The 115,343-nt window shown below is 57.6% G+C and carries 106 protein-coding genes and 5 tRNA genes (2 of these 111 cut by a window edge); 59 read left to right on the top strand and 52 right to left on the bottom strand.

Annotated features, from left to right (window positions below):
* The 8 genes from P0111_03230 to P0111_03195 form a co-directional block, all read right to left on the bottom strand.
* Nucleotides 1-87, bottom strand: the start of a protein-coding gene (locus P0111_03230) for a hypothetical protein (GenBank protein MDF0643017.1). Its footprint begins 201 nt before the window's first position; only the first 87 of its 288 coding nucleotides appear in the window; its start codon is at nt 85-87; the stop codon falls past the left edge of the window.
* A gap of 47 nt (nt 88-134) precedes the next feature.
* Nucleotides 135-779, bottom strand: a complete 645-nt coding sequence (locus P0111_03225) for a thioredoxin domain-containing protein (protein MDF0643016.1) — start codon at nt 777-779, stop codon at nt 135-137.
* Nucleotides 776-1,885, bottom strand: coding sequence for a deoxyhypusine synthase family protein (locus P0111_03220; GenBank protein ID MDF0643015.1), 1,110 nt, complete (start codon nt 1,883-1,885; stop codon nt 776-778). The genes P0111_03225 and P0111_03220 overlap by 4 nt, the downstream gene beginning before the upstream one ends.
* Nucleotides 1,886-1,981: 96 nt before the next feature.
* The gene (locus P0111_03215) at nt 1,982-2,806 is read right to left on the bottom strand and encodes a lipoate--protein ligase family protein (GenBank protein MDF0643014.1); all 825 of its coding nucleotides are present in this window, start codon (nt 2,804-2,806) and stop codon (nt 1,982-1,984) included.
* Nucleotides 2,807-2,811: 5 nt separating this feature from the next.
* Complete coding sequence (locus tag P0111_03210; GenBank protein ID MDF0643013.1) at nt 2,812-4,758, bottom strand: acyl-CoA dehydrogenase family protein; 1,947 nt, start codon at nt 4,756-4,758, stop codon at nt 2,812-2,814.
* A 12-nt stretch (nt 4,759-4,770) separates the two neighbouring features.
* Nucleotides 4,771-6,177 (bottom strand): tryptophanase, encoded by a 1,407-nt coding sequence (locus P0111_03205; GenBank protein ID MDF0643012.1) that lies wholly within the window; start codon nt 6,175-6,177, stop codon nt 4,771-4,773.
* Complete coding sequence (locus P0111_03200; protein MDF0643011.1) at nt 6,174-7,136, bottom strand: helix-turn-helix domain-containing protein; 963 nt, start codon at nt 7,134-7,136, stop codon at nt 6,174-6,176. The genes P0111_03205 and P0111_03200 overlap by 4 nt, the downstream gene beginning before the upstream one ends.
* A 50-nt stretch (nt 7,137-7,186) precedes the next feature.
* Nucleotides 7,187-7,918, bottom strand: a complete 732-nt coding sequence (locus P0111_03195) for an iron-containing redox enzyme family protein (protein ID MDF0643010.1) — start codon at nt 7,916-7,918, stop codon at nt 7,187-7,189.
* Nucleotides 7,919-8,218: 300 nt separating this feature from the next.
* Between P0111_03195 and P0111_03190 the strand changes: the two genes are divergently transcribed.
* The 21 genes from P0111_03190 (at nt 8,219) to P0111_03090 (ending at nt 30,717) form a co-directional block, all read left to right on the top strand.
* Nucleotides 8,219-8,806 carry a VOC family protein gene (locus P0111_03190; protein ID MDF0643009.1) on the top strand — a complete coding sequence of 196 codons (588 nt, stop codon included), beginning with the start codon at nt 8,219-8,221 and terminating at the stop codon, nt 8,804-8,806.
* 31 nt (nt 8,807-8,837) lie between these two features.
* Nucleotides 8,838-9,947, top strand: a complete 1,110-nt coding sequence (locus tag P0111_03185; GenBank protein MDF0643008.1) for a homogentisate 1,2-dioxygenase — start codon at nt 8,838-8,840, stop codon at nt 9,945-9,947.
* Entirely contained in the window at nt 9,944-10,930 is a 987-nt protein-coding gene (locus tag P0111_03180; protein ID MDF0643007.1) for a fumarylacetoacetate hydrolase family protein, read from the top strand. Before P0111_03185 ends, P0111_03180 begins: the two co-directional genes overlap by 4 nt.
* Before the next feature lie 16 nt (nt 10,931-10,946).
* Nucleotides 10,947-11,699, top strand: a complete 753-nt coding sequence (locus tag P0111_03175; GenBank protein MDF0643006.1) for a hypothetical protein — start codon at nt 10,947-10,949, stop codon at nt 11,697-11,699.
* 28 nt (nt 11,700-11,727) lie between these two features.
* Complete coding sequence (locus P0111_03170) at nt 11,728-12,729, top strand: thiamine pyrophosphate-dependent dehydrogenase E1 component subunit alpha (GenBank protein MDF0643005.1); 1,002 nt, start codon at nt 11,728-11,730, stop codon at nt 12,727-12,729.
* Nucleotides 12,726-13,718, top strand: coding sequence for an alpha-ketoacid dehydrogenase subunit beta (locus P0111_03165; GenBank protein MDF0643004.1), 993 nt, complete (start codon nt 12,726-12,728; stop codon nt 13,716-13,718). The genes P0111_03170 and P0111_03165 overlap by 4 nt, the downstream gene beginning before the upstream one ends.
* Before the next feature lie 91 nt (nt 13,719-13,809).
* Nucleotides 13,810-14,952, top strand: a complete 1,143-nt coding sequence (locus tag P0111_03160) for a dihydrolipoamide acetyltransferase family protein (GenBank protein MDF0643003.1) — start codon at nt 13,810-13,812, stop codon at nt 14,950-14,952.
* Complete coding sequence (locus P0111_03155) at nt 14,949-16,136, top strand: thiolase family protein (protein MDF0643002.1); 1,188 nt, start codon at nt 14,949-14,951, stop codon at nt 16,134-16,136. The genes P0111_03160 and P0111_03155 overlap by 4 nt, the downstream gene beginning before the upstream one ends.
* 15 nt (nt 16,137-16,151) lie before the next feature.
* A complete protein-coding gene (locus P0111_03150; protein ID MDF0643001.1) occupies nt 16,152-17,051 on the top strand; it encodes a 3-hydroxyacyl-CoA dehydrogenase NAD-binding domain-containing protein in 900 nt (299 codons plus the stop codon).
* A gap of 49 nt (nt 17,052-17,100) precedes the next feature.
* Nucleotides 17,101-18,696: a methylmalonyl-CoA mutase family protein gene (locus P0111_03145; protein ID MDF0643000.1), complete on the top strand. Its 1,596-nt coding sequence runs from the start codon at nt 17,101-17,103 to the stop codon at nt 18,694-18,696.
* 330 nt (nt 18,697-19,026) lie between these two features.
* The gene (locus P0111_03140; protein ID MDF0642999.1) at nt 19,027-19,872 is read left to right on the top strand and encodes an MBL fold metallo-hydrolase; all 846 of its coding nucleotides are present in this window, start codon (nt 19,027-19,029) and stop codon (nt 19,870-19,872) included.
* On the top strand, nt 19,863-20,270 hold the full coding sequence (locus tag P0111_03135) for a cobalamin B12-binding domain-containing protein (GenBank protein ID MDF0642998.1): 408 nt from the start codon (nt 19,863-19,865) through the stop codon (nt 20,268-20,270). The genes P0111_03140 and P0111_03135 overlap by 10 nt, the downstream gene beginning before the upstream one ends.
* 6 nt (nt 20,271-20,276) lie before the next feature.
* Nucleotides 20,277-21,881 carry a carboxyl transferase domain-containing protein gene (locus P0111_03130; GenBank protein MDF0642997.1) on the top strand — a complete coding sequence of 535 codons (1,605 nt, stop codon included), beginning with the start codon at nt 20,277-20,279 and terminating at the stop codon, nt 21,879-21,881.
* Nucleotides 21,882-21,888: 7 nt separating this feature from the next.
* Nucleotides 21,889-22,722: an enoyl-CoA hydratase-related protein gene (locus tag P0111_03125; protein MDF0642996.1), complete on the top strand. Its 834-nt coding sequence runs from the start codon at nt 21,889-21,891 to the stop codon at nt 22,720-22,722.
* Nucleotides 22,700-23,644, top strand: a complete 945-nt coding sequence (locus tag P0111_03120) for a hydroxymethylglutaryl-CoA lyase (GenBank protein MDF0642995.1) — start codon at nt 22,700-22,702, stop codon at nt 23,642-23,644. The genes P0111_03125 and P0111_03120 overlap by 23 nt, the downstream gene beginning before the upstream one ends.
* A complete protein-coding gene (meaB, locus tag P0111_03115; GenBank protein ID MDF0642994.1) occupies nt 23,641-24,474 on the top strand; it encodes a methylmalonyl Co-A mutase-associated GTPase MeaB in 834 nt (277 codons plus the stop codon). Before P0111_03120 ends, meaB begins: the two co-directional genes overlap by 4 nt.
* Before the next feature lie 91 nt (nt 24,475-24,565).
* Nucleotides 24,566-25,351, top strand: a complete 786-nt coding sequence (locus tag P0111_03110; GenBank protein MDF0642993.1) for an enoyl-CoA hydratase-related protein — start codon at nt 24,566-24,568, stop codon at nt 25,349-25,351.
* A 99-nt stretch (nt 25,352-25,450) separates the two neighbouring features.
* Nucleotides 25,451-26,956, top strand: a complete 1,506-nt coding sequence (locus tag P0111_03105) for an MmgE/PrpD family protein (GenBank protein ID MDF0642992.1) — start codon at nt 25,451-25,453, stop codon at nt 26,954-26,956.
* A 6-nt stretch (nt 26,957-26,962) separates the two neighbouring features.
* On the top strand, nt 26,963-27,877 hold the full coding sequence (prpB, locus tag P0111_03100) for a methylisocitrate lyase (GenBank protein ID MDF0642991.1): 915 nt from the start codon (nt 26,963-26,965) through the stop codon (nt 27,875-27,877).
* Nucleotides 27,864-29,021, top strand: a complete 1,158-nt coding sequence (locus P0111_03095; protein ID MDF0642990.1) for a citrate/2-methylcitrate synthase — start codon at nt 27,864-27,866, stop codon at nt 29,019-29,021. Before prpB ends, P0111_03095 begins: the two co-directional genes overlap by 14 nt.
* Nucleotides 28,996-30,717: a class I adenylate-forming enzyme family protein gene (locus P0111_03090; GenBank protein ID MDF0642989.1), complete on the top strand. Its 1,722-nt coding sequence runs from the start codon at nt 28,996-28,998 to the stop codon at nt 30,715-30,717. The genes P0111_03095 and P0111_03090 overlap by 26 nt, the downstream gene beginning before the upstream one ends.
* A 265-nt stretch (nt 30,718-30,982) precedes the next feature.
* Here the strand turns inward: P0111_03090 and P0111_03085 are convergent, their stop codons facing one another.
* From P0111_03085 to P0111_03065, 5 genes are all read right to left on the bottom strand, one after another.
* Complete coding sequence (locus P0111_03085) at nt 30,983-31,414, bottom strand: CBS domain-containing protein (protein ID MDF0642988.1); 432 nt, start codon at nt 31,412-31,414, stop codon at nt 30,983-30,985.
* A 191-nt stretch (nt 31,415-31,605) separates the two neighbouring features.
* On the bottom strand, nt 31,606-31,902 hold the full coding sequence (locus P0111_03080) for a hypothetical protein (protein ID MDF0642987.1): 297 nt from the start codon (nt 31,900-31,902) through the stop codon (nt 31,606-31,608).
* A 497-nt stretch (nt 31,903-32,399) separates the two neighbouring features.
* Complete coding sequence (locus P0111_03075; GenBank protein MDF0642986.1) at nt 32,400-32,771, bottom strand: type II toxin-antitoxin system VapC family toxin; 372 nt, start codon at nt 32,769-32,771, stop codon at nt 32,400-32,402.
* Nucleotides 32,768-32,977, bottom strand: coding sequence for an AbrB/MazE/SpoVT family DNA-binding domain-containing protein (locus tag P0111_03070; GenBank protein MDF0642985.1), 210 nt, complete (start codon nt 32,975-32,977; stop codon nt 32,768-32,770). The genes P0111_03075 and P0111_03070 overlap by 4 nt, the downstream gene beginning before the upstream one ends.
* Before the next feature lie 330 nt (nt 32,978-33,307).
* Nucleotides 33,308-33,385: transfer RNA gene (locus tag P0111_03065), tRNA-Glu, on the bottom strand.
* Nucleotides 33,386-33,867: 482 nt separating this feature from the next.
* Between P0111_03065 and P0111_03060 the strand changes: the two genes are divergently transcribed.
* From P0111_03060 to P0111_03040, 5 genes are all read left to right on the top strand, one after another.
* Nucleotides 33,868-34,377, top strand: a complete 510-nt coding sequence (locus P0111_03060) for a hypothetical protein (protein ID MDF0642984.1) — start codon at nt 33,868-33,870, stop codon at nt 34,375-34,377.
* Nucleotides 34,378-34,469: 92 nt separating this feature from the next.
* Complete coding sequence (locus P0111_03055) at nt 34,470-34,892, top strand: hypothetical protein (protein ID MDF0642983.1); 423 nt, start codon at nt 34,470-34,472, stop codon at nt 34,890-34,892.
* Nucleotides 34,893-34,961: 69 nt separating this feature from the next.
* Nucleotides 34,962-36,656: a glutamine--tRNA ligase/YqeY domain fusion protein gene (locus tag P0111_03050; protein MDF0642982.1), complete on the top strand. Its 1,695-nt coding sequence runs from the start codon at nt 34,962-34,964 to the stop codon at nt 36,654-36,656.
* Between the two features lie 170 nt (nt 36,657-36,826).
* Nucleotides 36,827-37,162, top strand: a complete 336-nt coding sequence (locus tag P0111_03045) for a PilZ domain-containing protein (protein MDF0642981.1) — start codon at nt 36,827-36,829, stop codon at nt 37,160-37,162.
* A gap of 106 nt (nt 37,163-37,268) precedes the next feature.
* A complete protein-coding gene (locus tag P0111_03040) occupies nt 37,269-37,514 on the top strand; it encodes a DNA gyrase inhibitor YacG (protein ID MDF0642980.1) in 246 nt (81 codons plus the stop codon).
* A gap of 230 nt (nt 37,515-37,744) precedes the next feature.
* Here P0111_03040 and P0111_03035 read toward each other — a convergent pair whose 3' ends face one another.
* The 5 genes from P0111_03035 to gltX form a co-directional block, all read right to left on the bottom strand.
* Nucleotides 37,745-39,628 (bottom strand): PKD domain-containing protein, encoded by a 1,884-nt coding sequence (locus P0111_03035; protein MDF0642979.1) that lies wholly within the window; start codon nt 39,626-39,628, stop codon nt 37,745-37,747.
* 605 nt (nt 39,629-40,233) lie between these two features.
* On the bottom strand, nt 40,234-41,538 hold the full coding sequence (locus P0111_03030) for a hypothetical protein (protein ID MDF0642978.1): 1,305 nt from the start codon (nt 41,536-41,538) through the stop codon (nt 40,234-40,236).
* A gap of 773 nt (nt 41,539-42,311) precedes the next feature.
* Nucleotides 42,312-42,385, bottom strand: a tRNA-Gln gene (locus P0111_03025).
* A 51-nt stretch (nt 42,386-42,436) separates the two neighbouring features.
* A tRNA-Gln gene (locus tag P0111_03020) sits at nt 42,437-42,510 on the bottom strand.
* 128 nt (nt 42,511-42,638) lie between these two features.
* Nucleotides 42,639-44,054, bottom strand: coding sequence for a glutamate--tRNA ligase (gene gltX / locus P0111_03015; protein MDF0642977.1), 1,416 nt, complete (start codon nt 44,052-44,054; stop codon nt 42,639-42,641).
* A 127-nt stretch (nt 44,055-44,181) separates the two neighbouring features.
* On the opposite strand from gltX, the gene P0111_03010 reads away from it, so the two are divergent.
* Nucleotides 44,182-44,886, top strand: coding sequence for an FAD-dependent oxidoreductase (locus P0111_03010; GenBank protein ID MDF0642976.1), 705 nt, complete (start codon nt 44,182-44,184; stop codon nt 44,884-44,886).
* A 57-nt stretch (nt 44,887-44,943) separates the two neighbouring features.
* Here P0111_03010 and P0111_03005 read toward each other — a convergent pair whose 3' ends face one another.
* Nucleotides 44,944-45,360 (bottom strand): 2Fe-2S iron-sulfur cluster-binding protein, encoded by a 417-nt coding sequence (locus tag P0111_03005; protein ID MDF0642975.1) that lies wholly within the window; start codon nt 45,358-45,360, stop codon nt 44,944-44,946.
* Between the two features lie 146 nt (nt 45,361-45,506).
* On the opposite strand from P0111_03005, the gene P0111_03000 reads away from it, so the two are divergent.
* The 7 genes from P0111_03000 to iscX all read left to right on the top strand — a co-directional run bounded on the left by P0111_03000 (nt 45,507) and on the right by iscX (nt 50,954).
* Complete coding sequence (locus P0111_03000) at nt 45,507-45,977, top strand: Rrf2 family transcriptional regulator (GenBank protein ID MDF0642974.1); 471 nt, start codon at nt 45,507-45,509, stop codon at nt 45,975-45,977.
* Between the two features lie 8 nt (nt 45,978-45,985).
* The gene (locus tag P0111_02995) at nt 45,986-47,206 is read left to right on the top strand and encodes an IscS subfamily cysteine desulfurase (GenBank protein ID MDF0642973.1); all 1,221 of its coding nucleotides are present in this window, start codon (nt 45,986-45,988) and stop codon (nt 47,204-47,206) included.
* 45 nt (nt 47,207-47,251) lie between these two features.
* A complete protein-coding gene (gene iscU / locus P0111_02990; protein MDF0642972.1) occupies nt 47,252-47,635 on the top strand; it encodes a Fe-S cluster assembly scaffold IscU in 384 nt (127 codons plus the stop codon).
* A gap of 27 nt (nt 47,636-47,662) precedes the next feature.
* Nucleotides 47,663-48,016, top strand: coding sequence for an iron-sulfur cluster assembly accessory protein (locus P0111_02985; protein MDF0642971.1), 354 nt, complete (start codon nt 47,663-47,665; stop codon nt 48,014-48,016).
* 108 nt (nt 48,017-48,124) lie between these two features.
* On the top strand, nt 48,125-48,796 hold the full coding sequence (gene hscB, locus P0111_02980; protein MDF0642970.1) for a Fe-S protein assembly co-chaperone HscB: 672 nt from the start codon (nt 48,125-48,127) through the stop codon (nt 48,794-48,796).
* Between the two features lie 30 nt (nt 48,797-48,826).
* Nucleotides 48,827-50,647: a molecular chaperone DnaK gene (dnaK, locus tag P0111_02975; protein ID MDF0642969.1), complete on the top strand. Its 1,821-nt coding sequence runs from the start codon at nt 48,827-48,829 to the stop codon at nt 50,645-50,647.
* Between the two features lie 88 nt (nt 50,648-50,735).
* On the top strand, nt 50,736-50,954 hold the full coding sequence (gene iscX, locus P0111_02970) for a Fe-S cluster assembly protein IscX (protein MDF0642968.1): 219 nt from the start codon (nt 50,736-50,738) through the stop codon (nt 50,952-50,954).
* A 24-nt stretch (nt 50,955-50,978) separates the two neighbouring features.
* On the opposite strand, the gene P0111_02965 is transcribed toward iscX, so the two are convergent.
* On the bottom strand, nt 50,979-53,372 hold the full coding sequence (locus P0111_02965) for a PBP1A family penicillin-binding protein (protein ID MDF0642967.1): 2,394 nt from the start codon (nt 53,370-53,372) through the stop codon (nt 50,979-50,981).
* Nucleotides 53,373-53,559: 187 nt separating this feature from the next.
* On the opposite strand from P0111_02965, the gene typA reads away from it, so the two are divergent.
* The 5 genes from typA to P0111_02940 all read left to right on the top strand — a co-directional run bounded on the left by typA (nt 53,560) and on the right by P0111_02940 (nt 59,044).
* The gene (gene typA, locus P0111_02960; protein MDF0642966.1) at nt 53,560-55,416 is read left to right on the top strand and encodes a translational GTPase TypA; all 1,857 of its coding nucleotides are present in this window, start codon (nt 53,560-53,562) and stop codon (nt 55,414-55,416) included.
* Nucleotides 55,417-55,502: 86 nt separating this feature from the next.
* Nucleotides 55,503-56,252, top strand: a complete 750-nt coding sequence (locus tag P0111_02955; GenBank protein ID MDF0642965.1) for a hypothetical protein — start codon at nt 55,503-55,505, stop codon at nt 56,250-56,252.
* Nucleotides 56,253-56,541: 289 nt separating this feature from the next.
* Nucleotides 56,542-57,012: a redoxin domain-containing protein gene (locus tag P0111_02950; GenBank protein ID MDF0642964.1), complete on the top strand. Its 471-nt coding sequence runs from the start codon at nt 56,542-56,544 to the stop codon at nt 57,010-57,012.
* A 71-nt stretch (nt 57,013-57,083) separates the two neighbouring features.
* Nucleotides 57,084-57,425 (top strand): thioredoxin family protein, encoded by a 342-nt coding sequence (locus P0111_02945; protein MDF0642963.1) that lies wholly within the window; start codon nt 57,084-57,086, stop codon nt 57,423-57,425.
* Nucleotides 57,426-57,538: 113 nt separating this feature from the next.
* Nucleotides 57,539-59,044: an ATP-binding protein gene (locus tag P0111_02940; protein MDF0642962.1), complete on the top strand. Its 1,506-nt coding sequence runs from the start codon at nt 57,539-57,541 to the stop codon at nt 59,042-59,044.
* A 250-nt stretch (nt 59,045-59,294) separates the two neighbouring features.
* Here the strand turns inward: P0111_02940 and P0111_02935 are convergent, their stop codons facing one another.
* The 6 genes from P0111_02935 to P0111_02910 all read right to left on the bottom strand — a co-directional run bounded on the left by P0111_02935 (nt 59,295) and on the right by P0111_02910 (nt 63,659).
* The gene (locus P0111_02935; GenBank protein ID MDF0642961.1) at nt 59,295-60,047 is read right to left on the bottom strand and encodes a 6-carboxytetrahydropterin synthase; all 753 of its coding nucleotides are present in this window, start codon (nt 60,045-60,047) and stop codon (nt 59,295-59,297) included.
* Nucleotides 60,048-60,072: 25 nt separating this feature from the next.
* On the bottom strand, nt 60,073-60,663 hold the full coding sequence (locus P0111_02930) for a DUF3501 family protein (protein ID MDF0642960.1): 591 nt from the start codon (nt 60,661-60,663) through the stop codon (nt 60,073-60,075).
* Nucleotides 60,660-61,931 (bottom strand): heterodisulfide reductase-related iron-sulfur binding cluster, encoded by a 1,272-nt coding sequence (locus tag P0111_02925; protein MDF0642959.1) that lies wholly within the window; start codon nt 61,929-61,931, stop codon nt 60,660-60,662. The genes P0111_02930 and P0111_02925 overlap by 4 nt, the downstream gene beginning before the upstream one ends.
* Before the next feature lie 101 nt (nt 61,932-62,032).
* Nucleotides 62,033-62,458: a rubrerythrin family protein gene (locus P0111_02920; protein ID MDF0642958.1), complete on the bottom strand. Its 426-nt coding sequence runs from the start codon at nt 62,456-62,458 to the stop codon at nt 62,033-62,035.
* A 112-nt stretch (nt 62,459-62,570) separates the two neighbouring features.
* Entirely contained in the window at nt 62,571-63,158 is a 588-nt protein-coding gene (rfbC, locus tag P0111_02915; GenBank protein ID MDF0642957.1) for a dTDP-4-dehydrorhamnose 3,5-epimerase, read from the bottom strand.
* A gap of 81 nt (nt 63,159-63,239) precedes the next feature.
* Nucleotides 63,240-63,659, bottom strand: a complete 420-nt coding sequence (locus P0111_02910) for a hypothetical protein (protein MDF0642956.1) — start codon at nt 63,657-63,659, stop codon at nt 63,240-63,242.
* A 69-nt stretch (nt 63,660-63,728) separates the two neighbouring features.
* Between P0111_02910 and P0111_02905 the strand changes: the two genes are divergently transcribed.
* Nucleotides 63,729-64,004 (top strand): MoaD/ThiS family protein, encoded by a 276-nt coding sequence (locus P0111_02905; GenBank protein MDF0642955.1) that lies wholly within the window; start codon nt 63,729-63,731, stop codon nt 64,002-64,004.
* 170 nt (nt 64,005-64,174) lie between these two features.
* Here the strand turns inward: P0111_02905 and P0111_02900 are convergent, their stop codons facing one another.
* A complete protein-coding gene (locus tag P0111_02900) occupies nt 64,175-64,462 on the bottom strand; it encodes an HU family DNA-binding protein (protein ID MDF0642954.1) in 288 nt (95 codons plus the stop codon).
* Between the two features lie 287 nt (nt 64,463-64,749).
* On the opposite strand from P0111_02900, the gene P0111_02895 reads away from it, so the two are divergent.
* A complete protein-coding gene (locus tag P0111_02895; protein MDF0642953.1) occupies nt 64,750-65,313 on the top strand; it encodes a hypothetical protein in 564 nt (187 codons plus the stop codon).
* 17 nt (nt 65,314-65,330) lie between these two features.
* Here P0111_02895 and P0111_02890 read toward each other — a convergent pair whose 3' ends face one another.
* Complete coding sequence (locus P0111_02890) at nt 65,331-65,825, bottom strand: hypothetical protein (GenBank protein MDF0642952.1); 495 nt, start codon at nt 65,823-65,825, stop codon at nt 65,331-65,333.
* Nucleotides 65,826-65,988: 163 nt separating this feature from the next.
* Here P0111_02890 and P0111_02885 point away from each other — a divergent pair.
* A tRNA-Arg gene (locus P0111_02885) sits at nt 65,989-66,065 on the top strand.
* Nucleotides 66,066-66,182: 117 nt separating this feature from the next.
* Nucleotides 66,183-66,258, top strand: a tRNA-Lys gene (locus tag P0111_02880).
* A 14-nt stretch (nt 66,259-66,272) separates the two neighbouring features.
* On the opposite strand, the gene P0111_02875 is transcribed toward P0111_02880, so the two are convergent.
* Together P0111_02875 and P0111_02870 are read right to left on the bottom strand one after the other, a co-directional pair.
* On the bottom strand, nt 66,273-67,346 hold the full coding sequence (locus tag P0111_02875; protein ID MDF0642951.1) for a site-specific integrase: 1,074 nt from the start codon (nt 67,344-67,346) through the stop codon (nt 66,273-66,275).
* Between the two features lie 912 nt (nt 67,347-68,258).
* The gene (locus P0111_02870; GenBank protein MDF0642950.1) at nt 68,259-69,884 is read right to left on the bottom strand and encodes a hypothetical protein; all 1,626 of its coding nucleotides are present in this window, start codon (nt 69,882-69,884) and stop codon (nt 68,259-68,261) included.
* Nucleotides 69,885-70,630: 746 nt separating this feature from the next.
* On the opposite strand from P0111_02870, the gene P0111_02865 reads away from it, so the two are divergent.
* The 4 genes from P0111_02865 to P0111_02850 all read left to right on the top strand — a co-directional run bounded on the left by P0111_02865 (nt 70,631) and on the right by P0111_02850 (nt 75,577).
* On the top strand, nt 70,631-71,119 hold the full coding sequence (locus P0111_02865; GenBank protein MDF0642949.1) for a hypothetical protein: 489 nt from the start codon (nt 70,631-70,633) through the stop codon (nt 71,117-71,119).
* Nucleotides 71,107-71,394, top strand: coding sequence for a hypothetical protein (locus P0111_02860; GenBank protein MDF0642948.1), 288 nt, complete (start codon nt 71,107-71,109; stop codon nt 71,392-71,394). Before P0111_02865 ends, P0111_02860 begins: the two co-directional genes overlap by 13 nt.
* 287 nt (nt 71,395-71,681) lie before the next feature.
* Nucleotides 71,682-72,605, top strand: a complete 924-nt coding sequence (locus P0111_02855; protein MDF0642947.1) for an endonuclease NucS — start codon at nt 71,682-71,684, stop codon at nt 72,603-72,605.
* Between the two features lie 1,610 nt (nt 72,606-74,215).
* Nucleotides 74,216-75,577 carry an ATP-binding protein gene (locus P0111_02850; protein ID MDF0642946.1) on the top strand — a complete coding sequence of 454 codons (1,362 nt, stop codon included), beginning with the start codon at nt 74,216-74,218 and terminating at the stop codon, nt 75,575-75,577.
* A 1,305-nt stretch (nt 75,578-76,882) separates the two neighbouring features.
* Here the strand turns inward: P0111_02850 and P0111_02845 are convergent.
* Nucleotides 76,883-77,227, bottom strand: a complete 345-nt coding sequence (locus P0111_02845; GenBank protein ID MDF0642945.1) for a PilZ domain-containing protein — start codon at nt 77,225-77,227, stop codon at nt 76,883-76,885.
* Between the two features lie 1,370 nt (nt 77,228-78,597).
* Here P0111_02845 and P0111_02840 point away from each other — a divergent pair.
* The 3 genes from P0111_02840 to arsS all read left to right on the top strand — a co-directional run bounded on the left by P0111_02840 (nt 78,598) and on the right by arsS (nt 82,794).
* Nucleotides 78,598-80,148 (top strand): radical SAM protein, encoded by a 1,551-nt coding sequence (locus P0111_02840; GenBank protein MDF0642944.1) that lies wholly within the window; start codon nt 78,598-78,600, stop codon nt 80,146-80,148.
* Between the two features lie 268 nt (nt 80,149-80,416).
* Nucleotides 80,417-80,740 (top strand): hypothetical protein, encoded by a 324-nt coding sequence (locus P0111_02835; protein ID MDF0642943.1) that lies wholly within the window; start codon nt 80,417-80,419, stop codon nt 80,738-80,740.
* 1,019 nt (nt 80,741-81,759) lie between these two features.
* On the top strand, nt 81,760-82,794 hold the full coding sequence (gene arsS, locus P0111_02830; protein MDF0642942.1) for an arsenosugar biosynthesis radical SAM protein ArsS: 1,035 nt from the start codon (nt 81,760-81,762) through the stop codon (nt 82,792-82,794).
* Between the two features lie 46 nt (nt 82,795-82,840).
* Here the strand turns inward: arsS and P0111_02825 are convergent, their stop codons facing one another.
* Nucleotides 82,841-83,704, bottom strand: coding sequence for a hypothetical protein (locus P0111_02825; protein MDF0642941.1), 864 nt, complete (start codon nt 83,702-83,704; stop codon nt 82,841-82,843).
* 454 nt (nt 83,705-84,158) lie between these two features.
* Between P0111_02825 and P0111_02820 the strand changes: the two genes are divergently transcribed.
* The gene (locus P0111_02820) at nt 84,159-84,293 is read left to right on the top strand and encodes a hypothetical protein (protein ID MDF0642940.1); all 135 of its coding nucleotides are present in this window, start codon (nt 84,159-84,161) and stop codon (nt 84,291-84,293) included.
* A 163-nt stretch (nt 84,294-84,456) separates the two neighbouring features.
* Here P0111_02820 and P0111_02815 read toward each other — a convergent pair whose 3' ends face one another.
* The 3 genes from P0111_02815 to P0111_02805 all read right to left on the bottom strand — a co-directional run bounded on the left by P0111_02815 (nt 84,457) and on the right by P0111_02805 (nt 86,580).
* Nucleotides 84,457-85,443 carry a hypothetical protein gene (locus P0111_02815; protein ID MDF0642939.1) on the bottom strand — a complete coding sequence of 329 codons (987 nt, stop codon included), beginning with the start codon at nt 85,441-85,443 and terminating at the stop codon, nt 84,457-84,459.
* 56 nt (nt 85,444-85,499) lie between these two features.
* Nucleotides 85,500-85,967: a cytochrome c gene (locus tag P0111_02810; GenBank protein MDF0642938.1), complete on the bottom strand. Its 468-nt coding sequence runs from the start codon at nt 85,965-85,967 to the stop codon at nt 85,500-85,502.
* A gap of 91 nt (nt 85,968-86,058) precedes the next feature.
* Complete coding sequence (locus tag P0111_02805; protein ID MDF0642937.1) at nt 86,059-86,580, bottom strand: DUF1264 domain-containing protein; 522 nt, start codon at nt 86,578-86,580, stop codon at nt 86,059-86,061.
* A gap of 829 nt (nt 86,581-87,409) precedes the next feature.
* Between P0111_02805 and P0111_02800 the strand changes: the two genes are divergently transcribed.
* Nucleotides 87,410-87,655: an ImmA/IrrE family metallo-endopeptidase gene (locus P0111_02800; GenBank protein ID MDF0642936.1), complete on the top strand. Its 246-nt coding sequence runs from the start codon at nt 87,410-87,412 to the stop codon at nt 87,653-87,655.
* Between the two features lie 11 nt (nt 87,656-87,666).
* Here P0111_02800 and P0111_02795 read toward each other — a convergent pair whose 3' ends face one another.
* Nucleotides 87,667-88,152, bottom strand: a complete 486-nt coding sequence (locus P0111_02795; GenBank protein MDF0642935.1) for an EVE domain-containing protein — start codon at nt 88,150-88,152, stop codon at nt 87,667-87,669.
* A gap of 150 nt (nt 88,153-88,302) precedes the next feature.
* Here P0111_02795 and P0111_02790 point away from each other — a divergent pair, with 150 nt between their 5' ends.
* Nucleotides 88,303-88,467, top strand: a complete 165-nt coding sequence (locus P0111_02790; protein ID MDF0642934.1) for a hypothetical protein — start codon at nt 88,303-88,305, stop codon at nt 88,465-88,467.
* Nucleotides 88,468-88,517: 50 nt separating this feature from the next.
* On the opposite strand, the gene P0111_02785 is transcribed toward P0111_02790, so the two are convergent.
* Nucleotides 88,518-88,880 (bottom strand): hypothetical protein, encoded by a 363-nt coding sequence (locus P0111_02785; protein ID MDF0642933.1) that lies wholly within the window; start codon nt 88,878-88,880, stop codon nt 88,518-88,520.
* 232 nt (nt 88,881-89,112) lie between these two features.
* Between P0111_02785 and P0111_02780 the strand changes: the two genes are divergently transcribed.
* Entirely contained in the window at nt 89,113-89,895 is a 783-nt protein-coding gene (locus tag P0111_02780; GenBank protein MDF0642932.1) for a YkgJ family cysteine cluster protein, read from the top strand.
* Nucleotides 89,896-89,975: 80 nt separating this feature from the next.
* Nucleotides 89,976-90,596, top strand: a complete 621-nt coding sequence (thrH, locus tag P0111_02775; protein MDF0642931.1) for a bifunctional phosphoserine phosphatase/homoserine phosphotransferase ThrH — start codon at nt 89,976-89,978, stop codon at nt 90,594-90,596.
* Between the two features lie 325 nt (nt 90,597-90,921).
* Here thrH and P0111_02770 read toward each other — a convergent pair whose 3' ends face one another.
* The 5 genes from P0111_02770 to P0111_02750 all read right to left on the bottom strand — a co-directional run bounded on the left by P0111_02770 (nt 90,922) and on the right by P0111_02750 (nt 95,811).
* Complete coding sequence (locus P0111_02770) at nt 90,922-91,341, bottom strand: hypothetical protein (protein ID MDF0642930.1); 420 nt, start codon at nt 91,339-91,341, stop codon at nt 90,922-90,924.
* Nucleotides 91,342-91,452: 111 nt separating this feature from the next.
* Nucleotides 91,453-93,153 carry an alginate export family protein gene (locus tag P0111_02765; protein ID MDF0642929.1) on the bottom strand — a complete coding sequence of 567 codons (1,701 nt, stop codon included), beginning with the start codon at nt 93,151-93,153 and terminating at the stop codon, nt 91,453-91,455.
* 381 nt (nt 93,154-93,534) lie between these two features.
* Nucleotides 93,535-93,834, bottom strand: coding sequence for a twin-arginine translocase TatA/TatE family subunit (locus tag P0111_02760; protein MDF0642928.1), 300 nt, complete (start codon nt 93,832-93,834; stop codon nt 93,535-93,537).
* A gap of 109 nt (nt 93,835-93,943) precedes the next feature.
* Nucleotides 93,944-94,210, bottom strand: coding sequence for a twin-arginine translocase TatA/TatE family subunit (tatA, locus tag P0111_02755; protein ID MDF0642927.1), 267 nt, complete (start codon nt 94,208-94,210; stop codon nt 93,944-93,946).
* Between the two features lie 179 nt (nt 94,211-94,389).
* Nucleotides 94,390-95,811, bottom strand: coding sequence for an SAM-dependent methyltransferase (locus P0111_02750; protein MDF0642926.1), 1,422 nt, complete (start codon nt 95,809-95,811; stop codon nt 94,390-94,392).
* A gap of 211 nt (nt 95,812-96,022) precedes the next feature.
* On the opposite strand from P0111_02750, the gene P0111_02745 reads away from it, so the two are divergent.
* The 4 genes from P0111_02745 (at nt 96,023) to P0111_02730 (ending at nt 99,767) form a co-directional block, all read left to right on the top strand.
* Nucleotides 96,023-96,607 carry a hypothetical protein gene (locus tag P0111_02745; protein MDF0642925.1) on the top strand — a complete coding sequence of 195 codons (585 nt, stop codon included), beginning with the start codon at nt 96,023-96,025 and terminating at the stop codon, nt 96,605-96,607.
* 292 nt (nt 96,608-96,899) lie between these two features.
* A complete protein-coding gene (locus P0111_02740; protein ID MDF0642924.1) occupies nt 96,900-97,643 on the top strand; it encodes a glycosyltransferase family 2 protein in 744 nt (247 codons plus the stop codon).
* A gap of 27 nt (nt 97,644-97,670) precedes the next feature.
* Nucleotides 97,671-97,976, top strand: a complete 306-nt coding sequence (locus P0111_02735; protein ID MDF0642923.1) for a lipid-A-disaccharide synthase N-terminal domain-containing protein — start codon at nt 97,671-97,673, stop codon at nt 97,974-97,976.
* 45 nt (nt 97,977-98,021) lie between these two features.
* Nucleotides 98,022-99,767 carry a glycosyltransferase family 39 protein gene (locus P0111_02730; GenBank protein ID MDF0642922.1) on the top strand — a complete coding sequence of 582 codons (1,746 nt, stop codon included), beginning with the start codon at nt 98,022-98,024 and terminating at the stop codon, nt 99,765-99,767.
* Between the two features lie 3 nt (nt 99,768-99,770).
* Here P0111_02730 and P0111_02725 read toward each other — a convergent pair whose 3' ends face one another.
* From P0111_02725 to P0111_02680, 10 genes are all read right to left on the bottom strand, one after another.
* Nucleotides 99,771-100,871, bottom strand: a complete 1,101-nt coding sequence (locus P0111_02725) for a phosphatase PAP2 family protein (protein ID MDF0642921.1) — start codon at nt 100,869-100,871, stop codon at nt 99,771-99,773.
* 22 nt (nt 100,872-100,893) lie between these two features.
* Complete coding sequence (locus tag P0111_02720) at nt 100,894-102,018, bottom strand: hypothetical protein (GenBank protein MDF0642920.1); 1,125 nt, start codon at nt 102,016-102,018, stop codon at nt 100,894-100,896.
* Nucleotides 101,996-104,254 carry a M1 family aminopeptidase gene (locus P0111_02715; protein MDF0642919.1) on the bottom strand — a complete coding sequence of 753 codons (2,259 nt, stop codon included), beginning with the start codon at nt 104,252-104,254 and terminating at the stop codon, nt 101,996-101,998. Before P0111_02715 ends, P0111_02720 begins: the two co-directional genes overlap by 23 nt.
* Nucleotides 104,255-104,264: 10 nt before the next feature.
* Nucleotides 104,265-105,050 (bottom strand): response regulator, encoded by a 786-nt coding sequence (locus P0111_02710; GenBank protein MDF0642918.1) that lies wholly within the window; start codon nt 105,048-105,050, stop codon nt 104,265-104,267.
* Between the two features lie 97 nt (nt 105,051-105,147).
* The gene (ftsY, locus tag P0111_02705) at nt 105,148-106,074 is read right to left on the bottom strand and encodes a signal recognition particle-docking protein FtsY (protein MDF0642917.1); all 927 of its coding nucleotides are present in this window, start codon (nt 106,072-106,074) and stop codon (nt 105,148-105,150) included.
* Between the two features lie 489 nt (nt 106,075-106,563).
* A complete protein-coding gene (locus P0111_02700; protein ID MDF0642916.1) occupies nt 106,564-107,628 on the bottom strand; it encodes a PhoH family protein in 1,065 nt (354 codons plus the stop codon).
* Between the two features lie 117 nt (nt 107,629-107,745).
* The gene (locus tag P0111_02695) at nt 107,746-108,675 is read right to left on the bottom strand and encodes a putative Ig domain-containing protein (GenBank protein MDF0642915.1); all 930 of its coding nucleotides are present in this window, start codon (nt 108,673-108,675) and stop codon (nt 107,746-107,748) included.
* A 62-nt stretch (nt 108,676-108,737) separates the two neighbouring features.
* A complete protein-coding gene (locus P0111_02690; protein ID MDF0642914.1) occupies nt 108,738-114,122 on the bottom strand; it encodes a PilC/PilY family type IV pilus protein in 5,385 nt (1,794 codons plus the stop codon).
* A 77-nt stretch (nt 114,123-114,199) separates the two neighbouring features.
* The gene (locus P0111_02685; protein ID MDF0642913.1) at nt 114,200-114,829 is read right to left on the bottom strand and encodes a PilX N-terminal domain-containing pilus assembly protein; all 630 of its coding nucleotides are present in this window, start codon (nt 114,827-114,829) and stop codon (nt 114,200-114,202) included.
* Between the two features lie 18 nt (nt 114,830-114,847).
* On the bottom strand, nt 114,848-115,343 hold the 3' end of the coding sequence (locus P0111_02680; protein MDF0642912.1) for a PilW family protein. It continues 629 nt past the right edge of the window; 496 of the gene's 1,125 nt are visible here — the last part of the coding sequence; its start codon lies beyond the right edge, outside the window — the gene reads right to left on this strand; the stop codon is at nt 114,848-114,850.

Here is a 115,343-nt window from a genome sequence, read left to right as displayed (position 1 = left end):
CACCTCCGACAGGCAGGACATGCAAACCCAGAACGGAGGCTCGCTATCGCGGTGAGGAACGGACCAGAACGATTGTGTGATCGACATAGGTTATCCTTCTTTACGTGTGTCTCGCCGGTTGAGCCCTCATGGTCTTACGACGGCGGCGTCTTGCTGAGCATGCGATCGATCTCCTCCGCGAAGGCTTCGAACGGAAAAGCGCCGGGAATGGCGACGGCCGGATCTTTTTCCGTCGGACCGGCGGCGGTGTACATCAGGATGAACCCTGGAGTCCCGTGGAATCCCCAGCGGTTTGCCTCCTGGCGGTCCTGGAAAATCGACTCCAAATGGCGCCGTTCGTCAAAACACTGTCCGAACGTAGCCGGATCCAGCCCGATCGCTTTGGCAAATCCCTTCATAGCGCCGGATTCCAATCGCCCGCCTTCCGTGAACAAACGATCATGCATCGCCCAATACCGCCCCTGGGCGCCGGCACAGCGCGCCGCCACAGCCGCGTCGACGCCGACGCCGCGATCGGCGCGCGGATAATCCCGATACACAAATTTCACTTTTCCGGTATCGATGTACTTGGCTTGCAGCCTCGGCAACGTCTCGCGGAAGAACTTGAGGCAGTAGCCACAGGTAAAGTCGGAATACTCGACCAGCGTAATCGGGGCATCCGCCCGCCCCCTGATCCGTCCGTCATCAGTGATCGTCCCGGCCTCGATTCCCGCCGCCCACGCAACGGCAAGGCCCATCAGCAAGAACATCACGATTCTTCGAACCGGCGGCAGCATCATGTCCCGCAGGTCGCCCGTTTGAGTTTCATTCGTTCCAGCAAACCGACCATCAGCAACGGCCAGACGACCGTGGCGTCGCTCAAGACCTCGGCGAAACGCCCGCCTTCCTCAGGGGAGACGAACTTGCCCCACGAGATGCCCTCCTGATAGGTGCACCCGCTCAGGCCTCCCCAGTAATCCGGCTCCGGACAGATTCGCACTCCATAGTGAAAGCGAGGAGGCTTGACGTTGAGTCCCAGTCGCATGTTGCTGATTTCGATATACGGTCCCACTTGCTGAGACCAGTTGCGAGGCACTCCTCCGCCGATCGTAAAAATTCCCAGGCGCTTGGCCGAAGTGATGTGCGTCGTGTAGCTGTTGAGATCCTGATAGGGATTGAAGGACGGGCAGGACTTGTTGATCGTCCGGAGAATATCCAGATCGCTCCCACCTTTGGTTTGAGCACGCGCCTGATCCACCATGCGGCCCATCGCCCAGGTTCCGACATCCAGGCCCATTTCGGAATCGGTAAAGGCGGGAATATAGACCGGAACCTTCTTGAGATAGGCGCTCTTCAGAATGCCGGATCCGTCAAATTCCTCCGCCAGCGTCCGGCCGAGCTCACGGGTCAGCAATTCCGACGACAACGGCTGGTTCGGATCGATCCGCTTCATCGTCTGGCCGACCACATGCTCGACATAGTTCAGATTCGATTCCATCTCGAGCGTGTCGTAAACCCGGTTGTATCCTTTGCGGAACAGCTCCTCGTCGCTCATCGACGGATGATGGCGATAATGTGTTTTCCCGACCGACTCGCTGAGCCCGTGGGCGATCAAGGCCCCGGTCGAGACGACGCACTGCACCATCCCGTGGTCGATCATGGTGCTGATGATCTTGCCCATCTTCGCAATGGTCATGGCACCGGACAGGGTCATCACGACGGAGCAGTCCGGATCGTCGATCATCGCCGACAAGACTTCGTAGGCTTCGCCCAGCCGGCGCCCCCCGAAGGCGGTCTTGCGCATCGCGGTCAACAGGTCGTCGAATGAGGTGATGGCTTCGGGATCGAGAGGCTCCAGCGCTTCAAGTCCATCCTTCGCCCCGTCTCGAAATTCTCTAGCGCCCATAATGGTAAGCGTCGTCCCGTACCGGATGTGGAAGCAGAGGGAAGCGCATCCGTTATACACAACCGACGCCGGAGGCGTCAATTGAAGGTCGGTTGCTCACGAGCCGCGACCACCCTCGGAAGAGGATGACAGGTCCGCACGCTGCGGGAAACTTCGCTCGACTACTTTTGCAATGGTGCTCGGCATCCGGCTTCTCGGCCAATCCTCTAAATGGACCTGGGCACACCAGGCCGCCGCAATCGCCTGCTTCACTTCCTGCGGCGACGCGTCGATTCTGCCGAGAAATTCGCCATGGAGCCGGTCGCCACGATAGTCCGGCCTTCTCCGAGGTTCCTTCAGGTACCGTGCAATGAGGTCGGCCCGCATGTCGCAAAGGACGGTGCCGTGAAAGAGGAGTCCCTTCCGATTCCTCCGCTGCGCATTCCCGGAAATCTTGAGTCCGGCGACGCCCAGATCGCTGATGCCGTGGAACGCGATCGCCGGCTCCCAACGTTGGAGCGCATCGGCTATGCGCTGCAAGACAAATCGATTGGTGGAACGAATGTCTCTCAAATCGGGATGAAAGGACAGGGGAAGCACGAAGGCGTAGGAAAGACATCCGGGTCCCTGTAAGACGGTCCCGCCGCCGCTCGCCCGCCGCAGTATAGGTATGCCGTCCTGTTCACAGGCGGTGAGATTTATGTCCTCTGCAAGAATCGAGGCACGGCCCAGCACGGCAAAGTGCCGATCGCTTTCCCAAAAGCGCAGCACAGGGTGGCCGCCGTGCTCCTCCATCTCATCCAGTAAGACTTCGTCGAGGGCGAGATTCTCAACCGGAGAAGGCAGGGTTACATCGAGCAGACGAACCGGGCGCGCGACACGATCGCCTACCCCCCGGTACTTGAGCGGTTTTTCCTTGGAACGGTTGGCGTCCAACGTCATCTCGCTCAGACTGCAGCCTGCTTCCTTCCCTTGCCGGCACCAACAGCAGGCGCCTCTGACCGACCGTAGTCCTGAAGGTTGCGCGGAATGACGCCCTCAGAGAGCGTCGGATACGTGCCCAGGAGTGCCTTTATCCCGATTCTCGTGAAGCGCGTGTCTCTGTTGGCAATAAGCGCGCGAATCTGGTGCTTCACGCGACCTTTCGCTTCGCGGAAGACTTCATTTGCAAGATCCCACACCTCTGAGTGTTCTGCCGTCCCCTTATGCGCTTCTGCATAGAGCGCGGTGGCCGCAATCACGGCAAGGTCTTCTCCAATGCTTTCGATGCGATTCTGGCGTCCTTGGTCGTCTCGTAGTGTCCGCCGATGCCATGCCACGGAGTACAGCATCGCGCGCGCGAGGCGCCGGCTCGCGCGTTCCACAAACCGCAGCTTCGGGCGGACTTCGGGATGCCGGAATTCGGGCCAAGAGGGCAGCCGTCTCGACATCCATTGCTTCAAATACCAGGGTATGTAGAAACCCACGAGGCGTCCAAACTCCAGGAGCCGCCGCCAGCTTGTCACGTCCTCCTCGAGGTAATTCCGAGCGCGCTCGAGATGCGCATTGAGGCCCTCGCGCGCCACAAAGGGGCGTAGGATGTCTGTCGCGCCTTCCCCGAGCCGGTACATCTCGGCATCGCGAACGAGTTGTTCGATGCCGAATGCCGGTTCTCCGCGAATCCGCTTGGAATCAGCCGTTTCGTATCCCATCCCTCCGAAAATGATCTGAGCATCTTTCAGAAACCGGATCGTGTGCTCCGAACAGAATATTTTCGTGATCGCCGATTCAATTCGAACGTCGTAGTCGTGCTGGTCAGCCATTCGCCACGCAGAGAAGGCGAGCGCCTCCATCGCAAAGAGGTCGGCGGCCATACGACCCAGCCTCATGCGCTGTGTCTGCCGCTCGCCGAGCGGTTTCTGAAAAGTCCACCGGGTATTGGCCCTATCAAGCGTCGGCTGCCACGCCTGTTTGGCCATGCCCAGGCAAATGGCGGGGATGCTGATCGCCCGACCGACATTGAGAATCGTGAGGGCATATTTCAATCCACGGCCGACTTCACCGATGACGTTCGCCGCCGGTATGCGGACATCCGTGAAGGTCATGTGGGCATTTTCAATGCCTCTGCACCCTTCGAACTGGCACCGTTGGCGCACTTTCACTCCCGGAAGATCCATCTCGAGGATGAATGCGGTGTGAACCCGCTCGTCCGCATCTTGACCTTCAGGGACGGGAACCCACACGGTTCGCCCGTCACGCAATTCCTTCCTGGCCGGCACCCGTGCGATCAACGTCAAATACTGCGCAATCGTTCCGTTCGTGCACCACAGCTTCTCCCCGTTCACGACAAACTCCGTGCCAGTGGAATCCAGCACTGCCTCGGTCTTGATATGGGCGGCATCGGACCCGGTGACGGGTTCGGTTAGCGCGAAGGCCGAAATGGCTTCCCGAGCGACAATCGGCAGATATTTCCGCTTTTGCTCTTCACTCCCGAAAAGCAGGATTGGCATAGCAATGCCGATTGACTGCGGCACGGCGACGGTCAAGGCCAGAATGTTGCTCCAACTCGCTATGAGCATGAGGGCCCGGCCGTAGTTCGTATACGAGAATCCGAGTCCTCCATATTCCTTGGGCAGCTTCATGCCGAATGCGCCGAGCGCAAACAATCCCTTCAGCACGGAATCAGGGATCTTGGCGGTCCGTTCGATCTCATCGGGATCGACCTGCGTCGTGAGGAATGTCTGCAGCTGGGGGCGATAGCTCTCCCAGGCTTCCTGCTGCTCCTGTGATTCCTCAGGAGGAAGCAGCAGTGAGAAATCCGGCCTCCCGACGAAAAGCCCCGCCATGAAACTGTTGCCCGACAACCGATCTCGAGCTTCTTCGATTCGTTCAAGGCCTGTAAACAGCGATCCCATGGTTGCTCCGATTCAGGGTGCAGGCTGCTCCAATGGAGAACGACTCAGAATCTCCTCAAATCGCGCCGTGAAGTGGCGCAGCACCGGCGCTTCATAGGTCAAGCGGAGACCGCGAATCTTCTCGCGACGCTGGAACAGCTCAATGATCGACTCCGCGACGTAGGTGACCTGCATGTTCGTATAGACTCTGCGTGGGATAGCCAGCCTCACCATCTCGAGTTCAGGGTGAATGGTCCGCCCGGTCGCCTGATCCTTCTTGCCGAACATCACCGTGCCGATTTCCACACCTCGAATCCCGTACTCCCGATAGAGAGCGGTGGCCAGGGATTGGGCGGGGAACTGTGCCCGCGGAATGTGCGGCAGAAATTCCTTGGCATTCAGATACACGGCATGTCCCCCGATCGGTTTGAGAATGGGTACACCGGCCTGATCCAGCAATTCTCCAAGATACCGTACCTGGCCGACCCGAAAGGCGAGATAGTCTTCGTCCAATACTTCTCGGAGTCCTCTCGCCATCGCCTCGAGATCGCGACCGGCCAATCCGCCATAGGTGGGAAAGCCTTCGACCAGGATGAGCATATTGGTAATATCCTGCGCCCACCGATCGTCATTCAGGCCCAGAAATCCCCCTATGTTCACGAGGCCGTCCTTCTTGGCTGACATTGTACAGCCGTCTCCGTACCGGAAAAGCTCCTGTGCGATGTCGAGAATCGACTTGCCGGAGAACCCCGGCTCCCGTTCCTTGATGAAGAAGCAATTCTCGGCGAAACGGCAGGCATCAAAGAACAGCGGGATGCCGTAGCGGTCCACCAGCGCACGGGTCTGCCGGATGTTGTCCATCGAGACAGGTTGCCCGCCTCCGCTGTTGTTTGTGATCGTGAGCATGACGAGCGGAATGCGCTCCGGGCCGATCCGATTGATCGCCTCTTCCAGCCGAATCACGTCCATATTGCCTTTGAACGGCGATTCGCAATGCGGGTCGTAGGCTTCTTTGATCACGACGTCGAGAGCCTGGGCGCCTTGATGCTCAACGTTGGCTCGTGTGGTATCGAAATGAATATTGTTCGGGACGCACATGCCCGGCTTCACCACCGTGGAGAACAGCAGATTTTCAGCCATGCGCCCTTGATGAGTGGGAATCACATGCTTGTACCCGAAGATGGCGCGGACGGTTTGCTCGAAGTGGTAATAGTTCCTGCTTCCGGCATAGGACTCGTCCCCCAACATCAGGCCCGCCCACTGATGGTCGCTCATGGCGGATGTCCCGCTGTCGGTCAGCAGATCGACATACACACTCTCGGCTGGAACCTGGAACAGGTTGTACCCCGCATTGCGCAGCAGACGATCCCGCTCCTCGCGCGTCGTGCGCCGAATCGGTTCCACGACTTTGATCTTGAACGGCTCGGAGGGGAACTTCATACGATTGACCTCTCAAATCGGGACAATTCTCCCCGAAATGCCTGCGCGCCTCCATATTCGAAAACATACCGAGTCATATCGAAGAGCGGTGCAGGGTCGAGATCGCGCAGCAGGTCCGGCTTCCACGTAATCTCCAACTGATTGATCATCGTGATAGGGGTCGGAGGCCCGACCACGCCGAGCTGCACTTGGCCGTAGGACTGAGAGAAAATGAGGATCTCCCCGTCGAACATAGCCGCGTTGAGATCGCTCGCGGCCCCCTGGCTCCCATAATCCTCTTCGAATCGCTGAAATGCGGGCGCACGTTCGAGTTCTTCGCGAAACGCGAAGAAAATGTCGATGCCGGCCCGTTGCTGGTCGTCCATGACCTGAACGGCGTCGCGCACCACCGACTCCTGCCGCATTTGCTCGCGTGTCAGAACCAACAGTCGGCGGATGCGCACTCCCCGCTTGGCCGCCTCTTGGTTGGCCAGCAGATAGTTCGGATAGAGGGCTTCGCCTTTCTTCCAGATGTTCCAGCGTTCCATGATCGCATCGATGGACCGTTCGGCCGTCTGAACAAGTCGGACGGCCTCGGCGTTTGCTTCCGCCCCTTCATACGTGAGCGTTTGCATTTCAAGCTGACGGAGCTCCCGCCCGATCGCCTCCACCTTGCGCGGAATGTATTTGGGAGTCTTGGGAACATGAAGCATGACGTCGACGGCAGTCAGCGCCAGGGTCCAATATTCTTTGGCTGTGGACGGAGCCTTGTCCTTCTGCGCGATCAACAGGAGTTCGACCGGGTTCTTGTCGAGGAGTTTGGCGATCTTGATGCAGAGCTCAGGCTTGGGAATCTTGAGACCGCGTCGGATCAAATTGGCTTCAGGCTGGGCGATACCCAGCTTTTTCGCCACCGCATAGTCGCTGCTGAGACCGAACCGCTCCTTCATGGCTTCGAGATACTTCGAGACTTCCGACATGCATCACTCCTCTCACGGATCGGTCTAAGCCTGAGCGGTCCCGGAAACGATCATGCCGCGTGAAAGCGGGCTTCCCGCGGTTCACGGTCAGGAGATCCCCCGTGTGTCAATCCGATCCAAAACCCCTCGAGGTATCCGAGGACGGCGTTGACCCCTGACCGGAAATCGTCCCTTTCCTGATCGGACATACTGGTGTTGTTCGCGCCTTCAATGGCTTCCACCGCATGCGCCATCGCCTCCTCGTGGGAGAGTTCGAGTTCTCGATGAAAGGTGAAATACGTGAGGTCCATGTGGGGATGTCGAGTAGATTTCACATAGGCGAGCCCTGGAATGAGATGATCCCACATCGTAATGGCCATGTTCTCCAGGCCGAAGGATGCGCCCAAAGCCTTGGCGTGATTGCCGTCGCTGTACAACTGTTCCATCCCGTCGATGTAACAGCGGGTCGAAGGCAGCATGGGGCGCGACATGGCTTCCTGCACATCGATACCAATGGACCGCAAAAAGTTCCGATACAGCAGCTCGTGGCGATATTGAGTCTGTCCATTGCCCAATTCGGAGTACAGAACCTTGGTCAGCTCCTCGGCAACCTTCTCGTCCGCCGTGTTGACAAGCTGGGACATCAAGATCCGAGGAAAGAACCGAGCAAAGTTGTAGAACTCGATTGCAAAATCTTTCAGATCGGCGACGGTGAGATGGCCCGATTGAAAACGATCGAGATACGGATTGTTGATCGCCCTGTGTTTCAGCACGATTCCTCTCATTTCTTGATAGAACGTCATCGGTCACCTCCAGACGGCAAAAGGACGGGACACGACATGACGCTTGAGATGATGCCCACACCACATGATATACTTTCTTAATCACCAGATCAACTGCCACAAGATATCCTAACTCATGGATATAATGTTCTATATGTTTATACATCCCAATAGAGCAGCATCACGAATGAATTTTATTTCTACCTTTTAATATAATATTTCTATCATTCGATTTATCTTCCGTGTTATGATCTTCTCACGAGCCAAGAACGGAGAGAGGCGACCGGAGGCGGAAGTCTGCTCCACCGGAGGAGGGTCATCATGGACCATTCAACTGGAATTGATCACATCACGCTCTGCGTGGAGGACCTCAATGCGGCGGAGTTTCTCTTCACCAAGGTCCTCGGTTTTGAGGCGATCTGGTCGGCTCGGGACGTAGGTACTGAAAACTCTTCGATGGATACGGTCGTCGTGCAGCGAGGCAGCGCCAAGATCGCGCTCATGCAGGGCCGGGACAAGACGACAAAGTCGCAGATCAGTCAGTTTATCGAGAAATACGGTCAGGGCGTGCAACACATCGCTCTTGAGGTCGATGACATCGAGGCGGCCTGTCGGGAATGGGAGGCTCATGGCGTCAAGTTCAGCGGATCGTTGAAGGAAGGACGCGACGGATTCGGTCCTCTCAAACAGCGATTCACCTTTCCGCTGTTCCCTGGGAGCGGGTTGTTCATTGAATTGACCCAGCGGGTCCATGGAGAAGAGAAGTCGAAAACTTTCGTCCGAAGCACGGTTGAGTCTCTCTACAAGGACATCGAGCGTGATCAAGCATCGGGAATGGAACGGACCATCATCGATTACCGGACATCCTCGACTCCAGGAGAGAAGAAACCGTTGAAGCGTGCCTCGTAGGAACACATTAGGCTTTCAAGAGGGCCCGGCCATGTATCTCAACAGAAAAGGCAAGGTTCCCAATCAAGCCCACGTCGGCATTCCCGAAGGATTATGCGAGGAGGAGCATGGACGAGACGGGTTCGCCGGACCGGTGTCGCATTTGTACCGCGTCCATCCCCCAACGGGGTGGCTGAAGATCGATGGACCGCTCAAACCCCGAGCCTTTGCCTGCGTCCGGCTCTTGACCCCGACCACCCGATCCGAAGCGAGTGGGCCGACCCTCATGATGCAGAGCCGCGATGTGAGCCTATACGTGTCCTACCGGGCCGAGACGATGACCCATTTCGTTCGCAACGCCGACGGAGATGAAGTCCATTTCATTCATCAGGGCACAGGGAGGTTTGAGACGGACTACGGGACCCTTGCTTACGAAACGGGCGATTACGTCGTAATCCCAAAAGGAACGACCTATCGCATGCACGTCGATGCCGGCCCATCTGTCTCTCTCATCGTTGAAACGCCCGAATCCGTCACGGTACCGGATCGCGGGCCGCTCGGCCAGCATGCCCTGTTCGACAAGGGTGTCCTTGTCGCTCCTGAATTGGGAACGGTGGAACCATCGGAAGCTCAGGGCCGAGAGTGGGAAGTCCACATCAAGCGGCTCGGGCAGTCCACGAGGGTGGTCTACCCCTTCTATCCGATGGACGTGGTCGGATGGAAAGGAGATCTGTGGGCGGCCAAGTTGAACGTGCGCGATTTTCGCCCGGTCACAAGTCCCCGCTACCACTTGCCGCCGAGCGTTCATGGAACATTCAAAGCCGGTGGATGCCTGATTTCCACCTTCGCGCCCAGGCCGCTGGAAAGCGATCCTGAGGCGCTCCGTGTTCCGTTCTACCATCGCAATACGGACTACGATGAAGCGCTTTTCTATCATCAGGGGGATTTTTTCAGCCGCGCGGGAATTCAGCCGGGCATGCTGACCTTGCACCCCCAGGGCATCCACCACGGACCGCAGCCGCAGGCCGTGCAAGCCAGCAAAGAAAAGACGCAGACAAGCGAAGTGGCGGTGATGATCGAATCCAAGACCCCGTTCACGGTACGGCCGGAGATGGAATCCGTGGAAGTAAAGGACTATGCGCTGAGTTGGAGCCGCCGATGAAGCTCGTCAGTTTTCGGATTGCAACACCTGTCGGTCCGTTCACACGGGTGGGCGCCATGCACGGCCCCAACCTGGTCGACTTGAACATGGCCTATGCGCGCTGGTTGGCCGATCAAGGCGAAGCGCAACCGCACCGCTTGGCTAACGCGCAGGTACCCTCGGATATGCTGCAGTTTCTCGAAGGAGGGACGTCGACGATGGCCGCCGCGCGGCGGGCAATGGGCTATGCCGTCACGCTCCCGCCTTCGGCCACGGGTCCGTGCGGTGAGACGATCGTCTATCTCTCATCCGACGTTCAGCTCACGGCCCCCTTGGTCGATCCACCTTCCCTGCGCGACTTTATCGCCTTCGAAGACCACATTGCGGCGACTTCGAAGAAGCGCGGGCAGCCGATTCCCCCCGAATGGTACAAAGCGCCCGTCTACTATAAGGGCAATCACCGAACCATGATCGGGCCGGATCAGAACCTGGCGTGGCCCCTGGACACGACAAAGCTGGATTACGAGTTGGAATTGGCCTGTGTCATCGGGCGCAAGGGCAGAGACATTCCGGAACGAGATGCGCAGGAATACATCGCCGGGTACACGATCATGAATGACTTCAGTGCCCGCGACATCCAGTTCCAAGAGATGGCCTGTCGGTTGGGTCCCGCAAAAGGCAAAGATTTTGCGACGGCGCTTGGCCCCTGCCTGGTGACTTCCGACGAGATTGCCGATCTCGGCGGACTCATCATGATCGCGCGGGTGAACGGACAAGAATGGTCGCGAGGTCGATTCGGAACGATTCACTGGTCCTTCCCGCAAATGATCGAACACGTGTCGCGCGGGGAAGTGATTTATCCGGGAGACATCTTCGGCTCCGGAACCGTAGGTGGAGGATGCGGACTCGAAATGGACCGTTACTTGAAGCCGGGAGACGTGGTGGAGTTGGAAATTCAGCCCATCGGCGTCCTCAGAACCCGCATCGTAAGATCCACGTCATGACGGAAGAGAAGCGCGCATGGGTGTCTTGACGGTTGAACGGGCGCTCGCGGAATTGGCTGAACGACACCGCCGGCTCTACGGCGGACCGTCCGTTGACGCGAAGTTGGAAGCGATCGTTCGCGAGGGGTTGCACACCCGACTGACCGTTTCCGATATCCTTCGCATCTTGCGGACCACGCAATCGGTCTTCTTTGATACCCACGTCGAGGTCGTATCGGGTCATCACACGGCCACCTATCTACGGTTCGAGTCCGTTGCCCGTTCCCCGCAGCTGATCGGCTGGTTGGCCGGTGATATGGCCCAGTGGATCCGAACAGCGTTCGCCAGCGATCCGATCGCCGGCATCGTTGCCACCACGTCGGCCGCGGAAAGGCTCGCCGAGGGGGTCGCACATGTCCTTCACGACACGATGCGGTTGCGCGTGGCACTGACGCCCTACAACAACGAGACGGGGCGCATCGGGACGGACATCGTCGGCGGCGCGATCAAACCCGGCGAGCGATTCTTGGCGCTCAACGATGTCACCACGCGCGGCAACTGTGTCAGCAAACTCGGCAAGGTAATCACCGACAACGGAGGCCTGTTGGCCGGAATGATGGTTTTTGCGCGTCGGGATAGCGGTCAATTCCCATTGATGAATGCCCTGACCGCGCAGTATCCCTTCTATTACACGACGGATCTCGATATGCCGCAGTGGGAACAGGCGAATTGTCCTCTGTGCGGGATGAACAGACCCTTGCTGTCCTGGAAAGATATGCCGGAACTCTGACAACACTCGACGCCAACTGGAGGAGCCTATGGACATCGAGATGGTAAGCCAGCACATCAAGCGAGCCGATCTCCTCCAGATGTACTACTACCTCCTTCTCACCCGATCTCTGGAAGATCGCATCACGGCACTCTATCGGCAGGGACGTATCGTCGGTGGGTGCTATACCAGCCACGGCATGGAGGCCATTGCGGTCGGCTATGCGTCCGCCATCGAGCGCGATGATGTCATCGCTCCATTCCATCGAGACATGGGAGCCTTCCTCATTCGCGGGATCACGCCGGGCGAAGTCCTGGCCCAATATCTCGGCAAGCGAACCGGGCCGACGAAGGGGAAAGACGGCAATGTTCACATGGGTGATCTCAAGCGGGGCGTGCTCGGCTTTGTCAGCCACTTGGCCGACAATCTGCCTGTCGCGACAGGCGCGGCGCTGGCCTTCAAGATACGAGGTGAATCCCGCGTCGTCGTCGCCGGAACCGGCGATGGCGGAACCAGCCGCGGCGACTTCCACGAAGCCATGAACTTCGCGGCGGTGCGCAAACTCCCCGTCGTCTTCTTCTGCAACAACAACCAATATGCCTATTCGACGCCGCAACGCCTGCAGATGGCGATTACCGACGTGGTAGACCGGGCCATGGCCTATGGGATGCCGGGGGAGATCGTGGACGGGAACGACGTGGCAGCCGTGTATCTGGCGTCGAAGCGCGCCGCCGCGAGAGCCCGCGCGGGCGAAGGGCCGACATTCCTCGAGTTCAAGACCATGCGCATGCATGGGCATTCCGAGCACGACGCGGCCAAATACGTTCCCCATGAACTCCTGGAGGAGTGGAAGGCGAAAGACCCGATCCTGAAGGCCGAGCGCCTGCTCACGCAACTCGGCTACGGCGACGAAGGATACTTTCAGGAGGTCGCCGACCGGGCGAAGAAAGAAGTCGAAGCAGGCCTGGAGTTTGCCGACCACAGTCCTCTGCCGGAAGGACGGGAAGTACTGGAAGGAGTGTTCGCTTCAGAAGAAGAGGTGCAATCATGACGACCGCCACGACGTCGGTCGAAATCTCATATTTGGAAGCCATTTCGCAGGCTCTGGATGAGGAGATGGCCCGCGACGAACGAGTGTTCCTCATGGGCGAAGACATCGGCGCCTACGGTGGGGCGTTCAAGATCACTGAAGGCTTTCTCCAGAAATACGGCGAGTGGCGGGTCTTGGACACCCCGCTGGCCGAGTCTGGATTTGTGGGAGCGGCCATCGGAGCCGCGATGATGGGCCTGCGGCCGGTCGTCGAAATGCAGTTCGCCGACTTCATTTCTTGCGCATTCGACCAGATCACCGAGGTCGCGGCGAAAAATCACTACCGTTGGGGGGCCGCGGTGCCGATGGTCATTCGCGCGCCCTTCGGGGGCGGTGTGCACGGCGGTCCCTTTCACTCCGAGTGTCCTGAAGGCTGGTTCTTCCACTCGCCGGGGCTCAAACTCGTCGCCCCTTCAACTCCCTATGACGCGAAGGGTCTTCTGAAGGCCGCCATTCGGGACCCCAATCCGGTCATTTACTTCGAACATAAGTTTCTCTATCGGCGCATCAAGGCGACGCTTCCGCAGCACGATTACATTGTACCGATCGGGAAGGCCGACGTGAAGCGAGCCGGGAACGATATCTCGGTCATCACGTACGGGGCGATGGTCCACCTGGCGCTGGAGGCCGCCCAGCTCCTGGCTCAAGAAGGGATCGATCTGGATGTGGTCGATCTGCGCACGCTGATTCCGCTCGACAAAGAGACGGTCTACGGATCGGTGCGCAAGACCGGTAAAGCCATCCTGTTGCACGAGGATAACAAGACGGGCGGAATCGGAGCCGAAGTCGCGGCGCTCCTGGCCGAGGAATGTTTTGACTGCTTGGACGGTCCGATCGTCCGCATTGCTCCACCCGATACGCCCGTGCCGTTCAGCACACCCTTGGAGGAATTCTTTCTCCCAAAGACCGGCGACATCGTTGAAGCGGCGCGGAAGTTGGCGGCGTATTAACCGAGTTGTGAGTTATGAGTGTTGAGTTAATCGGAAACTCAACACTCAATACTTGGAACTGAGAACTTCATCCATGGCGACCGACATTACGATGCCTCAGCTCGGAGAAAGCATCGCTGAAGGAACTGTCGTGAAGTGGTTCATCCCAGCCGGTGGAATCATTCAAAAGGATCAAGCCCTCTTGGAAGTGGAAACAGAAAAAGTGGATCTGGAGATCCCCTCGCCGGTTACGGGAGTCTTGAGCGAAATCATCGTCCGAGAGGGCGACACTGTCCCCGTGGGAACGTTACTGGCACGGATCGAGAGCACTCCTCCCTCCGAAGTCATCAACCGTGTCGGCGGAGTCGTCGTCCGTCCGTCGCAACCGATAGCGGAAGGTGAAGCCCGTCACTCTCCTGTCGTGCGGCAACTGGCCAGGGAGCATGGAATCGATCTGTCGCAGATCAAGGGAACCGGCACGGGAGGACGGATCACCAAGAAAGATGTGCAGGAGTTCATCGCCTGCGCCGGAAGCCAAGCCGTATCGCCGCCTCCCGGCGGCGAGCTGTCGATGGGTGAAGACGTCCGGCCTCTGACACAGATGCGGAGAACGATCGCCGACCGGATGGTGAAAAGCAAGCAGACCTCGGCCCATGTCACCACGTTCTTCGAAGCCGACTTCTCGGGCATCGCCAAGTTCCGTGAAGCCCTTCGACAGCGGTCGGAGCAGGGCCTGACCTACCTGCCCTTCGTGATCCGAGCCGTGACCCGTGCGATCCGAGAGCTGCCGATCGTGAACTCGTCATGGGGAGAACACGGCATCGTCATCAAGAAGGATATTCATATCGGCATCGCCACGGCGCTGGATGAGGGACTCTTGGTTCCGGTGGTGCGTCACGCGGATCGGAAGGCACTCACCCTGTTGGCCAAAGAAGTGGCGGACTTGGCCGACCGCGCCAGAACCAAGAAATTGAGCCCCGAGGAAGTCCAGGGGGGAACGTTTACGATCACCAACCACGGCGGATTCGGCAGCTTGTTCAGCACACCGATCATTCACCAACCCCAGATTGCGATCTTGGGCGTCGGCGCAATCCTAAAGCGCGCCGTGGTCATCGACGATGCCATCGCAATCCGTAGAATGGGCTACTTGAGCCTCTCGTTTGACCACCGAGTCATCGACGGGGCGACGGCGGATCAGTTCATGGCGAAGGTCAGAGGATATCTCGAACAGAGTCAATGGGAGCCCATCCTGTGAGCCGAACACAGCGGGCGGTCATCGTCAGCGCGGTACGAACGCCGCTAGGCAGCTTCAACGGGGCGTTCAGCCCCGTGCCCGCTACCAGGCTGGGGAGTATCGTCATCGCGGAGGCGTTGACGCGCATCGGCCTGCCTCCCGAGCATGTAGACGACGTGTACATGGGCTGCGTCCTCAGCGCCGGGCTCGGGCAGGCGCCGGCCAGACAAGCCTCGATCGGAGCCGGAATCCCCCACTCGGTCGGCGCCACGACGGTGAACAAGGTCTGCGGGTCCAGCCTCCAGACCGTGATCATGGCCTCCAGAGCGATCGCGCTCGGCGAGGCGCGCGTCGTCGTGGCCGGCGGCATGGAGAGCATGACCAGGGCGCCCTATTTGTTGGAAAAGGCCAGACAGGGGTATCGACTGGGACATGCGGAGCTGGTGGACAGCCTGGTCAAGGACGGACTCTGGGACGTCTACAACAATTTTCACATGGGTAACGCCGGCGAGTTGTGCGCCGCCAAGTATCGGCTCACGCGCCAGGAACTCGACGACTTTGCCTTAGAAAGTTACCGTCGGGCCAGGGAAGCGATCGTGACCGGTTCTTTCAAGCGGGAAATTGTCCCGGTTGAGGTGCCGCGGCGGAAAGGCGCGCCCGCGATCATTTCGGAGGATGAAGAGCCGACGCGAGTTGATCTGGACAACCTGCGCAACCTCAAGCCGGTGTTCCAGGAACAGGGGGTCCTGACCGGGGGCAATTCTCCTTCTTGCAACGACGGAGCGGCCGCGGTTGTCGTCATGGCGGAAGAAGAAGCCGCGCGGCTCGGCCTCGTGCCGCTGGCGCGTATCGTTGGATACGCCGGAGCGGCGCTGGCGCCGGAGTGGTTTACGATTGCGCCGGTCGAGGCGATTGGGCGAGCGCTCAAGACAGCCGGTCTCTCCATCGGCGACATCGATCTGTTTGAGATCAATGAAGCGTTCTCGGCCGTCTCACTCGCCGTCAACAGAGAATTGGGCCTCGATCCCAAGCAGGTCAACGTCAACGGTGGAGCGGTCGCCCTAGGCCATCCCATCGGCGCGACCGGCGCGAGGATTCTGACCACCCTCCTGCACGCAATGGAAGCTCGCGGCGCCAGACGGGGGATAGCCGGTCTCTGTATCGGCGGTGGAGAGGCGTTGGCCGTGGTGGTGGAAAGGAGATAATCGAGGCAAGAGGGTATGAGACTCGACGACGTCAAGACAATCGGCATCGTCGGTGCCGGCCAGATGGGTCGGGGCATTGCCCAGGTCTGTGCGACCGCCGGTTACCCTGTTCTGCTGGAGGACGTGGACGAGTCGTCGCTCACGGCGGCGCTCGCTAAGATCCGCGCCGGTCTGGAACATGCCGTGGAGCGAGGCAGTCTTACCGATCTCCAAGCGGGAGAAGCGCAGGCGCTCATCCGTCCGCTCGGTGATCTCCACCGGCTACACGAGGTCCAGCTCGTCATCGAGGCGATTCCCGAAGACCTCTCGCTCAAAGAACGCCTCTTCGCAGAATTGCATCGAGTCTGCCGACCGAACGCGGTCCTGGCCAGCAACACCTCGTCGATTTCAATCACCAAACTGGGCGCGGCCGCCGGTCGGCCCGACCGGGTGGTGGGCCTGCACTTCATGAATCCGGCCCCTGTCATGCGCCTAGTGGAAGTCGTCCGCGGTCTCGACACTTCGGAGAGCACGCTGACTCTGGCTCTCGACCTGGCGAAGCGGCTGGGGAAGACCCCTGTGGTGGCCAAAGACGTGCCGGGATTCATCGTGAATCGAATCCTCATTCCGATGATCAATGAGGCGATCTTCGCGCTGGAGAAAGGGGTTGCGTCGGCCGCAGACATTGACCTCGCCATGACGACCGGAGCCAACCATCCGGTCGGGCCCTTGTCGCTGGCGGATCGGATAGGCCTTGATACGGTGCTGTCCATTTGTGAAGTGTTGTACCGGAACTTGGACGATGCCAAGTTCCGTCCCTGCCCCCTGCTCCGGCGTTACGTCGAGGCGGGATGGTTGGGGCGTAAGAGCGGTCGGGGGTTCTATCTCTACGAGACGAGCGGAGAGAGACGCGAGGCGCTGAGCAACAGGACGTGATCCCTCGCCCTTCGTCCCGTGAGATTGAACTAGCCGGAGGGAGGACTCGATGCACGAGCGCAAACCTCGATTCGCCTCGCTCTCGGGATTGGACGTCAACCGTGTCTACTCCCACGATGATCTGAACGATTGGTCACCAAAGGACGATCTCGGCTCGCCCGGCGAATTCCCCTACACTCGCGGAGTTTATCCCACCATGTATCGAGGCCGTCTTTGGACGATGCGGCAGTTCGCCGGCTTTGGATCCGCTGCCGATACCAACCGCCGATTCAAATACCTGCTCCAGCAGGGGCAGAACGGACTCAGCGTCGCCTTCGATATGCCGACCCTGATGGGTATGGATGCCGACGATCCGCGCGCCCACGGCGAAGTGGGACACTGCGGAGTGGCCATCTCGTCATTGGCCGATATGGAACGCCTCTTCGACGGCATTCGGCTGGACCAGGTCACCACCTCGATGACGATCAACGGACCGGCCGCCGTCATCTTTGCCATGTACCTGGCTGTCGCGGAGAAACAGGGTATTCCGTTCGATCGCCTGGGCGGAACGTTGCAAAACGACATCCTGAAGGAATACATCGCCCAGAAGGAATGGCTGTTCCCCCCGGAACCTTCGCTAGCCCTCATCATCAACACCATCGAGTATTGCGCGACACGGGTCCCCAAATGGCATCCGGTCAGTATCAGCGGCTATCACATTCGCGAGGCCGGATCGACGGCCGCTCAGGAGCTGGCGTTTACCCTGTACGATGGGCTGACCTACGTCGAAGCGGCGGTCAAAGCCGGCCTTGTCGTCGACAGCTTCGCTCCGCAACTCTCGTTCTTCTTCAATGCCCACAACGATCTCTTCGAGGAGGTCGCCAAGTTCCGCGCAGCCCGGAGGCTGTGGGCGCGCGAGATGCAGCGACGCTATCATCCCGAGGATCCGCGGTCGTTGCAGCTCCGTTTCCACGCACAGACGGCGGGCTGCTCGCTCACTGCGCAGCAGCCCATGAACAACGTGGTGCGCACCACGTTGCAGGCCCTGGCGGCAGTGCTCGGCGGCGCGCAATCTCTCCATACCAATTCCATGGATGAGACTCTGGCCCTGCCGACCGAAGCGGCGGTGAAGCTCGCGCTCCGTACCCAGCAGATCATCGCCCAGGAAAGCGAAGTGCCGAACACGGTCGATCCGCTCGGGGGATCGTACTATGTCGAATCATTGACCAATCGTCTTGAGGACGCGGCGCTCGACTACTTCCGACGGTTGGACGACATGGGCGGCATGGTGAAAGCCATCGAACAGGGGTTCCCTCAACGGGAAATTCTCGATGCCTCGCAGCAGTATCAGCGTGACATAGAGCGGGCGGAACGAATCGTCGTCGGTGTCAGCGATTATGTAGAAGAGGAGGAACAACGGATCCCGATCCTGAGGGTCGGACCGGAAGTCGAACAGGAGCAGGTCGGACGCCTGTCGGACCTCCGCAAATCGCGCGATCCGTTCAAGATGGCCGGCGCAGTCGAGGAACTGCAAGAAATCGCCTCGTGCGGTGAAAACGTCATGCCGTCTCTCATCGAAGCGGTAAAGGCGAAGGCGACGCTGGGGGAAATTTGCGCGGCGTTGAAGGAAGTGTTGGGTGTATACAGAGAACCGGTGGTGTTGTGAAGGGAGGATGGATGGATGGAATGCTTGCACGCTCCAGGTGCCTCGGCTCGACCGTCCTATGCTTCGCGTCTGGCTCGGCTGCGCAACTCGGTCCGTCGGCGCGTTGCGTCAACGGACCATCGAACAGTGCTCGCCGTCGTGGGGCACGACCGCATCCGCTCAGCATGGACGGTGCCCCGAGCTTCGGCACAAGTCGCGTGCGCAGCGTTCCATCCTTCCCTTGGTGACGGAAGAGGGGAGACTCGCTCCCAGCTCATCGTCATCCGCAGCATGAATGATGGAAGCGAAAATGGCGATTGACGAATGACCATTGACGATTGACGGAGTGTTATGAAGCTCGGCGCGTTTGAAATATACCCGGTGAGCGACGGCCGGTTCCGGCTGGACGGCGGCGCGATGTTCGGGGTCGTGCCGAAGGTCCTCTGGCAACAGTGCTGCGAGGCCGATGACCAGAATCGCATTTCGTTGAGTCTGACCTGTTTGCTGATCCGGGCCCATGGGAAAAATATCCTCGTGGACACGGGGTTGGGCTCCAAGGAGGACGCCAAGTTTCAGCGCCTGTTCGCCGTCGAGCGGACACCGACGTTGCTGGACTCCTTGGGACGGTTGGGTGTGGGACCGGACGACGTCCATATCGTGATCAACACCCATCTGCATTTCGACCACGCGGGCGGGAACACGATGAGCGAGAACGGGACCATTGTCCCCGCATTCGCCAAAGCCCAATATTTCGTCCAGCAGGGCGAGTTTGAAGATGCCGCACGAGCCAATGAACGGACCAAGGCCAGTTACCGGCGCGACAACTTCACCCCGATCGCCCACATGAATCGGTGGGAATTTCTACATGGCGACACGGAGCTGCTTCCCGGCATCACCGCCGTCGTCACCGCCGGTCATACCCGCTGCCACCAGGCCGTCAAGATTGAATCGAAGGGACAGACCGCCTTGTTCCTCGGCGATCTGATTCCGACCGTGTCGCACCTCCCCCTGCCGTACATCATGGGCTACGATCTGTTCCCGATCCAGACGCTGGAGACAAAACGTTGGGTCTTGGATCGGGCGTTTGACGAGCACTGGCTGTTGTTGTTCGAACATGATCCGAGGATCCAGGCCGGTCATGTCAAAAAGGATCCAGAGGGCAAGTACTTCCTCCAGGAGGTGAAGGCATGGCAGTGACGACACAACCCCTTCGCGTCTTGATCGGGAAAGTCGGTCTCGACGGCCATGACCGGGGAGTGAAGTTGATCGCGCGGGCCTTGCGTGATGCCGGAATGGAAGTCATCTATACCGGCCTTCATCAGACGCCGGAGCAGATCGTCGGCGCAGCGATTCAGGAAGATGTCGATGCGATCGGCCTGAGCATCCTCTCGGGGGCGCACAATACGCTCTTCCGGCGTGTGTTGGAGCTGCTCAAAGACCAGGGCGCCGACGACATCGCCTTGTTCGGCGGCGGCATCATTCCCGACGACGACCTTCCCGCTCTCAAAGCGGCCGGCGTCAAGGCCCTGTTCAGACCGGGAGCCTCCATGCATGAAATCGTGGACTTCGTGGAGAGGCTCAACGCGAAGGGTTGACCAGTCATGCGTATCATCAAGACCTCGCTCGTCACGACATCCGAAGAATTCTCGTCGAATGTGGCCCACTATGAAGGCCTGAGAGCCGATCTCGATAAACATCTCACCCTCGCCAGGGCCGGTGGTCCGGCCGATGCCGTCGCCCTCCACAAACAACGTGGCAAGCTGACGGTTCGCGAGCGGGTCGCGGCGTTGCTGGATCCGGATTCCCCGTGGCTCGAACTGAGCCCCCTCGCCGCCTGCGGGATGTACGACGAGCAGGTTCCAGCCGCCGGCCTGATCAGCGGCATCGGCTTCGTGGCGGGACGACCCTGCGTCATCGCCGCCAATGACGCCACGGTCAAGGGCGGCACCTATTTCCCGATGACGATCAAGAAACATCTGCGGGCTCAGGAGGTCGCCCTGGAGAACCGGCTGCCCGCGATCTATCTGGCCGACTCCGGAGGAGTCTTCCTGCCCATGCAGGCCGAGGTCTTTGCGGACAAGGATCATTTCGGACGGATCTTCTACAATCAGGCGCGGATGTCCGCACTGGGCATTCCACAGATCGCCGTGGTCATGGGCATGTGTACCGCGGGCGGCGCCTACATGCCGGCGATGTGCGACGAGAATGTCATTGTCAAGGGAACCGGCACCATTTATTTGGGAGGCCCGCCTCTGGTAAAGGCTGCCACCGGCGAGGAGGTCACCCCTGAAGAACTCGGCGGGGCCGATCTACATACGAGACTGTCCGGCGTGAGCGACCATCTGGCCGAAAACGACCAGGATGCGCTGGAGATCTGCCGGTCGATCGTCGCCACGTTGCCTCGACGGCCGGCCAGACGGCGTGACGGTGAGAGCGAAGAACCGCTCTACCAGGCCAGTGACCTCTATGGACTCATCCCAAGCAATCCTCGGAGGACGGCTGAGGCCCACGAGGTGATCGCCCGGCTGGTGGACGGAAGCAGATTTCACGAGTTCAAGGCGCGCTACGGCCAAACACTGACGTGCGGATTCGCCCGCTGGACGGGACATCAGGTCGGCATCGTCGCCAATAACGGCGTGCTGCTGTCGGAAGCCGCCTTGAAGGGCGCGCACTTCGTCCAGCTTTGCTCCCAGCGACGCATCCCGCTCATCTTTCTACAGAACATTGCAGGGTTCATGGTCGGCAAAGACTACGAAGCCCGCGGGATCATCAAGGACGGCGCCAAGATGGTACAGGCGGTGGCGACCGCCGACGTGCCGAAGTTCACCGTCATCATCGGCGCCTCCCACGGTGCCGGCAATTACGCGATGTGCGGCCGCGCCTATGGGCCGCGATTCCTCTTCCTCTGGCCCAACGCGCGGACCTCGGTGATGGGGGCGCAGCAGGCCGCCAATGTGCTGGCAACCGTCAAGCGGCAGCAACGGGAGCGAGAGAAGCTCATGCTTTCCGAGGACGAGCAGCGGAAGATGAGCGAGTCGATCTTGTCCCAGTATGAACGGGAAGGCAGTCCCTATTTCAGTACCGCCCGCCTCTGGGATGACGGGGTCATCGATCCCTTAGACACGCGCCGCATCCTCGGCCTCTGTTTGGATATCGGCATGACTGCGCCGATCCGTCCGTCGCACCCGCCGGTGTTTCGCATGTGAGGAGCGCATGAAGAACCCCGTCGCCATCCTGATTGAATCAAACGGCGGTGTGGCCCGCGTGGCGCTGAACCGTCCTCACAAGCGGAACGCGTTCGACGCCGGTATGGTCGAAGAACTGTGCCGGGCCTTCGCCGAGGTAGGTCGAGACCCCTCGGTCCGTGCGATCGTGCTGGCGGGAGCCGGAGCCGCGTTTTGCGCCGGGGCAGATCTCGATTGGATGAGATCGGATGGGACTCTGTCCGCTTCGGAGGCGCAACAAGATGCGGAGCGGCTGATGACGATGTTCCGTGCCATCGACGAATGTCCCTGTCCCGTGATCGCGCGTATCCAGGGCCCGGCCTTCGGAGGCGGAGTCGGCATGGTCGCAGCTTGCGATATCGCCGTGGCGGTCGAGGATGCGACCTTCGCCTTGAGCGAGGTCCGTTTGGGGATGGTGCCGGCGGTGATTGCTCCTTTTCTCCTCCGGAAGACCGGCGAATCGTTCCTGCGACGATTCTGTCTGACCGGTGAATCATTCTCTGCATCGGCCGCCAAACAGAGCAACCTCGTTCACGATGTCGTCGAGAGGACTCATCTCGATGCTCGCGTCGATGAGTTGATTCAGATGGTCCTGCGTCTCGCGCCGCAAGCGGCCAGGGACACAAAAGTGTTGCTCCGCAGACTGCTCGCCCTTTCCGACGATGAGCGATGGAGCGCTTGTGTGGATGCCAACGCACATGCCCGTCTCTCGGCCGAGGCGCAAGAAGGACTCCGGGCTTTTCTTGAACGACGCCCTCCCGTCTGGACGGCGATGCCAAGCGAGCAAGGAAAATCGCACGATGTTGTTAAACAGCAGGCGTAGTACAGCCTCGCGGCCGATCCGCATTATCGAAGTCGGTCCGCGAGACGGACTCCAACATGAACCGGCCATCGTCTCGTCCATGGACAAGGTGTCGTTTGTGAACGCTCTGTCTCGAACAGGCGTGGCGGAAATTGAGATCGGCTCTTTCGTGTCCCCCCAGGCGATCCCGCAGCTGGCCGATTCAGATGAGGTGGCTCGCAAGATGGAACGCCACCCCGGTGTCACCTATTCCGCCTTGGTGCCCAACGAGAAGGGATTGGAGCGGGCGAGGGCCGCAGCGATGGAAAAGATCGCGGTCTTCACCGCAGCCTCGGAGACGTTTGCTCGACGCAACATCAGGTGCGGGGTCCTGGAATCGATCGACCGGTTCGCGCCGGTGGTGGCCCATGCCAAACGGGACGGCATGACCGTGCGCGGCTACATCTCCACCGTGACCCACTGCCCCTTTGAAGGGGCCATTGATCCTGACCGCGTGGCCGAGGTCATGCAACGCCTGCTGCACATCGGAGTCGATGAAATTTCTCTTGGAGACACGATCGGAAAGGCTGCTCCGAACGATGTGCGTAGGCTGTTGGATAAAACAATGCCGCACATTGAGCGAAGCCGGCTCTCGCTGCACTTCCATGACACCTACGGCATGGCCGTGGCCAATGTCCTGGCCGCCTGGATGGACTATGGGATCGAAGCCTTTGATACGGCCGCCGGCGGGCTGGGCGGCTGCCCCTATGCGCCGGGAGCATCCGGCAACGTGGCGACGGAAGACGTGGTCTATGCCTTGAAGGCCTCCGGAGCCGCCCTTGTGGTAGACGAGCAGAGGGTGATCGCGGCAGCCGGACAGGTCGCAAGGGCGCTGAACCGTCCGCTCGCTTCTCGATTGTCGCGCATCCAAGCCGACCGAACCTCGTATGAGTCGGTGACATGACTGCCTCAGACCTGCGTCTATCCGGACGGAAGATCGCTGACGTCGTGACCTTGGCTGGAGAGGTCAAAGCCGGAAACGCCCGGTGCGTCGCTCGGCTGATTACGCTGTTGGAGAGTCGAGACCAAGCCGGCGCTGCAGTCCTTCGCCTGCTTGATTCAGACTCGCGCCATGGCAACGTAATCGGCATTACCGGCTATCCTGGAGCAGGTAAGAGCACGGTGGTGACTCAACTCGTGGCAGCCTACAGGCGTTTGGGCAAGACAGTCGGAGTGCTGGCCGTCGATACCAGCAGCACCGTCACCGGCGGCGCCTTGCTCGGCGATCGCATCAGGATGGGGAACCATGCGCTCGATCGCGGGGTGTACATCAGGAGCATGGCCACTCGCGGACACCACGGAGGACTCGCCCCGGCGACCCACGAGGCTGCCCTCGTGCTGGAAGCAGCCGGCTATGAGGTCATTCTGATCGAAACTATCGGGGTGGGTCAGGGCGAAGTGGAGATCATGGACGTCGCCCATACCGTGGTCGCAGTCGTGGCGCCCGGCCTGGGTGACGAGGTCCAGGCTATGAAAGCCGGATTGTTGGAAGTGGCTCACATCGTCGTGGTCAACAAAGGGGACCTTCCCGGCGCGGACGCGACCTTGCGTGACCTTCGGGACTGCCGTCCAACCGTGCTCCGAACCGTCGCCACGACAGGCGAAGGGATTCCGGAACTCGTCGCGGCGATTACCGAGCATGAGCGATTTCACGATCTCCAAAGTCCGTCGGCGCGCGAGGGTCGTGGGGCGGAGCAGACATCCGTTCGCGGTGAGCCCAGTCGAACCGTATGAACGAAACCCCTCGAAAGCGCGCGCCCTTCGACAAGCTCAGGGCGAACGGCTGAGGGCAAGAATTCCCGGGACGCAACAAGGGGAGGCTGCTATGCCTCAACAATTATTATTGACCATCTCTCATCACATCGCGCGAGTCACCCTCCATAATCCTCCGGCCAACGTGCTCAGTCTGTCCGTGCTCAAAGAGATGGAGCAGGTCCTGAACGAAGTGGAGGAGGACGAGTTCGTCCGGGTCGTGATCGTAACCGGTACAGGGCCATTTTTCTGTGCCGGGGCCGATATCAACGAGCTGGCTCATCTCAACACCGTGCATGGCGGCGCCGAATTTGCCGTGCGCGGCCAGGCGGTACTCAACCGAGTCGAGCGATCGGGAAAGCCGATTCTTGCGGCCATCAACGGCACCTGCGTCGGCGGAGGGCTGGAACTCGCCTTGGCTTGTCACATTCGGATGGCCGTCAGCGGAGCCATGATGGGGTTGCCGGAAGTCAAGCTGGGCCTCATTCCCGGTTTCGGCGGGACTCAGCGACTGCCGAGAGTCGTCGGAGCGGCACGAGCGGCGGAGATGATCTTGACGGGCGAGAGTATGCCTGCGGAGGAGGCGCAGCGAATCGGGCTTGTCAACCGAGTCGTGCCGCGGCACGAGTTGATGCCCCAGGCTGAAGCGATCGCGACTCTCATTTCAGAGCGGGGCAAACCCGCGATCGAAGCGGCGCTGCACGCGACCAGCGGAGGGCTCGACATCCCCCTGTCCGAAGGGCTGGCCAGGGAGGCCGAATTGTTCGGCCGGTTGTGCGCCACTGACGACAAGAAGGAAGCCGTGCAGGCATTTCTCGAAAAGCGGCAACCCAAGTTTGCGGGCTTGCGAGAGACGTAATTCGTCAACCATGAATCGAAAACGAAAACGGGGACAGCACAGATTGCCGAAGGCTATTTCTTCATTCCCATGATTGACGAGTGACGATTGAGGCATGACATGACTTTATCGACGGGAGAGCCGATGCTCGCGAACCGTCTCGCCCGATATAGCCGCAATCTCCGATACGAAGACCTGCCCGAGGCCGTCGTGCACGAGGTGAAGCGGCGGATTTTGGACAGCCTCGGCTGCGCGCTGGGAGCCTGGAATGCACCGCCCTGCCGGATTGCGCGTCGCATTGCAGAATCCGTCAGAGTCGCCGGCGGCGCGACGCTCTGGGGCACGCATCATAAGACGCTGCCCGATCTCGCGGCCTTCGCCAACGGCGCGCTGGTCCGGTATCTCGATTTCAACGATACGTACCTCGCCCAGGAACCGGCGCACCCTTCGGACAACCTTGCGGCCATCCTTGCGGCCGGCGAGGCGTCCCGTGCGTCGGGGAAGTCCGTGATTCAGGCCGTCGCGATCGCCTATGAAGTGCAATGCCGCCTCTGCGATGCCGCGGCGCTGCGACCGCGTGGTTGGGACCACGTCACCTACGGTCCTTTCACATCGGCCCTCGGGGCGGCGAAGGTGATGAACCTCTCCGTCGCGCAGACTCAGCAGGCCGTCAACCTTGCGGGCGTGGCGAATATCGCGTTGCGCCAGACGCGAGTCGGCGATATCTCGATGTGGAAGGCCTGCGCCTTTTCCAACGCGGCACGCAACGGGGTATTTGCCGCGACGCTGGCGCAACGCGGCATGACGGGGCCCTCCCCGATCTTCGAAGGGGAGAAGGGCTTCATGAAACTGGTCTCGGGGCCGTTGGATCTCTTCCGATTCGCGGGGGAGCGGGAACAGGCACCCAGGGGCTGGCTCCGGCTGGAGGCCGGTGCCTGTCCCTCTACGACGGGGACAGACCCCGGGGGAAGGGGGTCAGGCCCCTGGAACCAGTCCCCTTCGTTCAAGATCCTGGACACTTACATCAAACACTATCCGGTGGAATATCACGCACAGACGGCGGTGGAGGCCGCGCTGGCCATCCGGGAGGATCTGCTCAAAGCAGAGGGCGACGACGCGCCGGCCTCCATCACCGACATCGAAATCGCCAGCTATGACGTCGCGATCGAAATCATCGGGCGCGATCCGGAAAAGTGGCGCCCTCGCACGAGAGAAACCGCCGACCACAGCTTTCCGTACTGTGTGGCGGCGGCGCTCCTGGACGGCAGGATCACGCTGCGCTCCTTCGACAATGCGCGCCTCACCGACCCGGCGCTGCGCGAGTTGATACAAAAGGTGCGCGTCGTTCCGCAGCCTGACTTCGTCGGCCGCTATCCGCAGGCCATGCCGACGCGCATCACGGTTCGGACGAAAGCGGGAACGGTCTATCTCCACGAGGCGGACTATCCCCTCGGCCATCCCAAGAACCCGATGTCCGACCGCCATGTCGAGGAGAAGTTTCGCTTACTGGCCGGCGGGAAATTGGATCAGGTCCGCATGAGGAAGGTGATGCGATCGGTCTGGGCGCTGGAGCAGCTCAAAGACATCAGTGCCTTGATGCCGTTGCTCAGAATCACCGAGAGGTGAAAGGCGATGAGCGATACGCGACGACCCAGAAGACCCCACCGTTTCCGCGCGCTGCTTGACAGGCAGACGCTCGTCCTCCCCGGGGCCTTCAATGCCCTGACGGCCATGCAGATCGAGCGTGCCGGCTTCCAGGCTCTGTACGTGTCGGGCGCCGGCCTGTCGGCCGCACGAGGATTGCCGGATATCGGGCTGCTCTCCTTGGCGGAAGTGGTGTCGGACGCGGCCACCATCACCAAGGCCGTGGCGATTCCCGCGATCGTGGACGCGGACACGGGCTTCGGTCCTCCCCTCGCCGTGATGCGGGCCGTGAAGGAATTCGAGAAGGCCGGGTTGGCGGGGATGCAGATCGAAGATCAGGAATTGCCCAAGAAATGTGGGCACCTGCCTGGAAAGCGGCTGGTCACGACGAGCGACATGGTGAGCAAGATCTGCGCGGCGAGCGACGCCAGGCAGGATCCGGAGTTTTTCCTCATCGCCCGCACGGACGCGCGCGCCGTCGAAGGAATGGACGCGGCCGTGCGACGGGCGCGAGCCTACATCGACGCCGGTGCGGACGCGATCTTCCCCGAAGCTCTCGAATCGGCGGACGAGTTCCGCGCCTTCGCCCGACAGTTCGCCAAAGAAGGCGGGAAGGCTCCGCTGGTCGCCAACATGACGGAATTCGGCAAGACTCCCTATTTGAGCGTCGGCGAATTTGAAGACCTCGGCTATCGTGTGATCCTGTTTCCCGTCACCGCCTTGCGGATGGCCACAAAGGCGATCGATCAGATGCTGTCGGAACTGAGACACCGCGGTTCACAGCGCGACCTGTTGGAGCGGATGCATACCAGAGAGCAACTCTATGACCTCCTGCGGTACGCGGAGTATGAACAACGCGATCGGCAGTTTCACTTGATGGGAGACGACCATGGCCACGAGTGAGCCTCACACAACTCCCGCGCACGCCGCGGGACTCGACGGAGTCCTCGCCGGTGAAACGGCCCTCTGTCATGTCGATGAAGACGAGGGAGGTCTGAGGTATCGCGGGTACGCGATCGACGATTTGGCGGACAGGGCGACTTTCGAAGAAGTGGCCTATCTGCTGCTCTTTGGCAAGCTCCCGACCGTGAAGGAGTTGAAGGATTTCGAGGAGCGGCTCGCGGCACAGGCCGTGCTCCCCGGTCCTGTCGAAGCGTTCCTGAGCACGGTTCCTGCCGCTGCCCACCCCATGGACATTCTGAGGACCAGCGTGTCTCTGTTGGGGATGATCGACGCTGATGCCGAGGATCATTCCCATGAGGCGAATCTCCAGAAAGCGATCCGGCTACTCGCGTGCATCCCTCTGATCATCTCGACCGCGCATCGGCTCGTGAACGGGACGCCGCGCAAGGAGCGGCGGCCGGATGCGAGCTTTGCGGGGAATCTGCTCTTCCTCTTGACCGGCCGAGAAGGCGGCGACAAAGGGCTTCTGATGGCTCGCGCGCTCGACGTATCCCTTACCCTCTACGCGGAGCACGAATTCAACGCCTCGACCTTCTCGGCGCGGGTGACCGCCTCGACCATGACGGACCTCTACTCGGCCGTCACGTCGGCGATCGGCACGCTCAAGGGACCGCTGCACGGAGGGGCGAATGAGGCCGTCGCGGAGATGTTCCTCGAGATTGGGAGCCCCGACAACGCGGAGCGATGGGTTCGGGAGCGGCTGGCCGGCAAGCACCGGATCATGGGCTTCGGCCATCGCGTCCTCAAGAAGGGCGATTCGCGCTCGGCGATCATTCAGCGGCACGCCGAGCGGTTGAGCCGGACCTGCGACGACCGCCGATGGTATGAGATCGCCCTGGCCGTCGAGCGCATCATGCGGCAGGAGAAAGGGCTCTACCCGAACCTCGATTTCTATGCGGCGGTGGCCTACCTCCTGATGGGCATTCCTCGCCGGCTCTACACGCCGGTCTTCGTCTGCTCTCGCATTACCGGGTGGTGCGCCCACGTGATCGAACAGCAAGATCACAACCGGCTGATCCGTCCGCGGGCCTTGTATACGGGGCCCGCGAAAGAGGCCTATGTCGACATCGATCACCGTCGCTGATGACATGGCCGCGGCGCGGCAGATGGAAGACGGCCCCCCTGCCCTGCCGTGGAACTCGTTCGCGGACTTCTTCCGATCGCGGGTCTATGATCGGGACCTGCTCAACCGACCGTTCCTGACCTACTGCGACGACGACCGGCAGCTCCACTCCACGTACAGCTATGCTGAATTCGGCACCATCGTCCAGCGCGCCGCGTCGTTTCTCCACGACCGGATCAGGCTTCGGCGCGGGGACCGGTTGGCGACGATTCTCTTCAACCATGACGTCACCGTGGTGTTGTACTTCGCCGCCTGGGCAGCAGGCATCACGGTCGTGCCGATCAACATCGACGAGCCGCCCGATAAGCAGCGGTTCATCCTGGAGCATTCGGAGGCCTCGGCCGTGTGCTGTTGGCATACGATTGTCAAACAAGTACGAGAACTGCAGAAAGACCTGCCGACCCTGCGGCACGTGGTTCCATTGAACGATGACGGCTTTCGAGACGTTGCCGGGCACGGAGCGGAAGGATTCAAGGAAGCGACCTCGATCACCTTTCGCCCCGCGTCGCACTCCTCCGGTCTGAGCGATGAAGCCCTCATCGTCTATACGTCCGGAACTACGGGAGCACCCAAGGGGGTGATCCTCACCGTCCAGAATCTCCTGACCGACGCCGATGCGATCGCCGACTGGCATCGCTTCGACGGGAATGATCGCTTCATGTGCGTGCTCCCCATCCACCATGTGAACGGCACGGTCGTCACGCTTCTCACGCCTTTCTACTGCAAAGGAAGCGTCGTCCTGAATCGCAAATTCAAGAGTACGACCTTCTGGCGGAGACTGCATGAGGAGGGCGTCACCTGTGTCAGCGTCGTGCCCACGCTTCTCGAGTTCTTGCTGGACGCCGACGAAGACCTGACTCCCTACCGACTGGAGCGGTTTCGAGGCTTCATCTGCGGCGCCGGACCGTTATTGAAGGATACCGCTGTTCGCTTCGAAGAACGATTCCGTTTTCCGATCCGCCACGGCTACGGGCTATCGGAAACGACCTGCTACTCGTGCTTCCTGCCGAACGATCTGTCGCCTGAAGAGCATCGTCACTGGCTGAGCGCCTACGAGTTCCCCTCAATCGGAGTGCCGTTGCGACACAACATGATGGCGATCATCGACGAACAGGGGCGCTCACTGCCGGAGGGAGCGAGAGGAGAAATCTGCATCCGCGGCCGGACCGTCTGCGGTGGCTACTATAAACGGGACGACGCCAACGAGGCCGCGTTTCGATGGGGCTGGTTCCGTTCCGGGGACGAGGGCTTCTTTCAACGAGACAAGAGGGGACGACCGTTTTTCTTCATTTCAGGCCGACTGAAAGAATTGATCATTCGAGGCGGCATCAACATCTCACCGCTGGAGATCGATGATGTATTGAAGCGCCATCCGCTTGTGCAGTTCGCCATGGCCGTTCCATTCGAACATCGCTACTATGGAGAGGAGATCGCCGCCTACGTGGTTCCGCGAGAAGGGCGTTCTGAGCCGAACGAGAAGGATTTACAGGAGTACTGCCGCCGGTCGCTTCCATTCTCCAAATGTCCAAAAGTCTTCATTTTCGGCCGCGACCTTCCCTACACCTCGACCGGGAAACCCAAGCGCCTGGAGTTGAAAACCCGCCTCGCTTCCGCGTTGGCCGTCTACCGAGAGCATCAATTTACCGAGAGTAGCTGAATCGGAACCTCCGACCGCACATGAAGGGGGTTGAGTCGAGTCTGCAACAGGACCTTAACGGTTGCTGAACTCGAAGATATCGTGCGCCTCCGTGACCAGTCCCATATAGGTAATCCCGGCTGAGTGAATATCGCCGCTCGCGAGATGGTGGCGTTCGCCAACCACGGCCCGGCCACTCCATGGCGAGGCATGGGCCTTCTGGACAGTTCTGCTCAGGCGATCGGAAGAGAATTCGGATTGTCCAAAGGCACTACGTTGTGACTGCCTACGCCTCCTCGATGCCTGGTCCTAGTCCTATGAGTGCCCTGAGCAGGTCGTGACGTGTGACAGAATAGGCGACCACGCCGTTCTTGATGACCGGCAGGTTGAGCAAGTGCTTCTCCTTCATCAGCCGAACGGCATCGGCAATGGTGGTCGATTCGTCAGCGACAAATTGATCCTTGTTCATGAGCTGATCGGCCGTGACCTTGTTCAAGTCCTTCCCGGACTCGATGGCGCCAAGGAGATCGAACTCGCTGACAAATCCAACGAACCTCCCCTTGTCATCAACGATGGGCGCGCCAGAACTATGAGAAGTCAACAGTTCGACCGCTATGGCTAATCCGCTTTGCTTGGCATAGAAACGCAGGACATTCGTTCCATCAATTTGACCGACTGTTTGAAATCCTCCGGCTGGTACGCCCTCTTGGATCGGCATTGTAGACCTCCTGGTCAAGTGTTGTTCACCACTTGTGGTTAATCGATGCCTTGGGCCATCCGTGCGCATCAGTAGGTCATGGTCATACGCGAATGGTTCTTCTCCGAGCCTGCCCGACGGATCCCTATCCTCGGTGAGGGTCATGTCGGCAGGACGTTGCATCAGGCTCATCATCTGTGTGGAACATGACGCTAGACATGTTCTTCACAGGGGAACGTAAATACTTTGAGGGGAACCGGCTGCTGAGTCGCCTCACCTCGTGCAATGTGCAACGCCGTCAGCGCGCTCACTGCCTTGTCCGCTTGATTGGGGGGAAGAACCGCAAAAATGATGGAATTGATGGAAGGGTGGAGGAAGGTCCCATGCACTCGACCAGTGACCCCCTTACCCAGTACGTGTCTCAGAATGGTGTACCCACCGATGCCATTGTGACGCAGGAGTTCTTCCAACTCAGTTAACATTGAATCCCGGGCAACAATGATCAGCATTTTCACGCGCAGACCTCCTGCCAAGCTAATTCATTGCGTAGCTCCCAATCCTCCCATCGTCGTCCTGAGCGGCACAGACTCGAGCAGCTGACTCCACACCATTCTACTCTACCGAGAGATTCCCTCTTCGAGGATGGGCAACTCCCATGCCTCCCGTGAGAGGGCTTCTGCGATTCTCTTGCTTGATAGAACTACCAGTGCGAGAGGCACTTAGGCTGAGGCGCGCGGTGAGAAACGGTCCATTGCGGCGCGGTGAGAGCACTTCTCACTGTGCCCATTGAGCGGAAACGCACGACAGGCTCTGTGCTTTCCATCCGGTTACGGGAGTATGGAGAGACCTCAGACTTCGGTACGAACAGAGTGTGGCTGAAGAAGTGCCGGGTCAACGGAAGGTTGGCGTGGCATTAAGGCCAGAAAGCATTTCATCGTTGATGGTTAGGAACCTCAAAGCAGTTGGTAGTCTACTTACCCCTGGAACTGAGAACTGCCTTTGAAATCTACTTGACGTAGACGACTCCGGGAAGATCCTTGAGATCTGCGTCGCCTGTGATTACCTCAGCGCCCTGATCTTTGGCCGCCGCATAAACGATCGCATCGGCCATCGCGAGGCTGTGACGCAAGCACAGATCAGCTGCAAGAAAGGCGATCGACTCCGTCAAGTGGATGAGCTGAGTCGCGCTGATCCGCCCCGCAAACAATAACGCCGTCTCCTCCCCTCGCTCTCGTTTGATCTTCTTGTACACTTCGTACAGCACGATGGTCGGTGTGATGAGCTGATATCGAGGCGCGAGATAGGCGGCATAACGGTCGGCGAGCGGTCCGCCGGTAAAGAATTCGATCCACCCGCTGGAATCCAGCACGACCTTCACAATCGGTCTTTCTTTTCCCGGAGATCCGTCTTGGACATGCCCTTGAGTGCGCCTTTGAGCGATTTGAGCGGCACTTCCGGCACCAGGGTGATGACACCGCCCTTCTCCACCACCTGTAACCGCTGGCTGGGGGCAAGATGGAGCTTCTCCCGGACTTCCTTGGGGATCACGATTTGAAACTTCGGCGAAATCGTCGTCGTGGCCATGGAGAACCTCCTTACCAATTCATGATCGATCATATTCTCGTCATACGATCTCCGTCAAGGCAACGCTTGGTTTGGCAGTCAGAGAGTTCCTGGAGGTGCTTCTCTGCCCGCTCACTGAAGAGAGGCTGCGCCTGGTTAGCGGGCGGCTCTCACGAAGTGCGGGATCAAAAGTAGCAACCACGGGAGGGGTCTATCCGTGCGCAACCATGGAAGAACAGCGCACGGCACGAGCAAGCTCCGAATCAAATAGGAGAGCATGTGGTGTTTATCCGCCCGCTCAATGAAGAAAGGCTGCGCCTGAATAGCGGGCGGCTCTCACGAAGTGCGGTTTGGTGGTCCCAACGGGATTCGAACCCGTGTCTGAGCCTTGAGAGGGCTCCGTCCTAGGCCAGGCTAGACGATGGGACCAAGATGGTCGGCAAGACGAAGAGGGCTGACTGTATCACAGGCTTCAAAGCTGGTTCAACGCAGGCTGGCTCACACCCATCCACCTTTCGAGGTCACCGGACGGTTCTCCCCGTTTACATCGATTGCAATAAGTCGATACGTAGTGGGCGGCACGCACCGGTGAGGCATCGAAGGGGAACGCTGATCGGAGTGTGATTCAACGCGATGACACGGAGCGTTCCTCCGTCCTCGTTCACTCCGGCGCCACGTATCAAGGATCGGCCGACGAGCCGAGTCCCCTGGAAGGGAATCTCTTAGGACGGCACCTTAACCAGGTGGTGCGAAAGCTATGCTTCAGGCAGATGAGGATCCGCCCGCCGCCGCCATCTTGACAGCTAGGCGCACATGGCCTAACGTGTGGTATTCACATCTGTTTTCGACTATAGGACTGATTCGATCGCCGAAAAACTTCCGGCATGTAGGACTGGCTCGACACTGATCCGATGCAACTGGATACTCCACGTGGAACGATTGAGGATGCGAAAGCCGAACGAGGCCTTGAGTTACACGTCGGCTCGAACGTGTTTCGCACGACCAACGGTGTCGTAACGGTTCAAGGCAAGGAGCATTTGGTCCTTGAAATCCGACCCGATCCTCCCGCCCTCTTTCTGACCATGGACATCTACGATGAACAGGGACGGCGCATCGGGCATCTTCGTCGAAATGCCGTGTCTGCGTCTTCGGCGGCCAGGTTCGCGGTGTCCTCCAACAGGGCGCCGGATTTGACGATCAACGACGCGCTGAACGTGATGGTCGTGGATCGGCAGACAGGACGGACGCTCATCGAAGCCTACCTGTTCCAACAGCGGAAGATCCGCATCGTCTCCGGCCAGTTCTATTCGCACAAGGGAGAATGCGTTTTCATCAGCCCACACTATTGTCGGGTCGGCACGGGATTCGCGCGCTTCGGCGACGTCATCGAGAGTCGAGGCGGCACGGCCGCCATCGGTTGACCGCTTCGTGTACGCTCTCATCCTCACATTCGTCTCGGCCGGCGCCTGTGAAGAACCGCATCCCTTTTGACAAGCAGGAAAAGTCTCGTACAATGGTGCCGATGACCGATATCGTCAAACCCAGCGTCCAGGCCTTTCTGGTGTGCGATCAGGTGATCGAGGACAGCGTCACGAAGAAAAAGAGCCTGATCGGGCTGTTCACGCACCTCCAGGCTGCGGCCTTTCCCTTCCAACATCAACAGATGGGCCTGTACTTCTGCCTGACCGACGCCGAGGGAACCTACCGGTTCGACATCGATTTGGTCTATCTGAACGCGGAACAACCGGTGTGCCGCGCCACGCTGCCGAACATCATCATTGGGGATCGCCTACAGATCTCCGATTTCGGCATCAATATCCCGTCGTTGATCTTTCCGGCTCCGGGACGATATGAGTTCCGTCTGCGCATGGAAGGACATCTCATCGCGCAGAAAGACTTCAATGTGATGCAGCTCCAGCCTCATCCGGCTTCCTAGCCCTTCACCGCCGCTGATTCTTGTGATAGAACAGCCGGCAGACCTGTTTCCTATCAGTACAGGACCAAAGTGACCGATTCGACCGCCGCCTCCAATTTCATCCGCGACATCGTGCTGGCCGACCGGGCGGCCGGGAAGCACGGCGGTCGCGTCATCACACGCTTTCCGCCGGAGCCGAACGGCCATCTCCACATCGGCCACGCCAAGTCGATCTGTCTGAACTTTGGATTAGCTCAAGAAGATCCAAAGGGGGTCTGCCATCTCCGGTTCGACGACACCAATCCCACGACCGAGGATCTCTCGTACGTCCGGTCGATCGAGGACGACGTGCGATGGCTGGGGTTTGATTGGCAGGGCAAGATGTTCTTTGCGTCCGATTACTTCGAACAGCTCTATGGCGTCGCCGAGCGGTTGATCACGAAGGGCCTGGCCTATGTCGACAGCCTGAGCGCCGATGAGATGCGGAGCTATCGAGGGACTCTGACGGAACCGGGGAAGAACAGCCCCTATCGCGACCGGCCCGTGGAGGAAAATCTGACGCTCTTCCGGAGGATGAGGGCGGGAGAATTTCCCGACGGGACGCACGTGCTCCGGGCGAAGATCGACATGGCATCTCCCAATATGAATCTCCGCGATCCGGTGCTCTACCGCATCAGGCATGCAGCCCATTATCGGACCGGCTCGACCTGGTGCCTGTATCCGTCCTACGACTACGCCCATCCGCTGTCCGATGCCATCGAGGGCATCACCCACTCGATCTGTACTCTGGAGTTCGAAGATCACCGACCGCTCTATGACTGGGTCGTGGCGGAAGCCGAGACTCGGCATCGCCCGCAGCAGATCGAGTTCGCGCGGCTGAACATCGAGCAGGCGGTCATGAGCAAACGCAAGTTGCTCGAACTGGTCGAGCGCAAGCTGGTCGCCGGCTGGGACGATCCCCGGCTGCCGACCATCAAAGGGCTTCGCCGGCGCGGCTACACACCGGAAGCCATCCGCGCATTCTGTGATCACATCGGCGTGGCCAAACGCGATGCCTTGGTGGAGATGCAGCTGCTCGAGTATTTCATCCGCGAGGACCTCAACAAGCGTTCTCATCGTGTCATGGCGGTGCTGAAGCCGCTGAAAATTGTGATTGAGAACTATCCGGCCGACAAGACGGAAGAGCTGGATGCCGTCAACAATCCTGAGGACCCCTCCGCAGGCACCAGAAAGGTTCCGTTCTCCAGGACGCTCTATATCGAACAAGACGACTTCCTCGAAGAGCCTCCAAAAGAATTCTTCCGTCTCGCTCCGGGACGAGAAGTCCGGCTCCGATACGCGTACATCGTCAAGTGCCTTGGCGTCGTCAAAGACCCGGTCAGCGGCCAGGTCACCGAGCTGCACTGCACCTACGACCCCGAAACCAGGAGCGGCGCGGCAGAGGCCAAACGAAAGGTGAAAGCGACGATCCACTGGGTCTCGGCTGCACACGCCGCCAAAGCGGAAGTCCGCCTCTACAACCCGTTACTCACGACGGATCTGGCCAAGGTGCCTCCCGATCACGATTGGACCGCCTATCTCAATCCGCAGTCCTTGGAAGTCCTGACCGGCTGCTTGGTCGAACCGAGCCTCAATCAGGTTGTGCCCGGTGCCAAGTTTCAGTTCGAACGGCTGGGCTATTTCTGCGCGGATTCGGACTCCATGCCTGGGAAACCAGTCTTCAATCGGACGGTGTCGCTCAAGGATGCCTGGGCCAAAGCGGTGAAGCGGCCCGGGCCAACGTGATCTCGTTCCGGCCTCCGCTGTTTCTGAGCTATCCCTCCTCGGAGGACTCCGCTATTTCGTTTCCGGTCTGGTCTCCCTGCCGCCGAAACCCTTTGATTGCTTTACCGCACCAGCGGGTTTGTTACACTCAGGGCAGTCGCGGTCTCGTTTCAAACGAAGGAGACTACCGAATGATTGAATGTCGTATGCATCCTCGTGTCCCCGTCGATATGCAGGTCTACTTCTCCACGACCGGCAACAGGCTGATTCGGGAGGGTACGATGTACGACCTCTCTGCAGGCGGCTGCGCGGTCGCCAGCACGACCTCCGTCCGGTCGGGCTCGGCGGTAAGGATTTTGATTCGCGCCACGGATTTGGGATCGCCCATCACGATCGAGTCGGCCGCGGTGCGCTGGAGCGAGCACGGAGAATTCGGGGTTGAATTCATGGGCCTGTCGGAAATCGATCAACACCGCCTACATCGGTTGCTTCAAACCACCAACTTGAGTCAGCCCCGGCCCAGCTGATCCCTCGGGGCAGGCTCCATCGTTCGTGACGATGCCTTTCCTTGTGAGCAGGCCGTTGACAGGTTAGTCGAAAGAGGACGGACACCGCGCATGAAGGCGGGGAAGGGTGCCAACCCACTATGATAAAATTCCGGGCATGAACTGCCCCCTGTGCCGCCGACCGACGACGTGGAAAGCCAACCCCTGGCGTCCGTTCTGCTCGGAACGCTGCCAGCTCACCGACCTGGGCACCTGGGCCGCGGAAGAATACCGTGTGCCGGGACCGAACTTGACGATGGAACTGCCCTCAGAACCTTCCGGAGAATCGACTCAGGAAGCCGGCCAACAGGTGGGCAAGAATACGCAGATCTGAGTCGGATCGCCCCGGCGATCGGCCTACCTTACCGGAACTCTCACAGACTACCCCGAATCCCGCTTCAGCGGCTACCATCGATAGTCGCTCCTCCGTTTCATGGCGGGTAATGGGGCGGGTCATCGACCTGGCCTCGCTGCAATGGGCATGTCAGTGAACGAAGCGACGGCTGAAGCAAGCGGCAGAAGGACCAGGGTCAGGGTGGCACTGGGAGGCGATTGAGCTGTCGTCTAAAACCGGCCCATCGAAAAATCATCCACCGTGGCATGTGACAAATCACCGCCTGTTTTCATCCATAGCAGAAGTCCGGTCCTGCCGCCGGTAAATTCGCCGTCCGTCGCGGACAGCAGCAGCGTCTCAGTGCTGGTGCCGGCGGGAATCCGGTAAAGACGGAGCGATGTGCCTTGGGCTTCACAGCGGAGCTTGTCGCCCGCGGCCCACTCCACCGAAAAATCACTCGCCAGGTTGGTATCGCCCGCACCGCCCGGGTGATGGCTGACAATCGCCGCATTGCGGGCCCCGTTGGCGCGTGCGTAACACCAGTACCAGTCGACCGTGGGGGCAGGTTGCGCGCGCAAGATACAGCCGAGTTCTCGATCCTCCGAGCCGGTCCATGTTCCCAGCGTGACTTGGCACCACTGATCGCTCGGAGGCGCCACGGCGTTATACGATTCCGCCGATTTGGGGTCGGCTAGATTGGTATCGATGGCCCGCACCTGTTGCGACACGATCATCGCTGGGACTTTGTCGGTGTAGCCGGATCCCCAGGCGCTTCCCAAATCCGCACTGTCGGAGCGATTGAAGTTGTCTGCGGCGAGCGTCTGGCGGACGGTGCCCCCGTTGGTCACCGTGGTGATGATGACGCTGTCGGGGGGGCTGTTCTGCCGGCCATCGTTGACGACGAGTTGCGCCGTATAGGTGCCGTCGCGATCGACTGTAAAGCTTGGAGAGGCGCTCCCCGGATTCGCCAGGTCCGCGCCGCTGCCGGCCGGCTTGCTGAGCAGAGTCCAACTGTAGGTGAGCGAATCCCCGTTGGGGTCACTGCTCGCACTGCCGTTCAGGGTAATGAGCGATCCGATGGCCTTGCCCGCCTGGTCAGGTCCAGCCTTGGCCACCGGCGGCTCATTCACCGTAGTGATGTTCACATTGTCGGGGGCGCTGTTCTGCGTGCCATCGTTCACGACGAGTTGCGCCGTATAGGTGCCGTCGCGATCGACTGTAAAGCTTGGAGAGGCGCTGGTCGGATTCGGCAAGTCCGCGCCGCTGCCGGCCGGCTTGCTGACCAGAGTCCAACTGTAGGTGAGCGAATCCCCGTTGGGGTCACTGCTCGCACTGCCGTTCAGGGTAATGAGCGATCCGACGGCCTTGCTCGTCTGGTCGGAACCGGCGTTGGCCACCGGGGGAACATTCGCGGTGGAGATCTTCACAGTATCGGGAGCGCTGTTCTGCCGGCCATCGTTCACGGTGAGTTGCGCCGTATAGGTACCGTCGCGGTCGACCGTAAAGCTTGGAGAGGCGCTCGCCGGATTCGCCAGGTCCGCGCCGCTGCCGGCCGGCTTGCTGAGCAGAGTCCAACTGTAGGTGAGCGGATCCCCGTTGGGGTCACTGCTCGCGCTGCCGTTCAGGGTGACGAACGATCCCAGAGCCTTGACTCCCTGATCTGGGCCGGCATTGGCCACCGGCGGCTCATTCATGGTGGAGATGTTCACGGTATCAGGCACGCTGTTTTCCACGCCATTGTTGACGACGAGTTGGGCCTTGTAGACGCCGTCGCGGTCGACCGTAAAGCTTGGGGAGACGCTCGCCGGATTCGCCAGGTCCGCGCCGCTGCCGGCCGGCTTGCTGACGAGGGTCCAATTGTAGGCAAGTGGATGACCAAGCGGGTCGGTACTGGCGCTGCCGTTCAGGGTAATGGGGGTGCCAGCGGGGATATTCACCAGGTTCGGGCCCGCGTTGGCGACTGGTGTGGTACTGGCCGGGACGTCAGCGGGAGGAACAGCAACATTGCCGCCCTCGCCGCAAGCGCTAAGACCAATCAGACCGACGGTTGATGCGAAAACAAATAGGGCAACCCGCACGATGTCTGCAGCGCGCCCCCGATTGCGGTTCAACATGCTTTCTCAATACTGGTCATCATCATGAAGGTCGGGTGAGGCAACAGCAAAGCCTATGCCATGACGGTGCATGGCAAGTAAGTGACCTATTTTTAGTGATCTATTTTTGATGAGGGGAGACCGCAGTAAGTATTCGACCTGTAGGAGCTGACTGGTGAATCATACTAACTCGCGAGCGGCTTGTAAGCTACTGATACATAAACATAATTTGACTGATGGCCCGGCTGGTCACATTGTCGAATTCGTCATGCGTGGAGGGATGACCATACAGCCCTCGGTTGCTCAGGTCGTGTTCTATTATGGACTGGGCCTTGGCACACACGGCGGCCGACCCTGTTCAGCACAACGCACCCCGGCACCCATTCCGACTTCCTTGCCACGGTCCGTCAGACCCTCCACTTTCCCATTCGCAACGTCCAAGTGGAGAGCGACACCGAATTTCCGCTCGCCTTGTTCTTTGAGCCAGGGAATGCGTGCGCTATCTGACAGGTCAGGCTTTTTCGGATCCGACCGGATAACTGGGCGTCGCCGGCGTGGGGCGGTGCACGTGTTAGGCGCCTTGGCCTTGAGGGTTCAGAGGGATGTTTTTTGTCGAATATTTTCATTCAAAAATATTGCGTGATACCGATCTGGACGAGACTGTTCGGTTCAGGTCTCCACAGTTGGGCCAGGTCCAGACGGAACAAGGTGTTCGACAGAAAGGTCGGAATGATCCGAACCCCGACACCTGTGTTCACTGCCGTTTGCCAATCCTCTGGACGTCCTGTTGAGGCAAACGGCTGAAACGTCCCAACATCGGAAAAGAGCACACCTTGCACGGCCCAACGCGGCGCCAGTCTGACGGCGTGCCGGAGTTCCAGATTGGCGTAGGACTGGGCCCTCGTCCGATATAGGTTGTCGGATAGACCTCTGACGCCGGTAATGCTGCCGATCAATAAACTGTGGTTTGGATTGTCGGTGACGTTGACCGCCTCGGCCACGCCGTTGATCATGAAGACGGTGGAGGATCCCAAGGGGATACCTTGGAGATACCGTAACTCAGCTTCATGACGCTGCTGATTCGGCCCGAAGAAGTATCCAGGCCGAAGTTCGAGGACGATTCGGTACCCGCGAGGTACAAGATCGTGCCAGTGATACTGGTCCCAGGTTAGTTCCGGGATGATCCCGACGTAATACCCGTTGGGCGGTTGGTTCGGTCCGGTCTCGCGCTCCACGAGCTCGCGGTAAAATTTGACGACCACCTCATACCGCAGGGGCGACCCATACCGATAGGGCCCCTTCAGCTCGAGTTCAGTCCCGATGCGATTCCGGTTCCAGCTTGCCGTTGAATCAGCAAACCGAATCCCATTCACATTGTAGGATCCCTTGATCTCTTTGGCCCAGCGATGGGGTTCAAAGGCGTGTTGCGAAAGCCACAGTTCGACATTCGGCCCTCGTTGACTGTAATTGAACTGTCCCCCGAGTTGCGTGCCGGTTCCCCAGAGGTTGTACTCAACCAGGCCGACTGTCGCATTCAGGTCTTTGAGCGAGGACCCGCTGGTGAAGCTCAAGATGGGCGCGAGGGTAATCTTTTCCTGAACCGTCACGGTCAGGATCTCGTCCTCTCGTCGCACCTGCACATGATCGAACAAACTGAGATTCCGCACTCGACGCTCAAACTCGTCCACCTCGACCTGGCTGAATTCTGCGGGCACAGGGCGAGGCAGTAACCGCTCAACGGTCTCCGGTTTCGTATGAAGCAATCCCTCAAGATGGATCGTTGTGATCCAGATCGTTTCCCCCTCCGCGATACGATTTGCGGCAAATGCACAACAGGCGAATGAGTGTGTGAATGTCCACCCCGCACACAACGTGACGAAAACCCGTAGGAAGACGGATACGCCATAGTGCGTGACAAAGACGTGTTGCATCACAGGCCTCCATGAGACGATGACATGCTCATCCACTACTCTGGACGAGCGCAAGACGTGGAGACGCTGGATGCTCTAGATGCGAAGTGGGACGGTGAAAGAGACGGGACTACTGCGGGCGCGGTGAGGCGGCGAAGCTGCTCTCAGAAAACCGTCGATCATTGGAGCGACCGTGATGGTCGTAAGCGCGAGGGCCGTTGTCGCGGATATCACGATGGTGTCCGCGGTACTTTCGACGGCACGCTGCGACGGGATGAGGAGATGTTCTGCGGCGTTATCAGGTTCCTCGGTCGTTGCTGGGACGGACGCGGTAGGCTCCGGTTCTTCAAATACGAGGTCGATTACCCGATCGGCGGTGGTTGACAGCGACAAGAGCAGGGCAAGCCAGAGGACTGGGACAGATGACCTGAGAGGTTGCATCGGAGCAAGTCTACCACAAGGAATGGCGGACTCGCCAAAACCTGTGGGCCGGAGGGTATGAAGCAGCGGGAGTGACAATCGCAATCGCGCGAACGGGGCCCCGGGACGGAGGGGAAAGCGCCGTATGATCTAGGAGATGTGACAAGTCACATGATGCGGCAACGAGCCTCGGCCACCGGAACATTCAAACCACACTCCGGTCATTCCATCTCGCTTCGGAGCATCTGCGCGAAGCCGTGAACCGAGGAAGTTTGAGTGGGACCGATACCAAAACCGCAACCACGCCCACAGGGAAGGAGAGGACCGAGGAGGAGGATGTGCTGCGACCTGGAGCCAGTACAGGGCGAAGATAATGGCTGGGGGACTAGGAATCGAACCTAGGTAGCCGGCTCCAAAGGCCGGCGTCCTACCGCTAGACGATCCCCCAGCGCGGCATGGGACTCCACGATAGCAGATGAGACGTGAGAAAAAAGATTATTGGCTGGGGGACTAGGAATCGAACCTAGGTAGTCAGATCCAGAGACTGACGTCCTACCGCTAGACGATCCCCCAACCGGCATTCACAGTAATATAAGGGTCCTGAGTCCGTCAAGTTGAAGGGTGCTGAAAAGCGTGCGCCTCGCATCCCCGCTCGCCGCGGCCTTGTTGGTGACCGTTTTGAGCATCCTTCGACGCGCAGCCTAGGAGTTTCTCGCCCGTTCGATCCCCTGCTGAAGCCTGAATAGAGTTCGGTCCCGACCGAGTACCTCCATCACTTCGAAGAGGCCTGGACTCGCAGTACGGCCGGTGAGCGCGACGCGGACCGGCTGCGCCAGTTGTCCCATCTTCCACCCTTCCTCTTCGACCAGCTTCTTGAAGGTGTCCTCCCAATCCGGCTTAGAATAGGTCCGGAACGCCTCGAACCGCGCCAACAGCTTTGCCAGAACCGGAGCGGCGGCCGGCGTCAGGAATTTTTTTGCGGCCTCCTCATCGAATGGGACCGCTTCGCCGAAATAGGGCGTAACCCACATCACCATATCGGCCAGCGTCTTTACCCGCTCCTTGACCAGCACGACAACTTGGGCCAACCATTCCTTCGACACCGAGCGAACCTGCTCCGTCAATCCGGCCGACTCCAGTAGAGGAACCAGCGCGTCAGCCACCCGCTCCGGCCGGCTGGTCCGGATATATTCGGCATTCAACCACTGAAGCTTCTCCGGACTGAACACCGCGGCGGACTTCTGTACGTGGTCCCAGGAAAACTTCTCGATCAGTTCCTGTCTGGTAAAAACCTCCTGATCGCCATGAGACCATCCGAGTCGAACCAGATAATTCACCATGGCTTCGGGCAGATACCCCATATCTTTGTAGGCCATGATCGACGTCGCCCCATGTCGCTTCGAGAGGCGGGCCTTGTCCGCCCCCAGAATCATCGGCAAGTGGCCGAACAGGGGAACCGGGAAACCAAGAGCCTCGAAGATCGGGACTTGGCGCGGGGTATTGGTCAGATGGTCGTCCCCGCGTACGACGTGGGTGATCCCCATCAACGCATCATCGATGACGACGGAGAAATTATAGGTCGGATAGCCGTTCGACCGAAGGATGATGAGATCATCCAATACCGAGTTGTCGAACACCACCTTCCCCTTGATCAGGTCGTCGACCACCGTCTGGCCGTCCTGCGGCGCCTTGAAGCGGAGGGCGGCCTCTCCGGTAGGATGGGCGATACCGAGGTTGCGGCAGCGACCGTCGTAGCGCGGCGAGAGTCCCAATGTCTCGGCTTCCCGTCGACGCGTCTCCAGCTCCTCGGGCCTGCAGACGCACCAGTAGGCGCGCCCCTGCTCAAACAGGGTCATGGCATGGTGGCGATAGAGGTCCACGCGCTCGGTCTGACGGAAGGGCCCCTCATCCCAATCCAGTCCGACCCATTTCATCCCTTCGATGATGGCTGCGATCGATTCCTCCGTCGATCGGCCTTGATCCGTATCTTCGATTCGCAGAACGAATACTCCGTTCTGCTGGCGGGCAAAGAGCCAATTGAAGAGGGCCGTCCTGACCCCACCGATATGGAGAAACCCGGTGGGACTCGGCGCGAATCGGACACGGACCTCGGACATGGTTTACCTTTGCGACATCGTGATGATAGGGGGCGTATCTATAACATGGGCTGAAAAGTCTTGTACAGCAATGTGACTCGTGGGCACCCTTTCTTCCGGCGCGCCCTTCTGATATGAATCGAATCGTATGGCGGAACTCACTCAGTGGGCTACGCTGCTGTCCGTCACCGATCTCACACCGCAAGTTCGGCAGCTGGTACTGCTCCCGAAAGAGCGTCCGCTCTCGTTCAGCCCGGGTCAATGGGTCTCGCTCAAACTACCGGTGGGCCCCAACCCTCCGCTCAACCGAGCGTACTCGATGGCGGCGCCGGGTACGGCTTCGGGCGAACTCACGCTGATATTGGATCGGGTCGTCGAAGGGCTGGGATCCGGCTATCTCTACGGACTGAGTCCAGGCAACGACGTCCAATTGTCCGGTCCCTATGGCAACTTTACGCTTCCTCCTCGACTCGACCACGAACTCCTGCTCATCGGTCGCTTTACGGGCTTGGTCCCCATCCGCTGTATGCTGAAGCAGATGTACTCGCAGCAGCGAACGGAATCCGTTCTGCTGATCGCGGTCGCTCCGGACGAGGATGAACTGCTGTTTCATCACGAGTTCTTGACCTTGGCCGTCCACCATCCGGGCTTCCGGTATCTGCCGCTGGTCGCGGCTGGTGGAGCGCAACAGGGCGTCGATCTGGTTCTTTCGATGCTGCGCCCGTTGATGAGCGGGGGCCCCACAATGCTGCCTATGCTGTGCGGAACCAAAAACTTCGTGCGGCCGCTGCGGGCCTATTTCGTCGAGGCAGGATATGAACGGAAGGAGGTCAAGACTGAAACATATGACTGAAGATGCGGGACCAGTGCACTACAGCAACCCGCGACCGGTCGGAGCCGCTCCTGGGATTCAATGACCTTCCTTGACCAAGTTCTTATTCACGGCAGGGATCTCCACCACGATATCCTTGGTTCCATTGGGCACACACTGGCAGCCGAGGCGTGATTGGAGGGTCGTCATCGGAGCCTCGTCAAGCTGGTCGAATTCATCGTCCGTACCTTCATTGCAGCTCTCCAAACCTTGTTTGACGATCACATGGCAAGTAGAACAAGCACAGACTCCCCCGCAAACATGCTCTAATTCGATTCCGTGTCCCATCGCGATATCAAGGAGACTCCCCGGCAATCCGGTCACCCCAAAGGGGATCTTGCTGGGGTCCACCTGAACCTTGGTCACCGCGCCGTTCGGTGCTACAAAGGTGACACTATAGGGACGTGTCGGTAACTCGACGTCGCTTTTCTCAATATAAGGGTTCGTGCCTCCCATTGAACTCATTCCTTTCTTCCGTGCGACTGAGGGATTAGAGCCAGCTCTACCGCAGTTGACAGTACTGAAGAGCCCGTGTTATCGTTAGTCCGACCTACACGATCGGAGATCATTATAGTCTCCGATCCATCCGATCGGCAATACCCATGTTGAAGATTTCAAAAAAAGCTGATTACGCCCTGATGGCCCTTCAGCACATCGCATCGGTCCAGTCAGGCGATGTCACTCCGGGCCGTGTGGTCAACACCAAAGAGATTGCGGAGGAGTACAACATTCCACTCGAACTCCTGGCCAAGGTGCTTCAGACCCTGGCCAAGCATGACATGATCGAAAGTCACAATGGCCCCAAGGGAGGCTATGTGTTGGGGCGAAGCGCCGGCGAGATTACGATCGCGCAAATTCTTGAGAGCATTGAAGGCCCTCTGGGTATTACCGACTGCTCCCACGAGAAGGACGGCGATGTGTGCTCACAGCGGGAGCACTGCAATATCCGCACGCCGTTATTGAAGGTGCAAGACAGCATTTATCAGTTGCTCAACAACATGACGCTCCAGGACATGCTGGGCGGCACACCGCTAATAACCATTCAGTCATCCACGGCGCAAGGAGTCCAATAAGGAGTCGAATGATGAAGCTTCCGATTTTCCTCGATAACCACAGCACCACCCCCATGGATCCGCGCGTGCTGGAATCCATGCTCCCATACTTCACCGAAAAGTTCGGCAATGCCGCCAGCCGCAACCATGCTTTCGGATGGGAGGCCGAAGAAGCAGTCGACAAGGCCCGGAAGCAGATCGCCAAGCTGATCAGGGCCGACGCGAAAGAGATCGTCTTCACCAGCGGCGCCACCGAATCCGATAATTTGGCGATCAAAGGCGTGCTCGAGATGTACAAGGAGAAGGGCACGCACATCATCACCGCCTTGACCGAGCACCGTGCCGTGCTCGATACGGCGAAGGCGCTGGAGGCAAAGGGCCTGGCCACCGTGACGCTGTTGCCGGTCGACAAGCAGGGCATGGTCAATCCCGAGGACGTGCGCAACGCCATCACCGACAAAACCATTCTGATCTCCGTGATGCTGGCCAACAATGAAATCGGAACGATCAACCCGATCAAGCAGATCGGGAAGATCGCCAAAGAAAAAGGCGTCCTTTTCCACTGTGACGCCACGCAAGGCGTCGGCAAGATCCCAGTGGACGTACAGGACATGGGCATCGATCTCATGTCCTTTTCGGCCCACAAGATTTACGGCCCCAAAGGCGTGGGGGCCCTCTACGTGCGCAAGAAAAACCCCCGGGTCAGGATTGCCGCCCAAATGGACGGCGGCGGGCACGAGCGGGGTATGCGCTCAGGAACGCTGGCTGTCCCGTTGATCGTCGGATTCGGCAAGGCTTGCGAGATTTGCGAACAGGAGATGGCGGCCGAAACCGAGCGGTTGACCAAGATGCGGGATCGGCTCCAGAGCGCCATCATGGGAGCCCTCGAAGAAACCTATCTCAACGGTCACCCGACCAATCGACTGCCGGGGAACTTGAACATTTCTTTCGCCTACGTCGAAGGTGAATCGTTGTTGATGGGCATGAAAGATATCGCGCTCTCGTCCGGCTCCGCCTGCACGTCGGCGACCCTGGAGCCGTCCTATGTGTTGCGGGCGCTGGGCGTCGGAACGGAACTGGCCCACTCTTCGATCCGATTCGGCCTAGGTCGGTTCAACACCGAAGAGGAGATTGACTATACGGTCAAGAAGGTTATTGAGGTAGTGACCAAGCTTCGAGAGATGTCACCACTCTATGAAATGGCCAAAGACGGCGTCGACCTGAAAACGGTTCAATGGGCGGCTCATTGACCACAATTCTCAAACCGGAACGTCGAATCTTCACGGAGGCGGACCATGGCGTACAGCGATAAAGTAGTAGATCACTTCAATAATCCACGGAACATGGGGAGTTTCAAGAAGGAGGAGGACGGCGTCGGTACCGGAATGGTGGGAGCGCCGGAGTGCGGCGACGTCATGAAACTCCAGATCAAGGTGCAGAACGATACGATCGTCGACGCCAAGTTCAAGACGTTCGGCTGCGGCTCTGCCATTGCCAGCTCTAGCCTGGCGACGGAATGGCTGAAGGGAAAGACGCTCGAAGAAGCGCAAAAGATCAAGAACACCGACATCGTGCAGGAACTCAATCTTCCGCCCGTCAAGATCCATTGTTCCGTCCTGGCGGAGGACGCGATCAAAGCGGCCTTGGCCGACTATCAAAAAAAGTCGGAGACTAAGTAAGCCGACACGAGAAAGGGGACGCTCGATATGAACGAGGACGCGACAACCCAGACTCCGGTCATCACCCTCTCCGATGCCGCGTTGAAAGAGGTCAAGCGGCTTATCAACGTTCAGGGCATCACGGATGGCGGGTTACGCCTGGGGGTGAAAGGCGGCGGCTGCTCGGGCCTGAGTTACACGATCAATTTCGACGAAAAGATCGGGCAGTACGACCAGGTCTATGATTTCGAAGGGGTCAAAGTCATCGTTGATGCAAAGAGCGCCATCTATCTGCAAGGCACCCAACTGGATTACCAGAAGGATCTGATGGGCGGCTCGTTCAAGTTCGTCAATCCGAACGCCAATAAGACCTGCGGCTGCGGAGAGTCCTTCTCGGCCTAAGGCTGCCGTTACAAGATTGATCCTCGATGGAGCGGGCATGGCGAGATGCCATGCCCGTTTTTGCTCATGGTCCCACATACGCATCCTTCCGACAGACGTGAACTGCAGATGGCTCGCAGCATGTGCTGGCACTGTCAATCCGAAGTGTCCGGCGAATATTTCTGCGAGCGTTGCGTCAAGGTGCAACCGGTTTCGAAAGACGCCGACTACTTCAGCTGCCTGGGCTTTCCCCGGCGGCTGAACCTCGACGTACAGAAGCTGGAGGCCTCATTCTACGAGCTCAGCCGCGCGTTTCATCCCGACTTCTACCAAAATAAGACTGAGACGGAACAGGCCATCAGCCTCGGCAACGCCGCCACCCTGAACACCGCCTATCGGACGCTTCGCGACCCGATTCAGCGTGCGGAATATCTGCTCTCGCTGGAAGCCGGCTCCGTGAAGGACATCCGAACCTCGCCTCCCGCCGATCTCTTCGAAGAAATCCTGGCATTGCAGGACACTCTCGACGAATACCGGGCTGTGGACCGCGCCTCCGATGCCGCGCAGCGACTTCGCCCGGCGCTCCAATCCGAACAACGCAAGCTGGAGGAACGGGCGAAAGCCATCGAGACGCAACTCCACCAACTGTTCACTCAATGGGACGAATTGCAGGATTGCGGCGAAGCGACGAACGAGTCCAGAAGCGAACGAGAGCGGCTGCTGAAAGAGATGCGCGACCTGCTGTCCCATCGCACCTACATCGGCAACATCGTTCGCGACCTCGTCGCCACGATCGAGTAACGGCGAACATCACCTCGACTGCTTGAGTCCATGGCGCGAATCGTCGGCATAGACCTCGGAACGACCAACTCGCTGATTGCCTACATGAAGGACGGGCGGCCCTGCGTCATTGCCGGCCGCAACGACCGCACGATGGTTCCTTCCGTCGTCGCGCTCACCGATAACGGCCTCATCGTCGGCGATGCCGCGAAGGAATATTTGACGCGCAGCGCGGAACGAACGGTCTATTCCGTGAAGCGCTTCATGGGCAAGGGACTGGCGGATGTGCAGGAGGAGTTGGCCTATTTCCCCTATCAGGTGAGCGAGCAAGGCGGCGTCATTCGCATCAAAATGGGCGGGAAGACCTATTCGCCTCCACAAATTTCGGCGATGGTGCTCAAGGAGCTGAAGGCGCGGGCCGAGGCGCATCTCGGCGAGAGCATCACCAAGGCCGTCATCACGGTTCCGGCCTATTTCAACGACAGTCAGCGACAGGCCACAAAGGATGCCGGCATGATCGCCGGCCTGGAGGTGCTTCGGATCATCAATGAGCCGACGGCCGCCTCACTGGCCTACGGGCTGCAAGAGAAAACCCAAGGCACCATCGCCGTCTACGACCTCGGGGGCGGCACCTTCGACATTTCGATCCTCAAGCTGAAGAACGGGATCTTCGAGGTGTTGGCCACCAATGGCGACACGCATTTGGGAGGCGACGATCTCGACCGCCTGATCGTCGATGCTTTTGTCGCGGACATCCAGAGGACCTACGGCATCGACCTGGGAGCCTATCCGGACCATCTCCAGGCCGCTCGTCTCGAGGCAGAACGGGCCAAGATCAAGCTGTCGGATGTGATGATCACCTCCGTTTCCCTCGAACTGCCGGACGGCAAGGGCCTATACACGAGGGAGCTGACCCGCGATCAGTTGGAATCCCTCACGATGCGCATTGTCGATCGCACCCTGGCCCCCTGTCGTATGGCCCTGAAGGACGCCGGTCTGTCACCGAAGGGGATCGACGAGGTCGTCCTGGTCGGCGGAGCCACCCGCATGCCGCTGGTCCGCCGGCAGGTCGAGGCCTTGTTCGGCAAACAACCCCACTGTGATCTGAATCCGGACGAGGTCGTCGCGCTCGGCGCTGCCGTGCAGGCGGACATTCTGGGCGGCGGGACCACGGACATGCTGCTGTTGGACGTGACCCCCCTCTCGCTGGGCATCGAAACGATGGGCGGGGTCATGAGCAGTTTGATCAGACGCAACACCACGATCCCGGCCAGCGCCAAGGAAATGTTCACGACCTATGTCGACGGGCAAACGGGGGTGGACATACACATCCTGCAAGGGGAGCGCGAGCTCGTCAAAGACAATCGCAGCCTCGCGAGGTTTCGCCTCAAAGTTCCGCCGCTACCGGCCGGAGTGCCGCGCATCGAAGTCACATTTCTGATCGACGCCAACGGCATTCTGAATGTGGCGGCCAAAGACATGCGGACGGAGCAGAGCCAGTCGATCGAGGTCAAGCCTTCGTACGGTCTGTCCGACCAAGAAGTCGAACAAATGATCGAAGACTCGTTCAAGTTTGCGATGGAGGACGTCAACGCCCGCAAACTGATCGAAGCCCGGTTGGACGCCGGCGCGCTGATCACCGCCACGGAAAAGTCGTTGGAAGACTCGGCCGGCCTGATTTCCCAGGAAGAAGCGGCTGCGGTACGGGTCGCAGTCTCGAACCTGTCTCTTGCCAAAGATGGTGCCGATCCCCGAGCCGTCAGAGGAAAAATGACGGAACTCGAACAGGCGGCGAAAAATCTGACCGTTGCACTGCTGAACGATTCGTTGAAACGCGGCTTACAGGGCAAGAAAATCACCGAGGTGACGTGAAGCGTCGCTCGTGAAACGTATCTCGCAAAACCATCTGGACGCTTCACGCTTCACGCTTCACGAACGACGAGAGACGAAGGAGTCATGCATGGATTTGAAGTGGCAGGATGCGGAGGAGATCGCGATTCGGCTGGTGGAAGAACATCCTGAGACGGATCCTCTCACCGTCCGCTTCACCGACATGCATGCCTGGATCGTCGCCCTGCCGGACTTCAAGGACGATCCGAAGCGGCGTGATGGGATAGAATCAATTCTGGAAGCGATTCAAATGGCCTGGCATGAAGAGTTCAAAGATTCACAGGGCTGAGGAACGCGCCGACCTGCCCGCGCCTCACTGACTTCCTTCCGCTATCTGATCCAGCTTGTAAAAATCCGTCGGATCCAATCGCCGCTGGGCCGCCTGTGTCGGCTCACTGCCTTTCGTAAAGATCTCAACGCTGCCCGGCTGATCTTCCACGTCGTTGTTCAACAGCCCGGTCGAGGGATCGACCTTGACGAACGTGATGCCTTCCGGGATGACGAACGGCACCACCGGAACCTGTTTCAACGCCGTCCTCATGAAATTGATCCAGATCGGCAGAGCCGCATGGGCACCGGATTCCGTTTCTCCAAGTGAACGGCGGTCGTCGAAACCCACGAAAACACCCGCGACCAGATTGGGCGTCCCGCCGATGAACCAGGCATTGATGAAATCGTTAGTCGTGCCCGTCTTTCCGGCAACGGGACGTCCCAGCGCTTTGGCCGCCTGACCGGTTCCCTTCTGCACGACGTCTTCCATCATGTTGGTGATCAAATAGGCCGTTTCCTTGGAAATGACATCCTGGCCCTCCGGTTCCGCGAGCTCGAGCACCTTCTCCTGGTTGTCCTTCACAAAAAAGATCGCATAAGGCTCGGCGCGATTGCCCTGGTTGAGAAACACACCGTACGCCGACGTCAGTTCCATCAGCCCGACCGAGGAGGATCCCAGCGCCAGCGACAGGTCGGAAGCCAACGGACTGGAGATCCCGACCGCTTTGGAGAACTCGATGACGTTCCTAACGCCGACTTTCTCCAGCAACCGGACGGTGGCCAGGTTGTGCGACTGGGCCAGCGCATCGCGAAGGCTCACCAAGCCGTGGAATCGCTTGCCGTAATTCTCCGGCTTCCAGGTCTTCTCCTCTTCTATTTGCTCATACACGACCGGAGCATCCAACACGACGGAGGCGGGACTCATCCCCTGATCGACGGCCGCCGCGTAAATCAGCGGCTTGAAGGCGGAGCCGGGCTGCCGGTGGGCCTGCACCGCGCGATTGTACTCGCTACGATTGAAGTCGAAGCCCCCGACCATGGCTCGGATGGCACCCTTGCCGGGCTCCATCGCAATCAATGCCCCTTCTACAAGCGGGGTCTGTTCCAATTGGACGAAGACGATGTCCTTCTCGACCTTCTTGACGGCGACCTCGACCACGTCGCCGGGCTTGAGAATCTGTTTCGGATTCGGATTGACGACGAAATCTTTAGTTGCGTCGGGCCCTGTCAGCTTCCGCTTGGCCCAGGCCATGTCGTCGAACGTCAATTTGGCCTGGGTGTCTCCGACCTGGATGTCATAGAAATCCTTTCCGATCTTGACGACCACGGCTTCCCGGTAGTCCCCCACCTTCACCGGCTGGGACGAGGCACCCACCGCCGCGGCCGGAGGCACCGAAGCGAGGTCCACAGTCCGAACCGGCCCGCGCCAGCCCTGACGCTTGTCGATCTCGCGCAACCCCGCGGCAAAAGCGGATTCCGCTGCTTGCTGCATCTCCAGATTCAGCGTGGTCATGACCTTGAGTCCACCCTTGTAGACCATGGCCTCCCCATACTTCGCGATCAGCAGTTGGCGGACATATTCCACGAAATACGGCGCGACTTGCTCGCTGCCGGGCCGTCGAAAGTTCAACTGCTCCGAGGCGGCTTTCTCGCGTTCCACGCCGGTCAGGAATCCGGCATCTTCCATGCGGGCGAGCACATGCTCTTGGCGCTTTTTGGCTCGCTCGAAGTTCTTGAACGGAGAAAAATGATTGGGCGATTTGGGAAGCCCGGCGAGGAACGCCGCTTCCGCCACGGACAGCGCGGACAGGTCCTTGCCGAAGTAGGACTGCGCCGCGGAGGCCACTCCGTACGCGCCTTGACCGAAATAGATCTGATTCAGATACAGCTCGAGGATCTGTTCCTTGGACGACACGAGCTCCATCTTGTAGGCCACCACCAGTTCCCGCACTTTCCGATCGAACGTCCGCTCGGAAGAGAGGAAGAGCGAGCGGGCCAGTTGCTGCGTGATCGTGCTGGCGCCTTCGACTTTTCCACCGCGGCGCACGTTGGTCCAGGCCGCCCGCAGGATGCCGATATAGTCCAGACCTGGGTGCTCAAAAAACCGGACGTCCTCGACCGCGATGACAGCTCGTCGCAGCTGCTCCGGGACGGCCGAGAGCGGCGTCAAAATCCGGCGCTCGATGAAGAACTGGCCGATCAGCTGGCGGTCTGACGAATACACCTGCGTCACGAGGCTTGGCTGGTAGTTCTGCAGCTGATTCAAGTCCGGCAGGTCCTGAGAGTAGTGCCACAGCAAGCCCGCCAGCGCGAGCACCCCGGCCAGTCCGAGCCCAAGCACGCACAACACCGCGATCTGCCACCAGCGCCAGTGTCGCTTGGGCGGTGGTCGGCGAGGGGTATCCGAGAGTTGAACTGGCCGATCGATCGTTGACATTGGATTGATGCCCTGTCGGGCCCGGTCATGGGTAGGAATTCGTGGAGTTCACCATACCCCGGGAGGTCCGAAAACTCAAGCAAACAGCCGTCGCGGTTCCGCTTGTTCCCTCGCCGGCGCTTCGGGTATACTGCTTTCCGACGCCCGACAGGGGCGTCTTTTTTTTCGCCGGACGAACGCTACGATCATGTCGAACTTACGCGCCCCTCACGATCGACGAAACGATATCCGCAACATCGCCATCATCGCGCACGTCGACCACGGCAAGACCACGCTCGTCGACGCCCTGCTGCGCCAGACCCGAGTCCATCGCAAGATCGAGGATATGGGGGAGCGGATTCTTGATTCGATGGACCAGGAGCGTGAACGCGGCATCACGATCCGAGCCAAGAACGCCAGCGTTACCTATCAGGGCGTCAAGATCAACATCGTCGATACGCCGGGCCATGCGGATTTCGGCGGCGAGGTGGAACGGACGCTGCGGATGGTGGATGGGGTTCTCATTCTCGTCGACGCGAAGGAAGGGCCGATGCCGCAGACGACCTTCGTGCTGCGCAAGGCGCTGGCGCTCGGTCACAAAGCCATCGTCGTCATCAACAAGATCGACCGGCCGGACGCGGTCATCGACGACGTGGTGAACCGTACCTTCGACCTGTTCGTGCATCTGAACGCTACGGATGAGCAGCTCGACTTCCCCCTCGTGTACACGTCCGCCATCAGGGGCATCGCGACGCTCGATGTCAACAAGCCCGGCACCGACATCACCCCCTTGCTCGATACGGTCTTGCAGAAGATTCCGGCTCCCACCATTCACAGCAAGGCACCCCTTCAGATCCTGGTCCTGGCGTTGGCCTACGATTCCTACAAAGGAAAGATGGCCGTGGGCAAGATCCAATCGGGCTCGATCGCGCGACGGCAACAGGTCATCGTCGTCGGGAAGGACGGCGCGCAGTATCCCGGCAGAGTTTCGGACCTCGCGGTGTACTCGGGCCTGGAACGGACGGACGTCGAGCAGGCCGAGGCCGGGGAGATCGTCGCCGTCGCAGGCCTGGACGAGGTCAATATCGGGGACACCGTGGCGGATGCGGAACAACCGTTGGCCTTGCCGCGAGTCACGATCGACGAGCCGACCGTCCAGATGACCTTTTCCGTGAACAACAGTCCGTTTGCCGGACGTGAGGGTAAGTTCCTCACCTCACGCCATCTGCGGGAACGACTCTTCAAGGAGCTCGAAACCAACGTCTCCCTGCGCGTACAGGAGACGGACAGCGCCGACCGATTTCTCGTCGCCGGCCGCGGGGAACTGCATCTTGGGGTGCTGATCGAACAAATGCGGAGAGAAGGGTACGAACTGCAGGTAAGCCAGCCTGAAGTCATTCTTCATCGCGACGGAGACAAGGTCACTGAGCCGTATGAAGAGCTCACGATCCAGGTGCCGGAAACCTATCAGGGCGCCGTCATCGAGGAGGTGGGCAAGCGTCGCGGCGAAATGCGCCACATGAGGCTGGTTCATTCCGACGCCGGGCCGAGCGAAATGCATCTGGAATACCACATTCCGACCCGCGGCATCATGGGACTGAAGAACATTCTACTGGCCAAGACGCGAGGCACGGTGATCATGCATCACGTATTCAAGTCCTACGAAGCGGCCGACAAGGAGGACTTGCTCATCACACCCCATGGATCGCTTTGCGCCTTCGAAGACGGGGCCAGCACCGCCTACGCTCTATTCATGACTCAGGAACGCGGCGTGATGTTCATCGGCCCGGGCGTCGAGGTGTACCGCGGGATGGTGGTCGGCGAGAACAGCCGCGACGAGGATCTCGACGTCAACGTCTGCAAGGAGAAACACCTTTCGAATATGCGCGCCTCCGGATCGGATGAGGCCTTGATCCTGACGCCGCCTCGAGAGATGTCGCTGGAGTTTGCCTTGGAGTACATCGGACAGGATGAATTGGTCGAAGTTACTCCTCACAACCTTCGCATCCGGAAGCGACTGCTCAATCCTGAAGACCGCCGCAAGGCCCGCAAAGCCGGGAAATGAGTGTGTGATGCGTGAAACATCGCTCGTGAAGCGCTTAAAGAGGTGAGCGGCAACTGGCGAGAGACGATTCACGAGGGACGACAGACTTGAGAATCAAGAAGAAAGGCCCCAAACCTTCTTCCAAACGGCCGCCGCTCTACTTCATCGGCTATCGAGGCAGCGCGCCCGGCGCCGAGGAACTCAAGACCTGGTACGATCTCGAGTATCATGGTCCCCTGTTCATCAGACCCGAAGAGGACTCGCCGGAGTCCTGGCGTCTCAGCCATGGACCCTGGACTGCGCATGTCGTCATTCCCCTTCCGGCCTCCCATCAGGCCGGGCTCAAAGACCAGCTGGCATGGGAGCATGAATCGATGGGAGCGGTCGCGCCGTCGGTGACGACCCCGCGCGAGATGCCCGATTCGGTGCTCTTCGCCGCGCGGGTGACCCGCGGGCTGACGCTCCTGACTCAGGGCACCGCCCACGACTTGGCGACCCGCCAATACTTGAATCCTTCGGACTGGAAAGACCGCACCCTCACGGAGTTCGTCGTCGACGACCATGTCACGGTCGCCCAGGACGACGAGGCCAGGCCAGACCACACATGGTGGTACACGCTGGGGCTCGCCAAATTCGGGATAGACGAGCTGGAGACCTTCCAGCCGAAGGGACTCTCCGAGCAACAGTCCAAGGATCTGCTGGCAGAATCCGCTCATGAAATGATCCGGATCGGCGTCTCCCCGAAAATCGGCACGGCGTTTCACCTGCCGATGGTCGGACGCACCATCAGGGTCACCAATCATCGCACTGCCGCACCAACAGGGCGCATGCAGGGGTTCCGGGAGATCAAGGCATAGATCTTCTGCGATATCAGCCAGTTAGAGAGTTTACCGGATCGGCTAGGCCTTCAGGGCCGTTGACAAGCTTTCAACGAGCACGGTACAAAAGTCGAAGGTCGGATAGAGGACCCTCCCGAAGGCCTCTAAGCAAACGCCAACAACACACTACATCGAATGTTCAAACTGGCCGTCCAGCGCGGCCGCAACCAACGAGGAAGCGAGGCGTACGTTTGTTGTACGTCGAGCGCCCGAGTGATGCGAGAACAACGCTGGCGGCAGTTTCAACATTCGTAAAGGAGGACATCTGATGAGCGACGTAGCCCCTGAAATCAAGGTTGGAGACACCGCCCCCGATTTCAACTTGAAGGACCAGGATCAGAAGGACGTGAAGTTGAGCGACTACCGCGGCAAGAAGAACGTGGTGCTCTGCTTCTATCCGCTGGACTGGAGCCCCGTGTGCCAGGGAGAGAACAAGTGCCTCTCGGACGACTTCCCCAAGTTCCAAAACGCGCACGCCGAATTGTTCGGCATCAGCTGCGACAGTTTCTTTTCCCACAAGGCCTGGGCTGACGCGATGGACCTCAAGCATCAGTTGCTGTCGGACGTCCATCGCACCACGGCGAAGGCATACGGCCTGTATTTCGAGCCGCTGAACTGTTCGAAACGTGCGACGGTGATCGTGGACAAGAACGGCAAGGTCGCCTATGTGAAAGTGCAGGAAATCAAGGTTGCGCGCGAGGACAAGGATATTCTCGCCGCGTTGGCGAAGCTGAACTAGCCGTCAGTGCTGAGTGCTGAGTTGAGGGAATTTCTTCTCTCACACTCAGCATTCAGCACTCAGCACTGCCTATGAGTACCGTACTGGACGTCAACGACGAGAACTACAAGGAATTCGTGAACGGCGCCGGTTCGGTGGTCGCCTACGGCCTCGCGACCTGTGAACCCTGCAAGACCTACGATCCGATCCTGGAAGAGATCGCCGCGCGGTTTCCAACGGTCAAAGTCGGCAAGGCCAAGATGCATGTGCCGGGGCGATGTCGCGAGATCAAGAAAACCCACGTGTTCGAGACCTATCCCACCACACATTTCTTTGCCCACGGTAAACTGCTTCTGACCCGAGAAGGAGTGGTGGCGCCGGCCGAACTCGCCTCGCTGATCTCAGACCACCTGCTGCCGTCATCGACCGCCTGAGCTCCCTGAAGCTGCTACCCAAGCCCTCATCTAAAAACCCGCCACTTTCTTGACTCAATACCACCGTATAGTAATGTCGAAGCACGGCATCATTTCGCCGGCCATTTCCCGCTATGTCACCGAGCAAGCATCCACAGTACGACGCTCGATCGCTGCTGAACTCCCAGCCGGTCAGTGTGACGGTCATCGACCCGGCGACGTATCATGTCCAGTTTCAAAATGAGACAGGTTTCAAGAAGTTCGGCGACATCGCCGGTCAAGCCTGTTACAAGAAGCTCGCCGATTGCACTTCTCCCTGTATCTTTTGTCGCATGCCGGAGGCGCTGGCCACGGACTCGGTCGTGTCGCAGGAGGTGGCCCTCCCCGGCGACAAGCACCTCCTGATCCATTGGTCCAAGGCCGCAACGGCCGACGGTCGGACCCACGTGATCGAAACGATCGTCGATATCACCGAGCGCAAACGAACCGAGCATGCGCTGCGTCAGTCGCAGAAGCTGGAAGCCGTGGGCCGGCTGGCCGGCGGAATCGCCCATGATTTCAATAACCTCATGATGGTGGTCATCGGACATGCCCACCGCGTCCTGCAGCAGCTCGGGGGACACCCGGCCAGGCAAGAACTCGAACGGATCAGCCAGGCCGGTATGCGGGCGGCGGCCTTGACCAAGAAGCTCCTGACTTTTAGCCGGCAACAGGTGTTCGAGCCAAAGGAGCTTCACGTCAACCAAGCGATCCGAGAGATGGAAGATATTCTTCGACAGCTGATCGGCGAACAGATTCAGACCGTCGTCGTCCTTCATCCCCATACGGGGCATGCCCTCGCCGACCCGGTGCAGCTCGGACAGGTGGTCATGAATTTGGTCTTAAATGCCCGCGATGCGATGCCGGATGGAGGCTTGCTCAACATCGAAACCGACAATGCGGAGTTGGACGAGGAGTTCGCCCGTCTGCATCCAGGTGCCAAACCCGGATCCTATGTCAAGCTTGTGGTACAGGACGCGGGATGCGGCATGAGCGCCGAGACGATGTCCCGTATTTTTGAGCCGTTCTTTACGACGAAGGGGCCGGATAAGGGAACCGGGTTGGGATTGGCCACCGCCTACGGCATCGTGAAGCAAAGCCAGGGATACATCGAAGTCACAAGCGAGCTCGGACGAGGGTCCCGCTTCTGCGTGTACCTCCCGCGTGTCGAACGATCGACCACCGAAACTGCACCGCTGAAAAAAGACGCGCACCAGTCCGTCGCTCAAGAAATGATCCTGGTCGTGGAAGACGAAGAGAGCATCCGAAAACTCATCGCGGTCATCTTGCAGGACCAGGGGTATCATGTGCTGTCGGCGGTCGACGGCATCGAAGCGCTTCAGCGACTGCAGACATTGAAGGGTCGATGCGACCTGGTCATTACCGACGTGATCATGCCGCGGATGAAGAGCGCCGCCTTCATCGAGGGCGTGAAGGCTATGAGGCCGGAGACCAAAGTGCTGTACATGTCCGGCTACGCCGGGGACACGCTGCAGGCCAACGGAGTCGCCGATGGTGTCCCGTTTCTTCAGAAACCGTTCCTTCCTAGTACCCTCATCGAAAAGGTTCACGAACTGCTCCTGCCCGGCGCCGCGCGCTAGAGACCAGGCGACTCGGCATGGTCGCGCCGATCATTGGCTTCGCAGCACAGTCGCTGAAGCATCACGCCAGGCTGGAGGCCGCGCTCCGTACCTCGGATGGTCACGGGACACGGATCCAGTTGATCCGTTCTTGATCGCTTGCGAGCGGTTCGGGTGACGCCAGCTGTGCGTGCCTACAGCTAGAGCGCGGGAGTGCGATGACGCGAGCAACGCACCGTCTGCGCCATCTCCGATCGCCCGATGCGTTGGATCACGCCGAGTAACTGAAGGAGAGATCGCGCGAATGAACGAGCTGCAGATGGACGAGCTTCCCTGAGGGGATGCGCGAGACGAGCGAGGTCCAGATGAATTCGATGAGAGACGGCCCGGTTACGGCGTTCCGTGCAAAGACCTCGCGAAGGTCCCGTCGGTCCAACATCGCGAGAACATGCTCCTCCACCAACCGATTCAAAACCGCAATGTCGGTAACCATCCCGGTGACGGGGTCGATGTGTCCTTGAACGGTCACGAAACAATCCCATTGCCGGCCTTGATTGTCTTCCTGCATCGTTGTGAAGGAATAGCGCCGGGTGACGTTGACCGTATCCAACCCGCCGGCAGCCGTGATCTCGGCAAAAAGATCCTCATCCTCATACAGCCGGACGGCGTGCAGCGTGCCGATATCGGGTTGAGACTCGAGTTTGGTCCACAGAACTCGCGCCAGGTTCTCCGACGTGGGGATCCGGTCGACGAAATACGGCATATCGAGATTGAGATTCTTATGATCGAACTCCTCGATCATCCCCAGCAGCACGCGCTTCAGATCGAAGAGGTTGATGACCATGCCGGTCTGGGGATCCACGTCGCCCGACACGGTGACTTCGAGCAGGTAATTGTGCCCATGCGCGGGAGGGTTGAAGCAGCGCCCGAATACCGCGCGATTCTTAGCTTCGTCCCATTCGGGCCGGAAATAGCGGTGCGCGGCCGCGAATTCGATCCGTTTGGTCAAGAGAACGGGAGCCATAGTTGTGAATTGTGCGTTATCAAAATTACGGGCTTTCGCGCAAGTCGGCAAGCCATTCTTCCCGCATGGTTCCCGGCACGGGTACGTCCATTCGATACCCGTTGTGATCGACCACGATGGTGACGGCTTGGCGCAGATCCGCCAAGGCACGTTTCAATCGAGCCGACGGACGGAACCGCACGAAATGCACTGCGCTGATCTTGGTTTCATGGCTATGGCCCCCTTCGAACAGCCCAACGGCCCGCTCGGCCCCGCTCGCAATAGCCAGCTTCTCGCCCTGGTCCAGTCCCATGAATCGATCGAGCCACTCCTTCATCTTCGCTTCCTCGGTGATCTCGATCAAGAGGGTGGCGCTGAGCTCATCGCGTGAGGGCAACAGCTCGTTATAGACGTCCAACTCGTCCTGGATCTTGCGCGGATCCATGATACGTTCCACGCGGATCATTTCCTGGACTTGGAACTGCAGCGTCTCGCGGTTCTCGAAGACCAGCGTGATGACCGGTCCGAGCGCAATCCGCCGGCGGCGCTTGAGTTCGATGATCCCGGACCGTAACCGCTCCCGCTGCCGTTCATACTCCTCAATGGAGAGAATATCCTCTTGAATCAACCGCTTCACTTGGGTAACCCGTAGGCGTCACGAACAATCTGGATCGGATGGAGCGAAGCTCTCCCCCCGACGTGGGCCGACGCGCCGGCCTGATCCAACTGCAGGCCCGCCAGAGGACAGTCGGAGGCGATCACGTCGGCCGGAGCCTTCTCGATGACCCGAACGGCTTTGGCGGCGATGGTCAGCGAAAGCGGGAAGAATTCGGTTTTTGCCGACCAGGTCCCGTCATGTCCCGAACACTTCTCGATGACGTCGACCTGCGCGCCGGCACATTCCATCAATTCCTTGGATTTGAACCCGATGTTCTGGTCCCGCAGATGGCAGGGAACCTGGTAAGCGACGCGTCCTGGCTTGTGTCTAAAATCGGTCGACAGCTGACCGTCCTTTTTCATTTTCATCAGATATTCGCATATGTCGAACGTTCGTTCGGCGAGCCGCTTCGTCTTCTCGTCGGAGATCACTTCCTGATACTCCCGCTTGAGCATGAGGCTGCAGCTGACGGTCGGAACGACGACGTCGTAGCCCTGTGCAACCCAGGGATAGAGCGAGTCCACATTCGCCCGTGCGGCGACGCCGATCGCCCGGTTGTCGCCAAGGTCGAAGCTCGGCATGCCACAGCAACGCTGCTCCGGCAACACCACCTCCACCCCGTTCTTTTCGAGCACCTGCACCGTCGCCTTTCCGACATCCGTCGCCTGGTAGTTCACCAAGCAACTCGAAAACAGGGCCACCTTGCGGATCGGGGCCGGTCGAGGCGGCACCCCACGCCGGCCGAACCAAACGGGAAATGTCTCGCGCGCAAAATGGAGCACGTGCCGCTCTCGATGGACACCTAGGATGAGTTCGAGCAGGCGGCGAGCCAGCCTGCTTTCCAGGAGACGGTTCGTCAGGGGGGCCGTCAGACTCCCCAGTTGTCCGATGAGGTCGGTCATGATCAAGAGGCGGTCCCGCCAGCGCACGCCTCGTTCCGCCGCCAACCGCTTCTTCCACAGCACCATCAGCAGGGGAAAGTCGAGATCGTACTGATGAGGCGGCGTGTACGGACAGTGGTTGAAGCAGAGTTTACAGTAGTAACACTCGTCCACCACCCGATGGTGATCCTCCGGCGTCAGTTTGGCGACGGCGCCCTCGTAGCTGTCGATGCGGTCGAGGAGCGTGTTGAAGGAAGGGCACAGATTGAAACAGCGCCGGCAGCCTTCGCATATCTCATAGATCCTGAGCGTTTCCCTGTCCAGTTTGACGGGATCGACGGGAGTGATGAGACTGAGGGCTTTCATGGACACACAGGCAGGTCGCCGATCAGCCCACCGGCGTCACTGCGACACCCCCTTCGTGGTGTGCCGCGGTGAACCCAGCGGTCGAATGCCGAAGCACACGTTCAGCTTTTGAGGCTGTCGAGTCCCTTTTGAAAGCGATTCGCGTGCGACCGCTCGGCCTTGGCCAAGGTTTCGAACCATTCGGCCAGCTCGGCAAAGCCTTCATCACGCGCCGTCTTCGCCATGCCGGGATACATCTGCGTATACTCGTAGGTCTCCCCTTCGATGGCGGACTTCAGATTGGCTTCGGTGTTCCCGATCGCCACGCCGGTGGCCGGGTCGCCCACTTCCTTCAGAAAATCCAGGTGCCCGAACGCGTGGCCCGTCTCCGCCTCCGACGTGTCGCGAAACAGTCCACCGACGTCGGGATAGCCTTCGATATCTGCCCGTCGGGCAAAATACAGGTATCGGCGGTTAGCTTGCGATTCGCCCGCGAATGCATGTTTGAGATTGTCGTGACTCTTGGTTCCATTCAAACTCTTCCCCATTGCCCAGCCTCCTTGGTTCGATCGAGAGACGCCTGTGACGCTCTGCCGCCACCGCCAAATGCCGATGTCATATGTCGACCTTGCATAAGATAGCGCAGCCATCCAGGCAGGATCAACGCCTTTCCCCGCCTCTGGACTCGGTCTCCTTGTACAACGGCAACTCGTCCTTCACTTGAGCCAACGGAAGGTATTGCCGGTCCTTTGCGGACAGAATCGGATTGGTGACCGGCCAGGGGATCGCCAGCGCCGGATCGTTCCAGAGCACCCCGTGCTCATCCTTGGGCGAATAGTAGTCCGTGCACTTGTACAGGAAGATTGCGGTTTCGCTCGTGACGCAGAAGCCGTGCGCACACCCGGTCGGGATGTAGATCTGCCGCAGGTTCTGATCGGACAATTCGAGGCCGTACCATCGTCCGAAGGTCGGGGACCCGACGCGGATGTCGACCACCACATCGTAGACGCTTCCCTCCACGGCCATGACCAGCTTGCCCTGTGCGTGAGGCTCCTGAAAATGCAGCCCGCGCAACGTCCCCCGCACCGACCGGGAAATATTGTCCTGGACGAACGATTCCATAATGCCAGCGTCCTGATAACGCTGGACGTGGTAGGTTTCCACGAAGAGTCCCCGGTGGTCTCGAACGACCGCCGGTTCAAGCACCAACAGGCCGGGAATGTCGATGGTGGTTACGCGCAAGGGCAAGGGATGGTGCCTTCACGGAATCTTGGACAGGAAATCTTGGATTGGTTCGCGCACATGGGAGTCCCTACCGTTATATGACCGTCAGCGAGGATCGGGAACCGGCGGTTCCGCCGGGGGATCGACGATGTCCGGGCGCTCAGGGTACAATCGCCCCAGCCGCTCAATCAACGGCTTCGCGGCGGGCGTGCTCTCCCTGCTCGGTTCACTTACCGGATTGTCCCAGACCAATCTGGTGATCCCAGCCTCCGAGAAGAGCGACCGGATGGTGGCGATACAGGCATCGAGCGTCAATTCCGTGCCGTCCCGTAAATCGAGCACCCGTTGTTTCGGGTCCTGAGGCGGAGGGCCGGCATTGACCAGCGCCCAACAGCGATCGAAGATGGCTCGGCGAACCGGCTCGGGCACGTTGATTGTCTGGACATCGGACGTGCAGAGCGCGGAGACGAAGAGAACGAATTGCAGGTCCGGCATACCGGGCTGCTGGACATCCAACGACGGCATGGCTAGGGCATTATCGTCGGCAAGCGGGGCGGAGTCAACGCCGGTACGGGGAAGGAGTACTCGAAACACATGGTGACGATTTCGCTGATGGGACAACTGCAGACGGTGGACGGAGAACGGGATCTTGCCGTCGAACTCGCCGCGCCCATGTCGGTCCGGCAAGTGATCCAACGCCAGGGCTTACAGCTGCGCCACCTCCTGCAGCTGATCCGAGAGAAGAAAGTTCTCGTCACGATCAACAAGCGAATCGCCAGCGACGACTCGCTGGTCCACGACGGAGACGCCATTCGGCTGGTCGGACACGACGGATTCGGCGGCAGCGGTCTCGGCCCCACCCATTCCTGAAGCAGGTTGAGGCAGGGGAGCCCTCGATCACACGGGCCGGCAGTTGAGAACGCCGCCAGAATGCCTTTTCAACAGCCTGCCAAAAGAATGGGGCCGGCGCCCCTTTGGGAGCCGGCCCCTCTTCTCCTGCCCGAGATCAAGCCAGATGAGATCCGAGCGATATTCGCGGCTTATTTCTTGCCGAGGATGGAGTCCTTCGCCACCTTGGCCACACGGAACTTGACCACGCGCTTGGCCGGAATCTTGATTTCCTCGCCGGTCTGAGGATTGCGGCCGATGCGCGCCTTCCGGTTGGCCAACTTAAGCTTGCCGATACCGGGGACGGTGAAGACATTCTTTGCTTCGCGATAGGCCAAGGCGGCAAAATCGTCCAGCAGTTGAACAGCCGCCTTTTTGGTCAGCCCTGACTTTTGAGCCAGGTGATCGGCAATCTGCGACTTGGTCATTGATTTAGCCATACGAGCAACCTCCTTAAGGACGAAAAGTGGTGGACTGTGAATCGCCTCTCTTGACTTCGCTTGGACTCGAAAAAAATGTGGCAGACGAATCGTCGTGACACGTTCAAGCGGCGAAAACCTGCGGGAGTCTATCCAAGCATCCGTTGGCTGTCAACCGGAAAAACACGCTCCAGACGTAGGGAAACACCACCAGCTTCCTCTTGCAGTTTCGAGACCAAGCATCGTACAGTACTCCGTACGATAAGCAGATGATGCTGCGATCTCTGATACATTATTGAGGAATTCCGATGGGTAAAGAGCTTCCCATTCTACCGGCCTCGGCACAGCCGGCGACAGCGGTCTCGGCAGAAAAATTCCTTTACTCACGTGTGTTTTGTCAGAAGGAAAACTCGCCTCCCCTGCGGCTCTTGATCGAATTCTTGAAATCGAGAGGGCAGCTGCCGATCACGCCGCCGGAGGTGGACGAAGCGGCCCTGGACGAATGGGCCTGGGTCCAAGTGTCCCTAGGATACGATAAGGCCAGAAAACCGATTCAAGTCTTCTGTTTCAGAGACCGCGGCACCTACAAGGAGGCCTTCGAGCAGGACCGCGATCAATTCCTGGAAGTGCTGAACGCCCACGACGCCATCGAAGCCTCGCTCGTGGCGGAATCCCTCAAGCGGTCGCGTTTCGTGCTGACCACGCGGATCGATCAGGCGGACATCACGGACGAGGGATACGATTTCAACGGCTGGATCCTTGAATTTTACCAAGAAAACTGCAACGGAATCGTCGAAGTCGACGATCAAGGATTCTTTTCTCCCAAGGGCGAACTGATCGTGGATCTAGCGCCCATGTCCGAAGAGGAATAAGGCTCACGCTTTCGACGTCACTCCAGCGCCGGACCGACGGCTGGTTTCAACGGGCCGAGGCTGCTTTGCTCGGAGCAATCCCCTGTCGAGCCGGCTGTTCCCATTGTTGTATCGGCCCGTTCGCCATTACCGTGCTCGATGTCCACGCTCTCCATGAAGGGCTCGCCCGACTCGAACAGCATGAACGGGAGGACATTCAGCGGATCGCCGCCGAGCAAACCGCCGTCCTCGAGATCGCGTCCCCTTCGTTGAGACAAACGCCGTTCATCGATCAGCTCCCCGATGCCGAAGTCGATCGATTGGTCGCCCGGCTGCAGAGCGCTCCATGTCCCGCGTTGAGTGCCAAAGGCCTCTGCCGTCTCTACGACAACCGGCCGTTGACCTGCCGATCCATGGGAATTCCCGTCGAAGAACACGCTCAGACATTCGGCGCCTGCTCGGTCCAGACATTCGTTCCGATTCGCCGCCTCCCAGCTTCCTTCCGGAAAGAGGAAGAGACAATGGCAGGCCATGAGGCGGCGGCCCTGCACCAGATCAGACTGTCACGGCCGACGCCGGGAGAAGAGGTGCTCCTGCCCTATGGGTTCCTGCAAAATTGTGGGTTCTAATCTGTACTCCTGCACCTAGACACTTTTCAAATTCCTATGCTATGGTGGACCCTTGTGGCTTGCGGGAGCGCCTGTAGCTCAGCTGGATAGAGCATCAGCCTCCGGAGCTGAGGGCCACAGGTTCAAATCCTGTCAGGCGCACCATCCCTTGCTCGACCCGCTTCGGAGCTCTGACGCCCGTTCGTGGGAACAGCAGATCCGTCGGTGGCCGGCAAGCGTCCGGGCACAGTTCGGCGACAATTGAATATCGAATATCCGGTGGGGCCGTTAGCTCAGTTGGTAGAGCAGCTGACTCTTAATCAGCGGGCCGTAGGTTCGACCCCTACACGGCCCACCAAAATAATCAATCACTTACACTACGCCTGACGAACTTACCTCAACGGACACTCTACTTGGTGTCCGTACTGGTGTCCTCTCCAAGAGACCGACATGGTTAGCATTACCGCTAGGAATCCATCGAGCATAGTACCTTAGCGTGATCGTGGGTTTCGCGTGGCCTAGCTGCTGTGCAACGTACAGCAATGGCACTCCCTGCGAGAGAAGAAGGCTTGCGTACGTATGCCGAAGATCGTAAGGGCTAAACGCGGGTAGCTCAGCTTTCTTCAGAACGCTCCGCATAGATCTAGCAATATGACGATCATCCAGCAAGGTTCCTGTTTCTGAAGGAAAGAGCCACTCATTTTCCCGCTCATGGGCAATGGCCTCAGCCTCAACCCAGGTGAGATGCTTCCGCAGCCGGTCAAGGGTCTTCGGCCCAAGATCTACCCAGCGAGGCTCCCCCGTCTTCGTGCCTTTGACAAGACCACCTACAGTGGCTGAACGTTCAATACGGAGTCGGGCGCTTTGAAAATCAATATCCCCTATTTTCAAAGCCTGCGCTTCTCCAGGACGTAGTCCCGTATGGAGCATCAAAAACAATAGTGCCGAATACGACGGTGATAACTGGCCCGCCCCCTCTAATTCATCCAGCTTGGTCTCGAACTGCTGCTTGTGTTCCCAACTCAATACTCGGACTTCCGGCACGGCTGATTTACCTCCTCGTCGTCGCTGCCGCTGACCGATGAGCGGATTTGTTGAGGTGATCCCTTGATCAGCAGCCTCGCTTAGAATGGTTGAGAGCGTAGCCCGAATTAACCTGAGAGTATTTGAACTGTACGACCTTCGGATAGTTCTCTCTTGTCCCTTTCTACTGTGCTTATAACCTTGCTGCTGCTTCTCTATGAGCAGCGACTTTACATCAGCCCACGCTAGCGATTTTATGTCCCGGTCCCCAAACACAGGCAGGATGTAAAGATCGAGGATTTGTTCATAGCTTGCGTATGTTCTCTGCGCCAGGTCCCGCTTGGCTCCCTTCTTCCATTTCTCGACAAACTCCCGCAGCGTTACCACCACGGGCTGTTCTGGTGCAATTTCCCACCCATGCAACAGCTTGGTCCTAACTATAGCTTCCTGGGCTCGCGCTTGACGCTTGTCTCGACCCGCCGACCATCGCCTTCGTTTACCTCGCTTGTCCAGGTATAGTCTTCCGTCAGTCTCTCGAACGTTAAACTGCACATAGTAAACAAAGTACCTCGATCCATTTCTCTGTGCTGCCCGCTTTACTAGCCCCATCTGTCACCCCGCTAAATGATTGCTTTGCTAGCATTGATTACACTATAATCATCGCTTGCTTGTCAAGTTCGTACATGCCATGATATCGTCCACCCTATGCCTCATTCCAAAATCGAAACGAACTCTACGGTTCTTTATCTACGCGGAACCCCGCGAGATCTTGCTCGGAAACTCAGAGCCGCTGCCGCGCTTGAAGGAAAGGGCCTCCCCGGTTATGTCCTGGATATTCTTAGAGGGCATGTCGCGGATCTCGAACGGAAGGGGCTACTCCCCAAGTCCAAGTAGTAGGTTTCGCCCCGTCCTTAACAGTTACGTCGCTGCCCCTATACCCCCGCGCACTATATTCTTGAGAAGAAACCCGTCTATATCTTCACGCCGTACTAGTACCTTCTCACGCGGTCCGGCCTGGTAATGCGCCAAGCCTCGTGCGAACCATCTTTGCATCGTTTTTGGCGACACCCCCGCCCACCGTGCCGCCTCGCGGAGAGGCATGTAGCCACTCTTGGAACTATTTGAACTCTCATGCTCACTGGAAGCTAGGTCGTGGAAACCGTCTCGCTCGGACACTACCTTCCAACCTCATTGTTTAACGCTGGCATGTTCGAGACCTCCTTTTTGAGGGGCCTTCCTCTCGCCGATAGACACGCGATGGCCTCTGGGCTTAGGGTTGACGCATAAGTGATCGAAGTGACCGCCAAATAGGTAAACTCATTAATTTAACTACCTCTAACTCATTAAAGAAGCATCATACCCGGTCACCTCGCTCACCTCTTCTTCCTTCGGCCAGGTCTTCCCTCGCTCAATCGAGACGAGACTGTGCCCATTTAACGTTCTCAGAGTGATCTGTACATCCAACCTACCCTCAATCAATTCCTTAACTTCTTTAATCCTCCTCGTACAGGAGGCCGCGTCTCTTGGCCACTCAAGTTTTAGTCCCTGTGCCGTTGTCCGAACCAATGCATAAAAGTCAGAGGTTCGGATGTCCCTGATGTCATCTCTCGTCAGAAGGGTTCCTAGGATGGCAAACAATGGCTCGTCGTCGATCACAAATCCCGCTTGGGCCACTCGCAACCGGGAAGCCATCTCTTCCCAGGCACTTGATTTATCTCTCACGGCTGAGACAACCCAACCAAAATGGATGAAATCAGCCAACCGCCCTGGTAGCCGTGGAGGAATCAATGTTGGTAGAGCATCTTGCGTCTTACCAGCCACCGTCAAAATACTGCCCCAGATTTGGCTGCGCTTATCTAAGACCGGCGCGAGCAAATCCCACTCCTCTTTCCTTTCATGATCCTCAATCGGACGAAACCGAAGGGGGATCAGACGAGATGCCACGTCTTCACGTTTGAACTTTGGGTCACGGCTCGTGATTGTTAGGCGACCCCGGTAGTCGATGTGAACCACGTCCGTATCGTGATACAGCATCCGTTTCGTGGCCCGTGCTCCTGTGGCATAGGTCGCGAGAAAGTCATTTAACCATTTGAGGTCGGTATCGACGTTATCCAGTAGAACGTAGGGCTGATTCATCAACGTAAGCTGTAAATCTTCCTCTCCCCGGTCTCCTGCACGTCGAACGGGAGTAGGCTCGAATGCACTGCCAGCCCAAACTGCCCCAATCATCTTTCCGGTCATGGTCTTCCCAGTGTCGTAGGAGCGGCCTTTCCCACCTCCCAAGTGCACGGGGATCGGTCGAACCTTGTTTCTTGATGGAAAGAGCGGAGCCAGAAACAACACACAAAGGAGTAACTGTTGATCTTCGATGGTCAGCGTATCTTCAGCAAAGTGTGGTTGTTTAAGCAACCAATCCAATGCACTTAGCTCATCGGATTCCACTATTTCTGGCTTCCAGGGCTCCACATGATTGACCGGAAGCCAGAAGATAATTCCTTCTGAGCCATTTGGTTTCCATTCCCATTCTCCCCCGCGTTTCCGATGCCACATACCGCCGCCGAAGTCGTTCACTGCAATGACGCTAGCATCGGCGTTGTTATAGGCAAGGGAGTGTACGGTGACAATCTCGGCATTCTGCGAAATATCAGCTCGCAAGCGATCCACGCAGCGCAAGATTGTGGCCAATTTAGAACTCAGATCTGACAGGAAGGTCACGAGGTGACTGAACTCGCTCTCTGGCCGCGAGTTAATCTCATACAGACGACGATTTTGCTTACGGAAGAAAAGCGGGACACCCTCGGCGGTCCGATAGAAATCTCCTATCTGCTGTAGAACCGCTCTCAAATACTCGGTAATATCGTCCTCATTATCTACCCAACTGAAGTCATGCCCCCTTTTCAGTATCCGACGAACCTGCTTCCGAAATGTGCGAATCGCTGAGTCCTCATCTTTAGGTCGCATGGGCTTCTGGTTACCAGTCACGATGCTCGCAATCCTATGACACGAGTGGGCCTAGACGTGCACAATCGGCGGGTAATTTGGCTCACGTTTCCTCCCTTCAGTTGTTGTGCAGTAAATTTCCGGGATGCGTCAGAGAGGAACTCAGTGTCGAAGGGATCGTGCGACTTAGGTCATATGTCACCTCCTCCCTCAAGAATGTACGATCCGATCATCACCAACCCGATCGACCTAGCTGTTAGTAATCTCTGGCAGTCTCGCTGGTTGACATAAGATTTCGAATTAGAAAAACGTGGTCCGTCCTGTCAATTCAGCCCCTAAGGTAGATTTCTGATTTGTATCCATAGGCTAGAGCGACTGTCGGACGATAGTTGTCGTAGAGCTAAGGGAACTCAGCGTTAGAGGGGACAGGAGCTTCCTAAGCGGGAATAGCGTCATCGGAATCAGCATGGCCGCTGATTCCAAGAAGAATAGAGCATCAAGCGGCCTTCCCGCATGACCACATTCTGGACAAATCTTGGAACCAATGCCGTGTGCAACTTGAGACATTAGGAACTCCCTTATTCTGGTACCGATACAAAAAGTGCCGACATAGATACAACGGGCGATGTGTATACCTTACCCCTTGGGACGGGCCATCCCTCTGTTTTCCCTATATATTCAGGCTTCTAAGCACTTACCAGGCTTGATAAGTACGCATGCTATGTGTAACTGTTGTTTGTATAAGTCGTTACATATCTGACTGACTAATGATTCAACATAAGAGGTTGGGCCGCCATGAGAGATTTCTCAAATGGGTTTTTACCTTGGGCGATCCCGGCCCGCTCGCCCCGTTGTCTCGCGACGGCCTTGAAAAAGTGCGCGAAGAGTTATCGAAAATGTTGCAGGAACAGATCGGCGACTACGAGTTGGGTGACCAAAAAGCAGAGATGGCTTATAAGTATCTCAGCGGGGCGATTACAAAGCTTCGGAGCGGGATGCCCATCGATGTCTATGGTTTTCGTGTCAAATTCGCTGAGACAGGGAATCTTGTCTGCAGATTTAGCAGACGGAATGAAATCCACGAAGCCGCGTTATTGCTAGCACTCATGGAAGGGCAGTATCCGATTCGCAAGTGCAGACGGAAATCTTGTGGGAGTTTATTCCTGTTCGAACACGGAAAAAAGAAGTACTGCTCAGACAAGTGTTCGGGGTTGGTAAGAATTCACCGCTTAAGAAGAACCCCATGGCTCGACTGAAGCTTCTTCATGTAAGGAGGCACGAATCGATGAAAATTGGTCATTGGGCGATAGCGGCTATGTTGACAGCTGTTATGATCGGTTGCTGTCTCTCGACATACTTCTATGTTCATCGATTTAAGGTCACATCCAGCGGCAAGATGGTGTACGTCGTAGATACTTGGGACGGCGACATCAAGGTTTTCGCAGTTGGAGACGAAGGCGACGCCCGGTCCATCGGCAAACTAAAAGTTTTTCGCGTTGCGGCCTTACTTGACAGAAGTGATGAAGAGTAAGCACCCATCTGGAATTTCCAGGCTTTAGTGATATTGCTAGTGCTAGATCGTGAGCGTCAATTACTGATGGAAGACAGTTTCTTTGCGGCTATTATCCTACTCGTAGCTCAAAGTAAATGGGTACATTATTAAATACGTGCATGTCGAAAATCCCTACATACCAATGCTAAATGATCCTAATCCGCTTGATGCTTAGCGTATTTCTTCAGCATGTGGACATCGGGCATCAGGGAGTATGCCCTGGGCTAGAACATGTTTAGAAAAGTATTCAACGGAGATGTCTTGCAGTGAAAAGTTTTTATCGTGTCATGCTGGGACAAGGTAGCGCCTATGCTCAGGAATGCTTCATTGGAAACTTTATTGGTACTGATTTCGGCATTACACAAGACCTCCGCGAGAAGCTCCCTGACGAATGGCGTGCATTTAATAGGGAGTTCATTCCTATTTATCTAGCCGCTCATCCAGGCAAGACCAAGATTAGTGCAGGCCTTGCTTGTGGTGCATTGTGGACCGTCTCTAAAGGCATCAAACGAGATGACATTGTGCTATGCCCTGATGGAACAGGCAAGTATCGGGTCGGAGAAGTGACAGGCGATTACTATTATGAGCCTGATAAGGTCCTATTTCACCGGCGTCCCGTCTCATGGTTTAACGTAGTCATAGATCGCGCTTCCATGAGCGAGGCACTGCAGCGTTCCACTGGTTCAATCGGTACGGTAAGTAATGTTTCACAGCATCATGAGGAAATAGAAAGGTTGCTTGGCGGCGCATCCTCACCGAAACTTATTTCGACTGATCCCTCAGTAGAAGACCCTTCTTCCTTCGCTTTGGAGGAACACCTTGAGGACTTTCTGGTTAAGAACTGGGCGTATACCGAACTTGGAAAGGACTACGATATCTACGAAGAAGAAGGGGTGAAAGCACAACAGTATCAAACGGACACCGGCCCACTCGACATTCTTGCCATAAGCAAAGACAAGAAACGACTATTGGTACTAGAGCTAAAGAAAGGCCGCGCCAGTGACGCCGTGGTAGGTCAGACCCTTCGCTACATGAGTTTCGTGCAAGAGGAGTTAGCCGAGGACGGTCAGTTAGTGCTGGGAGTAATCATAGCCCACATTGATGATCAACGAATCCGTCGTGCTTTGTCCATGATCCGTAATGTTGCCTTTTATCGCTACCAGGTGAGCTTCAAATTGGTCAAAGTGTAACGATTAAAGACTCTGATGCCGCTGCGCATTTAGGCGTTTTGATCTACCCTTTTAAATTGAAGAAACACTAGTATGGCTTCATCAGTCCGGGAAGTCCACTGTTATAGGCCAGTTCTTTACCGGAGGAACAGGACGCCAGTCTCGGCCCAGTTCAGCCGAGCACCTTTCGTGTGCAGCTCGGTGAAAATACTCACGTATCAGTTTCTGAATAGCAAGCCACCCGTCGCTGTGCTGTTGGAGACGTAATTCCCTCTCTATTAGTGCTTCCAACGTCAGCCCATTAGCAGTAAAATCCTACCCTCTGCATACAAAGTGCATATAGGCCATCACTGATTGCTCGTTCTTTCTGCTGTTCTCTCGTTTCCTCACCGAACACATAGCCCCACGTTGCTAAACACAGCACGAGCGTTAATATCAGCGTCATATCAAAATGGTAGTTTCTCTAATTACGAAACGCAAGCGCTTCGAACGTCAAGACTGCCAGGCATAAACATGAAGACGGTGGGAGTGCCCCCAAATAAGAGGCCTTCTAATGGGCGGGCGGTCTGACTAGGTAGGGATTGCGTCTCGTCCGCGCGTATGATTATCATTCAGGCATGTCCTTCGTCGTCAATACCCTGTTCTGGATAGCGACGATTTCGTTTACGCTGTACGTTGGGATGGTCATCTATTACGCAGTGGTCGAACGAAAGGACCTTATAAAGTGGATACGAAGGCGTTAGTGCTTCTCGTGGGGCTGGTCCTCAGCGGATGCACGTCGCCAGCGGGTAAGTATTGGTGGGACCCCGCTTTGTTAGGCGGTCATGAAGTCTACAAGAGCTGTATCCACCGTGCCGGGAAGACATTCGATAATGTGGATTCAACCACTGAAGCAAACTGTTACAAGTATGCGACTGGCTTACGCCCGATGGGTGGAAACAGCGTCCTAATCGTGACACAACCAGCGCCAACTACGCCCATCCTTCCCGGTATCAACAACGTGGACCCAACCCTTGGATACATCGCCCCCAGCATCAGCGGAGCTCCCGTCATTCCAGGCGTCAATGCGCCGTACGGCTCCAGGCCAAGTCGTCAGTATTAAGCCCCCAGCGCGCTTTCCGTAGACTGTAGCTCAAGGACATAATGTCTCCACGGAGTACAGTCTCCTCCGCACCCCGTGTTATCTACTGTAGCCTTCTGTTCTTGCGCCTCTTCCGGCGTTGACCATAGAGAAAAATGAACCTCCCTACATGGAGTGACGAGTGCGAAACCACCATCCCCTCTACGATACGTTGAGTCTTGGCCGAAATGTTTCTTCGCAATGGCCTTCCACGACGGCTTTCGTTTACCCATGTTGATCTCCTTTGGTTGGAAGTTGACAATTAGGATAGATGTAGATTTGCAAACTAGCTGGACACTAATTAAGAGTTGCAGAAGAAGCGGCGGAAGAGCGACGTGACCGAAGGTGTGCATCTTTCTTGAAAGGATGCACTTGAAATGAACTTAATTCATCCGTAAAAGGTTAAGCTCATGGGCCGATAATAGTGGGCGATTGCAGAAATTGAATGTTTCCAGGAGCGTGAATATGAGGCCAAGATAGCCCGGCGGCTTACTGTTCAGCGAAAGCAACCATGGCAAAGACACTCAGCACAACGGAAATCACTGCAATTCTGGAATCGGGTAGTTTTGATGGCCTCAAAGGCGTAGTCGAGGATGCTCATTTTGAGTGTAAGGCTGAACCTTACAGGCTAGAGGAAGAACACCAAAAACTAGAACTCGCAAAAGATGTTTCAGCCCTCGCAAATGGTCACGGAGGTCTCATTCTGATTGGCGTCCAGACACAACCAGACCCCACTCGATCAACGGACGTAGTTCAAGATATCCGACTGTTATCTGATACCCGAATCAATATTTCGCAGTATCTGGCCGTTATAGGAGCATGGATATATCCTCCCATTCGGGATCTGCAAATCAGGTGGTTTGAATCATCAGCAAAGCTCAAATTTGGGCTTGTGGGGATTATTGTAGGCGATCAAGATCAAACCTGGCGTCCCTACCTTTTAACCAGGAGCATTGAGCAAAGCGGCAAGGTTTCCACGACTCTCTTTGGTTATGCAGAAAGAGGAACGGGAAGGTCTGTGCCGATGTCTGTTCAGCAAATCCACACTCTTCTTCGTGACGGATACCGAGTCGGAACTGGAGCATTGCTGCCCATCCAACAAGCGGAAGACGAAACAGCGGCAGGACGAGTGGCCCAAAGTCTCAGTGAGCGGACGGAGGCAGCAATTAAGGCTGTTGAACTATCGGATTGGCCTGTTTTCATCCTTGCCGCTGCACCTCAACAGATAAGCATAGAACTTCCCTCACTTTTCTCTGCCCGAAATTCCGACACTGTAAAACTCTTAGAAGACCCGCCCCAATTGCGCCCTAGCGGTTTTGGCCCTGACGCTGGCATTAACTCTCGAATAGTAGAAGGGAAATGCCGCCGCACCATCATCCCGAAATATAAGCTGTTGGAAGCATGGAGTGATGGTACGGTGATAATGATAGCCACGGGTGGGGCGGATTTCCTGTCTTGGGGCAATAAGGCGAAGGACAAACTGAGGATCAATCAACTAGTGCTGATTGAGTGCACATATCTTTTCGCGAGGTTGGTGAAAGAGATTCTTCAGAAAGCAGTCCCAACACCAACCTCCACATTGTTTCGCCTCGGCATTGCTCGCATGGCCTTCGACAAGAAGCCTATACTTTTTCCCGGGCCTCTCATGACCTTCCCTCATGGGGAGCAGACCGCACCTGGATCAGAGTTCGTCACCGAGATTCGTGCATCACTCGCAGAGAATCCAAGTTACACTTCATTTAAGTTGGTCTCCCCCGTTTATCATTGGTTTAGTTTCGAGAACGACAAAATTCCATATACGAGCGTTGACCAAAGTGGACAGCGATTCATTGATCCCGATCTAATTATTGAAAAAAACACGAGACCAATCTAAAGATTACTACCTGAACGAACTGTGTTTTGTACTTTTTCACCCGCACCCACTTACACTCCGAGCGGACCAAGCTTCGCCTTCTAGTGTGAAGGTGACAAGGGGAAAATCGAAGTGGGTCGGAATCGGAATATTGAAGTAAAAGGTGCGACCTAAATCGCACACTTTTTGAACCCGTCAAAAATTCTGCGCGCCAACCGAATCACTTCCCACGCGGTTTTGGAAATCGGAAAAATTATGGGGTGGGAGGTGTCGGACGCCAGTGTCCGTACTGGTGTCCTGGCATCGCTGGACACGAGAGGTCAGGAGTGGGCAGCTATCGAGCAGACCGCTGTCACAGCAAACATTTTGAACGCTTCCACATGGTTGGGCCGATCAAGAAAGCTTCTCTTAATCAGCGGGCCGTAGGTTCGACCCCTACACGGCCCACCAAACCAAGCTCGCTCGTGCCGGCGGCTCTTCTGGCGTAGCCCTCTTCATCGCCGTCGCCCGATAAACCCCTCCAGTGATTCATCCCAAGATGTCTTCGCTCGCTCGTGCCGTGCGCTCCTCTTCCATTGTTGCGCACGGATAACTCTCTGCAGTAACTCTCATTTTGATACCGCACTTCGTGTGAGCCGCGGGCTCTTCAAGCGCAGCCTCTCTTCTATGGAGTCCGCCTCTTCACAGTCACTTACTGAACCATGCATAGCATCCTGGAATGCTGACTCCCCGAATCGTAAGTGACCTCTGCGGGGTCAGCGCTTGAATTGCGATCGTGTCAGGAAGTCATCCTGCAGTATGGGGCGGACAAATTTGAAGCATGCGACGAGACTGGCAGGTGAACAATTAGCCCAATCCAAGGGTTTCGCTAAGATGTGATCTCATGTTTAACTGCGATCTGTAGCGAGACAGATCGTTGACGGGGCACAACCTGTGAAGCCAGGCGCGCAACAGGTCTTGGAAGGCGAATACGAAGAAGGCAGAACCGAAAACGAAAAGAGCCAGCGTCAGCAACTCCAGGCAAACTCACAGGTGTCGGGAAGATTGCGCGTCGGCCAATTGATCAGACACCGCCATCCATTCGTGTCGTCGGTAATGATACCGCCGAAACTCGAAACAAAACTCACGGCTGAAAAAGCCGCGACTATTTGCTTCCACACGTGGCGTACTTCCTTGAGGACAAAACGCAAGGTTAGGCTCATGACCCTTCTAACGCCCATAAGAAATCTGCACGGTACAGCCGAGGGTTGAAGCCAGACAACGCCAACTGACGCCTAGACCGATCTCTCCGAGCAGTAGGCGGGACGACATGCCTACCCGCTTTTTCTATCGATTCCGGAATGCACCATGCTCTGTCTGCGCCAGCCTCGAGATGGTCATGCCGATGCGGTCGGCGACTTTGGGCTCAGGTTCATCGAACTCCACTCCGAAGTTGGACCCTTTGACCCATTTCACGATCGCGCGCTGAACACGCAAGAGATTGGGGTCGCCTGGCACAAAGATTTGCAATGCGAGCGGCATCCCAAGAGAGACGGATGCATTGCCGTTAATGTGGCTCCCGCTCAGTGACAGATCTTCAATGAGTCCTTCACCGGCCATCCAAACCCCGAGGTACCGCACCGGCACCAATCGCCTGAACCGATGATCTTTCCGGGCAATAAATTGAGTCATGTTGTTTCCCTCTCAATGGTTACCTACTTTCCGAGACCTTGTGTGGAGTGTCTCGATCGGTTTGTCCTCCTTCTCGCTGTCTATAGGCATGTGATCGCTCCGCTCCTTTCTTACTAAAGGTCAAAAGGAGCAAGATATATTCCCGATGCTTCCTGGACGAGCGCTGGATCTGGAGAATGCGAGAGCGACGCCAAATACAGGGGTTAGAGGCTATCTTTCCGATTGCCTGATTGGGACGGATAGCCGGACACCAATGGATCAAACTGTCGCACTGTGCCAGGTGAGCGAAACTGCTCGCCAGGACGCTCGGAGAAACTCCTGAATTTCAAGGTGAAGGTGGAGGATGCTGTCAACGAGGTTGGACCATGGATGTCGGCAGATCATCACAAAGTAATAGTCACGAGGATTCGTTCTGGATGAAGGATGGTACTGACGTGTCAACGTAAGGTGAGTCGCAGTAGGTCCTGCCACTGCGTCATGCCGAGAGCTTGTCTTCTGTAATGTCGGTCACGTTTGAAAAGTTTTCCCGGCGAAAAGTCAAGGACCTTTGACAACCGCATCGATCCTAGTGTCCTGAGTCTGAAGTTCACATGATAATTCTTGGAGCCAACTGTTTGACTGATGACAACTTTATGCCTCGGACTTATTCCGCGCAGTTCAGACTCAGGATCTTAGCGTGGCGTCCCAGAAGTTCGTTCGTGGTGAGCCTGTCGAACCGTGAACGAAACTCTTTGAAAGTGGGCGCCCTTCGACCGGCTCAGGGTGAACGGATTATTACAGGAACCTACGGGACACCACACTAGGCGGCACATGGTACCCAGCGATACATAGGTTCGCCCCTGACACGATCGACAAACTACACTTCGTGAGAGTCGCCGGCTATTCAGGCGAAGCCTCTCTGCCTTGGGCCGGCGGGCCAACACCTCCAGCAGCCTCTTCTTCTAACGAGTCCCTTGCGTCCCGTTGGTTCTTCATCGCTGGTACGTGCCCTGACGCGCATGGATCAACACCTCCGCTCTCCGCATGCTTCATCGTAAGAGCCCCTCGCTGGTCGGCGAAGCCTCTTCCTTGCACTGACGGACACACGTCTGCCATCGAGCACCTAACAAGCGTCACTCGCGGAACCGTCCGGCCCGCTCCTCAATATTCTTTTCCTTTGTACATCTTCAGCAGTACCGTGCTATAGTGACCTCACAAATCCACCCGACGTTGCCCATTTCCACGTCCTGCACTCCCCGACCGTTGTAGTATTCGCTCGGCAAAGAGTCGACCATGGAGTCTGTCTGCGCATCTTCTTGATCCACGTTCGCGATCCTCAGTTCTACGCCCTTCCAGCGAAGACCCGCGCACGAAATGGGAATCTTCGTGTGATGGGGTTTCCACCCATCGGCATCATGTCGCTGTCAGCGGTCTTGAAGCAGGCAGGACACGAGTGCGTCATGTTCGACCAGGCCAATCCGGAAACGCCCAATCAGGCCATCATCGAGCAGATTGGTCGGGAACAGCCGGATTTGGTCGGCCTGAGCTTTCTAAGTACCACTAGCTACCCCTATGCCAAGATTCTCGCCAGACAAATTCGTGCCGTGAATGCTCGGGTAAAATTGGCGTTTGGTGGGGTTTTTGCCAGCCTCAATGCGCCGCTCGTCAAGCTGCAATGTCCAGAAGTCGATTTCGTGTGTCGTGGCGATGGTGAGCAACTGATCTTGGACCTGCTGGCGCGATTGAGTGATCCTGAAGAGGTAGCCGGCCTGACGTGGATGAAAGACGGCAAGGTCCGCCAGAATCCCGGCCGTCCCACAGAACGGCGCCTCGATCAGTGGCCCTTTCCCGACCGGGAAAGCCTCATGCTGGATTTCATCGAATCGATGCCCCTTGACGTGCCGGCGGTACTGTCCATGGATCGCTTCACAACAATGCAAACATCCCGGGGGTGTCCGTGGCCCTGTGTCTTCTGCGACATACCCATTTTTAACGAAGGGAAATGGCGCGCCCGAAGCGCCCAGCATGTCGTGGCCGAACTGAAGCACCTTCAAGAACTCGGGTATGGCTCGGTCTACTTTGTCGACGACCACTTCTTGCTCCAACCTAAACGGATTGAAGCCATTTGCTCCGGTATTACGCATGAGGGGCTGACCATTCAGTGGGGCATTGAAGGACGGGTGGATTCGGTCGCCCAACATTTGTTCCCAGCCATGGCGAAGGCGCATTGTCGAACCGTCATGTTTGGGATTGAAAGCGGGAGTCAAAAAATCTTGGACCGGCTGCACAAAGAGCAGACCCTCGAAGAAGTGCGAACCGCGGTTGCCAATGCGAAGCGAGCCGGGATTGAAATTGTCCATGGCTTTTTCACGGTCGGCAATCCCGACGAAACAACCGACGACATGAAGGCGACATTCGACTTTGCGTCCGAATTGCCTCTTGATACGTTCGGCTTTAATCGACTGTGTGTCTATCGGGGGACGCCGCTATGGCAAGAGTATGTGAAGCGGGGTTTGGTCACCGAAGCGACGGACTGGTATAAATACTTCAAATGCTCCGAGATCGACCCGACCTGCCTGCCCGGACAAACAATAAACCGTATAAGACAAGAAGGCCTCAAGCGACTCTTTCTCTACAAACTCACCCGCTATCCGGTTCAGACATTCAAGTTGCTGCGTCGGTTTCTTCGCTATATGCCGGTCCGTGATGTACTCTATCTCATCATCAAACCCTTCCTCGGCCAGAACAAAGGCGCGACGAAGGCGGAGGTACTCTCGCGTGCCGTTGAGCACGCGGAACTCAAAGATGCGGCGGCACAGCTCACCCATCTTACCGATGAGATGCTGCACCGCGTGCTCGATGTATCGCGAGCAGAACGGCTGCGCATCCAGGAAGAAGCTGAGAACCCTCGCGAGCTTCCGGTGATTCCGGCGCGTTCATAGAAAACTCTTCTGCTCGCATCTTGGACACGCTAACATAACACCGCGCACCTGAAGTAATCGTCCGCTCTATGCCTGTGCTTTTTCAGCCGGCATATGGGAGAAGAGGTCGAGCAGGCCGCTTCACGTTGGGTAGGTTCTTAGCGTTCGACGGTTGGGCTCAACTCGGAGATCAATAGATTCGTTCAAGGATCGCCGTACGATCGTTGCACAAGCGCCGAGACTGCTACCCGAAAGACTATTTTGTCACCAGAAAGGATGACTGCCAGCCATGACGAACCTGAACGCGGGCAAGAAGTGGATGCGAATTCCCGATGGCACGAAAGTTCGCCTTGCCGAGGGAGGACAGGAGGGTGTGGTAGACGGATTGACTGAATTCATCGTGGGAGCGGCCAGAAATCCGGATGGCCGGACTCAATACCGTATCAACACAGGCGATTCAGCTCGGCTGCTCGTCGCGGAGGCGGAATTGCTCGTTCTGACGGATACAGATGGCGTAGTCCTCATACTGAAGCAAAACATCGATTATCGCCGCATCGTGACTGGCTGGCTACGGGATGAACTTTCGGCCGATCGCTTCGTGCGTGGAACCTAAACGGCGGTCCCGCCGTGATGAGCGTAGGCATCGGCAGAATCAGTCCATCGGGGGCTGAGGCCCCCATCGGAGTCCCTGCAAATCTGGATCTTCGCCTTCCGGGCCTGGAATGCGCGAAGCTTTTTCAGCCTTGCGAAGCGCGCGCTTTGCCTCCTTTTCTTGGCGTTGCCGCTGCAATGCCTTTTCCCGGTCGCGCTTTGCGAGTGTAGTCTTGCCTGCTCGTCCGATGGCGTCCTCCTTAGAGAGAGAATCCTACTACTGGCGCGGTCTTTGCGTGTTCACCCCTGACCCGATTGCATCACGGCGTCTGACTCTTTTCCCGCCGGACTCACGATTCCCACGCCCGTTTGTCGCCAGCTCTCTGGACCTTGATTTCGTGCTCTCTCCAAGACCTTGACTGGCCAGCGATGACACCGTTTTTCTAATCGTGTCGATCGCAGTGGGTTCGATCACATCGGGGTCGGACAACCCCAGCAATTCCCACCGAATCTTCGGTCTAAACGTCGACCGGTTTTTCTTTTTCCTTGTGGTGTTGCGCTTCCAAACGCTTGAGACCTTCATCAGCAAATCCTTTCTTGGATTTCAATCTGAACCCGCAACGGTACCCAACCACCATGACACAGACTCCAACTCCCATCCTCACAGTGATCTCTTTCCTCTGCAGCGGACGGTGCCAATTCACACAGGGGACCGAATGACCAACGGAACTCTGGGATCGCGCAAACCAACGAACGCCGGTACGGGAGCGCGGAAACGAGGTGTGGAAGGTCCGGTAGGTTACTTTACCATTATGAAGGTCCGGCGTCAAAGCACGAGTCCGGCAGATCTACACGGCATTGATGGTTCAGACATGGTCGTATGTCTGCACGACATCGGGCACAAGCCCTCCCACGCGCTAAAATCCTCTCCGAGGGATCGATCTCATACACTATCCGACTACTCAAGCTGACTACTCAAGCTTCCCGCCCATTTGTCCTACGCTTTCATCTATACTATGGCAAACGGTCGATGGAGATGGCATGGGTCTCACGTTATTGAAGCGCAACAATCCCCTCTCGTCCTCCGCCGAGCAGCTAAAGCGCTTGGCGGAGACAGCCTCCTGCCCTCCATTCGATGCAAGGCTCGGGCAGGTCAAGCTGTTCCCCCTTCAGGCGACGGGAATCACCGTGTTCCAAATCAATGTAGGAAAACTCTGCAATCAGACCTGCAGACATTGCCATGTAGATGCCGGTCCAGACCGCCCGGAACACATGACGAGAGAGACGGCGGAGCAATGCATCCGGGTACTGGCCGGCACGGATATTCCGACCGTCGACATTACGGGCGGGGCTCCGGAGCTGAGTCAGAATTTCCGCTGGCTCGTGGAACAAGCCCGGCATCTTGGTCGCCATGTCATCGATCGATGTAACTTGACCGTCCTCCTCGTTCCTTCCCAATCGGACCTCGCGGAATTCCTCGCGCGCCATCAGGTCGAAGTCATCGCATCACTGCCGTATTTCCGCGCGAGACAGACCGATGCACAACGGGGAGAAGGCGTGTTTGAACGATCTCTCGAGGGATTGCGGCGGCTCAATCGGCTGGGATATGGGAAAACCGGCAGCGGCCTGCAGCTGAACTTGGTGTACAATCCGGTCGGCGCCTTTCTTCCTCCCAAACAAGAGGCCATCGAGGCGCAGTTTCGGAAAGAACTCCGCGCCCGGCACGGAGTGGAATTCAACCGTCTCTATACGCTCACGAACATGCCGATCAGCCGCTTCCTGGAATATCTCCTGGAGAGCGGCAACTACGAAGGATACATGGAACGGCTCGCCAACGCGTTCAATCCGGCGGCCGTCTCCGGGGTGATGTGCCGTTACACGATTTCGGTCGGGTGGGACGGCGTGCTGTACGACTGCGACTTCAACCAAATGCTGGATCTTCCGCTCAGGGAGGGCCCTGCTCACATCCTTCACTTTGACCTCGCGCGGCTGCGACACCGTGAAATCGCGACCCGCAATCACTGCTACGGCTGCACCGCCGGTGCCGGATCCTCTTGTGGCGGCGCCGTCACCTGACCGCGCCGTCCTCCGGGGTGCGACGTCAAGCTCGGCCGGCGCGGCGTCATTCAGATAAGCTGTCGTAATAGGTAATCGCTCGTCGCGTTACTTCGGTGGATGCGGCTTCATCACCGGATGCGAGAGACCGGCCAATGGTCCGCACGACCCAGTTTCCCTGCGCGTCGAACTCATAACTCGACAGACGTGTCCCGTTCAACGAGGAGTCGCTCAGATTCGTCGTCTCCTCGCGCGTCTGATTGCCTCGCTGGTCATATTGATACGAGACCTTACCGTCCAGAGCGCCGTTGGGACGGTACTCCAACTGTTCGGCAAGTCTCCCCACCTCATCATAGCGATAGCCTGTCGAACTGAGGAGCCCATCGTTTTTATAATTCCGTCTGTCGACGACCCTTCCATGAGAATCAAATTCATAGGTCCGTTTGAACAAAGAACGAAATCGGTAGGAGAGATCCTCCCTTAACCTGCCCGCAGCGTCGTAGGAGTACAGCGTCAACGACGAGAACGTCCCACACATGTTGTACGAAGCCTCCGCGAGAACTCTGCCGCTCTTGTCGTAGGCATAGGCCCGAGACTGATACGGTAACCCGTCTCCCTCATCGATCATTTCACGCGTGCGCCGGCCATCGGCATCGTACTCATAGACCGCCTTCTGCGCCCGCTCGCCCAGATCCGGACGATCGGGATGAGGGGCACTACGCGTGACCGTTTCAAGCAGAGCCCCATCGCGACTGTAGGTTCTGGTCGTGCTTGTTCCTTCCGTCGTACTGACGACACGGTGAACCAGACCGACGAAACCGTCACGGTCCCTATCTGTGGTCCCCTGGGCTGCAGCGCCACTCAACGTGAGGCATGCGACGATGGCACCCGTCACATGGAACGGCCAGGCAAATGCGACGCGCGATTTCATGGAGGCCTCTTCAGCAGAACCGACATTGGCGTCGGCTCAGCCGGAACTGCCGTATCTCCATAACGGATCCACCATTCCTGAGGGGCTGCAATCGGTTCAGGCAACGTTGTATCAGGAACGACTGAGTAACGGTACACCGTTCGGCTCGCTAGACCGTGAGAAACTTGTGCGACAGGCCATCGGAAATCCTCGGACCCAATGAAGCCCCCTCGCAAGCGGATCGGGCTGTTCGCATATGTGGCGCTGGCGGTCATTGCAGGTGGGTATTAGGCCCGCTTTCTGGGCGATGCCGGAGGCGGGCCAATCAAGCAGCAACTCCCGTTGGGCAGACACCCATACACCCGGCTGACGCAACGGACAGACCGGTCCGGGGCGCATGCTTACGACAGCGGCTCCGTCCTGATGCGGGGATCTATGTTAGGACGGTGACCGGACGGATGAGGCAAGTTCAGGCATGCCGATGATCGTGGACACCGTGGTCGCTCTGGTGGTCGTGATCGTGCTCGCCCTGTTCGCCGTGGCTATGTTCATGGGCATGTTGATGCTGATGCGCATGGGTATGCCACCCGGCCGCACCATGCGTGTGTAGATGAGTATGTTCGTGCGTATGTTCGTGAGCGCCTTTCATAGGACCCCTCCTGTGTTGACCGCCATACGCATCAGGCGGATTGTATCACAGTAGGCTCAATTTCCCAGTAGTGCCCTCAATACGAACGAAACTGTCATGGCAGGACAGCACCGGCGCCCGGTAACTAGAATCGATACTGCACCCCCAGGGACGCATTCGTGTTGAAAAACTCCCGAGACGCGACGCTGGATGCCCGCAGGGTCCGTTGGAAACCCACAGTCACCGTGGCGGACTCGGATAGATCGTAGTGAAGTTCGGCCGTCCCCTGATGAAGATTGTCGACATTTCCCCGCAGCGGATCACCCACGATATCGCTCGTGAACTCTTTATCCCGAAACACGTAGATCAGTTCCAGCGACAGCGGAGCAAGGAGTCGGATCATCGCGCCGAAGGAGACGAATTGTTGGCGGTAGGAAATGTCGTCCTTGTACTGAGGTTGGGCTCGCCCATCGGCGAAGCCCTGCTCGTAAAGATAGTCGAGCGTAAGCCTCAGCCACCTTGTCGGATAAAGGCGGAGTCGAGGTCCAATCGTGTAGAAGGTAGTATCCCGCTCCGAGAACGATTGATTGTAGAGTCGAAGGCCGTATCGTCCAACGAGAGTGACGCTCCAGTGGTCGTTGAGTTGCTGTTCAAGCTGCATGCGCCAGGTATGGGAGGTAACGCGCTCTTCCGCTTGCTGAAAACTCCCGCTCTGACGCTCGAGACTCGGCCCTAGAAACTGATTGGGCACATACCGATAACGGAGCAACACAAACGTGCGCGAGGCCACCTGCTGATTGATCTGGACCCGATAGTCCCCGTGATCGAAGATGGGGTTGTACGTGTACAGAAATCCGTGGGCCTTGAACGACAACTCGGTCTTTCCGAAACTCGACCAGGACGTCCTCTTCAGATCGACGGACGGATCCCACACGACGTCGGATGGTTGGCTGAGCGAGACAATGACCGGCTGGCTAGGATCTTCACTGAGAGCAAGCCGGCGCGCCGCAGAAAGCTCGAAGACGTTGTCTGTGAAGAGCACCCGCGCCTCGGTGACGGCCGACCATTCCGCGGCGGACAGATCGGAGTAGCAGAAGGCGACCGCGACCAACCCCACCCACAGCAGCACCATTGTTGCGACCTGCAACGATCCCCGAAGCCCGACGAGCGCCCTCCCCCGTCATCATGTCACCGGCCGAACGAGCGGACGTACACCAGCACATACCAGGCCTCTTCCTCGGTGAGCACCAGCGGCACGAACGAGGCCATGTCGGTCCCCGGACTGCCGTGTTTGAGGATCCAGAACAGCTCGCCGTCCGTTCTGGCGGCCTGCCACAGTCTGTCGGTGAAGTTGCGCGGCAGCTTTCCCGCGAGCCCAGGGATATCGCCAAAACCCTTGCCGTCGCGGCCATGACAGGTGACGCAGAAGGCCTTTCCGTGGAACAACGCCTTTCCCTTTTCGACGTTCTCGTCGGTGGCCTCGAAGGGACTCTTCAAGTTTCGAGTCTCCTCGATCTGATCGGGTGGCACTCGTGGTTTCAGGACCGCCTCGTCCGTGCCGAGGGCAGGAGTCCTCCATCCCAGTCCCAGTAGGAGACCAAGGACCACCATGGCGCTCAGTCCAAACCTCGAGCGAACGACAATGAAATGAGCCATCGGGTCTCCTCGTATTCCGTAGCCTCCTCTGCCGGTCAGGAACCGGCTCGACCCGATCGCGAGTCTGCCGGCCCCCGAGGACACCTTACTTTTACTTGTCAGAATGGCCTGGAAACTTGTGGCCCACCGATTGCGGGAAGGATACAGTCCCGTCAGGGAATTCCAGGCTCGGCTGCCACAGATGATAGATGACGCCGTCCGTCTCCATCGCAGCCTCCGCCACCTTTGCCGCTTGATCATCCGGCATGTCCAATACCTTGACCCGCCCCGTCGCAATTTCGACCCGATGGTCGTGGAAATAGCGATGCCACTGAATGGCGGGAAGCTTCCTCGTCAGATCCTTCGCAACGAAATACTCAATGCCGACCAACTTGGCCTTGGGGTCCGTCGACTCAAATAGCAAACATTGGAAGACCTTACCGTCTGAGACCGGTTTACAGTAGTGGTGGTATGGGCCCCCGGGCTCCCCGTTGGCCATCACATGAGGAGCTATGACATGAATCTCATAGCCATCGGCCGGTGACTTCGGCTCGCCGCCTACAGCTTCTGTCAGAAGCGGCCAAGTCGATCCGATCGCAGCCATCGCGAGAACAGTGAGCAGTCGTTGTTTCATAACCTGGCACCTCCTGTGATAAGTGATTGTTGTGACAGTCCTCAAATCGAGAGAGCTGGCGAAATGAACTGAGCGCCCTCCCCTGAGAGTCATCCGACCGAGAAAGGATTCAGCAGGCTCTCATTTCGGTTTCCGCCGCTTCGGCCAGCACGGTGTCTCCCTCAGGGTGGAGACCGTACTTCCAGTCGCCGCAGATTATCTCGAAAACAGGCGGCTGAGGAAAAAAATTTCATCAATTAGCCCTCCCGGCCTCTAAGGGGCTTCACAGCGGCTCATTTTTATTTTAATATTTACCCTAGATCCGTTTGGAGGGTGTATTGTAGGCCCATTTGTACATAAGGAATGATTATGCCCAAGCGCCATAAGTCGATGTCAGAATTCGCGTATAGCACGTTATCTCTTACCGAATTCCTCGAAGAGGATCCGGATCTCGACATCGTTGAGCAAATTTTCATTGAAAATCACATATATGTGATCCGATCGGCCTATGGAGCCTGGAAGCGGCGTCATCCTAGCGAACGCAGTCTCACCGGAGAATCCTCCAAGAAGAGAGGTTCATGAATCGCGCTTCCCGGCGTGGCGAGAAGTTGGATGCCTGTGAACTTCTCGGGAGCCGGTGAATGTCTCACCACACGTGTTCTTAGGCGGCTGCTTCTGCACCGGTGATGGCAAGGAATACTAGGTGTTTCTGTCTGGTTTTCCTGTAGAGGGATGGTCGAGAGACTCGTGCAATCACAGTCCGCGTAACCATCTGATATTAGAGGGCAATGCAGCATGAACGGCGAGATACCGTTTGTGGTAGGCTGTCTGAGACCACAGGAGCCGCCCCATGCGCATCCCTTCACGAGTGGTCCTTCCGTTCGGCTATCGAATCTCGGTGCGTCAACTGTCCGACTCCGAAATGGACCGGCGGGACCCCAATGCCGACGGTATCTGGGATGACGAGTCGAAAGTGATCTACTTGCGTAAACGCCTGCCGGTCACCAGACGACGATACATCCTGGCACATGAGCTGGGCCATGCCTGGCTGGACTGGCAACACCGCCATCTCGATAATGGAAAGGCCAAAAGTTGAGCCAGGTCTTTCTATTTTCCTGCTCTGATCCCCGCTAATCGCAGGATGCAATTCCATTCAGACGGTGTCACCGGCTGAACGGATAGTCGTGACCCTCTCCTCAACAATTCCATCCGTTGAAGATCCGGCTCTCCTCTCAATCGATCCAGGGAGAGAGCCACGGGGAACTCCCGCCGATAGCCAATATCGACCATGTCCCATCGGGGATTGGCCGTTGAGCTGCCCGGATCGTAGTGATGACTGGCCTTGTCGAACTGTGTATCATCGGGGTAGGCAGTGCGGACTACTGCCCCGATGCCGGCAACGCAGGGAGGATCGGCATTGCTGTGGTAAAACAGCACCCTGTCGCCGAGGGCCATCTGCCGCATATAGTTTCGAGCCTGATAGTTGCGCACCCCCTCCCAACTCGTGCGCCGTTTGGGAGACCGGGCCAAATCCCGAATGGAAAACACGCTCGGTTCCGACTTGACCAGCCAGTATCTTCGTGATGTTGTCATTCGACACTCCCCCGCCATGAGACCCTGTACGTTCAGATGTAGGTTATCGTGACGGCCCTACATCATCGAGGTGACCGATGGAGCTGACGTCGTTCGTGTTCGGACTATCCGCGGGCGGCCGCGCTGTTCAGGAAACAAGGTTTTGAGGTCATGCCGGCGCCCTGTGGGTATTTGGCCAGGAACCAACCGGGTGATATCGTCCGTGATTTGAACGTGCTCCAACTCCTGCCTGCGGATTCGGCGATCCTCCACACCAGGGAAGCGGTGGTGGAAATTGCGGGGACGTTCTTGCATCGCCTGATGGGACAACTCTGAGACAGGGTGCAGCATCTGAGCTACTCACATCCCCTCATGCCCTGCCTGCCCTAGCTTCTGTCCTCAAGAAAATCCACCAGTGCTCGGTAGGTGATCTCACGAATACGCGCCTTGGAGAGAACCGATTCGCCGCTGTTGACCTCCAACCATACCCGTTGGCCCACCCAGATGCGTCCTTCCTCGCACTGGGTCCAGATCTCGTGAAGAAAATCAGGCGGAAGTCCGACCTGAATACCCTCGGACTCGATCCGGTCATCGAGAATCGCCAAGAGATCTGAGATCGCCTGGTCGGACCGGTACGGAACGGGCGCGAACCCGAATGATGCCTCGGCGCTGGACTCCTGCCGAGCCTGCTCGACAAGGTCATGCATGTACTCTTTCAACAAGCCAATCACATGCCCCGACCACGCCATACCCGCTCCTCGTCCGGCATTATGAGGATTGCCTGAAGACGGAGCAAGACGAAATGATCGCCATGTGATTGCCCGGCTTCGGCCTCCTCTCGAACATCCCTTCGTCGGTTGACCCTCTCGCTGACGGTTACTTATGATGCTCGTGGATAGCAAGTTGCTACCGGTAGTCTCCCAATCGAAAGCGGGTCGCCGCGCGCGGATGTTCAGTCAGCGGAGGCCAGGAAAGGGGTGCATGACGGAGCGATTTGAGGTCACGTTGAACACCCCTGCCGGTCGCTTGACGACGGCACTCGACGTTCCGACGGAATTCATCCCGATTACTGCCGTCGTGCCGATCGCCCGTCGATTAGGCGAAGAGGCCGGGCATCTTGAGGAACATCACGCGCGAGAAAGGGGGCGGACGATCTCCTGTCGAATGGGCTGTGCCGCCTGTTGCCGCATGCTCGTGCCGGTCTCCCCTCCGGAGGCATTCGCCCTCAGACACTACGTCGAACAGCTTCCCGCAGCACGGCAGACCTTGGTGGCCAAGCGCATCGCCGAGAGTCAGGCGACGTTGCAAACTCATGAGCTGTGGGAGCGCTTGTGGGCGGTCGCTGAGGCCGACAGTGCCGTGCCTGATGAGGAATTGGACCCGCTCAACCGGGCCTATTACGCGCTGCGCCACGCCTGTCCCTTCCTCGAAAATGAGATGTGCAGCATTTACGAGGCCCGCCCCGCAGCCTGCCGGGAGCTTCAAGTCACGTCCCCGGCGGAATACTGCGCGGACCTCGTCAACAACCCGGTGGTTGCACTACCTGTTTCGATGAGGATCGGAACTGTACTGGGCCTATTGTGGGGGAGCTTGACCAGGACCCCTCCCAGGCTCATTCCTCTACCAATCGCGCTCGGCTGGGCCGCCAAGCATGAGGAAGCCGCCGGGCGAACCTGGCCCGGATCACAGCTGATCGATGAATTGCTCGATAAAATATGGCGTTTTCTCAGTCAGGAATTTGAAGCAAGAAAGTCCAAGTCGTGACGTGTGCCGCCGGACGAGCCGGAGCCCCAATCGCGTGAGGAAGCGCTCCGCGCTCGTCGACACACAGAGAAAGGAGCAGCATGGAGAAACCCGTCATCGCCTGCCTCGACCTAGAGGGCGTCCTGGTACCGGAAATTTGGATCAACGTGGCGCTCAACACCGGCATTGAGGAATTGAAGATCACCACTCGTGAGATGCCCGATTACGACACACTGATGAAACGCCGGCTGGCGATTCTCGAGCAACACGGTATCACCATCGCCGAGATTCAGTCGGTGATTGAAAAGATGGGTCCGCTCGAAGGGGCGTCCACTTTTGTCGGTTGGCTGCGACAGCGCTGCCAGGTCATCATCCTCTCAGACACGTTCTATCAGTTCGCCCTGCCGCTTATGCGGCAGCTGGACTTTCCAACTCTCTTTTGCAATCAGCTGGAGATCGATCGCCACGGGAAGATTCTCGCCCACCACATGCGGATGCCGAACCAAAAAAAGCATTCGGTTGCGGCTTTCAAGTCATTGAATTTCTTCACCATAGCAGCAGGAGATGCCTACAACGACACCGCCATGCTCGGCGAAGCCGATGCAGGCTTCTTCTTCCGCCCGCCCGATCACCTCCCCAAGGAGTTCCCTGAGTTCGCGGTCACAAGGACGTACGAAGAGCTGCAGGCGGAATTTAGCAAGGCGGGGCATCTGCCCTCATAACCCGACCTGATCGCACCACGTCGGACGTGGCGATCTAGGAGGAACAGCTTGCAGGCTTAGTTTTGCAGAATGGGCGGAGGATAGCGGTATGGTTATGGCCACTCGCTTCACGACGCTCAAAACCGGCTTGCACTGTAGGTATGCCGCTGGGCTACGGGGTGAGGGGTGATAGGAAGAAAGCACATCTCCGGAGGGTTTCACCGGAGATCGTTCGATAAAAGGGATCTAGCCGGATCCACAGCGGGGCTTTGGTTCATTGTTTGTGCGAAACGCGCAACAGGCGAGACGCCCAATTCTCCGCGTCCCGCCTGTCTCGCAACGATCGCTATGGCGCCACGTAGCTGCCGTACTTCGGCACCTGACCGCAGGGCGCATCGGTCTTGTTGGCCGCTTGGCAGAGATTATATAGAGCCCCCTGGGCCTTCAGGCGGGCTTCCTTGTGCATACCTCCCTTGCCGAAATCCACCGCCATTTGCAGCAAATGCTGCGCGCGCGGATTGGCACCCCCTGCCTCGTTCAAGGCCTGTTGCAACTTCTCCGTTGCGCTGGCGATGACCGACACATCCGATCCCCAGCGCTTACCCAGGTCAGCGGTCGTCCGTTTCCCAACACCAGGGACGTCGGTAAGTTCGACAATGGCGTCGTTGGTCAGGGAAATGGCATCGGCTCGCACCACCGGCACGGAAACCAGGTTCAACCCTGCGAGGGTCAGTCCACTCAGAACGAGCATCAATTTATGTTTCATAGACGGTCTCCCTTTCTATAACGAGTGACGGGCGACGAGTGAAAGACGATGAGCCCTGCGATATGGATTCATCGCATCGATTACTCGTCATGAATCACCTGCTCACGGTTACTAGAAATTCATCCAGAGTTGGACATATGCCCAGTCCTGGCCTGTGCTGTTTCCGAGGTTCTCGGCGATGTAGCCGCCGGCCCAGAGGTGTCCGTAGGTCGCTTGAAACGACACCTTGCCGTCGGCAAACATCCTGGTCCAGCTGACGTCCAATTCATCGCCGATATGCGTCTTAGTATTGCCGTTCTTGGAGAAGACGTACACGCCCTGTGCACCACGATACCAGTTGTCACGCGCATTTGCCAGGTTCAGGTTGGTGTACCACACTTCCACGTGGTCCCGAGTCGACGGCCGGAACTGAACGTTGGCCGACGGGCTGAGCATGTTTTTCCAGGCCTGGACGTCCATGTAGCCCATGTGGATGTGGTTTGTGGGGAAGAAGTTTTCAAACGTATTTGCCGTGCTGCAGTTTGTATTGCTTCCCGCGAGAGTACAATTGGACCTGCCATCGCCGGAAGCGTAGTCAAAGTTGAAGGCCACACGGGGCTTCCAGGCATGTTGATAATGTGTGTAGCCGATCCAGTTTCTGGTCGCCCAGGCATTGATATGAAGATTCTTCTGGTTCCCATACCCGTTCTGAATCGCGTTGGCTCCACTGGCACCCATTTGACCGAACTGCCAGGCGACTTCGTTGATGGCGTCGAAGTTGCCCTTCCGCATTTCGATCCGGTTGCCGATCATATGACGGGTTTGGTTTGAATGCTTGGCCGTACCGAGACCCTGTCCCCCGTTATCCAGCGAGTTGTAGTTGTTCTTGTAGTACACGTAAAACGGCTCGATCAGGAACCCCGGAATCGACTTCAACTGGTTATAGAAGATGATCATATCGGCATCGATATTGGCGCTGCCGTTGTTGAGCGTACTCCCACCGGGATTAGCAATATTGTTCTGTCCACTACCTACAGGAGCAGCCTGTCCAATGTCAGACTCCGAATTGCGGAACCACCCGAGGTAGGAATCGAAGGTCTTGGTACTGTAGCTCAGCATGACACCGTCATGGGAGTAGCCAGTGTTGGCCCAGTCGAAGTGCCCGAACAGCGAATGGTTGCCGAAGATGACATATTGCCGACCGGCCTTGATGCTCAGACCCTGCACGCCACCGAGATTCCTGACCAACATGTAGGCGGCACGGACGCCGAGGCGGCCGTTGTTCCCACCACCACCCGCGACTCCGCCGTTGTGATTCAAGGGATCGCCACCATTCCCGGCATTCAGATTGCTTCCATTACCGCCCCAGGTCGCGGAATCGATGATTTCCATATAGAAATTCACGTCCGGAGACAGATCATAACCGATACCCAGCCGCACCCACTGTTGCACGAAGAAGTCGTTGGCTTTTCCCTGGGTGCCGTTGGCGAAATTTCCGCCGAACGAGTTACAGGCACCGTTGCCCGGATTGCCCGGCATGGCATTGCCGAAGCAGACGGCGTTCCGCATTTCCGGTCGGACGCGCACGTCGGCGCGCATCCAGAAATTCTTGATATCGAAGTTTCGGCCGATGGCTGGGTCGTAGATTTCGTAAGCTTCCTTTTGCGGCATGGCACGAGGGATGGCGGGGAGGTTCGTAATCCGTTCACCTTCCGGTAGTTCGAAACCAGCCTGGGCTGGGACACTCACGAGAGAGATGCCTGCTGCCATGACGGCCGCGCTGAAGAAGGTGGCCACGCCGGCCCACCCTGTCCGACCTAGGATACTTCTCATAGCGTTCCTCCTGTGAATTGGATAGCAACCAACACCTGACCGACAGTGCCTGGCTGCCGACTTGACATCCAACTGCGTGTCATATCGACAAGTTTCCTTTTCGGTTACTCGCCCGGAAGGCCGCTGTGCCCACGCCTTCCGCTACTACCACCGCCTGTCACTTTCTGTTACTTTCTCACCAACGCTCTACCCGAGCCAGCAATATCACGTTTCCTGAATACGACGCCGTACTCAGCCCTGCCGTCGTCGGATCACTTGAGCGGTGGTCACCCCCTTCCCACGATTCATGTCCCTTGCGTGCCTCTTCATGCGTCGCAAGAAACGGTTTGCTGACTGGTTGATTGTCGGCCGCTTTCGTCGTTGGGCCGCGTCATTCGTACGTCAAGCCTGAGTACCGGTTCCCGGGCTTCCGGCTGGCTTTTCGACCGGCGTCGTGGCCGCATTGATTTCCTCTTCAGCCTCCTTCATCGAGGCCTGGAAATCCTGTTCAACCATCTTGACCTCCTGCTGAATCATGTTGAGTTCCGGCTCAACCGATTTTCTGAGGTCTTCCGCCGTTTCCTTGAAACCTTTGACCGCCTTGCCGACCTGTCGACCGACTTCGGGCAACTGTTTAGGGCCGAACAATAAGAAGGCGATGACCAGAATAATCAGTATTTCGCCGGCACCCAGCCCGAACATGCTTGGTCATGCGTAAAACGGAGTGCGTCGCGCGAGAAGCAACAGAGGGAAGCGTCGGTTTCCTCTTGGCGCTTCACGCTTCACGCTCACGCTTCACATCTCCTCTAAGCTATCCTTGTTTCACTTGCTGTCCCTGCTGCGCCGGAGCATCAGCGGAGGACGTCGTGTGATTCTGCGTGACTTGTTGTTGTATGGGCGGTGGGGCATCGGGCGGGGGCGTGACATCGATGGCATCCGCCTCATTCACGCTTTTCTTGAACCCTTTGATCGCTTTTCCAAGACCTTCGCCGAGCTGTGGAATCTTCCCCGCCCCGAAAATGATCAAGACGATGATCAATATCAGGAGCAATTCCATCCATCCGAACGACCCGAACATCCTGGTACTCGCTTTCCTCTTCGTCCCACAGCTCCTGGGAGAAGCCGGAGACTCTCACGGGCACAAAACGCGGGAAACGACAGGCGAACGGCGAGGAGGCTATAGTAGAATTACAGATTAGTCAAGTCTAATTTGAAGGCTTCGGTCTTTCGAGGCCGGGCAAACAACGACGGGAGGAGTCAGCGACGCATCAGCAGGTGAAAGTAATCCACCGGACTCGGCGGAGCCGTGAGTGCGATGAGAAAAGAGTGCGGGTCGTAGCCAATTTCTTCGAGATTTCTCGAGGCGCCGGTCAGTTCCTCTTCAGTCAGATACGCGACCGTATCCGACACACCGGTGGCCTTCAAGCCATCGACCAGCGCTTGCATGCCGTCACGCTCGTCCGCTGGCGTGTCTGCGCTGAGCGGAAATTCGATCTTCCTCTCGTATGGGCTCTGATAAACCTCATCTAGGGCCCGGATGGTTTGAAGCATCAACCGATCCTGTTCCCAGGGTTCCATCTTCGTCCCGGCGGACGGATGGGTCGCCAAGAGATCCATGAGGGTCAGGACATTGGTTCTCAGGCTACGCCCGATGAACTCTCGCTGACTTTCTACCATCACCTTGTCCGCGCCCAGTTGCTTACCGACCGCTTCCACAAGGGGGAAATTCACCATGTAGCTCTGCTGCCCCCCGAACTGGCCGGAGCACGGCTTATTGGGATCATTGAGCACCTTGAGGTCCGTACTGCCCGCATCGAAGCTACTGAATCCCACTGCATCGGGAGCCAGGAGACGTTTGGCCTCCCTCAAGGTCATGAACGCGCCGATATTGACCGGGACGACGACTTGTTCATCGATGCGTCGGAGGAATTCCGTGACGGTCTTACGGTGAGGAGCCTCCTTCCAGTCAACGGTTCGATACTCCCGTTCCCACACGAGGTCGTCGAAAAACGGAGGAAACCGTCTGAGTGTCTCCACGTCCTTCGCATCAAACGCTCGCACAAACGCCGCCCAATCATCGACCTTGGCATGAAGCGCATCACTGAGATTGGGACGCAGGAATTCTTCCTCGATGTCTCCGGCCTGCCGGCACATCAGCTTGGTGGGTAAATCGTTCCAGAGTTCGTTGCAGATAATCCGATCCACCGTTCCCTCAGTGATACCGGGGAGGCGGTCGACTGTCGTACAGAGAGGTACAATTCGATCACGATGCTGGGCCAAGGCGGGAGACGCGATCGCTCCATCCAAGAGGGATTGTTCCCAATCCACCATCACATAACGAATCCGCCGATAGACCTGCTCTTGTTTGTCGAGCATCTGGATATGCGACAGGAAACAGGCCGCCAGATTCCCGTTGCCGGGCCCCCATTCCATGACCGTCAGAGGGTTCGAGTCGTTCGTGGCACGCGACAGAGGGGCATCCCGCTTCAAGATCTTCTCAAAATAGTCCGTAGCAAGGGCGTGGGCCAACCGATAGTCGGCCGATGCAAAGGTTTGATAAAAGTTCCGGATTTGATTGCTCCGGAACCTATAGAAGAGCTGATTGACGTGGACTTGCCATTGATCAACTGGCTTGTAGTCGCCGATCAGTTGGGGAAGCGCATCTGCGTCTTGCAACATCGTACACCAAGTTATGACACGCCGCCTTAGGACTCGCGCGTCGTGACACCTATGTGAGCACCGTGACGCTGTGCAATCACAAATACTAGCAGATGACCCAAAACCGTCGCAATGGGTGGGCATCGCTCCATCAGACTCGCAGACTCGGCAAGAATCTCCGGACCTCCGGGCGCAGCTTGACAGCCTCCACCTGCCGGTGTACGAGATCATCATGCACCCGGTTAGTTGGTCTCTCCTTCGCTTGACGATGACGTTTTCAGTCGGATGCCTCCTGTGTTTCCAAACCCTATCGATCGCGGTCGGAGAAGAAATTCCCCTCACCAAGAATTCATCCATTTCCGAGTTTCAGAATCGATCAGAAGAGGTCCAGCCCTACGACTTCGACGCCCCGCCGAAAGGCATGTTCAGGGACATCACCTTGGCAGAAGGATTCGACGAGGAACTTGGATTCCGCCGAACCCACGAGATCGTGCCGATCAAGCCGACGGACAAGTTCCTCCCCGGCACAGCAGGCATTTTTGTCGTCTTTCAGCTGCACCAGCATTATCAAGCCTTCCAGGTCTTCGGTCGGTGTTTTCCCGAGGCAGTCGCCGGTTTGAATCCCGACACGATGATCGGCCAAGACGCCATGTATATCGCACTCGAGGACGAATCGGGCTACCTTCGGCTGACTCCTCCTGCTGGCGGGTGGAAGCCGGGCCGCTACAAGGTCGAAATCCACGCGGGGGAACAAATCAACGAAGTGTCGTTGATGGGAACGATGCGCTTCACGGTCGTGGCAGATCTGAAGCAGTAACCCGCCCGCGCATCAGACCGCATCTGTCGTGCGATGAGATCGCTTTCGTACTCTCGTCCGCGCCAAACTCGTGACCGACAGTATGATCAGTGCCCTGTATGCTCCAAGCACATCAGCCGATCGGTCTTGTCACCAACCATTCTGGCATCGAGACTTTCACTGATCGTCATGTCATTCGCATCTGAATTGAGTGAGCCAGCCGCAGGGCACGGTTTGACGGTCCGTGAGGCATTCTGTAGAATGAACACGTGATCGCGTTGTTCCTCATGTGTGCGACGATTCCCCATTCTGCATGAGTGCCCCTCATCCATGGGCTTCAGTCCTTGTTCCGGTGAAGGACGAGATCGAGAATCTCACGCCCTTGATTGAGGGCCTCCTCAAGGTGATGCGCTCTCACAGCCACTCACGCAGCCGGCCCTTCGAGATCATCCTAATTGATGACGGGAGCACAGACGGAAGCAGCGAGTTGATGGACCAATTCGCCATGAGGCACCCTGAAGTTCGGGCGATTCATTTTGATCAGAACTACGGCAAGACGGCAGCATTGGATGCCGGCTTCAAACAATCCTCTGGGGAAACCATCATCCATATCGATGCCGATCTCCAACAAGACAGCCACGATATTCTATTGATGCTGCCGCTCGTGGAGGCTTATGACGTCGTATGCGGATGGAGGAAAGACCGTCAGGACAACCTCGTGCGCAAGCTTTCTTCGCGCATCGCCAACTTCGTTAGAAATATTTTTACCCGCGACGGCATTCACGATACGGGATGCCCCCTAAAACTATTCCGCCGACCGGTTTTGGATAAACTCTACCTGTTTGAAGGTATGCACCGCTTCTTTCCGGCGCTGGCTCTAATGCACGGGTTTACCATCACGGAAATCCCGGTCCGCCATTATCCGCGCATCCATGGAGAGTCAAAATACGGAGTCGGCAATCGGCTGTTTAAGAGCCTCTACGACCTGATCGCGGTCCGGTGGATGCACCACCGCGTGTTGCGATACCGCTATCAATCGTCTCCTGTCGCCAAGTAACCAAGCGGTCACCATTCAGAATTTGCCATGTCCAGCACGGAAGCCATCTGGATCGCAATCGGGTTCTTGGGCCAGGGCCTGTTCTTCGGCCGTTGGGTCGTTCAATGGATCGCCTCAGAACGGACGGCGAAGAGTCAGGTCCCGGTCGCGTTCTGGTATATGAGTCTTATCGGGGGCCTGATTACTCTCGCGTATGCCATTTATCGCAGGGATCCCGTGTTCATTGCCGGGCAAGGAGTCGGAGCTCTGGTCTATGTCCGGAACCTCATGTTGATTCATCGATCCACTCACGATCAGACCGCACAACGCCCATCCTCAGTCGGTAACTCCTGATCAACCGTGTCACTGCACCCGAACCCCTCAGCGGAGCCGATACCGATGGCCAAGCACCTGGTGAACCTTGCAATCCTCCTGGCGCTGGCCGGAACGCTCCTCTTCATCGGGCTGGGCTCGATCGGACTCACCGACCGGGATGAGGGTCGCAACGCGGAAGCCGGTCGAGAAATGCTGGAAACCGGCGATTGGATTACGCCGACGTTCAACTATGAACCGCGCTTCTATAAACCGGCGCTGGTCTACTGGCTGATGAGCGGATCTTACTCTCTCTTCGGAGTCAACGAGTTCGCCGCCAGATTTCCCTCCGCGCTGTTCGGCACCGCACTCATCCTGGTCCAATATTGGTTCTCCGTGTGTTGGCAGGCCCCCCATATTGGATTGTTCAGCGCCCTCATGCTGTTGCTCAACATTGAGATGATCGGACTGAATCGCATGGCTCTGACGGACAGCGTGTTGGTGTTCTTCACGACAACGGCGCAGTTCGCATTCTGGGCAGGTTTTCACGGAATGGGAGGCCGATATTGGATGTGGTGGTTTTATGTCGGGATGGGTATTGCGACGCTGGCCAAAGGACCGGTCGGCTTCATCGTCCCACTAATCACCATGATCCTCTATCTCTCGTTCACGCGGCGGTGGGCGGAATACTGGCGTAAGGGCTACCCTCTTTTCGGCACCGGCCTGTTCCTCCTGCTCACTCTTCCTTGGTATGGCACGATGTTGGTCATTCACGGCTCAAACTATGTGACGATTGCCAAGGCCCAGACAGTGGGCCGTTTCATGGCGCCCATGGAAGGGCACGGCTTCGGCCTATTCTTCTACGTGCCTGTTCTGTTGCTGGGATTTTTCCCGTGGAGCGCCCTTCTGCCAATGTCGTTGTACGGTTGTCTCAAGGCGTGGCGGGCGTCGCGCAGGACGGGAATGACTGCTCCGCAACTGGCCTCCTCAGGGGTCGAGACTGCACCCAACGAACTCGAGTTGTTCGCCACGCTCTGGGTGATCGGGTCATTTGTGTTCTTCACGCTCTCCTCCACAAGACTTCAACACTACATCGCCCCCCTCTTTCCGGCAGCGGCTCTTCTCGCTGCGGCCTACTGGCACCGAAGCTTGGTCGACCCGGCAACCAAAGGGGTGCGCGCCGCGATTCATCTCATGATGGGCTTGGGATTTCTGTTGGCGCTGGGGCTATCGGCGATTCCGTGGATCTATTCCCGCCTGTCCGACAAGATGCTGAAAGAATTCCCCTCTGCCGGACTTCTCGACCCCAGCGCGTGGGATGCGGGGCCCTATGCTGCCGCGCTGGTCTTGCTGATCGGAATGGCGTTGGTTGGGTATTGGGGCTTACACGAACAGCGGCGCGCTGGAGCATTCTGGGCGGCTGGTGGGACGCTGGCCATTGTCGCGCTGATCGCCCTCAGGCTCAGCCTGCCTCTGATAAACCACTACTTCATCGCTCCACCGCAGGAGCTGGCCTACGCCGCCGGCGTCAACCTGCGCCCGTCCGATCATTTCGTGGTCTATGGGGCGACCAGACCTTCGACCATCTTCTACGCCAGACGACAGGCCGTCTTCGTGCCCTTTGGCGAAGAAGAGACGATCCGTCTCACCCTGGCCAAACCGGGCCGGACCATGGTCTTGCTTCCGGAGCGTTTTCGATCGAACCTTCCAGCCGAGGCCGATCAGCTGGTCCCGCTCCTTCGGCGTCACGGCTATCTCTTGCTGGCAAATCAGCCGATGGTGACCATTCCGCAAGGAGCGGCACCTCCTCCCTCCGATCTTTCTCCTCATTGACGCCTACGGCAGCGGCAGTAGTCCTCTCATCTCTAGGCTTGCCCATAGCCCAAAAAGAATGAGCAGACAGAAGAGCACCTCCTCAGCTGGAGTCCGAGCAACGGCCATTCCATCATCTGCAACCGGTGGAGCGACGGTCCAGGATCGGAGCCAAGTCGCCAGGCCGGCACAGAGCGCAGCGGACGACATCCACGCAGATCCTGTGGCCATGACCAAACCCAATCCCATCAACCCTCTGAGCGCACCTCTCGGAAGAGGCCATCTTACCATCGGCCTGACGGCCAGCCATACGTATCCGGCAAACGTGGCTGCCGTCAACAGAAACCCGCCGATTATCAGGAGCGGACCCGGCCATTGAACCGAGCAAGTGCGGCCCATCACCCATATGGCGGCCGACACGCCAACGCAGAACGGAGCGAGAGACGCCAGTGCCGATCCGAGAGACGATCGCCAGGCTCGCCAAGGATGGGCGGCCACGACACCGACCAACCAGCCAAGCGCCGCACCGCCAACCGTGTCGGTCAGAAAATGCGCACCGCGGAGAATTCGACTCGCGGCTATGGCTACGGCCGCTCCGATGAAGATCCAACGTCCCCTGGGAAATCTGACCGCGAGGACGGCGGCGATCGCCACAGCCGACGTGGCGTGTCCGGATGGAAACGAATCCCATCCACTGCCACCGAAGGGAGAGAGATCGAACGCGCCGGTGTGGATGAACTTCGGCCGTGGTCTACCGACCGCGTGCTTGATAAGGTTGCTCAATGCCGCGACAATTCCATGAGCCACCAGAGTTTGCCACCCGGCGAGCTTCACCTCTGTGCGTTTCAGCTTTCCCCCGACGAGCAGCAGAAGCAGGCTGAGCGCGACCAAGGACTCTCCTCTGCCGAGCCGATCACCGATATCGCTGAAATACGCAAGCCAGGGGTTCGGAAGATACCCGACGGGGTGATACAACGACCGAACAAACTTCGTCAGTGGGACATCGAGTTCGAGCAAGCCCAAGAGGGTCAGCGCGACGGCCGCACCTGAGCAAAGGACGGAGGCAAGAAAGACAACTCCGGTCGAATCGGCAGCCGATGATCTTGCCGACGTGTCTCCTGTCACGCAACGCCTCGTCCCCGGCTAGTCAGGGAACCCATTCGGCAAGATACACGTTGAATTCGCCGGGTTGCTTCGCGTCGCGGTCGGAGATCCATACGAGACGTTTCCCGTCCGGAGAGAACATGGGAAAGCTATTGAACTGCCCTTCGAACGTCAAACGCTCCAATCCTGCTCCGTCGTCGCCAATCAGATACAGATGAAAACTTGGTCTGCCCCCCTCTCCTCTTGTTTCCACATTGGAGGAAAAGATGATGCGCTTGCCATCCGGGTGGAAAAACGGCGAAAAGTTCGATGCACCGTTGGATGTCACCTGTCGCTTGGCACTGCCATCAGCGTTCATCACCGCGATTTCGAGCTGCCCCGGTTCGACCAGCCGCTGATCGAGCAATTCCCTATACCGAGCCACCTCAGCCGGCTCCGTCGGATGTGACGCTCGGTAGACGATCCGCTTGCTGTTCGGTGAAAAGAAGGCGCCGCCATCGTATCCCACGTCATCGGTCAAGCGACGTGGTTTGGTTCCGTCAAGGTTCATGGCGTATAAATCAAGATCCCCGTCCCTCATGGACGTCCAGACGATCGTCCTGCCGTCGGGAGACACGGTCGCTTCCGCGTCGTAGCCCGGCGAGGTCGTGAGCCGTTGCATCTCCTGTCCGTCAATACGCACCGCGTACAGATCGTAGTCATCCAACGCCCATCGATAAGCTCCGTCGCGCTTCGGTTTGACTGGACAATTTGGTCCGGCCGCATGAGTGGAAGCAAAGAGGACCCTCCGATCGCCTGGGAAAAAGTAGCCGCACGTCGTGACACCGGCCCCGGTGCTGACCAGCCGGATCGTCTGGCTCTCGAGATCCATGACGTACATTTGGTAGCAATTCAGTCCAGCTTCAGCAGGCCGTAAGGTTGCGGCAAAGGATTCCTGCATCCAATTGTTGGTGGACTGAAAGATCAGCTTTGTGCCGTCGAAGGAAAAGTAGGCTTCTGCGTTCTGCCGGCCGAACGTCAGCTGTCGGATATTCTTCAAATGCCGTTCCATCCCAGTCGGAGGGCGTCTCACCTCAGGCGGCTTCTGCTCCTCCGCGGCACTCGTCAGACCACAGGAGATGAGAATCATCACCGCCGCCAAACCGCTACCGAATGACACGCTTCTCATCGAGGAACACCTCCATTTGCTCGCTCGGGTCACGTTCACCTGGCCATTCTCCGCGCGTGACGACAGACCCGTTCTTGAACACGACAAAACTATTCCAGCCGTAAAAAAACAGCAGCCGAGAGACGGTGGCAGCGGCCTCCGGGGTTGCCGAGTACAAGAGGGACAGGACGCTGCCCGGCCGATCAACGCGATGGCACGTGACGATGACGGCCATCCCGGGTCCATCATAGTTCTCGCCTTCTATCGCGACACCCGACTCGGTCAGATGGACTCGTTGCCCACAATGAGTCGCCAACAATGGTTGGATGACCTCTCGCCCCACGTCGTTGCCCAATAGTAACACCGACCCCTCGAGCGGAAACAGTGCGGCCGTCGCGCTCGGAATGATCGCAACATGGCCCGATTCTCCCTTGCGACTCTCCTGAGTCTCGATGCGCGCAGCTAACTCCTGATACGGGTGAGATGACGGAAATGAACCGGCGAGCATGACCGTTCGACGCGCATCGGTGACATAGTGGTTCAACATGGGCGGTAAGGATTGCCGTGGGATTCTGCGAATCAGCATTGTCTCCGGATCAAGCCGCACGTCCACGGGACGACTTGGGAGTCGGACGGTGGCCGACTGCGCCGCGTCCGCCATCTGAATATCCAGCGTATGTTCGCGTGCGTCATCCATCCGGATCCGAAGCTGGACGGGAAACCGGAACAATGGCTCACCTTGGACCATGCGTACATCAAGGTCAAATGCAGCAGCACCGTCGACAGGGCGTGCGACGGCGCGCCTGAGGGATGGTGCCGGCACACCGCTTCGCTCAATCCACTGCTTGAAAAACCAACCAAGGTCGCGGCCGCTGGTTTCGTTGAATACCAGTTCTATATCATGCCACTCCGCGTGCCGACCGAGATAGCTGGCGACCAGACGCTTTATTCCAGACCAGAACGCCTGTTCCCCAATCTCTTGCCGTAAGAGATGAAGCGTCATCGCAACCTTTTGATATCCGATTGCATTGTCGCGCTCGTCATGCTTCTGCATGAACCGACTTACAGGATAGTCACGATCACGCGGCACGTGCAGATTGTACGACCGAACGAACAGGCGCCGCTGATCACGAGCCTGAGACAGCTGACCAGTCAGTTCGTACCAATAGTAATTGGCCAGGTAGGTGGTCAGTCCTTCCACCCAGTTCCCTTTGTCCGTTTGGTTGAACACCCCGTTCCCGATCCACGAATGGACGATTTCATGGCCAAGCGCATACGGCTGGACGTAATGCCGCTTGATGATCGCGCTGCCGAGCAGGGTAAACGAGGGCATACCCAGACCGCTCGCGAAGAAATTCTCGATGACGGCAAACGTCTCAAAGGGATAGGACCCCAGAACTCCGATATAGGCATCCAGATACCGGCTGGCTGCGTCCAGATATTCGTCCGCGAGATGCGAGTCCTCGGGAAACAGGTATGTCGTCAGTTTCACTGGTTGGCCACTCTTTGCGACCCAAGGGCGTTGTTTGACGACGAATCGATTGGCCACGACCGTCAGGGCTTCGCTAGGCGTTGTCGGATTCCACTCGATCAACGCCATGTTCGCCCCTCGACATTGATCCGGCAAACAGGCGGTTGTCTTGTGTACCGTGGCTTGCGTTGCGGCCGTCCAGCTTTCCGGCAATGCGACACGAAGCGAGTACGCGCTTAGGGAGCCGGGACTGTCAGGGTACCATCGGCTTTCGCTGCTGAGATAGACACCCTCCGGGCCGATGTGGCCGGCCGTATCGCTCGGCGTGACAAAACGCAGATGTCGAGGCTCTCTGGGTGGATCATCAATCACACCCTGGTACGTGATCGTAAGTGTCATCGTCATATTCTTGGCGGAGGCGCTTGGCAACGGAATCACAATCTGCTGGACCTGTGGCGGTGCCGTATCATGCTCGATCGAGAACGCGAGTGTCTGATCGGGCTCACGCCCCGTCGAATCATCTACCCCTCCGGCAATGCGCTGCACGGCAAGTGTCGAGGCCAACGACAGACGGATAGCGGTCTCCTTCTCGGAAAGCGCCAGCGTCATGCGGTCACGACCAATCAGTTCGTGAGTTTCTGGATAGAGTTGCACAAACAGCTCATGGCGTTGAATGGCCGTTCCCTGAGATTGATACTGGTGCTCCTCGCACAGACTGAATTGTGCATGAAGCACTGTTGCGGTGAGGAGAACGAGCGCGAAGCGGAGCGCCTTGCCAGTCAGCATTCAGGAGGTTTTAACATTCGCGACAAACAAGCACAAGCTGGATGACTGAAAGCATTCGCTCAAGATCGACCGGCTTGGTGAGAACTTCCTGTGGATGGAGAGCCCACGCTTCCTCAAGAACTTCTTCGTCATGACTTCCGGTGATGATAATGACGGCGCCGCCGAATTCCTTCTGGCGAAGTCGATGCATCATCTCCACCCCGCTCATGCCAGGCAGGAAAAGATCGAGCAAGATCAAATCCGGAGGAGCTTGATCGATCATCGCGAGGGCGGCCGTCGCATCTTTCACCCCGAGAGATCGATATCCTCGAAGGCTCAAGAACTGCACTAACAATTCGCGCACCAACTGCTCATCGTCGACCACCAAGACTGTTTCGTCGGTGTCGGTCGCTGCACCCGCCGATGAGGTTTGCGAAGTCTCCACGGTGGACTTCGTGGGTCGCTGCACCACTCGGTTGACGCCTTCAACAAGGACATCCAGCGAGAGACCTTTGCGCAAGAAGTCCGTGACGCGTAGCGACCGAGCTTGATTTTCCTGAGTTTCCGTCGCACCCCCCCCAAGAATGATGACCGGTGCGTGCGGATCCATGGCTCGAATTTCCTTCAATATCATGAGTCCGTCCATCCCTGGCATCCGAAGATCCAGAATGGTGACTCGTGGTCCATGCTCACGAAAGAGAGTCAGGCCTTCTATGCCATTAGTCGCGGTGTGAACTTCATATCCATGGCGGGTAAAGACGGCCTGCAGGAGATCGCAGTTCATACGATCATCGTCAATGATCAGAAGTTTGACCATAAGACCGTCCGTCGCCAAGTGTGAGCGTCTGCCGCTTACACGCGAGCGTACCATGAGCCCGCTGCGTCAAAAAGCAAATGATGGGATCTGAGCAGCGCTATACCGGTACGCCGATAAGGGCGTCCACAAATGGCTCGGGCCGGAAATCCTGGAGATCTTCCGGTGACTCACCGACCCCGATCAGCCGCACCGGCAGCTTCAGTTCATCGGCGATGGCGACCACAATACCCCCACGAGCTGTGCCGTCCAATTTCGTAAGGACGAGGCCAGTGACCCCGACAGCCTGATTGAACTGACGCGCTTGGACAAGAGCATTTTGACCGACCGTCGCATCTATCACCAGCAGCACCTCCTGAGGCGCCTCGGGCATTCCCTGCTTCAGCACGCGACTGATCTTCCTCAACTCATCCATCAGATTCGATTTCGTATGAAGACGCCCGGCTGTATCGATCAGGACCACATCTGCGTTGCGTGCCTTGGCCGCCATTAAGCCATCGAAAGCCACGGCGGCCGGATCCGCTCCACGGCGATGACAGACGAACTCGGTGCCGATACGGTCAGACCATACCTTCAGTTGATCGATTGCCGCAGCGCGAAAGGTATCGGCCGCAACCAGGAGCGGCTTGAGCCCTCCATTTGCCAGTCGCTGCGCGATCTTTGCCAGCGTCGTCGTCTTGCCCACTCCGTTCACGCCCACAGCCAAAATGACGAATGGCTTAGTGCCTTGGGCGATTAGATCTTCGAGCCTGGGCCCTGTGGCAGGGGTGAGCGCCTGCAGCAGGGTCTGCTTCAGGACGGTCTGAACCGTGAGGATTTGTGAAGCATTGGTCCCGAGTAGTCCCTGTTTCAACTGATCCATTGTGCGTTTCACGACTGGTGCACCGAGATCAGAAAGGACCAGAGCCGTCTCTAGCTCTTCAAGCAGCGCCGGATCTGCTGTACGGCCTAAGAGCTTATCAAGGGACCCGCGAACAGCCGATCGCGTTCGAGTTAAGCCTTCATTGAGCCGTTGGAGCCATGCCATGAAATCACCGCGAACGTTTACTCGCCATTCTGACGAGAGGAGCGAGTTTTCCTAGTTGCTCCAGAAGAGTACGCTCTCGTCGGCGCATGCGTCTCGCTTCGCTATCGCTTCGTTCGTGATCGTATCCGCACAGATGGAGAATTCCGTGAATGAGCAAGACAGCGATTTCCTTCCTAAGAGATCGTCTTGCTGCACGCGCCTGCCGAATCGCAGTGGGCACAGCAATAACCACATCACCGAGCGGCCCCGTACCCGGATGCGCACGGATGGGGAAGCGAGCATCTCTGAAGGCAAATGCCAAAACATCGGTGGTGTTGTCTTTTTGACGGTACTGTCGGTTCAATCGGCGCATCCTTTGATCACCGATGAATGTCACGCTTACGTCCGAATCCTCCTCTCCCATTGCCGACAAAACCATAGATGCGAATTTCCCGACTAGGATCGGATTCACCGTCACGATCCGAGTCCGGCTTTCCACAAACACGGACATTAATGTGGTTGTCCCAAAGACGACTTGGGCGACTGCTGTGTCGGGGAAGGCGTTGACGTTCGAGCGTTAGGATAAGGTGGAGGTCGGCGACCCGGAGGTGATGCCATTGGATCCTGAGTTCGTTCGTGATGCTGATCGTAGGCCTTGATGATGTCCTGCACCAGCTTGTGCCTGACAACGTCCCGTTCGTCAAAATAGATGAATCGAATGCCTTCCACGTCGCGAAGGATATCACGGACTTCGATGAGTCCAGATACCCGCTCAGGCGGCAGATCGATCTGAGTGATATCTCCCGTCACGACAGCCTTCGAGCTGAAACCAAGCCGAGTCAGAAACATCTTCATCTGCTCGGCAGTTGCATTCTGAGCCTCATCGAGAATGACGAAAGAGTCATTCAGCGTGCGGCCTCGCATGAACGCCAAAGGTGCGATCTCAATATCGCCTCGCTCGATCGCTCTAGTGGCACGTTCCATGTCCATCATATCGAACAATGCGTCATAGAGAGGACGCAGGTACGGATTAATCTTTTCGTACATATCGCCCGGAAGAAACCCGAGCTTCTCGCCAGCCTCTACCGCTGGACGCGCCAAAATAATCCGACTAACTTGGCGCTTCATCAACGCACTCACAGCCATAGCCATGGCGAGGTAGGTCTTGCCTGTGCCGGCCGGGCCGATTCCGATCACGATGTCGTGAGTTTCAATAGCTTCGATGTATGATTTCTGAGTCGGAGTCTTCGGCGCGACGAAGCGTTTCTTCGTGACAATAGTCGTGGCTGTAGACAAGAGCTCCTTCAATGGAGCGTCGGGACTCTGCTTCAGCGCAAAGAGCGCATGCGTAATGTCTTCAGGCTGAAGAACCATTCCTTCGTTAGCGAGAGCGGCAAGCTCGGTCAGAACTCGCTCGGCGTGGCGAGTCGCATCCGGGGTTCCATCAACTGTGAGTTCCTCGCCGCGCGCTGAAAGACGCACGCCGAGATCATCTTCAATCAGCTTGAGGTGTCGGTCATGGTGACCGAACAAGACGGAGGTGTTGGTACCTTCTCGCAGCTTGAGTTTTTTCACACAATAGTGATAGCCAGCTGAATCGCTTGGTAGCTAATTGTATCAGAGTGAAGAGGACGCTGACAACCAACTCATGACGACGAACGGATTGAAAGACTGGAACGCGGGACACGGGTGTTAGGATTTCGCCTCGACTTTTGGCGAAATGTCGAACTCCTGCGATGCCCATCCTTCATGGTCATCTCGTACCATAATCTTTATGCGGAATACTCCTTGCGTGGAAGGCAAGATCGACCATTGTAGCTGACCGGTCTTTTCGTTGATGGTCATTCCAGGAGGAGCGGATTCCAATGAGAACGTAATAGGATCGTTTTCCGGATCGTTCGCGGAGACTTGATATTCAAGCTTGCCTTCAGCAACTACAGGCGAAGCGAAAGATGTGAATTTTGGAGGCTTGTTAGATATGGTCACGGGTTGTGAGCGGGCTTCCTTACCTTCCCCGCCATGGTCATGCGGGGCAACTGAAACGCTCACTGTATCTCCGCGAGAAAATCCAGTGCTGTCGAGCGTGTACTGTTCTCCCGTTAGCACCACTTGGCCATTGTGCCGCCATGTATAGTTGTACTGGACACTGTCTCCGTCGACGTCGCCACCCTCCAATTCCGCTTTGATATTGTCTCCGGCCTTAGGTTGTCTTGGTTCAAGCGTAAGAGTCTGGATCACTGGAAGCGTATTCCCCACAGACACCTCTGAGCTGCGAAGAGCGGCACCCGAGGTCTTCCCATCGTGCGGGGTCGCTTCCACGCTAACCCGATCACCTCGTTTCAGTCGCTCCGGATCGAGCGTCATCGCAGATTCGCCTGACACTTCCGTTCCATTCACGAACCAACGAAATCGTACGGTCACTTCGTCTTGGTTCGGATCTTTAGTTTCAGCGACCGCGGTCACGACACCGTGACGGGTAATTGGATTTGGTACTATTGTGAGTGAATGAATGCTAGGCTGACCATTGCCAGCAGAAGTGCCCGCAGCATAGTGATCTTCAGACGTACACCCGAGATCCAAGAACAGCACAACAATCGCCAGACCTGCAGATATCCGATACACAAAGCCCCTTTACCGACTTATTGAGACCAGATGCTCATGTCACATGTCTCATGTGTTGCCAGCTAATCGCGCTGATTGATCCATGAGAGATATCGGCTAGCGACTGTCGTCGCTGTTCCGGTATTCACACAATTGATGGCGCCGGTGCTGGATTGCGAACATCCTTTCACACCGCTCAAGCTGCCGGTGCCAGCGGAACCATCACCTTGACTTCCCAAGTGGATAGCGACGGTAGTGGCCAAACCGTCACCGAGACTTGTCTTGTTGTTGATATTCTGTCCGCTCAGCCCAACAATCGGTGAACTGTATGGTCCGCCCGTTACATAATACAACGCATAGAGATTGCTTGATCCCGCCGCCACACAGACATCACTGCTCGGCAGGAAAGTGGGGAAGAACACAATCCCTCCGAGAATCACTGGATTCGCCACCGATCGTTCACTTGGTCCACTGGCTAGGACGGTCAGTTTCGTAAACCAGCCTCTCTTGCTTTGGACCAATGAAATAAGGGATCCATATGTTCCACCGGTTGCCATCGCCGGGACACTCGTGACTTGCTGTGTCGTGGTACCGTCACATGTGCCATTGCCGAGTTGACAGATAGTAGCCGTTGACATGTCGATCAACTCATTGTTCAAGCTGTCGTCTATTCGACAACCGGTGATGGTCGCGTCATTGCATCCGCCCGAACCTTGCAGCACCGGATCTTTCACGCCCACGAGGAACTGAACCGAGGTATCGACCTTGTCACCAGTTCCGCTCAATTGAGTATAGTAACGGCCGCTTCCTGCAAAAACCCAGGTATTACCCGTCTCGTCCAATGCAAGACCTGCAGCCTGGGGCAAAGGGCCCAATGTATTTTTTGTGGATCCGGTCGCGTTCTTAAATTGATAGAGAATTTCAGATGGGGCTCTTGTCGGTGCTGGAGCTGTTGCACCTGATGGTACGCCCCACAAAGAGGGATCCGTATTGCAGACCGGAGTGGATGCTTTCCAACAACCGGTCGTGAGGCGGAGCAATTTACCTTCCCACGGGGATGCACTAATGATCTTTCCGCCGTAGATGACGTCGGCTCGATAGTCCAAGTCTCTGTCTATCGTTGATAGGTCTCCGATAAATGAATTGGGCGGGCTCGACAAGGTTCCGCCCGCATCGAAGATTGCGACAGTCGTTGAAGCCGCCGACGTTATTCTATCTTTGAGATTGACAGCGTATATCCTTGCCACCTGCCCGACACCAGCATCGTAGCTGGTTGCGCCGGACCCAACCACCACGTACCATTTGGCATCGCTATCCTGTGTCTTATCGCCGCCCAACGGGCGAACCCGGACCACGCTCGGATAACTCATGGTCAGCCCAAGGCTCGTATCCGAATAGCTCCAGAGGAGTTTCGGGAGTTTCTCTGGGTTGGTGATGTCCAAGACGAAGTATGCGCTGAAGAAGGTTCTCGCGGCATCCACGGTGGAGTCATTGTTGAAATCTGCCGCAAACGTCATGGGCGTGCCCTGACCACCCGTGCAATTCCCGCAGCTTCCTCCCATTCGGAACCCGCCGATCAGAATTGTTCCCCAGCCGTTGGGATGGTCGGCATCTGGAGCAAATATCCTCGCGTCCGTCACCTTCGGTTTCAGATCGACATAGTACACATGCGTGTAGTTGGGGTCCGCCAACCACCGAAGATGCGGCAATAGCTCTTGCGGAATATACGACCATAGTTCGTCGCCACGAACCACACCTCGACCGTCTGCAGTCGTGGAATTTGAAAACCATCCATGCTCTATTTTTCCAGCGGGAGCGGACCCGCTGGTATCATCGCCCTTATGATAAAACCCTACGTTAAACGCGTGAAGCATGCCGTCGTTGGCTCCAAGATAGGCAACCTGGCGGCGTCCCTTGTACTGCTGGAAAAAGGCTGTGTACGTTGCATCGCCATACAACACGTCGTATCGCTCTTTAGGATCTCCGACAATAACGGGCGTTGAATAGACTGAATCGCCAAGTTTCCACACCATCGCAGCGGGAACGTTACTGTCGTTCTTCACTGTCAACGTGCGATCTCGAAGACCTGCGATCTGGTTGCCACGTATAAAATTGATCACGTTGGCCGCTGTGAGGGCAGCTGGGGCCCCACTCAGATTGAGATAACCGGCGAGCTTGCTCTGATTACTGGTATCGAACGAAATGAACTCGCCCGAAGGTGTCGCGGAGCCAGCGCTGCTCACGACTTTGTCATTGTCCATGTCCACCCAGGTGTAAATGTATCGATTCGCGGGTGGCATGATGGCTAAACGACGTCCTCCTTCCCAAATTGGATTGATATCGGTGATGGCCTTGTCGCATTGATGCGGTGAGTCGTCGCAGAAGGCGGTGTCGAGAATGCCATCAGGAGGAACGGTCGTATCTCTAGTTGGGTCAGCTTTGCCGTCACCGTTCGAATCAACAAAAATGTCAACAGCCAGGCGGTCGTTAACCAAGTCGTACCGGGTCACAACAATTCGATCCTCGGTGAGCACCAGGCGGCCGTCGCCATTCGTATCTTCGCGGAGGTTTCCATACGTGTCGACAAAGAGCCCGTGCACATATCCGGCGTATTTGACCTCGCGAGTTCCTTCGAACTGGGTCGGATAGAAATAGGACTGATAGAGGGCGCCTTCGCCGCTTGTCGAGGACGACAAGACCGACGCGGCAGTACCAGATGACGTTTGGTTCAGAATCGCCGCGAAGGCGGCAGCGAGCTTGCCTTCGAGTTCCAGCGGGTTTTGGGCATAAAAGTATGTGTCCGGCACTCCATCGCCGTCCGCATCCCATTCTGACGTCTTATCAGGGAGGTTATAGCCCGTCGTCGCGGACTTGTCGCCCTCTTTGAACCCTCCGTATTTGGCTGCATACCAGAGAGGATCTTTCAGTAGGCCGGCGTTTGTTCCATTGGCCGTGAATGTTCTCTCGACCCAAATATTCGTATACGGTGACGACGTATCTGAAGTCCATCCGCCGGTAGTGTTATACCGTTGGCATTCTTGCCCGTTTCCCGATCCGGTGGGAATACTTCCGCCGCAGCGAACGTCATAGTACTCGCCAGCACCCGTGAGAATATTATTCAACGTTGCTGCTGGAGTTGTGGCGCTGTGACCGGCCGCACTCACTCCGTTGATGTAGAATCCCGCCCAGTTGCCATTTCCCGCATTCGAGTATATGGGCTTGGTCTTTACTGTAATCGTGGAAGATCCGTTGGTCTTGACGTAGAGGCGATACCGCATATCCAAGTCGTAGTCTCCACCATAGGTCGCATCATCCCACATGATTTCGTAGCAAGAGGTATAGCCGTTCCCTGTTTCGGTGGTCCAATCTGCATCATTCACGCAGATATCGAATGCCACCAGTTGTCCTTTGTTTCCTCCGGTCCCCGCCGAACTCGCCCAGGCCCCTTGCCCGGCAGTTGTGCATCCGTTGTAGCGATTTGAATCACTCGCTGGCGCGCCTCCTGATGCCGCCGGACAGCCGCTGTGAAAGGCCGGGGTAAGTTGGACCTTGTTGGACCCTACGGAAAATTCCAACACGGGAACCGGTGCACTGGCGACCACAGCATATGTCGTAATGTTCTGCTTCACCAAATTGGCCGTATCATTGCCAAGAGCGCCGCGAAGGTCCGTCGTCTTCGCATAGTGAGCCAGAATCGGAAGGTAATAGGATCCATATTTGTTCGGCTCTTCCGGGCAGAGGCCTCGGATATTTAAGAACGTCGTCGTCGCCTTGGCTGAGCAGATACTATTGGCGGAGCCGCCATTCACTTCTCCGATAAAAACAGAGCTAATCGGATCCAGCGTATTCATCGATGAGGTGGAGAGCAGGGCTGAAACGTCGATCCCGGTGTCATTTGTGGTAGGAGTGACCTGGTTTGGGGCAGAGGTCCAAGCTTGGGCTCCCGGCAACTGGTCTGAGTCGTGCGACGGGAAGGCATCCCCGAACATCAAGACGAAGGGCTTCGCGCAGTACTCACAAATAGGTGGCGACCCCGTGTATGGATCGCCATATCCATTGTTGGATTCGATTGGGAAGGTATTGGATGCGTATGTGCCATTTCCAATCGCATAACTCGTAATGCTGTTGTCGGGGCCGTTGCCGGAGGTCTTATAAAACTGTGTGGTTGCATTGCCGGAACCTGCCAGGCCCCTAAAATAGCGTATCGCTTCATAGAACATTTCGGCGAAGGGCTCGCCCCAGCTCTTGCAATTACCTTCCGAGGGAATTCCTCCATCTACGCTACAATTCCCATCATTCCCACCGGCAGAGTAGTTATTGCCGCCAAAATTGTATCCAACGATCCTGAACATATCGATCGTCTTGATGACCTTTGAAGTAGACAATATCTGCCCCGTTCGTTTGTTGATCTCCTGGGTGTAGAGGTCGGTGGCCTTACTCCGTAGCACACCACCGCTAAAGTTGCGCTCATAGCTGCCTGAAATCAGACCGAACCGCATGGTCACTGTGTCATCCGCGGTGCCGACACTTCCATTGGAATTCACCGCCATGCGTTGGATCAAACCCTGCGGCTTATACGTATACGTGCTTGTCGGGCTGGGAGTGTTGTTGTCGTAGTACGTGTCGCAATTCGATTCAAGCCCGACGGTCCAATCGCATACTTTAACGGCCACCCGATAAGTTACCTTAAGTTCTCCACCGAACAAACCGACACCGTTCGCAGTTCGCTCACATTGCCGTACCTCGGTACTATCGGCATCGGGCCAGTTCCCGTCCAAGACCATCATGTAGCCGACTGTTTCACTACTAGCACTGTTGGTATTGCAAATCGTGACGGCGCCGGAGGCGATACCCAGCGCGGTTGTCGGCACCAAAGAACTCAGGTTGCTACCAGAGTAAGGCTTCGCCCAGGAATGTGCATCACGAGGAGTAATGGTTCGTCCCAAGACTGTTAGGCCGTTGTTTCCAGTCATTGACGAGGTTGAAGTACCGGCGTCATCCACGATGCGCTTTCCCCCGTAAAGCACCTTCCGGATGATGTCGATCCGCGCCATCGTCGCCCAGTTGAGAAAGTTTCCGCTCCATTTGGCCGTGCAGAAGTGACCATAGGATCCAGCACCAGCCGCGGCCGGATTGAAGCGTCCCGTACCGCCGAATCCCGTTCCTCCCGAGTAGTCGTAGCATTTCTTCGGGTCGAAATAGCCGACGTAATCGATGTTGTCCTTGTACGTCGTGTCGACCGCGGCATCCCCGCCAGGTTTTCCATTGTCCAGATCGACAATGTCGTTATACCCCTTGAAGAAAAGCCTATGGTCTTTGGTCATCATTAGCATGACAGCTGGTGGAACTGTCTTGGTAATAAAAGGTGGATAGGCCGTGTAGTTATTCATCGTGACTTGAGCGACGGCGGAGTGGTCAACGATGCCACCGACAACGGCGAGCAGGAGAGCTAACATCAGTTTGTTCATGATCCTACCCCTCCTCATTACAGCTTTCTCAACTCTCATTCGCCTCAACCACAACATGCGTCGGTTCGTCCTTAGAGCTATAGTTTTCTCTGACAGGTTTCACCCGTTAGAGTGCAAGCGTACACGCCAACGATCCGGCTTTCGGTCCCGGTCGCCACGAGTGTGGCTCTGCAATCCACTCGATAGAGGACATCAACACCTCCACCCGCACTTCCTGATCCCGCTCCTTCATAGCCTGCGGCGAACTGCATGCCGGATCCCGCCTTCGCTTGAAGATACAGACGGTCGATGTCACCTCGCACGGAGTACCCATTGATTGTCTGATCGTAGTCCGGCCCCAAAGCCCCTGTCCCTGTCACCGTATCCACGTGGTTGTCGGCTTGGCCGTTGATTTCCATGGTGAGGGATGGATTGGCTGAAGTCTCCGCTCCAGTTGGAACCGGTCCGCTCGAACTAACTACCGCCGCCTGCACCGAACCGTTCTCGATCGTTTGCTGGATGATCTTTACCGAAGAACTCAGACAAGACTCCGCAGCATCGGCTGCCACTTCAGTCGTCCGTTGAAATCCCGCGATGCGGTTCTCAAGTCCCGTGACAGTCATTGCGGCGATACCCAATACCGTCAGGATCAGCATGAGGATCATGACCATCAAAAAGGCCACGCCTCGCTCACTTCTGATCAAACCGTTCGCCTCATCGACTGGCATATTGACTCCTGCTCCAATTTATTGCTCGACGTTTCGAGCGTCCACCGTCCTCGTCAACTGACGGCGTCTGAACTGCTGATACGTTGAAGGGACATATCCAGGATCATTGGAATGAATATGGTCGCTAATTGTCAGAGGACCTGCCGTCAATACTCCAGCCTGCTGGGCCTCACCAAGCCCCTGGTCTCTCACCGACTGTCTGGCAACGACATTGACCTGAACTAGCCTGATGGTGGCTGGATCGAATGTGAGAGGAGACCACACTCTGTTGGTCTGCCAGTCTCCAACGTCGAATGTATTGTTCGCGTTCCAGTCGTCAATGACCCCGTCAGGCACACCTGTCTTGACGGCGGCATTGCAGCCATCACAGGCAAGCGCGAATTGAATATCCTCGATACCATCAACGATATTAGTTGTCGTGGGCGAGGCTGTTCCTGTGTCCACAGTTCGGAGTAAGCAAGGTCCAGTTGTTCCACACGCCGCTGCATCTGCTCCGATCGAGTAGGTTATGCAC

Origin of the sequence: Nitrospira sp. (genome assembly GCA_029194535.1) — a bacterium.
Lineage (GTDB): Bacteria > Nitrospirota > Nitrospiria > Nitrospirales > Nitrospiraceae > Nitrospira_C.
The sequence above is the reverse complement of the archived record's forward strand: the minus strand, read 5'-3'. Positions and strand labels throughout refer to the sequence as shown.

Bases quoted from the DNA above. Each gene is read 5' to 3' on its own strand.
- P0111_03225 (MDF0643016.1), bottom strand. From the start codon at position 779: ATGATGCTGCCGCCGGTTCGAAGAATCGTGATGTTCTTGCTGATGGGC.
- P0111_03220 (MDF0643015.1), bottom strand. From the start codon at position 1,885: ATGGGCGCTAGAGAATTTCGAGACGGGGCGAAGGATGGACTTGAAGCG.
- P0111_03215 (MDF0643014.1), bottom strand. From the start codon at position 2,806: ATGACGTTGGACGCCAACCGTTCCAAGGAAAAACCGCTCAAGTACCGG.
- P0111_03210 (MDF0643013.1), bottom strand. From the start codon at position 4,758: ATGGGATCGCTGTTTACAGGCCTTGAACGAATCGAAGAAGCTCGAGAT.
- P0111_03205 (MDF0643012.1), bottom strand. From the start codon at position 6,177: ATGAAGTTCCCCTCCGAGCCGTTCAAGATCAAAGTCGTGGAACCGATT.
- P0111_03200 (MDF0643011.1), bottom strand. From the start codon at position 7,136: ATGTCGGAAGTCTCGAAGTATCTCGAAGCCATGAAGGAGCGGTTCGGT.
- P0111_03195 (MDF0643010.1), bottom strand. From the start codon at position 7,918: ATGACGTTCTATCAAGAAATGAGAGGAATCGTGCTGAAACACAGGGCG.
- P0111_03190 (MDF0643009.1), top strand. From the start codon at position 8,219: ATGGACCATTCAACTGGAATTGATCACATCACGCTCTGCGTGGAGGAC.
- P0111_03185 (MDF0643008.1), top strand. From the start codon at position 8,838: ATGTATCTCAACAGAAAAGGCAAGGTTCCCAATCAAGCCCACGTCGGC.
- P0111_03180 (MDF0643007.1), top strand. From the start codon at position 9,944: ATGAAGCTCGTCAGTTTTCGGATTGCAACACCTGTCGGTCCGTTCACA.
- P0111_03175 (MDF0643006.1), top strand. From the start codon at position 10,947: ATGGGTGTCTTGACGGTTGAACGGGCGCTCGCGGAATTGGCTGAACGA.
- P0111_03170 (MDF0643005.1), top strand. From the start codon at position 11,728: ATGGACATCGAGATGGTAAGCCAGCACATCAAGCGAGCCGATCTCCTC.
- P0111_03165 (MDF0643004.1), top strand. From the start codon at position 12,726: ATGACGACCGCCACGACGTCGGTCGAAATCTCATATTTGGAAGCCATT.
- P0111_03160 (MDF0643003.1), top strand. From the start codon at position 13,810: ATGCCTCAGCTCGGAGAAAGCATCGCTGAAGGAACTGTCGTGAAGTGG.
- P0111_03150 (MDF0643001.1), top strand. From the start codon at position 16,152: ATGAGACTCGACGACGTCAAGACAATCGGCATCGTCGGTGCCGGCCAG.
- P0111_03145 (MDF0643000.1), top strand. From the start codon at position 17,101: ATGCACGAGCGCAAACCTCGATTCGCCTCGCTCTCGGGATTGGACGTC.
- P0111_03140 (MDF0642999.1), top strand. From the start codon at position 19,027: ATGAAGCTCGGCGCGTTTGAAATATACCCGGTGAGCGACGGCCGGTTC.
- P0111_03135 (MDF0642998.1), top strand. From the start codon at position 19,863: ATGGCAGTGACGACACAACCCCTTCGCGTCTTGATCGGGAAAGTCGGT.
- P0111_03130 (MDF0642997.1), top strand. From the start codon at position 20,277: ATGCGTATCATCAAGACCTCGCTCGTCACGACATCCGAAGAATTCTCG.
- P0111_03125 (MDF0642996.1), top strand. From the start codon at position 21,889: ATGAAGAACCCCGTCGCCATCCTGATTGAATCAAACGGCGGTGTGGCC.
- P0111_03120 (MDF0642995.1), top strand. From the start codon at position 22,700: ATGTTGTTAAACAGCAGGCGTAGTACAGCCTCGCGGCCGATCCGCATT.
- meaB (MDF0642994.1), top strand. From the start codon at position 23,641: ATGACTGCCTCAGACCTGCGTCTATCCGGACGGAAGATCGCTGACGTC.
- P0111_03110 (MDF0642993.1), top strand. From the start codon at position 24,566: ATGCCTCAACAATTATTATTGACCATCTCTCATCACATCGCGCGAGTC.
- P0111_03105 (MDF0642992.1), top strand. From the start codon at position 25,451: ATGACTTTATCGACGGGAGAGCCGATGCTCGCGAACCGTCTCGCCCGA.
- prpB (MDF0642991.1), top strand. From the start codon at position 26,963: ATGAGCGATACGCGACGACCCAGAAGACCCCACCGTTTCCGCGCGCTG.
- P0111_03095 (MDF0642990.1), top strand. From the start codon at position 27,864: ATGGCCACGAGTGAGCCTCACACAACTCCCGCGCACGCCGCGGGACTC.
- P0111_03090 (MDF0642989.1), top strand. From the start codon at position 28,996: ATGTCGACATCGATCACCGTCGCTGATGACATGGCCGCGGCGCGGCAG.
- P0111_03085 (MDF0642988.1), bottom strand. From the start codon at position 31,414: ATGCCGATCCAAGAGGGCGTACCAGCCGGAGGATTTCAAACAGTCGGT.
- P0111_03080 (MDF0642987.1), bottom strand. From the start codon at position 31,902: ATGCTGATCATTGTTGCCCGGGATTCAATGTTAACTGAGTTGGAAGAA.
- P0111_03070 (MDF0642985.1), bottom strand. From the start codon at position 32,977: ATGGCCACGACGACGATTTCGCCGAAGTTTCAAATCGTGATCCCCAAG.
- P0111_03060 (MDF0642984.1), top strand. From the start codon at position 33,868: ATGCAACTGGATACTCCACGTGGAACGATTGAGGATGCGAAAGCCGAA.
- P0111_03055 (MDF0642983.1), top strand. From the start codon at position 34,470: ATGGTGCCGATGACCGATATCGTCAAACCCAGCGTCCAGGCCTTTCTG.
- P0111_03045 (MDF0642981.1), top strand. From the start codon at position 36,827: ATGATTGAATGTCGTATGCATCCTCGTGTCCCCGTCGATATGCAGGTC.
- P0111_03035 (MDF0642979.1), bottom strand. From the start codon at position 39,628: ATGTTGAACCGCAATCGGGGGCGCGCTGCAGACATCGTGCGGGTTGCC.
- P0111_03030 (MDF0642978.1), bottom strand. From the start codon at position 41,538: ATGCAACACGTCTTTGTCACGCACTATGGCGTATCCGTCTTCCTACGG.
- gltX (MDF0642977.1), bottom strand. From the start codon at position 44,054: ATGTCCGAGGTCCGTGTCCGATTCGCGCCGAGTCCCACCGGGTTTCTC.
- P0111_03010 (MDF0642976.1), top strand. From the start codon at position 44,182: ATGGCGGAACTCACTCAGTGGGCTACGCTGCTGTCCGTCACCGATCTC.
- P0111_03005 (MDF0642975.1), bottom strand. From the start codon at position 45,360: ATGGGAGGCACGAACCCTTATATTGAGAAAAGCGACGTCGAGTTACCG.
- P0111_03000 (MDF0642974.1), top strand. From the start codon at position 45,507: ATGTTGAAGATTTCAAAAAAAGCTGATTACGCCCTGATGGCCCTTCAG.
- P0111_02995 (MDF0642973.1), top strand. From the start codon at position 45,986: ATGATGAAGCTTCCGATTTTCCTCGATAACCACAGCACCACCCCCATG.
- iscU (MDF0642972.1), top strand. From the start codon at position 47,252: ATGGCGTACAGCGATAAAGTAGTAGATCACTTCAATAATCCACGGAAC.
- P0111_02985 (MDF0642971.1), top strand. From the start codon at position 47,663: ATGAACGAGGACGCGACAACCCAGACTCCGGTCATCACCCTCTCCGAT.
- hscB (MDF0642970.1), top strand. From the start codon at position 48,125: ATGGCTCGCAGCATGTGCTGGCACTGTCAATCCGAAGTGTCCGGCGAA.
- dnaK (MDF0642969.1), top strand. From the start codon at position 48,827: ATGGCGCGAATCGTCGGCATAGACCTCGGAACGACCAACTCGCTGATT.
- iscX (MDF0642968.1), top strand. From the start codon at position 50,736: ATGGATTTGAAGTGGCAGGATGCGGAGGAGATCGCGATTCGGCTGGTG.
- P0111_02965 (MDF0642967.1), bottom strand. From the start codon at position 53,372: ATGTCAACGATCGATCGGCCAGTTCAACTCTCGGATACCCCTCGCCGA.
- typA (MDF0642966.1), top strand. From the start codon at position 53,560: ATGTCGAACTTACGCGCCCCTCACGATCGACGAAACGATATCCGCAAC.
- P0111_02950 (MDF0642964.1), top strand. From the start codon at position 56,542: ATGAGCGACGTAGCCCCTGAAATCAAGGTTGGAGACACCGCCCCCGAT.
- P0111_02945 (MDF0642963.1), top strand. From the start codon at position 57,084: ATGAGTACCGTACTGGACGTCAACGACGAGAACTACAAGGAATTCGTG.
- P0111_02940 (MDF0642962.1), top strand. From the start codon at position 57,539: ATGTCACCGAGCAAGCATCCACAGTACGACGCTCGATCGCTGCTGAAC.
- P0111_02935 (MDF0642961.1), bottom strand. From the start codon at position 60,047: ATGGCTCCCGTTCTCTTGACCAAACGGATCGAATTCGCGGCCGCGCAC.
- P0111_02925 (MDF0642959.1), bottom strand. From the start codon at position 61,931: ATGAAAGCCCTCAGTCTCATCACTCCCGTCGATCCCGTCAAACTGGAC.
- P0111_02920 (MDF0642958.1), bottom strand. From the start codon at position 62,458: ATGGGGAAGAGTTTGAATGGAACCAAGAGTCACGACAATCTCAAACAT.
- P0111_02910 (MDF0642956.1), bottom strand. From the start codon at position 63,659: ATGCCGTCGTTGGATGTCCAGCAGCCCGGTATGCCGGACCTGCAATTC.
- P0111_02905 (MDF0642955.1), top strand. From the start codon at position 63,729: ATGGTGACGATTTCGCTGATGGGACAACTGCAGACGGTGGACGGAGAA.
- P0111_02900 (MDF0642954.1), bottom strand. From the start codon at position 64,462: ATGGCTAAATCAATGACCAAGTCGCAGATTGCCGATCACCTGGCTCAA.
- P0111_02895 (MDF0642953.1), top strand. From the start codon at position 64,750: ATGGGTAAAGAGCTTCCCATTCTACCGGCCTCGGCACAGCCGGCGACA.
- P0111_02890 (MDF0642952.1), bottom strand. From the start codon at position 65,825: ATGGCCTGCCATTGTCTCTTCCTCTTTCCGGAAGGAAGCTGGGAGGCG.
- P0111_02870 (MDF0642950.1), bottom strand. From the start codon at position 69,884: ATGCGACCTAAAGATGAGGACTCAGCGATTCGCACATTTCGGAAGCAG.
- P0111_02865 (MDF0642949.1), top strand. From the start codon at position 70,631: ATGATTCAACATAAGAGGTTGGGCCGCCATGAGAGATTTCTCAAATGG.
- P0111_02860 (MDF0642948.1), top strand. From the start codon at position 71,107: ATGGCTCGACTGAAGCTTCTTCATGTAAGGAGGCACGAATCGATGAAA.
- P0111_02850 (MDF0642946.1), top strand. From the start codon at position 74,216: ATGGCAAAGACACTCAGCACAACGGAAATCACTGCAATTCTGGAATCG.
- P0111_02845 (MDF0642945.1), bottom strand. From the start codon at position 77,227: ATGACTCAATTTATTGCCCGGAAAGATCATCGGTTCAGGCGATTGGTG.
- P0111_02840 (MDF0642944.1), top strand. From the start codon at position 78,598: ATGGGGTTTCCACCCATCGGCATCATGTCGCTGTCAGCGGTCTTGAAG.
- P0111_02835 (MDF0642943.1), top strand. From the start codon at position 80,417: ATGACGAACCTGAACGCGGGCAAGAAGTGGATGCGAATTCCCGATGGC.
- arsS (MDF0642942.1), top strand. From the start codon at position 81,760: ATGGGTCTCACGTTATTGAAGCGCAACAATCCCCTCTCGTCCTCCGCC.
- P0111_02825 (MDF0642941.1), bottom strand. From the start codon at position 83,704: ATGAAATCGCGCGTCGCATTTGCCTGGCCGTTCCATGTGACGGGTGCC.
- P0111_02820 (MDF0642940.1), top strand. From the start codon at position 84,159: ATGCCGATGATCGTGGACACCGTGGTCGCTCTGGTGGTCGTGATCGTG.
- P0111_02815 (MDF0642939.1), bottom strand. From the start codon at position 85,443: ATGGTGCTGCTGTGGGTGGGGTTGGTCGCGGTCGCCTTCTGCTACTCC.
- P0111_02810 (MDF0642938.1), bottom strand. From the start codon at position 85,967: ATGGCTCATTTCATTGTCGTTCGCTCGAGGTTTGGACTGAGCGCCATG.
- P0111_02805 (MDF0642937.1), bottom strand. From the start codon at position 86,580: ATGAAACAACGACTGCTCACTGTTCTCGCGATGGCTGCGATCGGATCG.
- P0111_02800 (MDF0642936.1), top strand. From the start codon at position 87,410: ATGCGCATCCCTTCACGAGTGGTCCTTCCGTTCGGCTATCGAATCTCG.
- P0111_02795 (MDF0642935.1), bottom strand. From the start codon at position 88,152: ATGACAACATCACGAAGATACTGGCTGGTCAAGTCGGAACCGAGCGTG.
- P0111_02790 (MDF0642934.1), top strand. From the start codon at position 88,303: ATGCCGGCGCCCTGTGGGTATTTGGCCAGGAACCAACCGGGTGATATC.
- P0111_02785 (MDF0642933.1), bottom strand. From the start codon at position 88,880: ATGGCGTGGTCGGGGCATGTGATTGGCTTGTTGAAAGAGTACATGCAT.
- P0111_02780 (MDF0642932.1), top strand. From the start codon at position 89,113: ATGACGGAGCGATTTGAGGTCACGTTGAACACCCCTGCCGGTCGCTTG.
- thrH (MDF0642931.1), top strand. From the start codon at position 89,976: ATGGAGAAACCCGTCATCGCCTGCCTCGACCTAGAGGGCGTCCTGGTA.
- P0111_02770 (MDF0642930.1), bottom strand. From the start codon at position 91,341: ATGAAACATAAATTGATGCTCGTTCTGAGTGGACTGACCCTCGCAGGG.
- P0111_02765 (MDF0642929.1), bottom strand. From the start codon at position 93,153: ATGAGAAGTATCCTAGGTCGGACAGGGTGGGCCGGCGTGGCCACCTTC.
- P0111_02760 (MDF0642928.1), bottom strand. From the start codon at position 93,834: ATGTTCGGGCTGGGTGCCGGCGAAATACTGATTATTCTGGTCATCGCC.
- tatA (MDF0642927.1), bottom strand. From the start codon at position 94,210: ATGTTCGGGTCGTTCGGATGGATGGAATTGCTCCTGATATTGATCATC.
- P0111_02750 (MDF0642926.1), bottom strand. From the start codon at position 95,811: ATGTTGCAAGACGCAGATGCGCTTCCCCAACTGATCGGCGACTACAAG.
- P0111_02745 (MDF0642925.1), top strand. From the start codon at position 96,023: ATGCACCCGGTTAGTTGGTCTCTCCTTCGCTTGACGATGACGTTTTCA.
- P0111_02740 (MDF0642924.1), top strand. From the start codon at position 96,900: ATGAGTGCCCCTCATCCATGGGCTTCAGTCCTTGTTCCGGTGAAGGAC.
- P0111_02735 (MDF0642923.1), top strand. From the start codon at position 97,671: ATGTCCAGCACGGAAGCCATCTGGATCGCAATCGGGTTCTTGGGCCAG.
- P0111_02730 (MDF0642922.1), top strand. From the start codon at position 98,022: ATGGCCAAGCACCTGGTGAACCTTGCAATCCTCCTGGCGCTGGCCGGA.
- P0111_02720 (MDF0642920.1), bottom strand. From the start codon at position 102,018: ATGAGAAGCGTGTCATTCGGTAGCGGTTTGGCGGCGGTGATGATTCTC.
- P0111_02715 (MDF0642919.1), bottom strand. From the start codon at position 104,254: ATGCTGACTGGCAAGGCGCTCCGCTTCGCGCTCGTTCTCCTCACCGCA.
- P0111_02710 (MDF0642918.1), bottom strand. From the start codon at position 105,050: ATGGTCAAACTTCTGATCATTGACGATGATCGTATGAACTGCGATCTC.
- ftsY (MDF0642917.1), bottom strand. From the start codon at position 106,074: ATGGCATGGCTCCAACGGCTCAATGAAGGCTTAACTCGAACGCGATCG.
- P0111_02690 (MDF0642914.1), bottom strand. From the start codon at position 114,122: ATGAACAAACTGATGTTAGCTCTCCTGCTCGCCGTTGTCGGTGGCATC.
- P0111_02685 (MDF0642913.1), bottom strand. From the start codon at position 114,829: ATGCCAGTCGATGAGGCGAACGGTTTGATCAGAAGTGAGCGAGGCGTG.